The organism is Variovorax sp. GW823-FHT04B03 (assembly GCF_058796495.1).
Window position 1 is genome coordinate 1 of record NZ_JBXAIT010000002.1, and the last position, 112,098, is coordinate 112,098.

Below are 112,098 nucleotides of genomic sequence, written 5' to 3' on the forward strand. Positions count from 1 at the left end.
CCGCAGCGAAATCAAGGAGGAGCCGAAGGCGGGGGACATTCGCGGAGGGAAGTACCCGGTGGCCTGGGCACGCGCCCTGAACGAACGAACCCAAGAGAAACTGAGAAGATCCAAAAATGACCCCCGACCAAAAAGCCCTCACCGAAGCCCTCATCGCCGCACGCCAGGCCAACCGCACGCTCGACGCAACGCCCTGGACTGACGCCCTGCCAGACGCAACGCAAGCCTACGAAGTGCAAGACGCCGTAGCCGCAGCCCTCGGCTGGTTCAACGGTGTTCCGAAGACCTGGAAGTCCGGCGGCGGCTCCCGCAGCGCCACGCTCACGCACGCCCCGCTGCCCCCGTCCGGCGTGCGCCAGAGTCCCGCCAACTTCAGCGACCTCACATTCCACACCCCCGGCATCGAGGCAGAGATTGCATTGCGACTCGGCCAGGACGTCACCCCCGCCCAAGCCGCCGCACTCGACCACGACAACTCGGCAGCCCTCATCGACGCCATGGCCGTCTCCGTCGAAATCGTCGATGCCCGCTGGCAAGACCTGGCCGCCACACCCGCCCTGTTGCGCCTGGCCGATTCGCAAGTCCACGGCGCACTCGTGCTCGGCGAGTGGCAACCGTACGCCGCCGTCGACTGGGCCTCGCAGCGTTGCGAAACGAAGATCGGCGACGCAGAAACGGTCGTGCGCGAAGGCACGCATCCGCTGGCCGATCCAGCCTGGCTGCTGCCCATCTGGTTGCGACACCTCACGCGCCACGGCCAGACCGTGCCCGCCGGCACCGTCGTCACCACCGGCTCGTGGGTCGGCGTGCTGCCCTGCCGCCGCGGTGATCAGGTGACAGCCGAGTTTCCCGGCATCGGCGCCGTGCGCTTGAGCGTGTAACGCCCGCCGCCCACGCCCGAACACGCCACCAGGAAGTCGAGCACCGCCCGCACCCGCGCGGGCAGCGTGCCGGCCTTGCCGATGTACACCGCGTGGATCGGCTCGATCTCGCCCGGGTTGAACTCCTCGAGCAGCGGCACCAGCCGGCCGGCATCGATGTCGTGCTGGATGTGATACAGCGACAAGCGCGCCACACCCGCCCCCGCAATCGCCAGTTGCCGCAGCGTCTCGCCATCGCCCGCGCGCACCGGCCCCGCCACCGGCAGCATCACCATGCGGCCGTCGACACGCAACGGCCAGTCGGGCGTGTTGCGCCGGTAGCTCCAGCCCAGCCGGTTGTGCGCCTCCAGCTCCTGCGGCGTGCGCGGCGTGCCGTATTTCGCCAGGTAATCTGGCGCGGCCACGATGGCCTGGCTCGTTTCGCCCAGGCGCCGCGCCACCAGGTCGGACGACGGCAACTGGCCCCAGCGGATCGCGATGTCGGCGCGCTCGTCCATCAGGTCGACGATGCGGTCGGTCAGCGCAATGTCGAGCGTGATCTGCGGATGCATCTCGAGCAGGCGCGGCACCAGCGGCACCAGCTTGTGGTGCCCGAAGGACACGCTGGCATTGATGCTCACCCGCCCGCGCGGCGCCGCACCGGCCGCGGCACAACGCTCCGCCTCGTCCATGTCGGCGAGCACGCGCGTGCTGCGCTCGTAGAAATGCAGCCCCTCGGGCGTGAGCTGCAGCTTGCGCGTGGAACGGTGCACCAGCTGGATGCCCAGGCGCAGCTCGAGCCGCGCCACCAGCTTGCTGACGGCCGAGGGCGTCATGTCCAGCAGCCGCGCCGCCGCCGAGAAACCGCCCGCCTCCACCACCTGCACGAAGGCCTCCATTTCGCCGGAGCGGTTGACGTCGATGCGCGGCATGGGCTTCCTTGGTTGTGACTTGAATTCACAAGTGCATGTACTGGCGGCATTCTAGTCATCGAGGCCGATCGTCCGCACAGTACAGGCATCATGCCCATCGCTCTCCTTGCCCTCACCGCCGGTGCCTTCGGAATAGGCACCACCGAATTCGTCATCATGGGCCTGCTCCTGCAGGTGTCGACGGACCTTCACGTCTCCATCACGGCCGCCGGCCTGCTGATCTCGGGCTACGCGCTCGGGGTCGCGGTCGGCGCGCCCGTGCTCACCATCGCCACCCGCAAGCTGCCGCGCAAGACCGTGCTGCTCGCGCTGATGGCGATCTTCACGCTCGGCAACCTCGCCTGTGCGCTCGCGCCCAACTACGAAATGCTGATGGCCGCGCGCGTCATCACCTCGCTGGCGCACGGCACCTTCTTCGGCGTCGGCTCGGTGGTCGCCACCGGCCTCGTGGCGCCCGAGCGCCGCGCCTCGGCCATCGCGATCATGTTCACCGGCCTCACCGCCGCCACGCTGCTGGGCGTGCCGGCCGGCGCATGGCTGGGCCTGCAGCTGGGCTGGCGCTCGACCTTCTGGGCGGTGACCCTGATCGGCGTGCTGGCCTTCGTGGTGCTCGCGGCCTTCGTGCCCCGCATGAAGGGCGAAGCCAAGCCGGCACCGCTGCGCGAAGAGCTCGCCGTGCTCGCCCGCCCGCAGGTGCTGCTCGGCCTGGCGATGACGGTGCTCGGCTTTGCCGGCGTGTTCGTGGTCTACACCTACATCCAGCCGCTGCTGACGCAGGTCACCGGCCTGTCGGAATCGGCCGTGTCGCCGGTCCTGCTGGTGTTCGGCGGCGGCCTGGCCGTCGGCAACATCCTGGGCGGCAAGCTGGCCGACCGCGCGCCGATGGCCGCCGTGCTCGGCACGCTGGTGGCGCTGGCCGTGGTGCTCGGCGCAATGCAGTTCACCATCGGCACGCCGTTCACCGCCGTGGTCTTCGTCGGCCTGCTCGGCGTGGCCTCGTTCGCCACCGTGGCGCCGATGCAGCTGCGCGTGCTCGAGAAGGCTTCGGGCGCGGGCCAGAACCTCGCCTCGAGCCTGAACATCGCGGCCTTCAACCTCGGCAACGCACTGGGTGCCTGGGTCGGCGGCGTGACCATCGACCACGGCCCGGGGCTGCGTGCCCTGGGCTGGGTGGCCGCGCTGCTCACGCTCGTGGGCCTGGCGATCGCGCTGTGGAGCCGCGCGCTCGACCGTCGCGCACAGAAGACCGGTCAGCTGCCGGCCGACGGCGCCTCGGCACGGGCCTGATCCTGCACCCCAAGGCGGCGCGCGAAGAACGAAAGGATCTCGTCGCGCGCCGCAATGGTCGGCTGGCCGGCCTCGTCGATCAGGTGCGCCGTCACCACGCTGTGCGGGCTGGCCACCACCTGCGAAAAGAACGACGGCAGGTCGCGCGTGTTGGCCGCGCTGTCGGGCAGCACGCGGGCCACGAAGCGGTCGCCCAGCGCGTCGGCATAGGCCGCGAAACGCTGGGCCCGGCAGAAGCGGTCGCCCTCGAAGCGGTAGGCCATCACGGTCAGGTCGTCGCGCTCCAGGCGCTGGCGCACCTGGGCGATCTCTTCCTTCGAGATCTCGATGCCGCCGGGGTTGTCCAGCGGCAGCGACGGCTGCGACAGCACGGGCGCCAACACCGCCGGTTCCAGCATCATGGTGAGCGCGAAGTTGCCGGTGAAGCACATGCCGATGGCGCCCACGCCCGGCCCGCCGCATTCCGCATGCGCCAGCCGCGCGAGCGCGCGCAGCCACTGCGTCACCAGGCTCGAGGCGTTGCCCGCGAAGGCGCGGAACTCGGCGCTCACGCAGGCGCGCTGGAACACGGCCTTGCCCTCTTCCGCGTCCGGCACGGCGCCGTCGCGGCCGAACATCGACGGCATGTAGACCGTGAAGCCGGCCTCGCGCACCCAGCGGGCGAAACGCGCCACGTGCGGGCTGATGCCGGGCATCTCGGTCATCACGATCACGGCCGGGCCGGTGCCGGCCACGTAGACCGCCTTGGTGGCGCCGTCGAGCGTGATCTCGCGGCGGGTGAAGTCGTCGAGCGGGTCGGTCATGGCAAGGCCTTCCGGGCGTGCAGGGGAGCGCCGTGAGGCACAAGGGCAAGGATGTGGGACACGAAAGCACTTTCGGTGTTGCGACGATGCCCATTGCACCCGAGCACGCACTAGACTGCCAGTGTCCATTCAGACGCCTATCGGGCGTTTTCTGCCATGCACGATTTCACCGTCCTCGTCCTTCCCGGCAGCTTCGCCACCAGCACCGCCGTCACGCTCGACGTGCTGGCGGCAGCCGCCACGCTCGCGCCGCGCCACCAGATGCCCCGCCCCACCTGGCGCGTGGTGTCACCCGATGGCGGCAGCGTGCCGCTGAGCAACGGCCTGCAGATCGGCACCCTCGCCATGCCCCGCCGCGCGCGCACCGACGGCTCGACGTGGATCGTGCCCGGCCTCGGTGTCGACAAGCCGGCCGACCTCGCACTGCGGCTGACCGACGACCACGCCCGCGCCGCCATCGATGCGGTGCGGCGCCATGCCGCGCGCGGCGGTGCGGTCGCGGCCTCGTGCTCGGCCGTGTTCCTGCTGCAGGCGGCCGGCCTGCTGGCGCAGCGCCGCGTCACCACCTCGTGGTGGCTGGCACCCGAGCTGCGCCGGCTCGAACCGGCCTGCCACGTCGATGCCGACCGCATGGTCTGCGCCGACGGGCCGGTGAGCACCGCGGGCGCGGCCTTTGCGCAGTCGGACCTCATGCTGCACCTGCTGCGCACGCGCTTCGGCCCCGCGCTGGCCGAGGCCGTGAGCAAGGTGCTGCTGATCGACGGCCGCCAGGCGCAGGCCCCGTTCGTCGTGCCGTCGATGCTGTCCAACGGCAACGAACTGGTCGCGCGACTCACGCGGCGCATCGAGGCCGCGCTGCCCACGCCGCCCAGCGTGGCCGCGCTGGCCGAGGAGTTCGCGATGTCGCAGCGCACGCTGGCCCGGCGCGTGCGCGCCGCCACCGGCCTGGGGGCGCTGGCGCTGGTGCAGAGCGTGCGGCTGAACCGCGCGCGCCTGCTCATCGAGAGCAGCCGCATGACCATCGAGCAGGTCGCGGCACAGGTCGGCTACGAAGACGCCACGGCGCTGCGGCGGCTGATGCGCAAGTCGGCCGGTGCGCCGCCGAGCCGGTTCCGGTCAGCGCTGCAGGCGGCGTGAGGCGTTTGCCGCAGAATGCGCCGCACCATGAACCGTCCACCCGTCACCCTTCGTCCCGCCACCGCAGCCGACGCGCACACGCTTGCCGCGCTCGCGATCCAGGTCTGGCTCGACACCTACGCCACCGACGGCGTGAACGACGTGCTCGGGCGCTACGTGCTCTCGACCTTCACGCCGGCCGCGTTCGCCGCGTGGTCGGAGTCGCCCCATGTCGCGCTGCGCGTGGCGCAGGTCGGCGACCAGCTCGTGGGCTATGCGCTGCTGCAGTTCAGCGCCGCGCAGCCGCTGGTGCCGGGCTGCGACACCGAGCTGCGCACGCTCTATGTGCAGTCACCCTTCCAGCGCAGCGGCGTCGGGTCGATGCTGCTGCGCGAAGCCCGCAGCGCCGCGCACGCACGCACGGGCAGCGACGGCCTGTGGCTCGCGGTGTACGCGAAGAACCCGCGCGCCGTCGCGTTCTACGAAAAGCAGGGGCTGATGGCGATGGGGCTGACGCAATTCATGCTCGGTGGAACGTCGCACGACAACCACGTGATGGCGACACCGGGCCGCTGATCAGCCCAGCGGCAGCTCGATGCACGCGGCCAGCGGCACCTCCGTGACGCGCTCGCTGCTCGCCACGACCACCGCCCGCCCCGGCTGCGCAACGCGCCGCTCGATCGCCTGCCACAGGCCGTGGATCGAACGCGCGTCGAGCGCGCCCACCGGGTCGTCCAGCAGCACCACGGGCCGTCCCGATGCGAGTGCGGCGGCCAGCCCGACCTTGCGGCGTGAACCGGTCGACAGCATGAACATCTGCTTTTCCAGGTGCGGCACGAGCGAGAACGCGTCGACGAGGCGCTGCCACTCGGCCTTGTCGAACCCCGCATCGCCCTCGCCCAGCAAGGCCGTGCAGGCCTGCACGCTGAGCGCGTCGAAGGCTTCCGACGCCGGCTCGCAGAAGAAGACCTGGCGCCGGTAGGCCGTGGGCTCGGCGTCGAGCGCCACGCCGGCCGCGCGCAGTTGCCCGGCCGACGCGGGCTGCTGCCCCGCCAGCACGCGCAGCAAGGTCGACTTGCCGCTGCCGGTGTCGCCGTACAGCAGCGTGACGCCCTCGCCGATGGCGGCGGACCAGCGGTCGGCCAACGCAGGCTGGTCGGGGTACGCGAAGCGCAGGTTCTGGATCTCGAGGAGAGAGGGAGCTATGGAAAGCCTCATGCGGAATATGTATCTGTAACGCTAGACTGAACGCCATTTGTAACCGCACCCGCCGCGAGTCGGGCAGGACAGGACACAACGCCGTGAGTCTCTCCGATCTTCTAGGCAGCGCCTGGCAGGGCCTGCACTCCGCATCGAACCCCGACGAGACGCCCGCCGCCGAAGGCCTCGAGGACTGCCTCGTCTTCTTCGCCTGGAGCGACGGCACGACGCAGGCACGGGTGCTGTCCGGACGCGGCATGGACCTCGAAGCCGCCTGGGCACAAGGCACGCGGGCGCTCGAGGCGCAGGCCACGGGCGTGCCGCGCGACCTGCGCGTCGACTGGGTCCGCCGCCTGCGTCCGCTGCGCTGGGCCACGTTCAAGGACGGCCTGGACTTCCCTGCCACCGAAGGCCTGGCCTTCGACGCGCGATGCGAGTCCGCCCTGCTCGCCCCGCAGGTCGACAGCCAGCGCCGGCGCCTCCTCAACGCCCCCACCGACGACGACACCACCGTGTGGGCCTTCCAGACCCGCGCGGTGCACGTGGACGCCAGTGGCGTGCACGTCCTCGCCGCCGACGGCCATCGCGAACTGCAGCCCATCGACGTGGCCTTGCTGCGCCGCCTCGTCGCGGCCGGCGCGGACCATCTCGCCGCCCGCGTGCAAGCAGACGGCACGCTCGCACCGAGCACGCCCGATGCCGACGCCCCCCGCGCCGCCGACCACGCGCACGCCGTGCGCGCGCTGCTGGAGGCCTGGGACCCGGCGCAGGCCGAAACCCGGCAGGCCGCAATCCACCGCGCGCTCGCGCGGCTGACGCGCACACTGATCCGGCCGGCCGCGCTGCCCAACGGCACGCACGTCGCCTGCCTCGTGGAGCCCGGCAGCAACGACACCTCGCTGGGCGCCAACGCCGCCTGCATCGGCGCGCTGGTGCGCTACACCGAGCTCAGCCGCGACCGGCGCTACCTGCCGCTGCTCGACCAGCTCGCGCGCACCGTGCTGCACATGCAGGACCCGATCTCCGGCCGCTTCGCCCACACGCTGCACCACCCGTCGATGGCCGAGAAGGCCGAAGCGCCCGGCGATGCGCGCGAGGACGACCAGGCCGTCGTCGCGTTGCTGCGTCTGTACGGCCTCACGGGCAACCGCCGCTGGTTCGGCGCCGTCGAAAAAGCCTTCGAGCACTTCGTCGCCGCCAGCTACGCCAACGCGCAAGACCACGCGCTGTGCCGCGCCACCAGCGCGTTCGTGCGCTACCGGCCCGAGCCGCGCCACTTCCAGTTCGGCCTGCAGAACCTCCACGCGTCGCTCGACTTCGCGCTGGCACAGACCACCGCCGTGGCGGCGCTGCCGGCCCAGCTGGCGGCCGGTGCCGAACTGGTCGCGCGGCTCGACGCCAACCCCGCCCAGCAGCCGCTGCTCGACGGGCTCGATCGCGCCGCACTGCACCGCGCGCTGCTGCATAGCATGCAGCGCCTCGCCGACAGCCACACGGGGCCCGAGCGCGCGATGTTCTTCGCGCAGCCGGCGGCCGCCGAAGGCCGCTTCTTCGGCGGCACGGCGCAGGCGCTTGCCGACGCCATGGCCTGCCTGAAGCTGCTGCAGTCGCCGGCCAGTGCACCATTGCGCGACGAGGCCCTGGCCGAGGCCGTGCGCACCGCTGCACGCCAGCCGCTGGCCGACGCGGTGCTCGATGCCGTGCCGCGCGACGTCCGCTTCACCCACCCGCTCACGCTGGGCCCGCTGCGCCTGCTCGGCGCGCGCGTGCGCCCGCGCGAGATGACCGGCCCCGGCCCGCTCACCGTCGAGACCTGGTGGCAGGCCGACGCGCCCGTCGACACCGACTGGCGCCTGGACATCGGCACGCGCCCCGCCACCTGCGTCACCGCGCCGGCCTGGGGCCTGTCGACCGGCCACGCGCCCTGCCAGGGCCGCCATCCCGTCAGCCGGTGGACGCCGGGCAAGGTCTACCGCGACGTCCACGTGCTGCGCCCGCCGCTGGCCACGCGGCTGTACGACGTCGACATGCAGATGGAAGCCGGCCTGATCGGCCCCGGCCAGCGCATCGAACGCCTGCGCATGCCGCGCTTCTTCGACTTCGTCGTGCAGGAAGGCAAGGCCTCGCCGGCGCCGATGTGGCGCTATCCGCCGGTGCCGCGCTACCGCGTCGTCGCGCCCGCGTCGCTGCCGCCCGACCAGCCCGGCGAGCCGCGGCAGACCTGGAACGCCGCGCAGATCGAAGCCGTGACGGGCGGCGCCTGGCATGTGGCCCCACCACCGGGCTGGTTCATTCGCTCGCTCACGCGCGGCGAAGGCCACACGCCGCTGGTGCCGCCGCCCACGATGTTCGTCGCCTCCGACTACTGGACCCTCGCGACCCACGAGCGCTTCGGCGACAACGAGAGCGAGCGCAATTGGGACTGGTCGGAGTCGGTCGCGCGCATGCAGCCCACGCTGGCCGGCGCGGTGCTGCGCAAGCCCGTCCCGGGCCTGGCGCCCGACTTCCCGGTGCTGCTGGTCGACGACCCGATCCAGGCGCTGGTCGAGCTGGGCATTGCCGCGCGCGAGCGACTCCAGGGCAAGGTCATCGGCATCACGGGCAGCGCGGGCAAGACCTCGGTGTGCCACATGCTCGACCACGCCTTCGCGCCCACGCACACGCGCTTCGCGACCATCGACAACTACAACTCGCGCGTGGGCATGCTGTCGATGCTGGCCAACACGCCCGCGCAGACCGACCTGGTGATCCTGGAGGTGGCCGTCAGCGCGATCAACGCGGTCGACTACCAGAACATCAAGCGCGTGCGGCCCGACCTGGCCGTGCTCACGAACATCACCGCCTCGCACCTGGGCGAAGGCGAAACCGTGATGGACGTCGCGCGCCGCAAGGCCAACATCTTCGAGGGCATGCAGCCCGGTGCCTGGGCCGTGATCTGCACCGACACCGACCACTTCGACTACCTCGTGGAGCGTGCGCGGGCGCGCGCGCTGCGCGTGCTGACCTACGGCAGCGCCGCATCGGCCGACTTCCGGCTCGACGCGCACGACCCGACCACCGGCCACGTCCGCGCCAGCCGCCCCCACAGCGACGGCCAGCGCTTCGAATACACGCTCGGCGCCAAGGGCCGCCACATGGCCGTCAACAGCCTCGTGTGCTTCGCCGTGGCGCATGCGCTGTCGCTCGACAGCGGGCGCGTGCCCGAGCAGCTGGCCTCGTTCGCCGCCGTGAAGGGGCGCGGCCAGGAGCTGTCGTTCACGCTCGGCCACAGGCGCTTTCGCGTCATCGACGAGTCGTACAACGCGAACCCGCTGTCGATGACCGCGGCGCTCGCCTCGCTGGCCGACCAGCCCGGCGAACAGGGCCGCAAGCTGCTCGTGCTCGGCGACATGAAGGAGCTGGGCGACGACACGCAGCGCCACCACGATGCGCTCGTCGAGCCCATCGTCCAGTGCCATCCGGCGCGCGTGTTCCTGCTGGGCGAGTGCATGACGCGGCTGCACGACCGCCTCGCCGCCGCCTTGCCGCAGGGCGCCACCGTGCAGGCCTTCGACACGCTGGAGGCGCTGGAGCGCGCGCTGCTCGAACAGGTCGCCACCGACGACACCGTGCTCTTCAAGAGCTCCAACGGCACGGGGCTATGGCAGATCGTTCGCAACATGACCGAGCGGCAGGAAGAAGAAAAGGAAAAAGAGCAGCAACAACAGGCGCGCCTCGCGCGCGAACGCGCGGCAGCAGCGGCTGCTGCCGCGGCAATGCCGAAACCGCCCGCGCTTCCCCCCATGCCCCAACCGCCCACCGTCGTGATCCGGCGCACCGGTTCGCCGGCGGAGAGCGCGCAGCCCACGCCGAGCTGGGTGCTGTACGACCTCACGCACGACCGGCTGCTGACCCATCAGCCTTCAGAACACAGCTTTGTGCCCGCCTCGCTGTCGAAGCTGGTCACCGCCGCGCTGGTCGAGCAGAAGCTGCGCGACGACCGGCTCGACCGCCATGCCGAAGCCGTGCAGGTGCCCGTCGACCCCCTGCCCGCGCGCGACGATCCGTCGGCCGCGCTGTATGCGGCCGGTGCGCCGCCGCTGCCCGTGCACCGCCTGCTCGAAGCGGCGCTGGTCGTGTCGTCCAACAAGGCGGCGCTCACGCTGGCGTCGTGGCACAGCGGCGACTTCGACAGCTTCGTCGCGGCGATGAACCGCCAGGCGCAGGCCTGGGGCATGCACGACACGCACTTCGCCTGCCCCGCCGGCCTGGTGCGCACGGCGCGCACCACCGCGGTCGACATGCTCACGATGGCGCGCCATGTGCTGCGCGACTTTCCGGCGCTGCTCGAGATGGCCGGCAAGGACCGGCTCGACGGCGTGCCCGCCGAAGCCCCGAGCACCAACCTGCTGCTGGGCCGCGTGCCCGGCGTGGACGGCCTGAAGACCGGCTCGCTGCCGGGCCTGGGCGCGCACCTGATCGCCACCGCACAGCGCGACCAGCGCCGGCTGGTGTCGGTCGTGCTCGGTGCGCCGGATCGCCAGACCTGTGCGCGGTTGTCGGCGTTGCTGTTGCAGCGTGGGTTCGAGACGCCGGCGGCGCCTGGGCTGCAGTGAAATCAGCGCCGCAGCGTCAGGCGAACCTCGTGTTCCATCCGATGCAGACAGGCCTGAGCGAACGCCAAACGAACCACGGTCGACTCGGGCGCCGTGGTCAGGAACAGATAGCCCGGCCCCACCCGCGTTGGCATCAAGGTCATCCGTCCATCGCGGATTTCGTGCATGACCATGATGCCCCCAGGGTTCTCGCCGACCTTGCCCAGCGCCGCCAGATCGTCGCGCGTGATGCAGACCACGGACGTGTCGAACTCCGCCAGCATCTTCGTTCGATAGTGAGGCGGTGAACCGTACAAGACCGACACCGACGCGAAGCCGATGGCATTCCCCGGTAAAGGCTTCAGGCGCGCGAAGCGGTGCGTCAACGACGCCATGTCGCCCTCGAGTTCCAACCCCAGCCGCCGGGTCCGTTCTGGAAACGGGGTTTCGGTGTCCACCAGAAAGCGGCGATAGCCCTCGACCACCGACGCGGCATCTTTCGGCGTCGTGGCGCATCCGGCCATCGACAGCAATGTCACGGCGGCCAGCGGCAGCAGGAAAGGGAATTTCATGTCGCCGTGCCCAACGGCTGCAACCCCCTCACCCACTCGAACACCGCCGCCACGTTCGGATCGTCGCGCCGCGCCTGCGGGCACACCAGGTAGAACGGCGAGCCCTGCAGCACCGGCCCGAAGGGCTGCACGAGGTTGCCCGCGCGCAGTTCGTCGGCGATGAGCGCCAGGCCCATCAGCGCCACGCCCTGCCCCTGCAGCGCGGCCGAGACGGTGTGGGTCTCATCGGAGAACACGGGGCCGGCCGTCACGTCCAGGCCGGGCACCTGGGCCACCTGCTGCCACGCGGCCCAGGTGCCCGGCTGGGTCTTGCTGTTCGGCACGGCGAAATGCAGCAGCGTGTGCTTCACGAGGTCGGCCGGGCGGCGCAGCTTGAGCGCGGGGCTGCAGGCCGGCGCGAAGACGGTGTCGAACAGCTTCTCGGCTACGAGGCCCGGCCACTGGCCCTTGCCGTAGCGGATGGCGACGTCGGCCGTGAGGCCGTCCAGCGGCACCGCGTCGTGCGAGGCGTGGATGCGCAGGTCGAGCCGGGGGTGCGCCGCGCGCAGCGCCCCCACGCGCGGCAGCAGCCAGCGCGCGGCCACGGCGGGCGTGGTCGACAGCGTGATGGCGCTGCGCTCCGGTGGCGCCCGCAGGCGTGCCACGGCCTGCGCCATGGCTGCGAACGAATCACTCAGCACCGCCTGCAGTTCGCGGCCCTGCGGCGTCAGCACGAGCTGGCGCGGCTGGCGCACGAACAGCGCCACGCCCAGCGACTCTTCGAGCTGTCGCACCTGGTGGCTGATGGCCGTGGGCGTGACCGACAGCTCGTTCGCCGCGAGCTTGGCGCTGCAATGGCGCGCGGCGGCCTCGAAGGCGCGCAGCGAGGCCAGCGGAGGCAGGGAATGCAGGAGGGCCATGGCGTCGAATAGATGAATTTAATTTTCTGCAGAGAGAAAAATTCGTCGTTTGTCCGGCCACGGATGCTTCGATAGATTGGGAACCGTGTCAAGCAGACAGCTGAATTCCCTTCATCCAACCGAGGACCACGCCATGACCACCACCACCCTGCTCCACATCGATGCCAGCCCCCGTTCCGGCCGTTCGGGCGCCGTCGTCCACGGCTCGCATTCGCGCCGCCTGAGCCACCACTTCGTCAGCACCTGGCAGGCGGCCCGCCCGCAGGACGAGGTGATCTACCGCGACTTCGGCATCGCCCCGCCGCAGGCGGTCACCGGCGACTGGATCCACAGCGCCTACACGCCCGCCGAAGCGCGCGAGCCCTGGATGCACGAGGTGCTGGCCGAGAGCGACACCTTCATTGCCGAGCTGCGCCGCGCCGACGTGATCGTCATGGGCACGCCCATGTACAACTACAGCGCCCCGGCCACCGTGAAGGCGTGGATCGACAACATCGTGCGCGTCGGCGAGACCTTCGACATGGACCCGAGCCTGGACGACCCCTACGTGCCGCTGCTGGCCGAGCGCCCGCGGCGCACGGTGCTGCTCACCGCGCACGGCAGCAGCGGCTTCGGGCCCGGCGGCATGCAGGCGCATCTGAACTTTCTGGTGCCGGGCGTGAAGGCGGCGCTGGGCCTGGTCGGGCTGCGCGAGGTGCACGACATCGCGGTCGAGCATGCGGAAGACCGGGGCGACCTGCTGGAGCGCTCGATGGCCGAGGCGCTGTCGGGCATCGAGCAATTGGTGCGCGACCTGCAGGCGACGGTGCAGGCCGGCTGAGGTGGCCCGCGAGGGGCCGCCTCAGGAAGGGATCAGGCTGAGCGCAGCTGCTCGCGCAGCTTCTGGCCAATCTCGGGGCGCTCCAGGAACGGGTCGGCCGGGTTGGTGATCGACACGATGTTCTCCATGCGGCTCTTCACGTTGCCCAGCGCCTTGGGGTGGCTGAACACGTAGAACTGGTTGTCGCTGATGGCCTCGAACACCTTGTGCGCCACCTCGGCGGCCGTGATCTTGCCGCTGCTCACCGCCTTGTTGCTCATGGCCTGGCCGATGAGCTGGCTCTTGGTGAGCTCGGTGTCCTTCGGTGCGTTCGGACGGTTGCGCTCGCTGCTCGTGATGCCGGTGGGCACGAAGTACGGGCACAGCAGGCTGGCGCCGATCTGGTCGGTGACCAGGTTCAGGTCCTGGTACATGGTTTCGGTCAGGCTCACGACCGCCGCCTTGGCCGCGTTGTAGATGCCCATGTTGGGCGGCGTGAGCAGGCCGGCCATGCTGGCGGTGTTGGTGATGTGGCCGCGGTAGCTCGGGTCCTTGGCGGCGGCCTCGAGCATCATGGGCGTGAACAGGCGCACGCCGTGGATCACGCCCCACAGGTCGACGCCCAGCACCCATTCCCAGTCGGCCACGGTGTTTTCCCACACCAGGCCGCCGGCGCCCACGCCGGCGTTGTTGAACACGAAGTGCGGCGCACCGAAGCGCTCCTTGACGGCGGCGGCCAGCGCTTCCATCTGGGCCGCATCCGACACGTCGACCTTGCGCGCCAGCACCTGGACGCCCAAGGCTTCCATTTCTGCCTTGGCCTTGTCGAGTGCGTCCTGCTGCACGTCGACCAGCACGAGATTCATGCCGCGGGCGGCGCCGATGCGCGCGCATTCGAGGCCGAAGCCCGAGCCTGCGCCGGTGAGTACGGCGGTCTTGCCCTTGAAGTCCTGGATCATTTGCCGGTGTCCTTGTCTCTGACGTTGAAGCGGAAGCCGCTATTGAAATACGGAACGCGCGCCGGCGCAGTCACGAAGGTGCCCCGACCCGCGCCCGCGTCGGGCGTTTTCAGGCCTCTGCTTTCTTCAACACATACCCGATGCGCGGAAAGTGCACATGCACCGTGCCCGTGCGCTCGCTGCTGCGCTCCAGCGTGTAGTGCGTGCGCGTGGCGGCCACCAGCGTGCCCGCCGTCTCTTCGAGGCCGAAGCTCTCGGCGCGGATGGTGACGGCGCTGCCCAGCGCAATGCCGTGGTCGTCCTGGAAGGTGCTGTCGGTCAGCAGCGTGTGCGGCGTGGCGGCCTTGGCGACGGCAATGGCCTCGTCGCTGGAGAACTTCGACGAGGTGCCGTGGCCGATGGCCGCCATGCGGTCCATCCAGTCGAGCACCGCGGGCGTCAGGTCGAGGATGCCCTTCACCGCCTCGATGCGGCGCGTGTACCACAGCGGGTGGTAGGCCGAGAAGTCGGCGATGCACGGCACTTCGCCCAGCAGGAAGGGCTTGTCGTCGAGCATGTCGGACAGGCGGCGCAGGTACGACTTGTAGGCGCCGGTGGCGTCGGCCGGGCGCAGGCGCGTCATGTTGCCGGCGCTCATCTTGCCGCGGTCTTCGCCGAAGGCCTTGATGGCTTCGGGCGGCGCCTTGGCGAACACCTCGGCAGCGCCCTTGGGCTGCAGGCTCCAGGCCATCGCGGCCCAGAACAGCGAGGTGTCGGCCCACTGCGCGAGGATGCGCGACATGCCCTTCTCGGGCTGCGGGTAGAGCGTGGGCTCGGGCTGCAGGTGCTCCAGCACGTCGGCGATGAGCGCGCTGTCGCAGTACATGTCGGCGCCGATCTGCAGGAACGGCGTCTTGCGGTAGCCGCCGGTGAGCACTTCCACATCGGGCTTGGGCATGATCGGCGGAATGAAGACCGACTTCCACGGCAGCTTCTTCGCGCCGAGGATCGTGCGCACCTTTTCCGAGAACGGCGAGGTGGTGTAGTGGTGAAGGATGAGGTCGGCCATGGTGTCTTTCGTGGAGGTGTTCTTGTCGGGGCTCAGCGCGGCTGCGCCCGCTGGATGATCGAATCGAAATCGGTGCCCGCGCCCAGCGTACCGAAGGCCTGGCCCCAGTCGCCGCCCAGGCGCGAGGCGCAGAAGGCGTCGGCCACGGCGGCGGGCGCGGTCTGTACCAGCAAGGCGGCCTGCACGGCCAGCGCCACGTCCTGCGCGAGGCGGCGCGCCTCGGTCTCGGAGGCCATGGCCTCGATGCGTGCGGGCAAGGCGTCGGCCAGGCGGTCGAGGGCGGCCTGCTGGCCGCGCGCGGGGGCCAGCTCGTGCGCCAGCGCGGCCACGGCGTCGCCCTTGCGCAGGCCACGCAGCAGGTCGAGCGCCATGATGTTGCCGGCGCCCTCCCAGATGGAGTTGAGCGGCATCTCGCGGTAGATGCGCGCGAGGATGCCCTCGCCGCCCTCTTCCACGTAGCCGTTGCCGCCCAGGCACTCCATGGCCTCCTGCGCGAAGTGGCTGCCGCGCTTGCAGATCCAGAACTTGGCGACCGGCGTGAGCAGGCGCGCCATCAGGTTCTCGTGCGCGTCGGCTTGGCGGTCGAAGGCCCGTGCGAGGCGAATCGCCAGGGCGGTGGCAGCTTCGCTTTCGAGCGCGAGGTCGGCCAGCACGTTCTTCATGAGCGGCTGTTCGACCAGCGGCTTGCCGAAGGCCTGGCGCTGCGCCGTGTGGTTCAGCGCGATGCCCAATGCCTGGCGCATGAGGCCGCTGGTGCCGAGCGAGCAGTCGAGCCGCGTCATCGTGCCCATCTCGAGGATCTGCGGAATGCCGCGGCCCTCCTCGCCCACCAGCCAGGCGCTGGCGCCGTGGAACTCGACCTCGGAGCTGGCGTTGGCCTTGTTGCCGAGCTTGTCCTTCAGGCGCTGGATGTGGATGGCATTGCGCGAACCATCGGGCAGCACGCGCGGCAGGAAGAAGCACGACAGCCCGGCCGGCGCCTGCGCGAGGATGAGGAAGGCATCGCACATCGGCGCCGAGAAGAACCACTTGTGCCCCGTGATCGCGTAGCGCTCACCCCAGGCGTCGCTGCCGTCGCGCACCGCCTGCGTGGTGTTGGCTCGCACGTCGGAGCCGCCCTGCTTCTCGGTCATGCCCATGCCCATGGTCACGCCGGGCTTGTCGTGCAGCGGCTTGAGCGCGGGGTCGTACCAGAGGCTGGCGAGCTTCGGGCCCCAGTCGGCATGCACGCCCGCGTTGCCGCGCAAGGCGGGCGTGACGGCGTAGGTCATCGAGATCGGGCACAGGATGGACGGCTCCAGCTCGGTGAAGAGCATGAAGCCCGCCGCGCGCAGCACGTGCGGCGAGGCGGATGTGCCGGTCCACGGCGTGCCGTGCAGGCCCGCGCCCACGGCGGCAGTCATCAACGCGTGGTAGCTCGGATGGAACTCCACCTCGTCGATGCGACGGCCGAAGCGGTCGTGCGTGTGGAGTTCGGGCGTGTGGATGTTGGCCAGCCGCGCATGCGTTTGCATGGCGGCCGAACCGAGGGTGGCGCCCAGCTCGTGCAGCTGCGTGGTCTGCAGCGCGGGCGCGTTGAACTTCAGCGCATCGCGCAGGGGGCGGTGGGTGTCGAAGAGGTTGTAGTCGACCAGCGGCGTGGGCTGGTTGAAGACCTCGTGCGTCATGTCCATGTCCGGCCTCCTTGCCGTGCGTTTCAGTGCATCAGATCAGCTTGACGAGTTGCTTGCCGAAATTCTTGCCCTTGAGCAAACCCAGGAAGGCTTCAGGGGCGGATTCGATGCCCTGCGCGATCGACTCGCGCGGCTTGAGCTTGCCGGTGCCCACCAGCGTGCCGAGTTCGGTCAGCGCCTCGGGCCACACTTCCATGTGCTCGCTGACGATGAAGCCCTCGATCTTCAGGCGGTTGATGAGGATCAGCGCCGGGTTCGCCAGCGGCAGCGGCTGGCCGTCGTAGCCCGCGATCATTCCGCACAGCGCCACGCGCGCGAAGGCGTTGGTGCGCAGCAGCACGGCGTCGAAGATGTAGCCGCCGACGTTCTCGAAGTAGCCGTCGATGCCGTTCGGGCAGGCCTCCTTGAGCGCGGCGCTCATGGTCTTCACGTCGGGGTGCTGGCGGTAGTCGATGCAGGCGTCGAAGCCGAGCTCGTCGGTCACGTACTTGCACTTGTCGGGGCCACCCGCGATGCCGACCACGCGGCAGCCGCGCGCCTTGGCCAGCGCACCGAAGGCGCTGCCCACGGCGCCGCTGGCGGCGGTGATGACCACGGTTTCACCGGCCTTGGGCGCGATGATCTTCACGAGGCCATACCAGGCCGTCACGCCGGGCATGCCCACGGCGCCGAGGTAGTGCGACAGCGGCACGTGCGTGGTGTCGACCTTCTTCAGCGCGCCGGGCTGCGAGCCATCGACCACGCTGTATTCCTGCCAGCCGCCGAAGCCCACGACCTTGTCGCCCACGGCGTACTTGGGGTGCTTGCTCTCGACCACTTCGCCGACCGTGCCGCCCTGGAACACCTGGCCCACGGGTTGCGGCTGCGCGTAGCTCTTCGCGTCGTTCATGCGCCCGCGCATGTACGGATCGAGGCTCATGTAGTGGTGGCGCACCAGCACCTGGTTGTCGGCGAGCGCGGGCGTCTCGACAGTCACCAGCTTGAAGTTGCTGGCCGTGGCTTCGCCCTCGGGGCGGTTGTCGAGGTGGATCTGCTTGTTGGTGGGCATGAAAGTCTCCGGGGGAATGGGATGTCAGTCGGTGGATGGCGGACGCATCGCGTTCGCGCTCGCGGGGCCGGTCGGCAGGCGGCGCTTCACGTACTTGAAGGTGCCGGTGGCATGGGCGCACACGCGCTCCTGTTCGTCGTAGATCTTGGCTTCGGTGAAAGCCAGCGTCGCGGTGCGGTGCAGCAGCGTGCCGCGTGCGTGCAGCGGGCCGACCGACGGTTGCATGAAGCTGGTCTTCATCTCGATGGTGACCACGCCGGTCTCGGGCGCCACGCTGCGCGCAGCGGCCGCCATGGCGATGTCGAGCAGCGTCATGCAGGCGCCGCCGTGCGTCACGTCGAAGGTGTTCAGGTGCTCGGGCTTGGCGGTGTAGATGATCTCGGACTGGCCGTCCTCGAACTTCGTGAGTTCGAAGCCGAGGTGGCGCGCGAACGGGATCTGGCTCGTGTACGAGCGGATGTTGATGTCGCTGGACTTTTCAGGCGAATCGGACATGTCAGGCCGCACCCAGCACCACGCTCACGCCGCCGTCGACCGCCACCCACTGGCCGGTGATGTGCTTGCCGGCATCGCTCGCGTACAGCAGCGTCAGGCCCTTCAGGTCTTCGTCGTCGCCCAGGCGGCCCAGCGGCGCCGAGGCGGCCATGTGCTCTTCGCCCAGGGTCTTGATCAGGCCGGCTGCCATCTTCGTCATGAAGAAGCCCGGGCAGATCGCGTTCACGTTGATGTTGTACTTGCCCCATTCGGCGGCCAGCGTCTTCGTGAAGCCGATCACCGCGGTCTTCGAGGTGTTGTAGGCCAGCGTCTGCATGCCGGGCGGGTTGCCGTTCAGGCCGGCGATCGAGGCGATGTTGATGATGCGCCCGCGCTTCTTGGGGATCATGTAGCCGTTGGCAACCTGCTGCGCCAGGATGAAGTAGCCGCGCACGTTGAGGTTCATCACCTTGTCCCAGGCTTCGACCGGGTGGCTCTCGGCCGGCGAACCCCAGCTGGCGCCGGCGTTGTTGATGAGGATGTCGACGCCGCCCATGCGCTGCAGGGTCTCGTCGGCCAGGCGGCGGGTGTCTTCTTCCTTGGAGCAGTCGGCGGCGATCCAGCGCGCGTCGATGCCGGCAGCCTGCAGCTCGGCGGCGGCCTGTTCCAGGTCGTCGGCCTTGCGCGAGCTCAGCATGATCTTCGCGCCGGCTTCGCCCAGCGCATGGGCCATCTGCAGGCCCAGGCCGCGCGAGCCGCCGGTGATGAGCGCCGTTTGACCCGTGAGGTCGAACAGCTGTTGGGTGGTGCGGGGCTTCGTCATGTCGGTGTCTCCGGTGTGGATGATGAAAGAAGAGGGTTGCGTTGGCGCTGGAGGCGGTGGCTTCGGGCTGTCAGGACGCGGTGTCGTCCGCCTCGACCGCGGCGGCCTTGCCGGCGGCCACGGCTTTTTTCAGCCGGCGCCAGTCGGCCTGGTTCACGTCGGCATAGCCTTCGGCGAAATCGGCGAGCGCCGTGTTGAAGCTCCTGGAGCGCCCCAGGTAGCCGTCGATGGCCCAGGCGTCGCCGCCCTTGGCATGCGCGCGGGCCAGGCTGTAGCCGCAGGCCTCGGCGAACTCGAGCAGGTCGACCGGCTTGAAGTCCTCGAGCTTGTAGGAGGCCTTCATGTCGCGCAGCTGCCGCACGTAGAAGCCGCGCCCGCCCGGTCCCTGGGCCCAGCCCAGGAAGACGTCGCTGGCGGCCTGGGCCAGCCGCTGGCCCTGCACCACGCGCTGGCCTGGCGACGCTGCGCCAGGTGCCGCGCCCAGCGGGGCTTCGAGCACCGACTCGCCGGCCTCCTTGCACTGCAGGAACAGCGGGTGCGCGCGGTCGGCCACGAGCAGCAGCAGGAAGCAGCGCCGGCCGACCGAGCCGACGCCGGGCGTGAGCACCGCGACGTCGTGCAGCTCGTAGCGGTCGAACAGCCGCTGGCGCTCGGGCGGCAGGCTGGCGCGGTACTGCGCCAGGAAGGCCGGCAGCCCGGCGCGGAAGCGCTTGATTTCACGCGCGGTCGCGCGGGCGTCGTGGTACACGAACGGCGGCTGGTCGCGGATCATGAGGCGGCCGTCGACCGTCTCGGTCGCGCTGTCGGCGAACACGCGCGAGGTGCTGCGGCGCGCCTTCTTGATGACCGCGAGCTCGGTCGCGTCTTCGGCGCCGAGCTTCAGCAGGGTTTGCGAGGTGAGCCGCGCGTACCAGGCCTCCAGCGTGTCCATGCGCGCGAAGGCCCGCATGCGGTCGCGGTAGGCCTCGGCCAGCTGCTGCACGGCCTCGCGCCCGATGCGCGGCTTGAAACCCCGGTCGCGCGCGGCCACCACGAACGAGGTGGCCAGCCGGCGCACGTCCCAGTCGAAGGGCCCTTGCAGGGTTTCGTCGAAATCGTTGATGTCGAAGACCAGCGCGCGCTCGGGGCTGGCAAAGAAGCCGAAGTTCGCGAGGTGCGCATCGCCGCACAGCTGCGTCGCGATGCCGCTGTGCGGCAGCCTGGCGAGGTCGTTCGCCATCAGGCTGGCGGCGCCGCGGTAGAACGTGAAGGGGCTGGCCAGCATGCGGCCGTGGCGCACCGGCACCAGCTCGGGCACGCGGCCGCGGTTGGACGCCTTCAGCCAGCCGAGCGGATCGCGGTCGGTGGCGTCGGGCCGGGGCACCTGCGCCCACTGGCCAAGCGCACAGCGCTGGCGCTGCGCACGGCCGAACGCCCGCCGCTCGGCCGGTGAGGCCGTGGCGTCGGGCGCGTGGGGTTCAGAGCTCATAGTCCATGCACTGGCGGGCTTCGCGCACGGCGCCGATGAAGGGCTTGAGGGCCACGTGCTGGGGATGGTCCGCATAGGCCGCCAGCGCGGCGGCGTCGGTGAATTCCGAGTTCAGGATCAGGTCGTAGGTGGCCTCGAGCCCGGGCTGGGCGATGACCACCTCGAAACGGTGCGTGCCGGGCGAGAGCGTCGCGCAGGCATCGAGCAGCGCCTTGGCCTTGAGCAGGTTGGTCGCCTTGTCGGCGCCCTCGGCGTGCTCCTTGAACTTCCACATCACGATGTGCTTGAGCATGGTCGGTCCTTGCCTTGTTCTTACTTGAGCCGCGAACGCACGTAGATGAGCACGACGCCCACCGCGGCGACCACGACGCCGGGCACGGCCATCGACCAGCCTAGCGCGGGCTCGGTGCGGCCCGTGGCCACCCCCAGGATCACGAGAAACAGGCCGCCGTAGATCAGGATCCAGATCCACTTCTCCAGCCGCGCATGCGGCTTGGGTGGTTTCGGCGGTTGGGCGGCGGGCGGGGGTGAGTTCGGGGCGGCGTTGGCCATTGTCAGAAAGCGTCCTCGGGCAAAGCGGTACAGGTCGGGTCACGGGTTTCGACCACCTGGAGCCAGGCACCGATTTTCGGCAGCTCGTAGTGGAAGAAATAGTCCGTGGCGCCGATCTTGCCAGCTGTTACCGCCCTCGCCTTCTGTGCGTCGATTTCCAGGGCCCGCAGCGCCACGTCGAGCCAGATCCAGGCCAGCACCGTGTGGCCGAAGGCCTGCATGTAGGGCACGGCGTTGGCCAGCGCGTCGGCCGGGTCGCCGGTGGACCAGGCAGCCTCCGTGGCGCTGCCGATGCGCTGCAGCGCGGCGCCCAGCGCCTTGGCATGCGGCGCCAGCGCCGGCACCTTGCCCGCGCGGCCGATGGTCTCGGTGACGCGCCCGGCCAGCAGCTGCAGGCCGCGGCCCTTTTCCATCAGCACCTTGCGGCCCAGCAGGTCGGCCGCCTGGATGCCGTGTGTGCCCTCGTGGATCATGTTCAGGCGGTTGTCGCGCCAGTACTGCTCCACCGGAAAGTCGCGCGTGTAGCCGTAGCCGCCGTGCACCTGGATCGCCAGCGAATTCGCCTCCAGGCACCACTCGCTGGGCCAGCTCTTGGCGATGGGCGTGAGCACCTCCAGCAGCAGGCGGGCGTCGTCGGCCTGCGCGGCATCGCCGGTCTTCTGCGTGTCGACCAGGCGGGCGCAGTACAGCTCCAGCGCCAATGCGCCCTCGCAGTACGCCTTCTGCGCGAGCAGCATGCGGCGCACGTCGGCGTGCTCGATGATGCGCACCTGCGGCGCGGCCGAGTCCTTGGCCACGGCCGCGCCGGCGGCTTCGGGTTTCTTCACCAGCCGGCCCTGCGGGCGGCTCTTGGCGTAGTCGAGCGAGGCGTAGTAGCCGGCCATGCCGAGCATGGTGGCGGCGGTGCCGACGCCGATGCGGGCCTCGTTCATCATGTGGAACATGCAGTGCAGGCCCTTGCCGGGCGCACCGACCAGGTAGCCCACCGCGCCGGCCTTGCCGCCGACCGGGTACTTGCCTTCGCCGAAGTTCAGCAGCGTGTTGGTGGTGCCGCGCCAGCCGAGCTTGTGGTTCAGGCCTGCCAGCGCCACGTCGTTGCGTTCGCCGGTGAGTTCGCCCTGCGTGTCCACCATGCGCTTGGGCACGATGAACAGCGAAATGCCGCGCGTGCCGGGAACGAGCTTGCCGTTCTCGTCGGGAATCTTGGCCAGCACGATGTGCACGATGTTCTCGGTCAGCTCGTGGTCGCCGGCCGAGATCCACATCTTGTTGCCCGTGAGGCGGTAGCGCGGGCCCAGCGGGTCGTCCTGGAAGTCGGCGCCATCGGGCACGGCGCGCGTGGCCACGTCGCTCAGCGACGAGCCGGCCTGGGGCTCCGACAGGCACATGGTGCCGGCCCAGCGGCCCGAAAATTCGTTCTTGGCGAACACCTCTTTCTGCTTCTCGGTGCCGTGCACCATGAGCAGGTTGGCGTTGCCGCTGGTGAGCATGTTCGAGCCGATGCTCACCGAGGCCATCGCGAAGAAGCTGTTGGCCGCGGCCTGCACCGTGTAGGGCAGCTGCATGCCGCCAATGTCGTAGTCCTGTGCGGCGCTCAGCATGCCGGACTCGACGAAGGCCTTGTGCGCATCGTGCGTGGCCTGCGGCAGGATGACCTTCTCGCCGTCGAAATGCGGCTCCTGCATGTCGACGGTGCGGTTGAACGGCGCGTACTTTTCGCGCGCGATGCGCTCGCAGGTGTCGAGCACGGCGTCGAAGGTTTCGCGCGAGTGGTCGGCAAAACGCTCGCTCTGGTTGAGCTTCTCGGCGTCGAGCCAGTCGTAGAGCAGAAAGTCGAGGGTGGGACGCAGGCTCATGGTGATGTCTTCTTCAGGCTACGACTTCGCGGGCGACGAAGTCTTCTTCGGGGAATCGGGCAGCTTGGCGATGGTGCCCTGCGCCAGCGCGCAGAGCTTCTCGGTGCCGTCGTCGGCCACCGCCACCACCTCGCAGGTGCACACGGCCTGCGAGCTGCCGGTGTGCACGGCCCGGGCGCGCGCAATCAGCCGCTGGCCGATGGCGGGCCGCACGTAGTTGATCTTGAATTCGGAGGTCACGACCGGCACGCGCAAGGCGCTGCCGCCGGCAAAGGTCAGCGCGTTGTCGGCCATGTAGCTCACGATGCCGCCATGGGCGAAACCGTGCTGCTGCTTCAGCTGCGCGCCGAGCGGCAGCTGGAGCTCGGCATGGCCCGGCGCGAGTGCGTGCAGCTCGGCGCCGATCAGCACGCTGAAGGGCTGCGCGGCCAGCACGCTGCGGCCGTAGGCCAGGACGGCTTCGGGCGAGACCTCCTGGTCATTGCCCAAGCCGGACATGGTTACAGGACCTCGAACACGCCCGCGGCGCCCATGCCGCCGCCAATGCACATCGTGACCACGACCTTCTTGGCGCCGCGGCGCTTGCCCTCGATGAGCGCGTGGCCCGTGAGACGCTGGCCGCTCACGCCGTAAGGGTGGCCCACGGCGATGGCGCCGCCGTTGACGTTCAGGCGGTCGCCCGGAATGCCCAGCTTGTCGCGGCAGTAGATGACCTGCACGGCGAAGGCTTCGTTCAGCTCCCACAGGTCGATGTCGTTGACCGTGAGGCCCAGGCGCTTGAGCACCTTGGGAATGGCGAAGACCGGGCCGATGCCCATTTCGTCGGGCTCGCAGCCGGCCACGGCGAAGCCGAGGAAGCGGCCCAGGGGCTTCAGGCCCTTCTGTTGTGCGTACTTCTCGTCGACCACCACGCAGGCGCCGCCGCCGTCGGAGAACTGGCTGGCGTTGCCGGCCGAGATCAGGCCACCGGGCATGGCCGAGCGGATGCCGCTGATGCCTTCCTTGGTGGTGCCGGGGCGGATGCCTTCGTCGTTCTCGATCGTGACTTCCTTGGTGCGCAGGCCCATCACGGGGTCGGCCACGCCGGCCAGCACGGTGATGGGGGCGATTTCAGCCTTGAAGAGGCCGGCTTCGAGCGCGGCGGTGGCGCGCTGCTGGCTCTGCGCGCCGTACTCGTCCATGGCGTCGCGGCCGATGTTGTAGCGCTTGGCGACCTGCTCGGCGGTCTGCAGCATGTTCCAGTAGATCTCGGGCTTGTGCTTCACGAGCCACGGGTCGGCCAGCATGTGCGTGTTGGCTTCGTTCTGCACGCACGAGATGCTCTCGACGCCGCCGGCCACGTACACGTCGCCCTCGCCCGCGATGATGCGCTGGGCGGCGGTGGCGATGGTCTGCAGGCCCGACGAGCAGAAGCGGTTGATGGTCATGCCCGAGGTGGTGACCGGCAGGCCGGCGCGCAGGGCGATCTGACGCGCGATGTTGGAGCCGGTGGCGCCTTCAGGCGTGGCGCAACCCATGATGACGTCGTCGACCGAGGCCGGGTCGATGCCGGCGCGTTGCACCGCGTGCTGCACGGCATGGCCGCCCAGCGTGGCGCCGTGGGTCATGTTGAAGGCACCCTTCCAGCTCTTCGCGAGCGGCGTGCGGGCGGTGGAAACGATGACGGCGCTGGTCATGGTGAGGTCCTTTGAAGATGGAAGGGAAAAGAGGGTGTGGTCGTCATTGCGCCGGAGCAGCGTTGGTGTTGCTCAGGAGCTGGTGATAGAAGCCGATCATCTCGCCGTAGTTCGAGATGGCCAGGCGTTCGTTGTTGCCGTGGAAGCGCGCCAGGTCTTCGCTCTTCGCACGGAACGGCGAGAAGCGGAAGACAGCGTCGCTCACGAGGCTGAAGTGGCGCGAATCGGTGGCGGCGGTCATGAGGCCGGGTGCCACCACGGCATCGGGGAAGCTCTGGCGCACGGCCTGCTGGATCGCGCGGTAGCCGGTGCTGTCGGTCGGCGACACCGGCGAGGGCTCCGAGTTGCCGGGGTACGGCTTGATCTTGATGTCGTCGTCGCCCAGCGCCTTGCGCAGATGCGCCTCGACGCTGGCCAGCGTGTCGCCGGGCAGCACGCGGAAATTGACGGCAGCCTCGGCGCGGCCGGGCAGCACGTTGTCCTTGTTGCCGGCGCGCACGATGGTCAGTGCGGTGGTCGTGCGCAGCATGGCGTTGCTGCTCGGGCTCTTCTCGAGCTGGCCGCGCACCAGCGGCTCGGTGAGCCACAGGTTCGACAGCATGACGCGGTTGACGCCGCCCATCTCGGGCGCGAGCGCACCGAACATCTGGCCGGCCACGCCCTGGATGCCGCCGGGCATCGGCGTTGCTTCGAGCCGCGCGAGCGCGGCGCTCATGCGGCCGATGGCGCTTTTTTGCGGCGGCATCGACGAGTGGCCGGGCGCGGTATCGAGCGAGAGGAAGAAGGTGCCGTAGCCCTTCTCCGCCAGGCCGATGAGCGCCGCGGGCTTGCTCAGGCCGGGCAGCACGCCGTCGAGCACGAGCAGACCTTCGTCGAGCACCCAGTCGAGCTTCACGCCGCGCGACTTGAGCAGTTCGGCGATGGGCTGCGCGCCGCGCAGGCCGCTCACCTCTTCGTCGTCGCCCATCACGAGGTAGACCGTCTGCTTCGGCTGGAAGCCGCTGCCGATGAGCAGCTCGATGGCTTCCATCTGCGCAAACAGGTTGCCCTTGTTGTCGAGCGTGCCGCGGCCCCAGACGAAGCCGTCCTTGATCTCGCCCGCGAAGGGATCGACCGACCAGGCCTTTTCGGTGCCGGGCGCGATGGGCACCATGTCCTGGTGCGCCATGAGCGCGATCGGCTTGGCCTGCGCGTCGGTGCCGGCCCAGGTGTAGAGCAAGGCCTTCTGGCCCACCACTTCCTTCTTGAGGGTGGCGTGGACCTTCGGGTACTGCTGCGCCAGGTAGGCGTGCAGCTTGTCGAACTCGGCCAGGTTGGCAGCCGGGTCCTCCAGGCTCGACACCGTGCGGATCGGGATCGCGCCGGCCAGCCGCTTCGCAGCCGCCTGCAGGTCGATCTCGAGCTTCGGTGCGGGGGCCACCGCGAGTTGCTGCGATGGCGTGGTCCAGGTCTTGACCGCCACGGCCGCCACCAGTGCCAGGAGCACCAGCAGCAGCCCGAGGAAGATGCGTTTCAACATGGGCGGTCTTGATCCTGGGTCAGTCTCAGCTGAAGGACTTGCCTTCGGCCACCAGCTTCTGGATCAGCGGTGCGGGCTGCCAGAACTCGGCGTCGTCGCGCGGGTTCTGCGCAAAGCGCTTCATCGTCTCGGCCACGTTGTACAGGCCGACCTGCGAGGCGTAGTGCATCGGGCCACCGCGGTAGATCGGGAAGCCATAGCCGGTGAGGTACACCATGTCGATGTCGCCCGACTTGGAGGCAATGCCGTCTTCCAGGATGTGCGCGCCTTCGTTGACGAGGGCGAACACCAGGCGCTGCACGATTTCCGTGTCGGAGATCTTGCGCGGCGTGATGCCGAGTTCCTTGCGGTGGTCCTCGATCATCTTGTTGACGAGTTCCGACGGGATGGCGTCGCGCTTGCCGGCCTGGTAGTCGTACCACCCTGCCCCGGTCTTCTGGCCGAAGCGGCCCAGTTCGCACAGCTTGTCGGCCGTGCGGCTGTACTTCATGTCGGCGCGCTCGACGGCGCGGCGCTTGCGGATCGCCCAGCCGATGTCGTTGCCGGCCAGGTCGCCCATGCGGAACGGGCCCATGGCAAAGCCGAACTTCTCGATGGCCTTGTCGACCTGCTGCGGCGTGGCGCCTTCGTCCAGCAGGAAGCCGGCCTGGCGGCTGTACTGCTCGATCATGCGGTTGCCGATGAAGCCGTCGCACACGCCCGACACGACGGAGGTCTTCTTGATCTTCTTGCCGATGGCCATCACGGTGGCCAGCACGTCCTTGGACGTGGCCTTGCCGCGCACCACTTCGAGCAGCTTCATCACATTGGCCGGGCTGAAGAAGTGCATGCCGACGACGTCTTGCGGACGGTCGGTGAACGAGGCGATCTTGTCGACATCGAGCGTCGAGGTGTTGGAGGCCAGGATGGCGCCCTTCTTGGCGACACGATCGAGTTCCTTGAAGACCTTTTCCTTGACGCCGATTTCTTCGAACACGGCTTCGATGATGAGGTCGGCGTCCTTGAGGTCGTCGTAGCTCAGGGTGGTGCTCAGAAGCGCCATGCGCTGCTCGTACTTGTCCTGCTTGAGCTTGCCCTTCTTGACCTGGGCTTCGTAGTTCTTCTTGATGGTGGCAATGCCGCGGTCGAGCGCCTCTTGCTTCATCTCGAGGATCTTGACGGGGATGCCCGCGTTCAGGAAGTTCATCGAGATGCCGCCGCCCATGGTGCCGGCGCCGATCACGCCCACAGCCTTGATGTCGCGCTTGGGCGTGTCTTCGGGCACGTCGGGAATCTTGCTCGCGGCGCGCTCGGCCATGAACAGGTGGCGCAGGGCCAGCGATTCGGGCGTGAACATCAGCGCGGTGAACAGGCGTCGTTCTTCGGCCATGCCGTCGTCGAACTTCATCTTGGTCGCGGCCTGCACCGCGTCGACGCACTTCAGCGGCGCAGGGTAGTTCTTCGACATGCCGCCGACCATGTTCTTGGCGAACTGGAAGTAGGCATCGCCTTGCGGGTGCTTGCACGGCAGGTTGCGCACCAGCGGCAGCTCGCCACCCTTGGCAGCGACCGACTTGGCGAACTCGACGGCTTCGTCGAACACCGACTCGGCCGAGGCGGCCAGCTTGTCGAACAGCTTCTGGCCCGGCAGGCTGGCGAGCAGTTCGCTCTTCACGGGCTCGCCGCTGACGATCATGTTCAGGGCGGTTTCCACGCCGATCACGCGCGGCAGGCGCTGCGTGCCACCGGCGCCCGGCAGCAGGCCGAGCTTGACTTCAGGCAGTGCCACGCTAGTGCCCGGTGCGGCCACGCGGTAGTGGCAGCCCAGGGCCAGCTCCAGGCCGCCGCCCATGCACACGGAGTGGATGGCTGCGACGATGGGCTTGGGCGAGGCTTCGAGCGAGAGGATCACGCTCAGCAGGTTGGGCTCTTGCAGCGCCTTGGGCGTGCCGAATTCCTTGATGTCCGCACCGCCCGAGAACGCCTTGCCGGCGCCGGTGATGACGATGGCCTTGACGGCGCTGTCGGCATTGGCCTTGGACAGGCCGTCGGTAATGCCGATACGTGTCGAGAAGCCGAGACCGTTGACCGGCGGGTTGGTCAGGGTGATCACGGCGACATCGCCGAGCACTTTGTATTCAGCCGTCATGCTGCGTTCCTTGGTGTGTGAAGAAAAAGAAGAAAAAGCACGAGTGTTCTTTTTCGAAGATTCTAGGCGTTTTGCGTGGCCGAACAATGGCACGCAGTCGCTGTCGGGACAAGGGCCTCAAGAGAGAGCCGGACTTTCCAGGAACACCGCGGAACCGGCTTTGCCGGGCCGCAGGTGTTGCCCCCTGCAAGGGGGTTGGCGCGCGCGACACGAAGTACGCGAAGCCTGGGGGTTTGCTTAAACCTCCAGCCACTCCCTGCGGGTGGTGCCGTCGGCGCGCAGGCTGTCGGGCGTCCCGTCGAACACGATGCTGCCGTGGCCCATGACGAGCGCGCGGTCCGAAATCTGCATCGCGATGGTGAGCTTCTGCTCGATGAGGAGCACCGAGATGCCCTTGTCCTTCAGCGTGCGCAGGTACTGCCCCACCAGCTCGACGATCTTGGGCGCGAGGCCTTCGGTCGGCTCGTCGATGATGATCAGGTCGGGGTCGCCCATGAGCGTGCGGCACAGCGTGAGCATCTGCTGCTCGCCGCCCGAGAGCACGCCGGCCTCGGTGTGCTGGCGCTCCTTCAGCCGCGGGAACATGCCGTACATGTCGTCGAACGACCAACGGCTGCCCTTGCCCGAGCCCTTCTGCCCCAGGAGCAGGTTCTGGTGCACCGTGAGCTTGGGGAAGATGTCGCGGTTCTCGGGCACGTAGCCGATGCCCATGTGCGCGATCTCGTAGGCCTTGCGACGCAGGATGTCGCTGCCCTTCCACTGCAGCGTGCCTTCGGCATGCACCAGGCCCATGATGGCCTTGGCGGTGGTCGAGCGGCCCGAACCGTTGCGGCCCAGCAGGGCCACGATCTCGCCCGGGCGGACGTCGAAGGAAACGCCATGCAGCACATGGCTCTTGCCGTAGTAGGCGTGGATGTCGTGAAGCTTCAGCATGTCAGTGTCCCGCCCCTTGTGCATCGGCCACGGAAGAACCCAGGTAGGCCTCCTGCACGCGTGCATTGGCGCGCACGGCAGCCGGCGTGTCGAAGGCGATGACTTCACCGTAGACCACCACGGCAATCTTGTCGGCCAGCCCGAAGACCACGCCCATGTCGTGCTCCACCGTCAACAGTGTCTTGCCGACGGTGACGTGCTTGATGAGCGAGATGAAGTGCGAGGTCTCGGTCTTGCTCATGCCGGCCGTGGGCTCGTCCAGCAGGATGACGCCGGCGCCGCCGGCGATGGTCACGCCGATCTCGAGCGCGCGCTGTTCGGCATAGGTGAGGTTCACCGCATGCACGTCGCGCTTGCGCTCCAGGCCGATCTGCTTGATGAGCTCTTCGGTGCGCGCGTTGGCGTCGTCCAGGTTCGAGAGAAAGCGCAGGAAGGTGTACTTGTAGCCCAGGCTCCACAGCACGCCGCAGCGCAGGTTCTCGAAGACGCTCAGCTTCGGGAAGATGTTGGTGATCTGGAAGCTGCGCGACAGCCCCAGGCGGTTGATTTCATAGGGCTTCTTGCCGTCGATGCGCTGCCCGTTGAGCAGCACCTCGCCGCTGGTGGGCGTGAGCCGCCCGCTGATCAGGTTGAACAGCGTCGACTTGCCCGCGCCGTTCGGCCCGATCACGGCGATGCGTTCGCCGGCCTTCACCGCCAGGTCCACGCCGCGGATGATTTCGGTCTTGCCGAAATTCTTGCGCAGCGCCTTCAGTTCCAATGCGTATTGCGCGCTCATTTACGCCGCCTCCCGACGTTTGATTTCTGCTTCGATCTCTTCCTGCGCCTGGCCCCAGACCCGCACGAAGCGGCGCCGTGCCACCTCGAGCAGGCCCAGGCCGACGGCCAGGATCGCGATGGCGCCCAGCCAGCTGGTCACGCCCGCCGTGTTCAGCATGGTGCCGAAGAACTTCAGGTCCGGGCCCATCGCCGCGTTGAGCTGGATGTGATAGATCATCTCGATCAGCGCGGCAGCGCCGACCACCACCGGCACCAGGGCCACGGCGAGCGCGGCGTACAGGCCCCAGAAGCGGTTGAACTTGCCGAACTTGGCCACGCGCAGGTTCATCATGACCAGGCTGGCGATGCCGCCGGGGGCGAACATCACCATGAACACGAACACCAGGCCGAAGTACAGCTGCCAGGCCTTCGACAGTTCGGACAGCAGGATCGAGGCGAACACCAGCAGCACCGCGCCGATGATCGGGCCGAAGAAGAACACCGCGCCGCCCAGGAAGGTGAACAGCAGGTAGCCGCCCGAGCGGATGGCGTTCAGGCTGTCGGCCGCGTTCACGATCTCGAAGTTGATCGAGGCCAGGCCGCCGCCGATGCCGGCGAAGAAGCCCGCGATGATGAACGCGAAGTAGCGCACGCGCTGCGTGTTGTAGCCGATGAACTCCACGCGCTCCGGGTTGTCGCGCACCGCGTTCAGCATGCGGCCCAGCGGCGTGCCGGTGAAGGCATACATCAGGGCGGTGCACACGAAGCAGTACGCGGCGATCAGGTAGTACACCTGGATCTGCGGACCGAAGGTGAAGCCGAAGAAGCTCGGGCCATACACGCGGTCGGTGGTGATGCCGCCCTCGCCGCCGAAGAAGCTGGGGAACATCAGCGCCATCGAGGCCACGAGCTCGCCGATGCCCATGGTGATCATGGCGAAGGTGGTGCCCGACTTCTTGGTGGTCACGAAGCCCAGCAGGATGGCGAAGAACATCCCCGCCAGCCCGCCGACGAGCGGAATGAGCACCAGCGGAATCGTCGGGCCACCCTTGGTCGCCATGTTCATCGCGTGGATGGCGATGAACGAGCCCAGGCCGGTATAGACGGCATGGCCGAAGCTCAGCATGCCGCCCTGCCCCAGCAGGATGTTGTAGCTCAGGCAGATGATGATCAGGTAGCCCATCTGCGAGAGCATCGTCAGCGCCAGGCTGCTCTTGAACAGCATCGGCGAGATGATCAGCACCAGGGCGAACAGCGCCCAGACCAGGTAGCGCCCGATGTTCCAGGGCTTGAAGCGGTAGTACCGCGTCGGGGTCGTCGGTGAAGTGGTGGTTGCGGTGGTCATGGTGTCAGTCCTCCCGGGTGCCCAGAAGACCCTTCGGGCGGAAGATGAGGATCAGCACGAGGAACAGGTACGGCAGGATCGGTGCGACCTGCGAGATGGTGAGCTTGAGCAGCTCGTAGCCGAAGGTCTGGTCGCTCACGGCCACGCCCAGGGCCTGCAGCGCGGTGGCCAGCGAGTGGTCCAGCGCCACGGCGAAGGTCTGGATGATGCCGATCAGCAGCGACGCCAGGAAGGCGCCGGCCAGCGAACCCATGCCGCCGACCACCACCACCACGAAGATGATGGTGCCGACCGAGCCGGCCATGGCCGGTTCGGTGACATAGGTGTTGCCGCCGATCACGCCCGCCAGGCCAGCGAGCGCGGCACCGCCGCCGAACACCAGCATGAACACGCGCGGCACGTTGTGGCCCAGCGCCTCGACCATGTCGGGGTGCTTCAGCGCCGCCTGGATCACCAGGCCGATGCGGGTGCGCGTGAGCAGCAGCCACACGGACACCAGCATGAGCATCGCCACCAGCATGATGAACGAGCGCGACTTGGGGAACTGCGTGCCGTACAGCGAGAACAGCGGGCCCTGCAGCGCCTCGGGCAGGCCGTAGGGCACCGTGGAGCGGCCCCAGACCAGCTGGACCAGCTCGAGGATGAGGTACGAAAGACCGAAGGTCACCAGCAGCTCGGGCACATGGCCGAACTTGTGGACCCGGCGCAGGCTGTAGCGTTCGAAGGCTGCGCCCAATGCACCCACCAGCAGCGGCGAGAGAAAGAGCGCGGGCCAGAAGCCGACGATGCCTGACAGGGTGTAGGCGAAATAGGCGCCCAGCATGTAGAAGCTGGCGTGTGCAAAGTTGAGCACACCCATCATGCTGAAGATCAGCGTAAGGCCAGAGCTCAGCATGAACAACAGCAGGCCGTAGCTGACGCCGTTGAGCAGTGAGATGACGAAGAATTCGACGTTCATCGGTCTTCCGTGTCGGTTGAAAAAGAAAGAGGCCCGAGTGTTGAAGTCGGGCCTCGACCGGTCAGGGGGCGATCAGCAGGCGATCAGGAGGCGCCGCCGGGTCGCTTCATCTGGCACGAGGTGGGCGTGCTCGAGACGTAGGGCTCGTAGTACTTGACCGGTGCCAGCGTGTAACCGGTGTTTTCCGGGCTGTACGGGCTCTTGGCGTCGGCCTTCTGCCAGCGCGTGATCCACAGGCCCTGCTGCAGCTGGTGGTCGGACTTGCGCATCTCGACGTCGCCGTTGAAGCTCTTGAACTTCATGCCTTCCATGGCGGCGGCCACCTTGACGGGGTCGGTCGACTTGGTGCGCACGAAGGCTTCGGCGAGCATCGCGTACACGGTGTACGGCGACGTCGTGTACAGGTCTTCGTTGAAGCGCTTCTTGAACTCGTTCATCATCGGCGCGATCGGGCCCGGCGCGTTGTAGTGGCTGTAGCCCACCATGTAGACCTTGCCGTCCGAGGCCGCGCCCATGGCGGTCGGCGTGCCGTTGGTCACGGCGTAGTAGGTGTAGAACTTGACGTTCAGGCCCGCGTCGTTGGCCGACTTGATGAGCAGCGCGAGGTCGGAGCCCCAGTTGCCGGTGATGACGGTGTCGGCACCCGAGGCCTTGATCTTGGCGATGTAGGGCGCGAAGTCGCGCACCTGGGCCAGCGGGTGCAGATCGTCGCCGACGATCTGCACGTCGGGGCGCTTGGTCTTGAGGTTGTCCTTGGCGTACTTCGCGACCTGCTGGCCGTGCGAGTAGTTCTGGTTGATCAGGTAAACCTTCTTGATGTCGGCCTGGTCCTTCATGAAGGTGGTCAGGGCTTCCATCTTCATGGAGGTGTCGGCGTCGAGGCGGAAGTGCCAGTAGCTGCACTTGCTGTTGGTCAGGTCGGGATCGACTGCCGCGTAGTTGAAGTACACGACTTCCTTGCCCGGGTTGCGGGCGTTGTGCTTTTCGAGCGCGTCCATGATGGCCAGCGCCGGGCCGGAGCCGTTGCCCTGCACCACGTAGCGCGCGCCCTGGTCCATGGCCGAGCGCAGCGCGGCGGTGGTTTCCTGCGGGCTGAGCTTGTTGTCGATGCCGATGACCTCGAACTTCACGCCGGCCACGTTCTTCTTGTTGAATTCTTCGGCCAGGAACTGGAAGGTCTTGAGCTGGTTGGTACCGACGGCCGCCATCAGGCCCGACAGCGGGTCCAGCCACGCGATCTTGACGGTCTCACCCTTCTGGGCAAGGGCACCGGTGGCACTTGCCGCGAGCACGGCGGCGGTAGCGATCTTCAGAGCGAACTTCAATCTATATCTCCTGGTCAAACCGATATCAAAAACGCTGCACAAGCGTACAAGTCTTTGCCACCCCACCCCTCAGGGAATGCCCGTAAGGAAGGGGCTGCAAAGGCACGTATCTATCGCGCAGGCGACAGTGCATTTCCTTCTTTTGCTACCCGGCGGTAGGTATCTTCTACCGATGGGTAGGAAATGCGCTCACAAAGACGCCTAGGGGCGCTTCATCTGGCAGGTCGTGGGCGTGCTCGCCACATACGACTCGTAATACTTCACGGGGACGTTGGTGTAGCCGGTGTTCTCGGCGTCGTAGGGGTACTTGGCGCTGGCCTTCTCCCAGCGCGAGATGTACAGGCCCTGCTGCAGCTGGTGGTCGGCCTTGCGCATCTCGACTTCGCCGTTGAAGCTCTTGATCTTCATGCCTTCGAGCGCCGCGGCCACCTTGACGGGGTCGGTCGACTTGGTCTGCACGAACGCGGCATCGAGCAAGGCGAAGGTGTGATAGATCGAGGACTGCGTCAGGTCGTCGTTCATCTTCTTCTTGTAGCCCGTCAGCAGCCGCTGGATTTCGCCGCCCATGTTGTAGTGGGCATAGGCCACGGTGTAGACCTTGCCTGACGAGGTGGCGCCCATGGCCGTGGGCGTGCCGGCGCCCGGTGCGTAGTACGTGAGGAACTTGACGTCCAGTCCCGAGTCGTTCGCCGCCTTGATGAGCAGCGAGAGGTCGGAGCCCCAGTTGCCGGTGATGACCGTGTCGGCGCCCGAGGCCTTGATCTTGGCGATGTACGGCGAGAAATCGCGCACCTGCGCGAGCGGGTGCAGGTCGTCGCCCACGATCTGGATGTCGGGGCGCTTGGTCTTGAGGTTGTCCTTGGCGAACTTGGACACCTGCTGGCCGTGGGAGTAGTTCTGGCCCAGGATGTAGACCTTCTTGATGTCGGCCTGGTCCTTCATCCAGGTGGTCAGCGCTTCCATCTTCATGGAGGTGTCGGCATCGAGGCGGAAGTGCCAGTAGCTGCACTTGCTGTTGGTCAGGTCGGGATCGACCGCCGCATAGTTCAGGTAGAGCAGTTCCTTGCCGGGATTGCGTGCGTTGTTCTTCTCGACGGCGTCGATGATCGCGAGCGCCGGGCCCGAGCCGTTGCCCTGGGTGATGTAGCGCGCGCCCTGGTCCTGCGCCGAGCGCAGCGCCGCGGTGGTCTCCTGCGGGCTCAGCTTGTTGTCGATCGCGATGATCTCGAACTTCACGCCCGACGCATTCTTCTTGTTGAACTCGTCAGCCAGGTACTGGGTCGTCTTGAGCTGGTTGGTGCCCACGGCCGCCATCAGACCCGACAGCGGGTCCAGCCAGGCGATCTTGACGGTTTCGCCCTTCTGGGCGAACGACGCTGAAACACTCACCAACATGGCGCAGGCGGCCACTGACTTGATACCGAAGTGCATGAAGAGTCTCCTGGTTGAAAGGCGGGACGCCAGCGTACAAGCGCCCTTTTCTTCGCCGCACAGGGAATGCCCGGAAGGAAAGCCGCCGGGGCGGCCTTCCTATCGCGTGCGCGACAGTGCGGGTGGGCTTTGGCCGTGCTTCAGAGGCCCGGCAGCTTGTAGTCCTTGAGCAGTTCGCGAAGCTTGGTCTTGAGGATCTTGCCGGTGGCGCCGATCGGAATGGCCTCCACGAACACCACGTCGTCCGGGATCTGCCACTTGGCGGTCTTGCCCTCGTAGAACTTCAGCAACTCCTCGCGGGTGACTTCGGCGCCGGGCTTCTTCACGACCGCGATGATCGGGCGCTCGTCCCACTTGGGGTGGAACACGCCGATGCAGGCCGCCATGGCGATGGCCGGGTGCGCGACGGCGATGTTCTCGATGTCGATGGAGCTGATCCACTCGCCGCCGGACTTGATCACGTCCTTGCTGCGGTCGGTGATCTGCAGGTAGCCCTCGGCGTCGATGGTGGCCACGTCGCCGGTGGGGAACCAGCCCCGGCCTGCGGCGTCGGCGACCAGCGGGTTGCCGCCCTCGCCCTTGTAGTACTCCTTGACGACCCAGGGGCCCTTGACCAACAGGTCGCCGTAGGCCTTGCCGTCCCAGGGCAGCTCGTCGCCATTGCCGTCGACGATCTTCATGTCGACGCCGAAGATGGCGCGGCCCTGCTTCATGCGGATCTGCAGCTGCGCGTCGGCGGGCAGCGACAGGTGCTTGTTCTTCAGCGTGCACAGCGTGCCCAGCGGGCTCATCTCGGTCATGCCCCAGGCATGCAGCACCTCGACGTTGTAGTTCTCCTGGAACGCCGTGATCATGGCCGGCGGGCAGGCCGAGCCGCCGATGACGGTGCGGTTCAGCTTGCTGAACTTCAGGCCGTTGGTCTGCATGTGGCCCAGCATCATCTGCCACACGGTGGGCACGCCGGCCGCGAAGGTCACGCCTTCGGACTCGATGAGTTCGTACACCGACTTGCCGTCGAGCGACGGGCCCGGGAACACGAGCTTGCAGCCCACCAGCGCGGCCGAGTACGGAATGCCCCAGGCGTTGACGTGGAACATCGGCACCACCGGCAGCACCGAGTCCTGCGCCGAGATGCGCATGACGTCGGGCAGCGCGGCAGCGTAGGCATGCAGCATGGTCGAGCGGTGGCTGTACAGCGCGGCCTTCGGGTTGCCCGTGGTGCCGCTCGTGTAGCACATGCTCGAGGCCGAGTTCTCGTCGAAGGTGGGCCAGTCGTAGGTGGTGGACTGCGTGCCGATCCAGGCCTCGTAGCTCACGAGGTTGGGCACGCCGCTGTCGGCAGGCAGCTTGTCGGCGTCACACAGTGCAACCCATTTCCGGATCGTGGGACAACGCGCGTGCACCGCCTGCACCAGCGGCAGGAAGCTCAGGTCGAAGCACAGGATCTGGTCTTCGGCATGGTTGGCGATCCACGCGATCTGGTCGGGGTGCAGGCGCGGGTTGATGGTGTGCAGCACGCGGCCGCTGCCGCTCACGCCGTAGTACAGCTCCAGGTGGCGGTAGCCGTTCCAGGCCAGGGTGGCGATGCGGTCGCTGAACAGCAGTTGCTCGCCATCCAGCGCATTGGCCACCTGCCTGGCGCGCGATGCGATGTCGCTCCAGGTGCAACGGTGGATATCGCCCTCGACACGGCGCGAGACGATCTCGCCGTCGCCGTTGTGGCGCTCGACGAACTCGATCAGCGACGAGATCAAAAGCGGTTGGTCTTGCATCAAACCCAGCATCTACGGACTCCTATGTGAAATGACTTCAAAAAGCGTTGCGAACGAGAGATTCACGCAAGCTTCGGCCACTTGCACAATGACACAAACCCGCACTGCATGATTGAACGAAGCGGCTCAAGTGGGCGCCTTCGGACCAGTGCCCGCGGGCACCGTCACCACGTTGGTGCGGCACGGCTGGCGCAGCGTCTTGCCGCACTCGGGCAACGCGGCCGCATGCGGGTAGGCGACATAGCCCAGCACGATGCTCGACGCGTTCGCGCCCTGGTGCCACAGCGTGTTGGTCGAAGGCCTCGTGTCGTTGCCGAACAGCCAGAAGCCGGTCTGCGACGGCGAGTCCACCGTCACGCGGATGCTGGAGCCGGCGCGAAAGACATGGGCGAACTTCTGGATCTCGATGCGCACCAGGTTGGCCTGGCCGGACTGCAGCGGCGCTTCCTTCGGCTGGGTGAAATCGCCGAAGGGGCGCAGCTCGGTGGAGCGGCTGGCGTCGAGCGCCCGCTTGGAGGCGCGCAGCCAGCCGCGCTGCACGAACATCTCCTTGCCGTCGGGCCGCACTTCCGACACCGTGACCTGCAGGTCGGTGCTGTCGGCGGTGGCGCTCAGGTACAGGTCGGCCGAGCCTTCCCCGTAGAAGCTCAGGTCCTCGGGCAAGGCGGCGGTGGTGAAGGTGAGCTGGCCGTCCTTTTCCGCGTCGGCCACGGCCTGCCAGCCTTCGGCGGCCGGGTTGTTCACCACCGGGCTCTTGGCCGGATACCGGTAGTCGGACGAGGCCGCGCCGGCGGTCGGCTTCGCGTCGGCGAGCCCGCCGCCCGGCTGCATCCACAGGCGCATCGGCTTGACCTTGACCGGCAGGCGGTCGAACTCGGCCACGGCCGTCTGCTTCAGCTTGGCGGCGCCGTTGATCGCCTTCTGGTCGGTCTGCTGCATTTCCTGCAGCAGGCGCACGTGCGGCTCCTTCTCGAAACCGTTGTCCTCGCCCTTCACGAAATGGGCCAGAAAGCGCTTCAGCGTGCCATCGATGTAGTCGGAGGTGACGTTGGTGTGGTGGTCGCCGTTGGAGCTGATGAGCCACATCTTTTCGGGCGCCATGGTGTCTTCGTAGTAGCCCGAGCGCGGGCCGATCTGCTCGTCCTGCCACGACTGGGTGCCCAGCGCGGGAATGTCGATCTTGCCGGTCTCGTAAAACGCGCTGCGCTTCACGTAGAGGCCGTCGGCGTACGGGTTCTCGAGCCACTTGGTCAGGTCGAGATCGGGGCGCTTGAGCTTCTCGATGTTGTCGGCCACGGTCTTGGCGCACTCCGTGTCGCCGTCGAGCTTGGCGGCCAGCGCGGCCGCGCGGTTCCAGGTGGCCGGGAAGCCGCCCCACCACTGCGCGGGAAAGCCGACGTTCTTGATGCCGCCCGGGTAGCCCACGTCGCGGTACGGATCGGTCACGTTCTTGCTGGGCGTGATCGCCAGCAGGCCCTTGGGCCGGTGCGCGGCCACCCACAGCTGGTTGTAGCCCGAGTACGAGTAGCCGATCATGCCGATCTTGCCGTTCGACCATGGCTGCTTGCCGGCCCATTCGAGGGCGAAGGCACCGGCCGCGCCGGTGCTGGCGTCGAAGACCTGGTCTTCGCCCGTCGAGCAGCCGGTGCCCGGCACGTTCAGGCCCATCACCGCATAGCCCTCGGCCAGCCAGCGCTGGCCGATGTTCGGGGCCGAGCCCGAGCTGTAGCCGTCGTACTCGACCAGCAGCGGATAGGTGGCGCTGCCTCCGCTGGGCAGCAGCAGCGAATAGCGCATCCGGTTGCCATCGGGCAGCGTGATGTAGCCCCACTTGCGGACCGGGCCCGTCTCGGGCGTGACCGGCGGCTGCGCGGGCGGCGTTTCGGCGGCGGACGGAAAGAAGCTGAACCCGCTGCCGCCCGACGAACCGCCACCGCAGGCCGCAAGGCCCGCCGCGATGGCAAGCAGCGACGCGGCAAGGCGCCATCGGCGGGGGTGCATGGAAATCCTCATGGTGTTGTCTCTGTGATCGTTCTGGTGGATGGCATGCGTTGCCCAGGCGCGTCTCGGGGCACGACGGCGATCCCCTGTATCAGGGCGCGGCGGTGATCTTCGTGGCGGTGGGCGTGGCGTCGAGCAGCAACTGCGAGGGCCACGTTCCCCAGGTGGCACCGAGTTCGGGCGTGTTCGGATCGCCGTTGCGCATGAAGGCCCCGACGCTGGCCATGACGGCCTTCGACAGCGCCACGCGCCCCTTCTCGTTGGCCTTGCCGCCCATCACGTTGCTGAGCAGCGACCCCTCGAAGTTGCCGAACACGAACGGCAGGTCGAAGGCGTGCGCGGCGCCGTACACGTCGTTCCACGGCGCGGCCTCCTGCGACCAGTCGAGGCGGTAGTGCCAGATGTTCGACTGGCGCGTCTTCATGGTGTTGAGCAGGTTGTCGCGATTGGCGCCGAACAGGCCCTTCGTGACGATGTCGGTCGCTGCGTTGTAGCCCGTGCCGGGAGTACCTACCGGAAGGTAGGATGCGTCGATGATTTCGTTCACCGTGAGCGTGGGGGCGGCGTCCGGATTGAAGTTGAACATCATCGAGAAGCGCGCGTCGTCCTTGACGATCCAGCCCGCCTTCAGGCCCGGGATGCCCAGCGATCCCAGCAGCGACGCGAAGAGCTTGCCCTCGTCGCGCGTGTTGCCCGCAAGCATGGGCACCTTGACGTACTTGTCGGCCGCGATCGCACCGATCGGGTCCAACGGCAGCACCGTGCCGTCGGGAATGGGCGCAACGGAACCCTGCCCGGCAGCAGTGACCTTGGTCAGCAGCGCCCCACCCTCCTGCGCACGCAGGTACTCGGCGATCTGCGCCGGCGAGCGCGTGCCGATATACACCTTGGCCGCCGCTTCATCGGCCACGGTGCCGTCGGCGACAAGCAGCTTTTCGAGGATCGTCTGGCCCTGCGTCAACGAGGCCGAAGCCGGCTGCAGCGTCGGCAGCGTCCCGGGCGGCAGATTGGTCTTGAGCGAAATGCCGCCGCTCATCTCGAAGGCCTTGTGGAACAGGCCCTTGGCCATCGGCGAGGTCATCACCGCCAGCAGGTTGGTCGCGCCGGCCGATTCGCCCGACAGCGTGACGTTGCCCGGGTCGCCGCCGAAGTTGGCGACGTTGCCTTGAATGAAGCGCAGCGCCGCCATGTTGTCCAGCAGCGCGAAGTTGCCCGAGTCGTCGCCCGCGCTGCCGCCCGGCCGCAGCTGCGGCATGTTCAGGAAGCCCAGGATGCCCAGGCGGTAGCTGGCGGTGATGACCACCGCGTTGGTGGCCTTGGCCAGCGCCGCGCCGTCGTACAGCGGATCGGCTGTGTAACCCGAAATGTTGCTGCCGCCATGGATGAACAGCAGCACCGGCAGGTTCTTCTCGGTGGTGGCCGGACGCCAGATGTTGACGAACAGGCAGTCTTCGCTGCCGACCGGCTTGCCCAGGTTGGTGCCGATGGTGGCGTCGTAGGTGTTGCTGGTGCCGGGGCTGAAGATCCGGCCGATCTGCAGGCAGGCGTTGCCGAAGGCCTTGGCCGGGCGGATGCCGGTCCAGGCTTCGGGCTCGACCGGTGCGCGCCAGCGCAGCGCGCCGACCGGCGGCTGGGCGAACGGAACACCCTTCCAGGACCAGGTGCCGTTCCTGGCGCTGTCGTCCGAGCCCTCGACCTTGCCGGCCGTGGTCTGGCGCACCATCGGGCCGTCGGCGGCGGGTGCCGGAGCGGGCGCGGGTGCCGGAGCCGGTGCAGGCGGCAACACGGGAAAGGCGGTCGCCCCGGACGAGCCGCCACCGCAGGCTGCAAGCGCCGCCGCGGCGGCCAGCGTGGCCATGGTGGCGATGGCGCGCGCCATCGCCGTCTGTCCTGCCGCACCCTGGTTTTGTGCTGTTGTCGTTGTCTTCATGTTTTGTCTCCACACCGGGTTAATCGGAATTCCTGGCTTGGCGCGCGGCACCCATACTCCGGGCCGCCGTGCACTGGAAAAATTCTAGGAACCGGCTCCGTTTTCACCGCTATCGCAAGCGAGCCAATCGAATGACTTCAGAAGCCTCCCTGCCGCGCCATTCGCGCCGGCCGTCGCGCCGCCCCGGATGTCCGCAGCCGGAGCTGCGCACCAGCTCGGCCGCATGGCTGGAGGGGGTGCTGTCGATGTTCGAGGCCGAGGGGCTGAACGTGCCCACGCTGCTGCGCGATGCCGGCTTCGACCCCGACTCGCTGCACCGCCAGAACGCGCGCATCCCGGTCGACGAGATCTCCGTGCTGTGGCAGGTGGCCGTGGCGCATGCCGGGCGGCCCACGCTGGGTCTGGACCGCGACCTGGCCGCCACGCACAGCAAGCTGGGCACCGTGGGCCACGCCATGGCCTGCAGCCCCACCCTGGGCGCGGCGCTCACGCGGCTCACGCGCTACATGGCCGTGATCTCCGACGCCACCGCGTTCTCGCTGCAGTCCGACGCGCGCGGCTGCTGGATGGTCATGGAGCACACCGGCGGCAGCCTGCCGATTCCGCGCCAGCGCGTCGAGTACGCCCTGCTGACCGTGCTCATGCAGTGCCAGTGGCTCACGCGGCGCGAGCTGCAGCCGCTGGCCATGGAGTTCGTCTACCCGCCGCCGGCCAACGACCGGCTGCACCGCGAGGCCTTCGGCTGCGAGATCCGCTTCAACGCGCCCGCCAACCGCGTGCTGCTGTCGTCGGCCGACATGACCATGCCGCTGCCCACCCACCACCCGGCGCTGGGCGAGATGCAGGAGCACCTGCTCGACGACCAGCTCAACCTGCTGGGCCAGACCACCACCGCCAGCCTGGTGTGCGCCGAGATCGCGCGCCGGCTGCAGCACGGCGAGCCGCGCCGCCAGGACGTGGCCTCGGGCCTGGGGCTGGCCGACCGCACGCTGCAGCGCCGCCTGCAGGAGGAGTCGGTGTCGTTCCAGGCGCTGCTCGACCGCACCCGCCGCGAACTCGCCAGGCAGTACCTGGCCGAACAGCGCCACACGCTCGCGGACGTGGCCGACCGGCTGGGCTTCGTGGACGTCAGCAACTTCTTTCGCGCCTGCAAGCGCTGGTTCGGCCTGCCGCCGGCCCAGTACCGCGCCAGCCTCGCGCTCGACGGCGCCGGGGCGCTGCGCGGCGCGCTGCTGAACTGATCGGCGGCATCCTCCCCACGCGCCCGATGGCCTCCGTGGCCAGGGGTTTCGCGCGCTGCCGGACAATCCAGGCATGAGCTTGTTAGCCGAAGACACCCCGGTCGCCGACCTGGGCCTGCGCTGGAAGCCCGGCTTTTCGACGCTGGGCCCCGCCTTTTTCACCGAACTGCGCCCCACGCCGCTGCCCGACCCGTACTGGGTCGGCCACAGCGACGCCGTGGCGCGCGAGCTGGGCCTGCCGCCCGGCTGGCGCGAGTCGGACACCACGCTCGCCGCCCTCACCGGCAGCCTGCCGGTCGCGGGCACGCGGCCTTTCGCCACGGTCTACAGCGGCCACCAGTTCGGCGTCTGGGCCGGGCAGCTGGGCGACGGGCGCGCGATCCTGCTCGGCGAGACCGAAGGCGGGCTCGAAGTGCAGCTCAAGGGCGCGGGGCGCACGCCCTACTCGCGCGGCGGCGACGGCCGCGCCGTGCTGCGTTCGAGCATCCGCGAGTTCCTGTGCAGCGAGGCCATGCATGGCCTGGGCATTCCGACCACGCGCGCGCTGTGCGTGACCGGCTCCGACGCCCGCGTGCGCCGCGAAGAACTGGAAAGCGCCGCCGTCGTGACCCGCGTGGCGCCCAGCTTCATCCGCTTCGGCCACTTCGAGCACTTCGCCGCCAACCAGCGCGAAGACGAGCTGCGCGCACTGGCCGACTACGTCATCGACCGCTATTACCCCGAATGCCGCGCCACCGCGCGCTTCAACGGCAATGCCTACGCAGCCTTCCTTGAGGCCGTGAGCGAGCGCACCGCCGCCCTGCTCGCCCAGTGGCAGGCCGTGGGCTTCTGCCACGGGGTGATGAACACCGACAACATGAGCATCCTCGGGCTCACCATCGACTACGGCCCGTTCCAGTTCCTCGACGGCTTCGATCCGCGCCACATCTGCAACCACAGCGACACCCAGGGCCGCTACGCCTTCAACCAGCAGCCCAACGTCGCCTACTGGAACCTGTTCTGCCTGGCGCAGGCGCTGCTGCCGCTCATCGGCGACCAGGAGATCGCCTTGGCCGCGCTGGAGTCGTACAAGACCGTGTTCCCCAACGCCTTCGAAGACCGCATGCGCGCCAAGCTGGGCCTGGCCACGCCCGCCGAGGGCGACCGCGCGCTCATCGAGGGCGTGCTCAAGCTGATGGCCGCCGAGAAGGTCGACCACACCATCTTCTGGCGCCGCCTGTCGAACCACATGGCCGACGGCAACGTGGAGCCGGTGCGCGACCTGTTCCTCGACCGGGCCGGCTTCGATGCCTGGATGCTCTCTTTTTCGGAGCGCCACGCACAATCGCAGCGCGCCGAAGCGGCAAAATTGATGCTGCAGTCGAACCCCAAGTTCGTGCTGCGGAACCACCTGGGCCAGCAGGCCATCGAAGCCAGTCAGCAAAAGGACCACGCGGGTGTGGCAACCTTGCTGACGCTGCTCCAAACCCCATGTGAAGAACACCCCGGTGCCGACGACTACGCCGGCTTCCCGCCCGACTGGGCCTCCACGATCGAAATCAGCTGCTCCTCATGACCACGCCCGTACAGAAAACCGACGCCGAATGGAAAGCCCTGCTCGCTGAGAAGGGCGCCGAACCCGCCGCCTTCGAGGTGACGCGCCACGCCGCCACCGAACGCCCCTTCACCGGCAAGTACGAAGCCCACTGGGACGACGGCACCTACCACTGCATCTGCTGCGGCGCCAAGCTGTTCGAAGCGGCCACCAAGTTCGACGCCGGCTGCGGCTGGCCCAGCTTCTCCGAAGAAGCGGTGCCCGGCGCCATCCGCAACATCGTCGACCGCTCGCACGGCATGGTGCGCACCGAGAACGTGTGCGCCAATTGCGGCGCCCACCTGGGCCACGTGTTCCCCGACGGCCCCACCGAAACCGGCCTGCGCTACTGCATGAACTCGGCGTCGCTCGACTTCCAGAAGAAGAAATGAAACTGCTCCTCGACTTCTTTCCGATCCTGCTGTTCTTCGGCGCCTACAAGTTCGCCGACATCTACACCGCCACCGGCGTGCTGATGGCCGCCACCGTGGTGCAGATGGCCGTCATCTACGCCATGGAACGCAAGCTGCAAGCGATGCAGAAGGCCACGCTGGTGCTGATCCTGCTGTTCGGCACGCTCACGCTGGTGCTGCACGACGACCGCTTCATCAAGTGGAAGCCGACGGTGCTGTACGGCGCCATGGCCGTCGCGCTGGCGGTGGCGCTGTGGGCGCTGAAGAAGAACTTCCTGAAGATGCTGCTGGGCGCACAGCTCGAGCTGCCCGAGCGCATCTGGGGCCGGCTCAATGTGGCGTGGATCGGCTATTGCCTGTTCATGGCGCTCATCAACGGCTACGTGGCGGCCTACTTCACGACCGAGGCCTGGGTCAACTTCAAGCTCTGGGGCTACGTGTTCCCGATCGTCTTCCTGGTGGCGCAGGGCCTGTACATCGCGCCGCACCTCAAGGAAGACAAGCCGACCGCATGACGACCACCACCATCCCCCTGCCCACCGTGGCCGCACTCGAGGCGGCGCTGCGCGCCTCGCTTTCGCCCACGCAGCTCGAAGTGATCGACGAAAGCGCCGCCCACGCGGGCCATGCGGGCGCCAACGCCGAGGGCTACGGCACGCATTTCCGGGTGCGCATCGCCTCCCCGCTGTTCGACGGAAAGCCCCGCGTGGCGCGGCATCGGCTTGTGTATGATGCCCTCCAAGTTTTTATCGCACAGGGTCTGCACGCCATCGCCATCGAGGTGCTCTGAGTCGTCCAATCGGTTGCTTGCCGCGTTCGCCGCGGCCGCCCACCCTCTCCTTCTTTTCTCCTGATTCCTGCTTTCTTTCCCGCGCCTTTTCCTACACGCGCATTTCCTCTCCAGCCTGATATTCATTTCATGAAAAAACACATCTTGCAGGCCGTTGCGGCCGCAGCGCTGATCGGTGCACTCCCCCTGTCGGCCCTGGCGCAGAACGCAGCCATCGTCAACGGCAAGCCGGTGCCCAAGGCCCGCATGGACGTCCTGGCCCAGCAGCTGGCGGCAGCCGGCCGCCCGGTGACGCCCGAGATGCAAAGCCAGCTGCGCGAGGAAATCGTGGCGCGCGAAGTGTTCATGCAGGAAGCGCAAAAGCAAGGCCTGGACGCCACCGAGGACTACAAGAACCAGCTCGAACTCGCCCGCCAGGCCATCCTGATCCGCGCGCTGTTCGAGAACTACCGCAAGACCAACGCGGTGTCCGACGCCGACGTGAAGGCCGAGTACGACAAGTTCGTGGCAGCCAACGGCGGCAAGGAATTCAAGGCCCGCCACATCCTGGTCGAAACCGAAGACCAGGCCAAGAAGATCATGGCCGACCTGAAGAAGGGCGCCAAGTTCGAAGACATCGCCAAGAAGCAGAGCAAGGACCCGGGATCGGGCGCCAACGGCGGCGACCTCGACTGGGCCAACCCCGCCAGCTTCGTGCCCGAGTTCTCGGAAGCGATGATCAAGCTCAAGAAGGGCGAGACCACCCCTGCCCCGGTCAAGACCCAGTTCGGCTATCACATCATCCGCGTCGACGACATCCGCCAGGCCCAACTGCCGAAGCTGGAAGAAGTGAAGCCGCAGATCACGCAGCAGCTGCAACAGCAGCGCCTGCAGAAGTACCAGGAAGACCTGCGCGCGAAGGCCAAGGTCGAGTAAGCCTGCGGCCCATCGCCCAAGAAAAAGCCCCGCAACTGCGGGGCTTTTTCATTGCGGCGTGATGTTGAAGTCTTTGACGAACCGGGCGTAGTCGTTCGACTCCTTGCGCACAAAGCTTGTGAAGTCCGCCGTCGAGCCGCCGATGACTTCCAGGCTGAGGTCGGTGAACTGCTTTTGCGTGTCGGCGTTCTTGAGCAGCGCCTGCACCTGCTCGTTGAGCTTGGCGATGACCGGTGCGGGCGTTCCGGCCGGCGCCACCAGGCCGACCCAGCCCATGAAGCGGTAGCCCGGCACGCCGGACTCGGCCACCGTCGGCACGTCGGGCAAGGTCGAAACGCGCTTGTCGCCCGTGACCGCCAGCGCCTTCAGCTTGCCGCTCTTGGCATAGGGCACGGCGGTCGGCGAGGTTTCGAACATCATGTCGATCTGCCCGCCGACGAGGTCGGACAGCGCGGGCGCCCCGCCCTTGTAGGCCACGTTGAGCAGATCGGTGCCAGTCATCTGCATGAAGCGGCGCGCGGCCACGTCCTGCGGGCCGCCCACGCCCGAGGTGCCGACGCTGAGCTTGCCGGGGTTGGCCTTGGCATAGGCCACCAGCTCGCCGACGTTCTTGAACGTCCACTTGGGATTCATGATGAGCACGTTGGGCTGGTCGGCCACACGGATCACGGGCGCCAGGTCCTTGATCGGGTCGTAGGGCAGCTTCGCGAACATGTGCCCATTGGAAGCCAGGCCGGTGTGCACCATCAGCAGCGTGTAGCCGTCCTTCGGGGCCTTGGCGACGTAGTCCATGCCGATGTTGCCGCTGGCGCCGGGACGGTTGTCCACCAGCACGGGCTGGCCCAGGGCCGTCGAGAGCTTCTGGCCGACCAGGCGCGCCGTCATGTCGATGCTGCCGCCCGGTGGGAACGGCACGACCATGCGGATCGGCTTGGACGGATAGGCGTCCTGCGCGTGGGCGACGGACACGATGCACGCCAGGCCGGCGGCAAGACAGACAAGCGAGGCGAGCGGGAAACGGAAGCGCTGGGTCATGAGGTTCTCCGGAGTTTCTTGAGGGTGGGCAGACGGGTCAATCGGCGGTGGCGCGCAGGGTGCGTTCGATGTCGGCGGCCCAGGCGAGCAGCGCGGCGTCGCGCATCGGCAGGCCAGCAAGGCTCAGGCCCACGGGCGCTTCGCCGGCCGCGTGGCAGGGCAAGGAGATGGCGCAGCCGTCCATGAAGTTGACGATGGAGGGGTTGCGCAGCATCGCGGCGTTGACGGCGACGTACTGCGCCTCGTCGGCTTCGAGGACCTCGATACGCGGCGCCACCAGCGGCACGGTCGGCATGAGCCAGCCGTCGAATTCGCCCAGGCGCGCGGCCACGCGGCGCTGCCAGTCGGCCCGCTGCGCCTGCAGTGCGAGGTAGGCGCGCGCCGTGAAGTCCTTGCCGCGCAGGATGCGGCTGAGCACGCGCGGGTCGTAGTTGCGGCCGCTGCGTTCGATCAGCTCGGCATGCCACGCCCATGACTCGGCCGCGCTGAAGCCGCCTGCGGCGTTGATGGCTGCGAGCTCGTCGAACTCGGGCACCGCCAGCTCGACCAGCTGCGCGCCGGCGGCCGAGAGGCGCTGCAGCGCGCGTTGGAAAGTTGCGGCGACGTGCGCGTCCATGCCGTCCTGCACCAGCGTGGTCGGCACCGCGAAGCGGGCCTGGCGCAGGTGCTGCGTTCGGGGCACCTCGGACACGCCGGACAGCACCGCATCCATGGCCACGCAGCCGGCCACGTCGAGCGCCATCACGCCGACCGCATCGAGGCTGTGCGACAGCGGCACGAGCCCGGTGCCGGGCATGCGGCGCGCCGTCGGCTTGAAGCCGGTGATGCCGCACAGCGCCGCCGGAATGCGCGCCGAGCCGCCCGTGTCGCTGCCGACGCTGGCGACGCACAGGCCATCGGCCACTGCCACGGCCGCGCCCGAGGACGAGCCGCCGGGAATGCGCCGTTCGCCGCGCTGCCACGGATTGGCCGGCGTCCCGTAGTGCGGGTTGAGGCCGAGGCCGGAGTACGCGAACTCGGTCATGTTCGTCTTGCCGACCAGCACCGCGCCGGCCGCCAGCAGGCGCCGCACGGCCTCGGCGTCGTGTGCGGCGGGCGGCGCGTCGCGCAGCACGACGGAGCCGGCGGTCGTTGTTTCACCGGCCACGTCGAACAGGTCCTTGACCGAGACCGGCAGGCCTTCGAGCGGCGAGCGCACGACGCCGGCTTCGCGCAGGCTGTCGGAGGCGCGCGCCAGGTGCTGGGCACGGTCTGCGAGCACGCGCGTGAAGGTGCGTGCGCCTTCGCCGGCAGGATCGGCGATGCGTTGCAGCGCCGAGGCGGTCAGCGCGGCGGAGGTGGTGCGGCCCGCGGCCAGGTCGGCGCGGGCGGCAGCGAGGGAGATCGGGGCGGGCATGTGCGGTCCCTCGTGCGTCAGGCAACGACGGGCAGCGAGACCGCGCGGTACTCGTGCGCGATGCGGCGGCCCGTGTGCTCGTCCACCAGCTCCATGCGAAAGCGCGCCGCCGGGCGGATGCCGCCGATGGCGCCGACGGTGCCGCAGGTCATCGCGAAGCCGTCGGCCGGTTCGCCGTCGGCGGCGGCGCAGCGCGCCAGCAGATCGGCCGGCGGGCGCAGCGCGGCCAACGTGCCTTCCTGGTACAGACGCCATTCACCGCCCTCCTCGATCCAGGAGCGCAGCACCAGCGTGTCCCAGCGCTCCTGCACGTCGGCCAGCCGCCAGGCGCTGCGCGCCACGGGCTTCACGCAGATCTGCTTGGACAGCGCCACGCTGTGCGCTTCCAGCGCGCGGTCGGTGTGGTCCGAGCCGATCGAGACGAAGAACTCGCCCTCGTGCAGGAACAGCAGCGGCTCGACCTCGCCCGAGGTGTCGGCCCCCACCACCTGCACGACATCGGCCTGGCTCAGCTGCTGGGTGGCCACCCGGTAGAACAGCGGCACGGTGCTGGGCGCGGGCACGCCCAGCTCGGCGAGTTCCTCGATGTGGTGCTCGATGGCGGCGGTGTCGCGCCCGGTCCAGCCGGCGATCACGAGGTGCCGGGCCTCGAAGCTCAGCGTTGACGGGGCACTTCCCTCGGGAAGTTCGAAAGACAGTTTCATGGGTGGCAGCTCGATTGAAGTTTCTGTGAAATTTCACAACGATATTACAGTGAGTCCACAGAAACTTCAAAGGGATTTCCCGCAGGTACCATCGGGGAACTCCACCATGACCCTCCCGCCCCGATGAACGCAGCCACGCCCGCCCGCAAAGCCCCCGTCCGGCGGCCCGAAGCAGCCATCTCCCTCAACGAAACCGCCTACCTGCGTCTGAAGGAAGCCCTGGTGACCCTGGCTTACAAGCCCGGGGAATACCTCAACACCGCCCAGGTGATGGAGCGGCTGGGCGTGGGCCGCACGCCGGTGAACCAGGCGCTGCACCGCCTGTCGGCCGAGGGCCTGGTCCGCATCATTCCGCGCAAGGGCGCGATGGCTTCGCCGCTGTCGATCAACGACGCGCTGGAGCTGATCGAGGTCCGGCTGGTGAACGAGGTGCTGTGCATGCGCCTGGCCGCGGCGGCCATCACCGAGGCCGAGCTGGCCGAGCTGCAGGCCATCGCCGAGCAGTTCGAAGCGGCAGCGCAGCGGCGCGATGCGATGTCGGTGATGAACCTCGACCGCCTCTTCCACGAAAAGATCGCTGCGGCGGCGCGCAACGCGATGCTGCAGGACATCCTGAGCGTGCTGCACGCACGCTCGCAGCGCTTCTGGGCGATTTCACTGGCCGCCGAGGGACACCTGGCGGAGGTGATTGAGGAGCACCGCACCATCGTCGCCACGCTGCAGCGGCATGACGCCGACGCGGCGGCCGAAGCGGCGAAGACGCATGTGCTGTCGTTCAAGGCGTCGATGCTGAACAGCCAGCGCTGATTGCTGGCACCTCAAGCGCGTCCTCCATGAAAAATGCCCTCCAGGCCCAAGCCTGGAGGGCATTTCTTGTTGACCTGACTCAGGCCGTTTGCACGGACTGAGGGCGCCCGATCAACCCACCCACTTGCGCGCGTTGCGCCAGATCTGCATCCACGGGCTCAGGTCGCTCTTGTCGCCCGAGGTCCAGCTCGTCTGGATGTTGCGGAACACGCGCTCCGGGTGCGGCATCACGGCGGTGAAGCGGCCGTCCGGCGTGGTCACCGAGGTCAGGCCGCCGGCGCTGCCGTTCGGGTTGAACGGGTACTGCTCGGTCGGCTGCCCGTGGTTGTCCACGAAGCGCATCGCGCCGATGGCCTTGGCGGCGTCGCCGCGGTGCTTGAAGTTGGCATAGCCCTCGCCGTGCGCCACCGCGATCGGCAGGCGGCTGCCGGCCATGCCCGCAAAGAAGATGCTGGGCGACTCGAGCACCTCGACCATCGACAGGCGCGCCTCGAAACGCTCGCTCTGGTTGGTGGTGAAGCGCGGCCAGGCCTCGGCGCCCGGGATGATGTCGGCCAGCTCGGCAAACATCTGGCAGCCGTTGCACACGCCCAGGCCGAAGGTGTCGGCGCGGCCGAAGAAGGTCTTGAACTGCTCGGCCAGCTTCGGGTTGAAGGTGATGCTGCGCGCCCAGCCGATGCCTGCGCCCAGCGTGTCGCCGTAGCTGAAGCCGCCGCAGGCGACCACGCCCTTGAACGCGGCCAGGTCCGCCCTGCCCGTCTGCAGGTCGGTCATGTGGACGTCGTAGGCCTCGAAGCCCGCTTCGGTGAACGCATAGGCCATCTCGACGTGCGAGTTGACGCCCTGCTCACGCAAGATCGCGACCTTGGGCCGCGACTGCAGGATGGCCGGTGCCACCGGGGCGTTCGGCAGGAACACATGCATGCCCGGGTCGTTCGGCACGCCGGCCGCGGCGTGCTCGGCATCGGCGCAGGCCGGGTTGTCGCGCTCGCGGGCGATCTTCCAGCTGACCGAATCCCACACCTGGTGCAGATCGTGCAGCGAGGCGCTGAACACCGACTTGGCATCGCGCCAGACTTCGAGCTTGCCCTTGCCCGCGTCCATGGCCGAGCTGGCCGGGCGCGTCTTGCCGACGAAGTGGCTGTGCGTGCTCAGGCCGTGGGCGCGCAGCACCTGCATGACGTCGTTGCGCTCGGCGGTGCGCACCTGCAGCACCATGCCCAATTCTTCGTTGAACAGCGCCTTGAGCGTGAGCTCTTCGCGGCGCACGCTGACCTGCTGCGCCCAGTTCTTGGCGTCGCCGGTTTCCATGCGGCTGTCGGAAATGCCGTCGCCTTCGGTGACGAGCATGTCGACATTCAGTGCCACGCCGACGTGGCCGGCAAAGGCCATTTCGCAGGCGGTGGCGAACAGGCCGCCGTCGCTGCGGTCGTGCATCGCGAGGATCTTGCCGTCGGCGCGCAGTGCGTTCACGGCGTTGACCAGCGCGACCAGCTGCGCCGGGTCGTCGAGGTCGGGCACGGTGTCGCCGCTCTGGTTCAGCGTCTGCGACAGGATGCTGCCGGCCATGCGGTGCTGGCCACGGCCCAGGTCGATCAGCACGAGCGTGGTGTCGTCTTCCGTCGCATCGAGCTGCGGCGTGAGCGTGCCGCGCACGTCGGCCAGCGAGGCGAAGGCGGTGACGATCAGGCTCACGGGCGAGGTGACCTTCTTGGCTTCGCCGTTGTCCTTCCACTGCGTGCGCATCGACAGCGAATCCTTGCCGACCGGAATCGACACGCCCAACGCCGGGCACAGCTCCAGGCCCACGGCCTTCACGGTCTCGTACAGCGCGGCGTCTTCGCCGGGTTCGCCGCAGGCGGCCATCCAGTTGGCGGACAGCTTGACGCGCGACAGCTCGATCGGCGCGGCCAGCAGGTTGGTGATGGCCTCGGCCACGGCCATGCGGCCCGAGGCCGGCGCATCGAGTGCGGCCAGCGGAGTGCGCTCGCCCATGCTCATCGCTTCGCCAGCAAAGCCCTTGTAGTCGGCCAGCGTCACGGCGCAATCGGCCACGGGCACCTGCCACGGGCCGACCATCTGGTCGCGATGCGTCAGGCCGCCCACGCTGCGGTCGCCGATGGTGATGAGGAAGCGCTTCGAGGCCACGGTCGGGTGCGCGAGCACGTCGATGGCGGCCTTCTGCAGGTCGACGCCCGTGAGGTCGAGCGGCTTGAAGCTGCGGGCCACGGTCTTCACGTCGCGGTGCATCTTGGGCGGCTTGCCCAGCAGCACGTCCATGGGCATGTCGACCGGCTGCACCGCAGCGCCTTCGTCGGCCACCAGCAGCTGGCGCTCTTCGGTCGCCACACCGACCACCGAGAACGGGCAGCGCTCGCGCTCGCAGAAGGCCTTGAACTGTTCGAGCGACTCGGGCGCGATGGCCAGCACGTAGCGCTCCTGGCTCTCGTTGCACCAGATTTCCTTGGGCGCCATGCCCGACTCTTCGAGCGGCACCGCACGCAGGTCGAAGCGTGCGCCGCGGCCAGCATCGTTGGTCAACTCGGGGAAGGCATTGCTCAGGCCGCCCGCGCCCACATCGTGGATCGCCAGGATCGGGTTGGCCGCGCCCTGCTGCCAGCAGTGGTTGATGACCTCCTGCGCGCGGCGTTCGATTTCGGGGTTGCCGCGCTGCACCGAGTCGAAGTCGAGCTCGGCCGCGTTGGCGCCGGTCGCCATCGAGCTGGCGGCGCTGCCGCCCATGCCGATGCGCATGCCGGGGCCGCCGAGCTGGATCAGCAGCGAACCGGCCGGGAACAGGATCTTCTTGGTCTGCGTGGCGTCGATGCTGCCGAGGCCGCCCGCGATCATGATGGGCTTGTGGTAGCCGCGCTGCACGGTGTCGAGGTCGCTCGTCACCGCCTGCTCGTACTCGCGGAAGTAGCCCAGCAGGTTGGGTCGGCCGAATTCGTTGTTGAACGCGGCACCGCCCAGCGGGCCCTCGGTCATGATCTGCAGCGGGCTCGCGATGTGCTCGGGCTTGCCGTAGTGGCCGTCTTCGGGCCAAAGCTTGGAAACCGTGAAGCCGGTCAGGCCCGCCTTGGGCTTGGAGCCGCGGCCCGTGGCACCTTCGTCGCGGATTTCGCCGCCCGCGCCGGTCGAGGCGCCGGGGAACGGCGAAATCGCGGTCGGGTGGTTGTGCGTCTCGACCTTCATCAGCACATGGCTCAGGGCGCTATCTTTTTGATAGCTCTGCGAGCCGTGGGCCGGAATGAAGCGCTCGATGGTCGCGCCTTCCATCACCGAGGCGTTGTCCGCATAGGCGATCACCGTGTGCTGCGGGTTCTGCTTCTCGGTGTGGCGGATCATCGAGAACAGGCTCTGCGGCTGGGCCACGCCGTCGATGGTGAAGTTGGCGTTGAAGATCTTGTGACGGCAGTGCTCGCTGTTGGCCTGCGCGAACATCATCAGTTCGACGTCGCTGGGGTTGCGGCCCAGGCGGGTGAAGGCTTCGACGAGGTAATCGATTTCGTCTTCCGCCAGCGCCAGGCCGAAGCCGGTATTGGCTGCCACCAGGGCTTCGCGCCCACCCGTTTGCACGTCGACCTGCGCCATCGGCTGGGCCGGGAGTTCGCTGAACAGGCTGGCCGCCTGCTCGACGGTGGCCAGCACCGATTCGGTCATGCGGTCATGCAGCGGGCCGGCCACGGCGGCCAGGGCGTTGCCCTCGAGCACGGGGGCCTTGCCGATCAGCGGCGTCTTCAGCTTCAGGTGGTACTGGGTGACGCGCTCCACGCGGCGCAGCGCCAGGCCGCAGTTGTGGGCGATGTCGGTGGCCTTGGAGGCCCAGGGCGACACCGTGCCCAGGCGGGGCGTGACGACCACCGAGGCGCTCGCCTTGGCTGCCGGGGCCTCGAAGGGCTCGCCGTAGGTCAGGAGCGCGGCAAAGCGCTCGCGGTCGGCGTCGCCCAGCGACGCATCGGTAACCACCAGGTGGACGAAACGGGCCGAAATGCCCTCGATGCGCGGCTCGATGGCCTGCAGCTTCGGCAGCAATTGCCGTGCACGGAAGTCGCTGAGTGCGCTGCCGCCCTCGAACATGGTTACGACAGGAAGGGCTTGAGGTGCGGGCTGCGTCACGGTCGATGAGGCCTCGGGGGGCGCGTTGGAAATCAAGGAATCGAGGCGGATGGCCGCTGACTGGGGTCATCCGCGTTAACCCGGAATTTTAGCTTGCCGAATGGGATAATTCGGGGCATGAGCATTACCTACAAAGACGCCGCAGGCATCGAAGCCATGCGGGTCGCCTGCCGCCTCGGGTCCGAGGTGCTGGACTACCTCACGCCCTTCATCAAGCCCGGCATCACGACCAACGACGTGGACCGCCTGGCCGCCGAGTACATGGTCAAGCAGGGCACCACCTCGGCCACGGTGGGCTACATGGGCGCCAGCAGCGTTCCGTTCCCGAAGTCGCTGTGCACCTCGGTGAACCACGTGGTGTGCCACGGCATCCCCAATGACAAGCCCCTGAAGAAGGGCGACATCATGAACGTCGACGTCACCGTCATCAAGGACGGCTGGTTCGGCGACAACAGCCGCATGTTCGTGATCGGCGACGCCTCCATTGCCGCCAAGCGCCTGTGCAACGTCACCTTCGAAGCCATGTGGCACGGCATCCTGCAGGTGCGCCCCGGCGCCCACCTGGGCGACGTGGGCCATGCGATCCAGAAATTCGCCGAGGGCCAGGGTTTCTCGATCGTGCGCGAGTTCTGCGGCCACGGCGTGGGCCAGCGCTTCCACGAAGAGCCCCAGGTGCTGCACTACGGTCGCCCGGGCACCATGGAAGAGCTCAAGCCCGGCATGATCTTCACGATCGAGCCGATGATCAACGCCGGCAAGCGCGACGTGAAGGAAGACTTCAAGGGCGGCCAGTACGACGGCTGGACCATCGTCACGCGTGACCATTCGCTGTCGGCCCAGTGGGAGCACACGGTGCTGGTCACCGAGACCGGCTACGAGGTGCTGACGCTCTCCGAAGGCAGCCCGCCGCTGCCGGCCTTCGTCACCTCCACCAAAACCTGACGCGCCACAGCGCGCCCCCGCCGTGATCGAAGCAGCCAAGATCGACGTGGCGACGCTGCGCGAAGCCTATCGCGCGAAAAAGCTCGCCCTTTTCGACACCCTGCGCTTCGCACGCGCGCCCACCCGCAGCGTCCACACGGTGCTGCGCCAGCTCTCGGCGCTGGCCGACCAGACGCTGACCGCGCTGTGGAACGAAGCCGGCTTCGGCGACGCCTTCGCGCTGGCCGCGGTGGGCGGCTACGGACGCGGCGAGCTGTTTCCGTACTCCGACGTCGACGTGCTGCTGCTGCTGCCGCCCGAGGGCCAGGACAGCGGCGTCGAGCCGGCCCGCATCGAGGCCTTCATCGGCCAGTGCTGGGACGCCGGCCTCGAGATCGGCTCCAGCGTGCGCACGCTCGAGGAGTGCCTGGACGAGGCCACCAAGGACATCACGGTCCAGACCTCGCTGCTCGAATCGCGCCTGATCACGGGCGACAAGAAGCTCTTCGCGGCCTTTCGCCGCCGCTTCACGCAGGCCATCGACCCGCAGGCCTTCTTCGTGGCCAAGTCGCAGGAAATGCGGCACCGCCACCAGAAGTTCGACAACACGCCCTACGCGCTCGAACCCAACTGCAAGGAATCGCCCGGCGGCCTGCGCGACCTGCAGACCATCCTGTGGATGAGCAAGGCCGCCGGCTTCGGCAGCCGCTGGGACGACCTGGCCAAGAACGGCCTGGCCACGCCCTTCGAGGCGCAGCAGATCAAGCGCAACGAGGCCCTGCTCTCGCTCATTCGCGCCCGCCTGCACGTGATCGCCAACCGGCGCGAAGACCGGCTGGTGTTCGACCTGCAGACCGCCGTGGCAGCGAGCTTCGGCTACGAGAGCGAGTCGCAGCGCAAGTCGAGCGAGGCGCTGATGCGCCGCTACTACTGGGCGGCCAAGGCGGTGTCGCAGCTCAACCAGATCCTGCTGCTCAATATTTCCGAGCGGCTGCAGCCCATCGACGAGCAGCCCACGACCATCAACGAGCGCTTCTACGAGCGTGCCGGCCTGATCGAGATCGCCAGCGACGACCTGTACGAGCGCGAGCCGCACGCGGTGCTCGAGACCTTCCTGCTGTACCAGAAGACCATCGGCGTGAAGGGCCTGTCGGCGCGCACGCTGCGTGCGCTGTACAACGCGCGCCATGTCATGGACAGCAAGTTCCGCAACGACCCGGTCAACCACGTGACCTTCATGCGGATCCTGCAGCAGCCCTACGGCATCACGCATGCCTTCCGGCTCATGAACCAGACCTCGGTGCTCGGGCGCTACCTGCGCGTGTTCCGCAGCATCGTGGGGCAGATGCAGCACGACCTGTTCCACGTGTACACGGTCGACCAGCACATCCTGATGGTGCTGCGCAACGTGCGCCGCTTCTTCATCGCCGAGCATGCGCACGAGTACCCGGGCTGCTCGCAGCTCGCGGCCGGCTGGGACAAGCCCTGGATTCTCTACGTCGCCGCCCTCTTCCACGACATCGCCAAGGGCCGCGGCGGCGACCACTCCACGCTCGGCGCGCGCGACGTGCAGCGCTTCTGCAAGCAGCACGGCATCGCCCGCGAAGACGCCAAGCTCATCGAGTTCCTCGTGGCCGAGCACCTGGTGATGAGCCAGGTCGCGCAGAAGCAAGACCTGGGCGACCCCGAGGTCATCGGCGCCTTCGCCAAGCGCGTGGGCAACGAGCGCTACCTCACGGCGCTGTACCTGCTGACGGTGGCCGACATCCGCGGCACCTCGCCGCGCGTGTGGAATGCCTGGAAGGGCAAGCTGCTCGAGGACCTGTACCGCTTCACGCTGCGCGCCCTGGGCGGGCGCATGCCCGACCCGGACGCCGAGGTCGAGGCCCGCAAGCGCGAGGCGCTGGTGCTGCTCGCCCTGCACGCCCAGCGCTTCGAGGCGCACAAGGCGCTGTGGGACACGCTCGATGTCGGCTACTTCATGCGCCACGACGCCACCGAGATCGCCTGGCACGCCAAGCAGCTCTCGCGCTTCGTGCCACCGAAGAACGTGCCCATCGACCCGAAGACGCTGCCCATCGTGCGCGCGCACCTGTCGCCGGTGGGCGAAGGACTGCAGGTGGTGGTCTACACGCCCGACCAGTCCGACCTGTTCGCGCGCATCTGCGGCTATTTCGACCAGGCCTCGTTCAGCATCCTGGACGCCAAGGTCCACACCACGAGCAACGGCTACGCGCTCGACACCTTCCAGGTGGTGACGACCTTCCAGCCCGACCATTACCGCGACCTGATCAGCATGGTCGAGACGGGCCTGGCGCAAACGCTCACCGAAGCCGGCGCCCTGCCCGCCCCCAGCATGGGACGCGTGTCACGCCGGGTGCGCAGCTTTCCGATCAAGCCACGCATCAGCCTCGTGCCCGACGACAAGGCGCAGCGCTGGCTGCTCAGCATCTCGGCCAGCGACCGCGCGGGCCTGTTGTATTCGGTGGCGCGCGTGCTCGCGCGGCATCACCTGAACCTGCAGCTGGCGAAGGTGACGACCCTGGGCGAACGGGTGGAAGACACGTTCCTGATCAGCGGACCGGAACTGCAGGGCCAGAAGACGCAGCTGGCCATCGAGACCGACCTGATGGAGGCGCTGGCCTCCCAGTGAGGCCGCTGAATGGGCGTGTGCGGCTCAGCCGCAGTACGCGCCGAGGATGCGACCCGTGGGATCGACCTGCGCGTTGAGCCGCGTCGCGTCCTGGGCCGGGTCGGCCGGCGCCGTGGCCGGCACGGTGCGGGCGGTTTTCGCGCCGGCGCGCTGGCGCATTTCTTCCAGCAACGGACGCGTCGCCTGCATACCGAGCGCAAAGCGCACTTCCGGCGCCTGGCAACTTTCGGGCGGGGGCGCGAAGCTCGGCGGCGCCGGCACTTCGGAGGTGAGCGGCCGGTCCTTGGGCGGGGCCTCGCAGCCCGCGAGCACCGCAGCCAGGGCCGCAGCCGTCAGAAGAAACCCGTGCCGGCCAAACGTCATGCGCATCTTGTCTTGCTCCTTGAAACCAGCCTGAAGCTTAGCCGCCCGCGGTGGCCCGCTCATGACCCCTTGCGCTGCAGCGGCGACAACAGCCCCAGGCGGATGCCCGTGATCACGGCCTCGGTGCGATTGTGCACACCCAGTGCCTGGAACAAGGTGCCGATGTACTCCTTCACCGTGTGCTCGGACAGGCCGAGCTCGCGCGCGATCGACTTGGTCGGCAGCCCGCGCGCCAGGCCGTGCAAGGTATCTGCCTGGCGCGGGCTGAGCGTCGGCCTGGCGGTGCTCTTCGACCCCAGGTGCAGGATTTCCTGCGGCAGGTAGACCTCCCCCGCCAGCACGGTCTCGAAGGCCCGCTTCAGGAAGTCGGCCGGCATGCTCTTGGGCACGAAGCTCATGGCGCCCGCCTCCAGGCAACCGCGGATGATGTCGACATCGGTCGAGGCCGACACCACCACCGCCGCGATGTCGGGCGCGGCCGCCTTCAGGCGCACCAGCGCATCCAGACCGTACTCGCCGCGCAGTTCGAGATCGAGCAGGCAGATCGCCAGATCGGGATGGCGCAGCGCCAGGGCGCAGGCCTCGTCGACCGTGGCAGCTTCGAAGATTTCGGCACTGCGTTCCATGCTCTCCAGCAGCATGCGCAGGCCCGCGCGAAACAACGCGTGGTCGTCCAGCGTCATCACTTTCATGGCACACCCCCTTCGGCCTTTCTGGCCGATATGCACCCTCATTCTGACGCTGGTGCCCACGGGTGCAGCCGCCGCGCGTCGGAACTAGATCACCCTCTACGCAAAAAAACTACCAGCCCCTGCGAAGGAGGGGTTGGGTGCCTGGCGCGTTTCGAGGAAATTCAGAGCCGACCGCTGTTGTCGCCAAAGGGGGCCGACCATGAACGCCAGCTTTCAAGACCGCCTGATCTCGCTCGTCGCCGGATCGCGGCCTCAATGGAAATCCGAGCTCGCCCGACAGTGCGGCGTCAGCGCCCCCACCGTGATCCGCTGGCTCACCGACCGCCACAGCTGCGCAGGCACCCTGCACCTGCATGCGATCGCCGCGTACTTCGAGGTGCCGGCCCGGTGGCTGGCCACGGGCGACGGCCCGGAGCGGGTCCGCACGCGGCGCTCACATTGAAAGGGTTGTAAGCGGACCTCTGTGAACGGGCGCGCAAGTGGCAAGCCGGCCGCGCCCATGGCGTATGCTGAAAGGCCGCGCACGGCACCGCCGGCGCGCTCCCTTTCATCACCCGCTTTCGACATGAGCACCTCTTCCCATCCCCTCGCGGGCCAGCCGGCCCCGTCTGATCTGCTGGTGGACGTGCCGCGCCTCGTCTCGGCCTACTACACCGGTCGCCCCGACCCGGCGGTGCCCAGCCAGCGCGTGGCCTTCGGTACCTCGGGGCATCGCGGCTCCTCGTTCGACGACGCCTTCAACGAATGGCATGTGCTGGCCATCAGCCAGGCCATCTGCGACTACCGCGAGCAGCAAGGCATCGACGGTCCGCTGTTCCTGGGCATCGACACGCACGCGCTGTCCACGCCCGCCTTCGCCAGCGCGGTCGAAGTGCTGGCGGCCAACGGCGTCGAGCTGATGCTGTCGAAGGACGACGAGTACACGCCCACGCCGGCCGTGTCCCACGCCATCCTGGTCTACAACCGCGGACGCACCAGCGGCCTGGCCGACGGCATCGTGATCACGCCTTCGCACAACCCGCCCGAAAACGGCGGCTTCAAGTACAACCCGCCCAACGGCGGCCCCGCGGGCACCGACATCACCTCCGCCGTCGAAGCCGCCGCCAACAAGATGCTGGCGAACAAGCTCGACGGCGTGAAGCGCATGCCGCTGGCACAGGCGCTGAAGGCGTCCACCACGCACCGCCACGACTACCTCAACACCTACGTCGAAGACCTGGCCCAGGTGCTCGACATGGACGCGATCCGCGGCGGCACCGTCGACCTGGGCGTCGATCCGCTGGGCGGTGCCGGCGTGCACTACTGGCCCGCCATTGCCGCGCGCTACAAGCTCCAGCGCCTGAACGTGCTGAGCCAGGCGGTCGACCCGACCTTCCGCTTCATGTCGCTCGACTGGGACGGCCGCATCCGCATGGACCCGTCGTCGCCCGACGCGATGCACGGGCTGGTCGCGCTGAAAGACCGCTTCGGCATCGCCTTCGCCTGCGACACCGACCACGACCGCCACGGCGTGGTCACGCGCAGCGCGGGCCTGATGCAGCCGAACAACTACCTCGCGGTGATGGTCGACTACCTCTTCACGCACCGCCCGCACTGGCCAGCGCAGGCGGCCGTCGGCAAGACCGTGGTCAGCAGCCGCATGATCGACCGCGTGGCGGCGCGGCTGGGCCGCCCGCTGTACGAAGTGCCGGTGGGCTTCAAGTGGTTCGTCGACGGGCTGGTCGACGGCTCGCTGGGCTTCGGCGGCGAGGAAAGCGCGGGCGCCACCTTCCTGCGCCACGACGGCAGCGCGTGGACCACCGACAAGGACGGCATCGTGCCCGCCCTGCTCTCGGCCGAAATCGCCGCACGCACGGGTCGCGACCCCGGCGAGCGCTTCACCGAGCTGACGCAGGCGCTGGGGCGCCCCGTGTCCGACCGCGTCGACGCGCCCGCCACGCCCGAGCAGAAAAAACGCCTGTCGGCCCTGTCGCCGCAGCAGATCACCTCGACCACGCTGGCCGGCGAGAAGATCGAGAACGTGCTGAGCCACGCCCCGGGCAACGGCGCGGCCATCGGCGGCGTGAAGGTCGTCACCGAGAACGGCTGGTTCGCCGCGCGGCCGTCGGGCACAGAGAACATCTACAAGATCTACGGCGAGAGCTTCCTCGGCGACGACCACCTCGCGCGCATCCTCGGCGAGGCGCAGCAGGTGGTCGACAAGGCGCTGTCGGCGAGCTGACGCGAGGCAACAGCGCGTGGACACGCTGGTGCTGCGTCTGCAACCGGGCGACGACCTGCGCGCGGCGCTCGACGCCGTGCTGAAGCAACCCGGCATCGGCGACGCGGCCTTCGTGGTCTCGGGCATCGGCAGCCTGCGCGGCGCGAGCATCCGTTTCGCGGGTGCGGAGACGGCGACGCGGATCGAAGGCGACCTTGAAATCCTCACGCTCGCCGGCACGCTGTCGCCCGACGGCTCGCACCTGCATCTCAGCGTGTCGGACGGCGACGGCCGGGTGTCGGGCGGCCATGCCGCGCCGGGCTGCGTGGTGCGCACCACGGCCGAGATCCTCGTCGCGGTGCTGCCCGCGTGGCGCTTCTCGCGCGAGCCCGATGCGCAGACCGGCTACGCCGAGCTGGTGCCCAGGCGCCGCTCGAGCCAGACGCTGTAGCGCGACAGCCCGAAGCACAGCAGCCAGTAGACAGCTGCCACGAACAGGTAGCCCTCGAGGTAGAACGGCCGCCAGACCGGGTCGCCACCCAGCGCCAGCCCGAGCGCGCCGGTCAGCTCGAACAGGCCGACCACGGTGACCAGCGAGGTGTCCTTCAAGGTGCCGACCACGCTGTTGGTCAACGCCGGCACCACGAGGCGCAGCGCCTGCGGCAGCACGATGTCGCGCTGCACCGGCCAGCGGCCGAAGCCCAGCGCCATCGCCACCTCGGTCTGCCCGCGCGGCACGGCCTGCAGGCCGCCGCGGATGATCTCCGCAAGATAAGCAGCGACGAACAGCGTGAGGCCCATGAGCACGCGCACCAGCACGTCGGGCTGCCAGCCCGCGGGCCACAGCAGCGGCAGCAGGAACGAGGCCATGAACAGCACCGAGATCAGCGGCACGCCGCGCACCAGCTCGATGTAGCTCGCGCTCAGCGTGCGCACCACGGGCCATTCGGAACGCCGCCCCATCGCGAGCAGCAGCGCCAGCGGAAAGGCCAGCGCCAGCCCGACCACCGCCAGCCCGATGGTGAGCGGCAGGCCGCCCCAACGGCTGGTCGGCACCACGCTCAGCCCCGCCACGCCGCCGTGCATCAGCCCGACGAACAGCAGCAAGGCCACGCCCCACAAGGGCGCCAGCCACCAGTGCCAGCTGCGTGGCCAGGCGCTGAGCACGGTCACCGCGGACAGCACGACCACCGCGATGGCCGGGCGCCATTGCTCTTCGTACGGAAAGCGACCGAACAGCATCGGCCGCCACTTCTCGGCCACCACGCCCCAGCAGGCACCGTGCTGCACCGCGCGGCAGGCGTCGGCGTCGGGGCGGAACACGGCATGCACCACGCCCCATTCGAACGCGTGGAAGCCGGCCCAGGCCAGCAGGCCCAGCAGCAGCACCGTGGCCAGTGCGCGCAGCGGCGACCCCCACAGCTCGCTGCGCCATGCGATGGGGCCTTGCGCGACGTTTCTCATCGCCAGCCTCGCAGCGCGACGCGCGCGTTGTAGCGGTTCATGCCGAAGGAGATCACGAGCGACAGCAGCAGGTACACCGCCATGATGATCGCGATGCACTCGAAGGCGCGCCCGTTCGAGCCGATGGTGGTGTTCGCCACCGACACCAGCTCCGGATAGCCCACGGCCACGGCGAGCGACGAGTTCTTGGTGAGGCTCAGCAGCTGGTTGGTGAGCGAGGGCACGATCACGCGCAGCGCCTGCGGCAGGATCACGAGGCGCAGCTGTTGCACCGACGACAGGCCCAACGCCTGCCCCGCCAGCACCTGCCCCTGCGACACCGAGAGAATGCCGGCGCGCACGATCTCGGCGACGAAGGCCGCCGAGTACAGCGACAGCCCGGCGACGATGGTCACGTACTCCGGGCTCAGCGCGGCGCCGCCGCTCACGCCGAAGTCACCGCGCTCGGGCCATTCGAAATGCGTCGGCCACCCGCCACCCTCGCCCGCCACGGGCCAGGGCACGCTGAGCCCGCCCTTGCTGAGCCACACGCCCGGCAGCAGGTGCACGGGCTCGGTCGGATCGGGCAGCAGGTTGGCCATCGCGAACGCCAGCATCAGCAGCTGCACCAGCAGCGGCACGTTGCGCAGCAGTTCCACGTACGCGGTGCAGATGCCGCGCAGCAGCACGTGCGGCGCGAGCCGGCCGATGCCGATCAACGTGCCGAGCACCACCGCGAAGACGGCCGCCGGCACGGCCGCGCGCACGGTGTTGATCAGGCCCGCGAGGAACGCGCGCCACGACGGCTGGCTGGCGTCGAAGTCGAGCCAGCCCTCGCTGATCGAGAAGCCCGCGGGCTCGGCGAGGAAGTCGAAGCCCGAACGCACGCCGCGTGCGCGCAGCACCTCGAGCGCATGGTTCACCACCCAGAAGGCGCCGGCCACGACGGCCAGCACCAACAGGGCCTGCACGAGCCAGGCCAGCCAGGCGCCGCGGCGCGAGGCCTGCCGACTCATCGAACAGGAGGTGCGTAGATCAGGCCGCCTTTGCTCCAGAGGTTGTTGGAGCCGCGCGGCAGCTTGAGCACCGACTTCGGTCCGACGTTGCGCTCGAACATCTCGCCGTAGTTGCCCACGGCCTTGATGGCGCGATACGACCAGTCCTTGTCGAGACCGAGCAACTTGCCGAGGTCTTCGCCGGCGCCGAGCAGGCGCTGCTGCGCCGGGTCTTTGCTGCCGGCCTTGAGCTGGTCGGCATTGGCCTGTGTGACACCGAATTCTTCGGCCTCGATGAGCGCGTTGGGCACCCACTTGGCGATGGCGAACCACTCGTCGTCGCCGCGGCGCACCAGCGGCGCCAGAGGCTCCTTGGAGATCAGCTCGGGCAGGATCAGGTAGTCGTCGGGGTTGGTCGCTTCCTTGTTGCGCAGGCCGGCCAGCGCCGAGGCGTCGGTGGTGAAGGCCTGGCAGCGGCCCGAGAAGAAGGCCTTGAACGAGGCCTCGAAGCTCTCGAACACGACGGTCTTCACCGGGATGTTCTGTGCGCGGAAGTAGTCCGACACGTTCTTCTCGTTGGTGGTGCCCGACTGCGTGCAGATGGTGGCGTTCTTGAGCTGCTTGGCGCTCGTCACCTTGAGCTTCTTGGGCACCAGGAAGCCCTGGCCGTCGTAGTAGGTGATGGTGGTGAAGTTGAAGCCCAGCGACGCGTCGCGCGTGAGCGTCCAGGTGGTGTTGCGCGCGAGGATGTCGATCTCGCCGGCCTGCAGCGCCGAGAAGCGCTGCTGCGAATTCAGCGGCACGAAGTCGACCTTCTTGGGATCGCCCAGCACGGCCGCGGCGATGGCGCGGCAGGTGTCGACGTCCAGGCCCGACCAGTTGCCCTGCGTGTCGGGGGCCGAGAAACCGGCCACGCCGTTGGTCACGCCGCACTTGACGGTGCCGCGTTGCTTGACCGCGTCGAGCGTCTTGCCGGCAAAGGCCGGGGCCGCGGTGGCCAGCGCGAGAACGGAAGCGGCGGCGAGCAGTGCCGGGCGCAGTCGGGTGGTTGGGGTGGTCGTTGTCTTCTTCGTCATTGGTGTGTACTCCTCAACAGTAGGCAAAAGGCAGTGTACGGGGCGATGCAGGCCGACGACAAAGAACCCTGCGTTGGATACATATGTCGATCCGCTCGCGGGCGATCGGTTGGCGGCGCGGCCAGTTTCACTACCATACGGCCCTTTCATCACTCCCGAACAGGAATCACACCATGGTCAAGTCCGACGACACCGGCAAGCTCATCCTGCGCGTTGCGCTGGGCATCCTCATCCTGCTGCATGGCATTGCCAAGGTCGGCAAGGGCGTCGACGGCATCGGCGGCATGCTCGCGTCGCACGGCGTGCCCGCGGTGCTGGCCTACCTGGTCTACGTGGGCGAGATCCTGGCGCCGGTGCTGCTGATCGTCGGCCTGTTCACGCGGCCCGCCGCGCTGGTCGTGGCCATCAACATGGTGGTGGCGATCTGGCTGGCCCACCGCAAGGACCTCGGCGCGCTGAACGGGCAAGGCGGCTGGGCGCTGGAACTGCAGGGCATGTTCCTGTTCGCGGCGATCTCGCTCGCGCTCACGGGCGGCGGCCGCTTCGGGCTCAACAACAAGTAAGCAACGAGGCGGGCAGACGAATCAGTCGTCGTCGGCCGCATCGAGGCCCGGGAACAGGACCTCGGTGTAGCCGAAGCGCGAGAAATCGCGCACCCGCATCGGGTACAGCTTGCCGAACAGGTGATCGACTTCGTGCTGCACCACGCGCGCATGGAAGCCATCGGCGGTGCGGTCGATCGGGTCACCGTACAGGTCGAAGCCCGTGTAGCGGATGTGGGCGAAGCGCGGCACCACGCCGCGCAGGCCGGGCACCGACAGACAGCCTTCCCAGCCCTCTTCCTCTTCATCGCCCAGCGGCGTGATGACGGGGTTGAGCAGCACGGTGCGTGGCACCGGCGGCGCGTCGGGGTAGCGTGGATTGATGGTGTCGGTGCCGAAGATCACCAGTTGCAGGTCGACGCCGATCTGCGGCGCCGCAAGGCCGGCGCCATTGACCGCCTGCATGGTCTCGAACATGTCGCGCACCAGCAGGTGCAGTTCGTCGGTGTCGAAAGCGGCGACCGGCTGCGCGGTGCGCAGCAGCCGGGGGTCGCCCATCTTGAGGATTTCGCGGAAGGCCATCGCGCGATTATCGCGAGAGCCTCAGGCCACGATCAGGGGATACCCCCTTGGTTGTCCTTCGAGTCCGGCGAGGTCCACAGCCGCGCAGGGCCGCGGGGCATCTGCTGCGGATGCGAGGGAGTGATGCCGGGCACGCCACCCCCGCCGGGCCGCACCGGCGGCACCACGGCAACCGGCGGACGGCCACCGCCCCAACCCGGGCGGGTCGTCGGGTACGAGGGTCGCACGCCGGGGTACGGGTAAGCCGGCCGACGGCCGTCGTAATAAGGACGCCGGTCGTAGTACGGGCGGCGGTTGTCGTAGTAGCCGCCACCCTGGATGTAGACCGGCGCCGGCACCACCACGGGACCCGGGTCGGAGTAGTACGGTTCGGAATAGCCGCCGGAGTAGTACGGATCGCCAGGGACGGCTACGCAGCCGCTCAGCAGCGCGATGCCGCCGAGTGCGAGGCTGGTAGCGAGAACACGAATTTTTTGCATGAGGGACTCCTTGTCGGCCTTCTGTAGTCGTTCAACGCCCGCTTGTAGACCCTGTTGACTGCGCTGGTGTGAAGTCGCGTAACGGCCGGTAAAGGCCTGGATCCCGGGCGCCGGGCGACTCAGGCGTCGGGTGCCGGCGGAACACCGCTGGCGAGGATCTCCAGCATACGCGCCTCGTCGATCACCGTGACGCCGAGGTCGCGCGCCTTGTCCAGCTTGCTGCCGGCCTCTTCCCCGGCCACGAGGTAGTGGGTCTTCTTGCTGACGGAGCCGGCCACCTTGGCGCCGGCTGCCTCCAATTTATCCTTCGCTTCGTCGCGGCCCAGCGTAGGAAGGGTGCCGGTGATCACGAAGGTCAGTCCCGCCAAAGGCTTGGGCGCGCGGGCCTCGGGCTCGAATTCGTCCCAAGTCAGGCCGCAGGCGCGCAGCTGCTCGACCACCTCGCGGTTGTGCGGCTGGTCGAAGAAGGTACGCAGGCTCTGCGCCACCACCGGGCCGACGTCGTTGACCTCGAGCAACTGCTCCTCGGTCGCATCCATGATGGCGTCGAGCTTGCCGAAATGCTTGGCGAGGTCTTTCGCCGTGCTCTCGCCGACGTGGCGGATGCCCAGGCCGAACAGGAAGCGCGGCAGCGTGGTCTTCTTCGAGGCTTCGAGCGCATCGACGAGGTTCTGGGCCGACTTCTCGGCCATGCGGTCCAGCCCCGCCAGCGTGACGAAGCCGAGCTTGTAGAGATCGGGCAAGGTGCGGATCAGGTTGGCGTCGACCAACTGCTCGACCAGCTTGTCGCCCAGCCCGTCGACATCGACCGCGCGCCGCGCCGCGAAATGCAGGATGGCCTCCTTGCGCTGTGCCGCGCAGAACAGGCCGCCGGTGCAGCGGTAGTCGACCTCGCCCTCCTCCCGCACCGCCTCGGAATCGCACACGGGGCACTTGTGCGGCATGGTGAAGACCGCGCCGCGCTGGTCGTCCGGCTTGGCCAGGCTGTCGGGCGCCACGCCCACCACTTCGGGAATCACGTCGCCGGCGCGCCGCACGATCACCGTGTCGCCCACGCGCACATCCTTGCGGCGGGCTTCGTCTTCGTTGTGCAACGTGGCGTTGGTCACGGTCACGCCGCCGACGAACACCGGCGCCAGCTTGGCGACCGGCGTGAGCTTGCCGGTGCGGCCCACCTGGATCTCGATGCCGACCACCTCGGTCAGCTGCTCCTGCGCCGGGTACTTGTGGGCCACGGCCCAGCGCGGTTCGCGCGAGACAAAGCCCAGCTGGCGCTGCAGCTCCAGGCTGTCGACCTTGTAGACCACGCCGTCGATGTCGTACGGCAGCGCATCGCGCTGGCGGCCGATGGTTTCGTGGAACGCTATCAGTTCAATAGCACCGGTCGCTCGCGCGGTCTGCGTGGCCACCGGAAAGCCCCAGGCGTGGAACTGCTGCAGCCAGTCGAACTGCGTCGCGATGTCGGGGCCGCCTTCGGTCGCGGGCGAAACCTCGCCCAGGCCGTAGGCAAAGAAGCTCAGTGGGCGCTCTGCCGCGATCGCCGGGTCGTGCTGGCGCACCGCGCCGGCCGCCGCGTTGCGCGGGTTGACGAACACCTTCTCGTTCTTCTGCCCGGCGGCGATCTTCTGGCGCTGGCGCTCGTTGAGGGCGTCGAAATCGGCGCGCTTCATGTAGACCTCGCCACGCACCTCGACCACGGGCGGGGCGGCGCCCTTGAGCTTGAGCGGAATCTCGCGCACGGTGCGGATGTTCTGCGTGACATCCTCGCCCACCTCGCCGTCGCCGCGCGTGGCGGCCTGCACCAGCACGCCGTGCTCGTAGCGCAGGCTCATGGCCAGCCCGTCGAACTTGAGTTCGCAGACATAGCTGATCTGCGGCGCGTCTTCGGCCAGGCCCAGTTCGCGTCGCACCCGCGCATCGAAGGCGCTGGCGCCGGCGGGCGTGATGTCGGTCTCGGTGCGGATCGATAGCATCGGCAACCGGTGGCGCACCTTGGCCAGGCTGTCGAGCACGGTGCCGCCCACGCGCTGCGTCGGCGAATCGGGCGTGCGCAGTTCGGGAAACTCGGTCTCCAGCACCTGCAGGCGCTGGAACATCTTGTCGTACTCGGCGTCGGGCAGCTCGGGGGCATCGAGCACGTAGTACAGATGGGCGTGGCGATGCAGCTGCTCGCTCAGTGCGGCGGCTTCGCGTGCCGCTTCGTCGCGCGTTGTCATGGGGTGTCCCTCGGGAAAAAGACGGATCAGCTGAAGAGGCGTCGCGCCAGTGGCGAGCCCGCGGCGAGGTCGCGTGCGTCGAGCGTGTCGTACAGCTGCTCGAGGTCGGTGCCGATCACGTCCATGGTTTCGTCGCGCAGCAATTGGCCGTCGCTGTCGGTCACCACGCCGTCCATCTCGCGGGCGAGCGTGGCGGCGGCTTCGCGCATGCGTCGGAACGGCTCTTCGCCGCGATCGACCTGCGGCACGTCCAGGCTCAGGCTGAGCTCGCGAATCGCCGATTGCGCCGGATCGTCGGCCAGCGCGGCCTGGGTGTCGAACGAGAGCCCGAGGATCGGCGGCAGGCCGGCCTCGCTGGTCGGCAGCACCATGCGGCCCGGAATGATCCCGGCCACGAAGCCCAGCCGCGCGGCGTTCTGCTGCACGTAGCCCGGACTCCAGGCGGCGTGCAGCGCGCGCAGCACGAAGCCCAGTTGCGCGTCGTGCGCGCTGGCGAACTGGTCGAGCTCGCGGGCGCGCGCCACTTCGTCGAGCATCTCGGGAAACTCGGGCGCGCCGTTCACGGCATCGGCAAAGGCCTGCGCCTTGACCACGAACTCGGAGTACTCGATCTCGTTGAGCGCCCCGGTGCGGTTGGCCAGCTGCACGCCGACCTGGAACGCGCGGTAGCGCTGTCCGGGCGCCGGCGGCTCCCACTGGCTGGTGAGGTCGTTCAGGCCTTCGATGGCCACCGGCTTGCTGCCGGCGCGGCGCGTCGACGGCATGGACGCGAGCGCGGCATCGCCCGAGGCCAGGCCTTCGAGCGAAATGGGCGCGATCACGTCGATCAGCGGATCGAGCCCGCCACGGCGCTCGCCGGTGGGCACGGGCACGCCGCTGGGCGCGGGCAGGTCGGGGTCGAACAGCGGCTCGTGGCGGTCGCTGCCGGCCACCTGGCTCGGGTCGGCATGGAGCATCGGCTCCACGCCGCCATCGCTGCCGCCGGCCAGCGCGCGCTCGGCTTCGGCCAGGGCGACATCGACCGCATCGGGCTGGCGCGGCGCGTTGCGGCGCGACATCAGGGTGTTGTAGGCCACGACGGCCGCGAGAACGAGGCCGCCGAGGATCGCCAGGGCGAGGGTGAGATTGCTCATGCGCGCGCCTGCCTTATGCCGCTTCGACCATCGAGACCGCCGACTCCATGTCGACCGCAACGATGCGCGACACGCCCTGCTCCTGCATGGTCACGCCGATCAGCTGTTCGGCCATTTCCATGGCGATCTTGTTGTGGCTGATGAAAAGGAACTGGGTTTCACGGCTCATGGCGGAGACGAGTTTGGCATAGCGTTCGGTGTTGGCGTCGTCCAGCGGCGCGTCCACTTCGTCCAGCAGGCAGAAAGGCGCCGGGTTCAGCTGGAAGATGGCGAAGACGAGCGCAATGGCCGTGAGCGCCTTCTCGCCGCCCGAGAGCAGGTGGATGGTCTGGTTCTTCTTGCCGGGCGGCTGGGCCATGACCTGCACGCCGGAATCGAGGATTTCGTCGCCCGTCATCATCAGCTTGGCGTTGCCGCCGCCGAACAGCTCCGGGAACATGCGGCTGAAGTGCTCGTTGACGATCTTGAAGGTGCCGCCGAGCAGGTCGCGCGTTTCGGCGTCGATCTTGCGAATGGCGTCTTCGAGCGTGCCGATGGCTTCGTTCAGGTCGGCCGACTGCGCATCGAGGAAGATCTTGCGCTCGCTCGCAATCGCGAGTTCGTCGAGCGCGGCGAGGTTGACGGCGCCGAGCGCGACCACTTCGCGGTTCAGGCGATCGATTTCGCTTTGCAGGCCGGTCAGGCGCACCTTCTCGGTCTCGATCGACTGCGCGACCGCCTCGAGGTCGGCACCGGCGTCGTCCAGCAGCTGTTGGTACTGCTCGACGCCCAGGCGCGCGGCCTGCTCCTTGAGCTGGAACTCGGTGATGCGCTGGCGCAGCGGATCGAGTTCGCGCTCCAGCTGCAGCCGGCGCTCGTCGCTGGCGCGCAGCTTGAGCGTGAGGTCGTCGTACTGGCTGCGGGCCGCGCCCAACGCGGTCTCGCGCTCCAGCTTGAGCGACAGCGCATCCTGCAGGCCGGCCTGCGCGGCGGCATCCGACAGGCGGCTGAGCTCGGCGCGGGCGCGCTCGTCTTCGTCGGTCAGCGCGACGGTCTGCTGCGAGGCGGTTTCGATGCTGCGGTTCAGTTCGCCGCGGCGCGCTTCGAGCGTGCGCTGCGAGAAGGTGGCTTCCTGCGCCTGCCGCTCGAGGCTGCGGTGCTGTTCGCGGCTGGCCGTGAGCGCGCGGCCGGCTTCGATCACGCGCTCGTCGAGTTGTGCATGCCGCTCCTGGCTGTCGGCCAGTTGCATATCAAGCTCTTCGAAGCGGCCTTCGGCGGCGATGCGCTTTTCCTGCAGTTCTTCGAGCTGGGCATCGACCTCGCCGAGGTCGGCGGCCAGTTGCTGGCTGCGCGCGCGGGTCTGTTCGGCGAGCTGCGTCATGCGCAGCGTTTCGACCTGCAGCTCATGGGCGCGCGACTGCGTTTCGGCGGCTTCGCGGCGGGCCGTGACGAGGCGCTGCGCGGCATCGCCGTAGGCAGCTTCGGCACGGACCAGCGCGGTGCGCGCCTCTTCGTTGATGAGCGTCTGGGCCTTGAGCTGGCGCTCGAGGTTTTCCATTTCCTGCTGGCGGGCCAGGAGGCCGGCCTGCTCGGAATCGGGCGCGTAGAAGTTCACGCTGTGCGACGACACGGCGTGGCCGCTGCGCACGTAGATCACCTCGCCGGGCTGCAGCGTGGCGCGCTGGGCCAGCGCCTCTTCGAAAGTCTCGGCCGTGAAGCAGCCGTGCAGCCAGTCGTTCAGCAGCGCTTGCTGGCCGGCGTCGTTCAGGCGCAGCAGACTCGACAGCTTGGGCAGCGCGCCGGCGCCCTGCGGCACGCCAGCGGCGGGCGGGCTGTAGAAGGCCAGCTTGGCGGGAGGTGCGTCGTTGCCGAAGGCACGCACCATGTCGAGCCGGCTGACTTCGAGCGCGCCGAGGCGCTCGCGCAGTGCGGATTCGAGCGCGTTCTCCCAGCCCTGCTCGATGTGGATGCGGCTCCACAGGCCCTGCAGGCCATCGAGGCCGTGCTTGGCGAGCCAGGGGGCGAGCTTGCCGTCGGTCTTGACCTTCTCCTGCAGCGCACGCAGCGCTTCGAGGCGGGCCGAGAACTCGGCATGGCGGGCGCCCTCGGTGTTGACGGCCTGCTGCTTGGCGCGGCGGTCTTCGTCGAGCTGGGGCACGGCCTCCTGCAGCTCCTGCAGGCGGGCGTCGGACTCGCTGGCGGTTTCCTGCGCCGCGGCCAGCTGCTCCTGCATCTCGGTCAGCCGGTCTTCGTCGGGCGCGGCCAGTGCGTTCTGATCGGCGCGCAGGCGTTCGCTGCGCAGCGTGAGCTGGCGGCTCTGGTCTTCGATGTTGCGCTGGTCGGCGGCCAGCACCTGAATCTGCTGCTGCACCTGCGACACGGTAGCGCGCTGGGTGTTGGCTTCGTTCTGCGCACGCTGCACGGCCTCTTCGAGATCAGGCAACCGTGCGTCGTGCTCTTCGAGCTGCGCAGCCAGCAGGATGGCCTGCTCTTCGGCATCGACGCCGGCACCGGCCAACGTCTCGATCTCGGCCTCGGCCTCTTCGCGACGGCGGCCCCATTGGCCCATCTGTTCGCGCAGTTGCACCAGGCGTTGCTCGACGCGCTGGCGGCCTTCGACCACGAAGCGGATCTCGCCTTCAAGCCGGCCGACTTCAGCGCTGGCTTCGTACAACTTGCCCTGTGCCTGATTCACCAGGTCGCCAGCGCCGTAGTGGGCCTGGCGCACGGTTTCGAGTTCGGATTCGATGCGGCGCAAATCGGCGGTGCGCGATTCGAGGTCGTTGATGGCCTTTTCCGAATCGGCCTTGATCTTGGCCTGGTCGGCATCGCTTTCGCCGCGCTTGAGGAACCACAGCTGGTGCTGCTTCTTCGTGGCGTCGCCCTGCAGCGCGTTGTAGCGCGCCGCCACCTCGGCCTGCTTCTCGAGCTTCTCGAGGTTGGCGTTGAGTTCGCGCAGGATGTCTTCGACGCGCGTGAGGTTCTCGCGCGTATCGCCCAGGCGGTTCTCGGTTTCGCGACGGCGCTCCTTGTACTTGGAGACACCGGCGGCTTCTTCGAGGAACAGGCGCAGCTCTTCGGGCTTGGATTCGATGATCCGGCTGATCGTGCCCTGGCCGATGATGGCGTAGGCGCGTGGGCCCAGGCCGGTGCCCAGGAACACGTCCTGCACGTCGCGGCGGCGCACCGGCTGGTTGTTGATGTAGTAGCTGCTGGTGCCGTCGCGCGTGAGCACGCGACGCACGGCGATTTCGGTGAACTGGTTCCACTGGCCGCCGGCGCGGTGGTCGGCGTTGTCGAACACCAGTTCGACGCTCGAACGGCTGGCCTGCTTGCGGGTGGTCGTGCCGTTGAAGATCACGTCCTGCATCGACTCGCCGCGCAGTTCCGACGCACGCGACTCGCCGAGCACCCAGCGCACGGCATCCATGATGTTCGACTTGCCGCAGCCGTTCGGCCCCACCACCCCGACCAGTTGGCCCGGCAGCAGGAAGTTGGTGGGTTCGGCGAACGACTTGAAGCCCGAGAGCTTGATGGAGTTAAGACGCACGACTTGTCGCCCTGCCTTGGCATAGCGCCAAGGTATTGATTTGTAAGGAAAATTGCACGGGCCCGCAGCTTGAAGCGGGCCGCCGCCCCAGCCGTGGATGATAACGTCAGGGCATGAGCGATTCCCTGGCTTCTCCCCTCGCGGCGCGACGCACCTGCCTGCTGGCGGGCACCGCGGCCGCCCTGCTCGCGCCGCTGGTGCTGACGGGCTGTTCCTCCTTCCGTTCCACCGAGCGCGCCGAGCCCTACGGCAACCAGGAATGGCTGCAATCGGCCACCAACCGCATCGCCAACCTGTCGCTGCGCGACAACCTGCAATCGGTGCGCCGCGTGCAGACCACGCTGTACCGGCGCAACCCGCGCGAATGGCGCAAGTCGGCCGCCAGCATGGAAGAAGCCACGCAGCGCACCTGGGACGCGGTCCTGCAGGGCACGCCGTTGCCCGAGCTGCGCGGCGCCACCGGCATCGACGCCATCCGCCTGGCCTTCGAGACCGGCCCGCAGGCCTACCAGGGCGACCGCGTGGCGGCGCTGGTCGTTGGATGGGCCTCGATGCTCAAGCAGGCCAACGGCAACACCTGGGACCAGACCATGATCGACGGGGTCGACGCCGAGAACAGCTACCGCACGGCGCGCAACTTCGAGATTTCGCTCTGGCTCATTTCTTCCAAGACCGGCCCCGACGGCCAGCCGCTGCTGCTGGCCACCGAGATCAGCGAGCGCGGGCGCAACCTCGTGGCCGACCGCGAGCTGTCGAAGGTGGTGGCACGGCTCGACCTGCTGGCCGCGCAGGCCGACGAGAAATACCGCCGGGCGGCCCTCGATTTCGGGCAGAACTGGGTGATGGGCGTGGTCATGCCGCTCTTCACGCTGATACCCAAGTAGGCTCTTCGCATCGGAAATATGTTTCCGAAATAGGCATTTGCGGTAATATCTTTCCGTGGACAAGCAGGAACTCATCACCGCCCTCACGGCGCGTCGCGGGGCCACCGGCCTCACGAACGCGGAGATCGCCCTGCGTTCGGGACTCACCGAACGCTCGGTGCGCAATGCCCTGAGCCTGAAGGGCAATCCGCAACTGTCGTCGCTGCTCGCGCTGGTCGATGCGCTGGGGCTCGAACTGCAGCTCGCGCCCAAGGGCTTCGGCGAAGGCACGGCCGTCGATCCCGGCTACCGCCCGGTCGCCACGCGCGTCGGTCGTGCGCTGGCCGAAGCGCCTGCCGCGCCGCCCTACGTGCGGGGCCGCCGCTCACCGCCATGAACGTCAAGATCCTCGAGATTTCTCTCGGCGCGCACCGCCTCGGCAAGCTGTTCCAGTACGCCGATCTGTGCCGTTTCGTGGCGGAGCCCGAGCTGATCGCCAACCCGCCGCCCGGCGTGCTTTCGCTGTCGATGGTCGCAAGCGACCCGGCAGCCCAGGCCGCGCTATGGAGCGACGTGAAGAACCCGCTGTTCAACGCCCAGGGCGGCCAGTTGCCCGGCTTCTTCCAGAACCTGCTGCCCGAGGGCGTGCTGCGCAGCCACATCGCGCAGCTGCGCGGTTGCCGCGAGAACGATCACTTCGAATTGCTGGCGGCCTGCGGCGGCGACCTGCCCGGCGCCGTGGCCGCGCGCCCGGTGTCGGTGGACCGCGGCACGCTGCAGCGGCTCATCACGCAGGACCAGGACGCGCTCGAGATGTCGGTGGTCGAGCTGCCGATGCCGCAGGGCATCTCGGTCTCGGGCGTGCAGCCCAAGCTGGGCCTGCGCCGCCAGGGCGGCCGCTACGTGGCGCGCGTGCGCGCCGGTGCCAGCACGCGCGTGATCGCCAAGCTGCCGGTGGCCGGTCGGCCGCACATGCCGCAACTCGAGATGCTCTCGCTGCAGATGGCCGGGGTGGCGGGTGTCGAGGTGTGCCATGCCGAACTCGCGCCGCTGTCGGCCATTGCGGCGGAGCACAGCTATGCGCTGCCGGACGAGCCCGAGTTCCTGGCCGTCACGCGTTTCGACCGCGATGGCGCGCGCCGCATCCATTTCGAAGACTTCGCGCAGGTGCTGGCGGTCGACCCGATGCACAAGTACAGCGGGAGCTACCTCGACATGGCGCTGGCGATGCGCGCCTTTCCGTCACTGGGCGAAGACGCCGTGCTCGAACTGGTGCGCCGGCTCGTGGTCAACGACCTGCTGGGCAACCCGGATGCCCACCTGAAGAACTTCGGCGTGCTGTATCCCGATGGCATTGCGCCACGGTTGGCGCCGGCCTACGACATCGTGGCCTATGCGGCGCTGCAGGGCGTCGAGGGCCATGCGCTCCCGCTGTTGCCGGCTCCGGTTAGCGCCACCGCTGCGCGTCGCACCGCGATGTTCACGCCCGCCAACGTGCGCGCCTTCTGCTTCTCGACCGGCGTGCATGAGCCGCGCGTGCGGCGCGTGGTGGCCGACACGGCCCGCCTCGCGCGTGACCAGTGGCCCGCGATGATCGACGCGTCCGTGCTGCCGGCTCCGTGGAAGAAACGGCTGCAGCAGCGCCTGCAGGCACATCCCTTGCTGCAGGGCATGAGCAAGCGGGGTCGCTAGCCACAGTGGCGTGACAGGCGACCCCTAGAATGAATCCGCCCTCCTCCACCCCTCAACCCATTCGAGGCAGCAACCACTCATGAGCTCCATCAACTTCATCGGCGGCGAAAAAGGCGGTGTCGGCAAATCGGTCACGGCACGCGTGCTGGCCCAGTACTTCATCGATCGCAGCCGGCCTTTCACCGGCTTCGACACCGACCGTTCGCACAGCTCCTTCACCCGCTTCTACGAGGGCTTTGCCTCGCCCGTGGTGGTCGACAGCTTCGAAGGCCTGGACACGGTGGTGAACGGCTTCGAGACCAACCCGAAGCAGAGCGTGATCGTCGACCTCGCGGCGCAGACGCTGGCGCCGCTGTCGCGCTGGATCAAGGAATCCGACCTGTTCGACGTGTTCGAGGAGATCGACGTCACGGTCAACTTCTGGCACGTGCTGGACGACGGCAAGGACTCCACCGACCTGCTCGGCACGCTCATCGACACCTTCGGCAATCGGCCCAACTACATCGTGGTGCAGAACTACGGGCGCGGCAGCGACTTCGGGATGCTGCTGGCTTCGCAGTCGCTGTCGAAGGCCAATGCGAATGGGGCGCGTGTGATTGCCCTCCCGCGTTTGCATGAGGCCAGCATGCGCAAGATCGATGCGCAGAACACGAGCTTCTGGAAGGCGGTGAACGACCGCGAAGGGCCGCATGCGCTTGGATTGCTGGAACGACAGCGCGTGAAGTCTTGGCTGGCTACGGCCTACGCTGCGTTCGATACGCTGCCTCTTTAGGCCGTTTGGGAGCGCCCGACAGGCGACACGGCGTGGTCGGGCCCACTGTGCCGGCCGCTTCGCGGCTCCCCTGCGGTGCTCGCGTTTCGCGGGGTCTCGCAGAACTCGCCTTCGGCTCAAACAGCTGCGAGCCCTGATCCGCGAAACGCTGCGCTCCTCGGCGACACAGAGGGGCCGCCCACACCGCACCGCCTGTCGGGCTCCGGGGTGAAATGGATGCCCTGCTCTTCGCCAGGAAGAACGAAGCAGCCGGGCCTCAGATCATCCCGCCGTTGATCGAGATCACCTGACCCGTGATGTACGCGGCTTCATCGCCTGCCAAGAACGCCGCCAGCGCCGCCACTTCCTGCGGTGTCCCGGCGCGCTTCACGGGCACCATCTGGTTGATGAGCGCGGGATCGAACACCGCATCGGCCATCGGCGACGCGATGATTCCCGGCGCGATCGCGTTCACGGTCACGCCGCGCGACGCCACTTCGAGCGACAGCGCCTTGGTCGCGCTGTTCAGCGCGCCCTTGGCCGCGGCGTAGTTCACCTGCCCCTTGTTCCCCGCGATGGCGGCGACGGACGAGATGTTCAGCACGCGCCCCCAACGGGTGCGCATCATCGGCAGCAGCAGCGGTTGGGTCACGCGGAAGAAGCCGTTGAGCGACACGTCGATCACCTTGTGCCATTGCTCGGCGCGCATGCCGGGCAGTACGGCATCGTCGTGCACGCCTGCGTTGTTGACGAGGATCTGCACCGCGCCGCCTTCGAGGATGCGTGCGCAGCCGGCCGCGCAGGCCTCGTCGCTGCGCAGGTCGAACACATGGCATTCCGCCTTGCCGCCGGCGGCGGTGATCGACGCGGCCAGCTGCTCGATGGCCTCGGGCCGCGAGTTGGCGTGCAGCAGCACGGTGGCGCCGTCGCGCGCAAAACGCTCCGCCATGGCCGCGCCGAGCGCGCCGCTGGCGCCGGTGATCAGTGTGCGTTTTCCTTCGAAACTCATGACGGTGTGCTTTCGGTGTCCGCCAGCGGCGTGTTCAAGACCACCACGGCCCGGCCCTCGGCCAGCAGGCGGCCGTCGTCGGCCGCCACCGTGAATTCATACAAGACCTGCCGGTCGTCGCCGGACAGGCGCTTCGCGCGCACCTGCAACGCTCCGGCGATGTCGTCCAGCCGCGCCACCGCCAGCTTCACGTTGCGCGCACTGGCCAGGAAGCCGGCCGACGGTGTGCTGCCCTCGACGGCCAGCAGGCCGCCGTGCAGCGCCATGGCCTGCGCCGCGTACTCGATGGCGTTGGGCGCGAGCAGGCCGCTCTCGGTGCGCAGCGGGTTGTCCACCTGGCTGTGCGTCGTGGTGCTGCAATGGATCGATTCGCCGTCCCAGCCTTCGAGGCGCTCCAGCAGGCACATGCTGCCGCTGTGCGGAATGCGTGCGGCGATGCCCGCGCGGTCGAGCGTCTGCGGTGCCGTCAAGCGACAGTCTCCAGATCGGCCACCAGCAGCACGTTGGCAAACGGCGTGCCTTCGCTCATCGGCATGCTTTGCACGCGGAAACCCAGGCGCTGCAGCACGGCGATCCACTCGGCCAGCGGGCGGCCCCAGGTCGGGGAGACCTTGTGGCCGCGGATGCGCGTCACGGTGCGATCGACCCACTGGCTGATCGCGAAACCGCGCGTGCTCGACGCGTCGCCCACGCGCAGCAGCAGGCGCGCCTTCGGGTTGCCGCCACGGCGCAACGCGTCGCGCACGCGGGTCAGCACGCCTTCTTGCGCCGCGAGGTCCACGTAGTGCAGCACGTCGAGGATCACGACCAGATCGCAGTCGGGCAAGGCGGCCGAGCACATGTCGGCGCACACCAGCCGCGGCTTGGGCTTCAGGTGCCCGACCGACGCCTCGGCGCGCGCCACGTCCTTCGGCATCAGCTCGATGCCCGTGTAGTCCGCGGCAGCGGGCGTGGCGGCCCAGGAGGCCGGCCAACGTCCCTGTTGCTGCATCGTGCTCATCGACGCCAGCAGGCTCACGAAGAGGCCCTGTCCGCAGCCGATGTCGACCACGCGCCGGTGCTGCGCGTCGATCAGCCCGCGTTCGAGCAGGCCGCGGAACACCGGGTCGCGCCCGAGCTTGCCGCGTGCGAACTGCCAGGCGAAGGTGCCGCCCTTCTTGTAGGGCACGGTCGCGGCTTCATGCAGCTCGCGCCAGGCTTGGTCGGTGGTCATCGTCGATGGCATCACGGCGCTCATGCGGTCTTCAATCCTTCAGGCAGGGTCACGGCGCGCAATCCATCGGTGCGCAGGCGTTGGAGCAACAAGGGCAGGACTTCCAGCAAGACGGGTTGCCCCGCCGCGGTGCGCGCGGCATTGCCGTCGTGCAGCAGCAGGATGTCGCGCGCCTGCAGATGGCGGGCGAGGCGCGCCATCACCTTGGCGGCGTCGCCTTCGCGGGTGTCGAAACCGCGCCGCGTCCAGCTCACGAGCGAGAGGCCGAGGCGGTGCAGCACGGGTTCGAGGAAAGGGTTGCGCAGGCCGGCGGGCGCGCGGAAACAGGTCGGGCGCTGGCCGGTCACGTCGGTCAGGATGTCCTGCGCGCGCGCGATCTCCGCCGCGAAGCCGCGCGGGCCGAGGAAAGAGAAGTTGTGCCGATGTCGCGCCGTGTGGTTCTGGATGCTGTGGCCGCGCGCGACGATCTCGCGCGCCAGCGCCGGATGCGCCAGCACGCGCTCGGCGATGCAGAAGAAGGTGGCGCGCTGTCCGTGGGCGTCCAGCAGGTCGAGCACGCGGGGGGTGACCTCGGGCTCGGGCCCGTCGTCGATGGTGATCGCCACCTCGCGACGCGCACCGGCCGCCTCCGGCAGGCGCGTGACGTTCGGGCCGAGCAGGTTGCTGCGCGGCGTGAGCCCGGCGCCGGTGATCAGCGCATGGTTCAGCACCACAGCGCCGAGCGCCCAGGGCCATGCGCCCGGCACCAGCACGCCCGCGCCCAGGGCCGCCACATGCACGGCCGCGCTGGCGCGCATGGCCGGCGGCCAGGGCCAGGATTCGGTAGCGGCGACAGGGGCGGAAGGCGGCGACATGGTGGGTCCGGATTTTCCCATCAGCGCGACCGCTGCGGGCTCGGGCCCTTCCCGGGCGCCACGTTGCGCGCGAACGCGGCCGACAGCAGCAGCGCCAGCAAGGCACCCGGCGCGACCACGCGGCCGATGGACGACAGCGCCGGGATGTCCGAGATCGCGATCAGCCCGAACGACACCACCGTCGTGAGGTTGGCCAGCATCAGCGAGGCCAGCGTGTCTTCGTCGGCGCGCCCGGTCGTGCGCAGCTGGTCGAAGAAGAGCGCGTAGTTCGATCCCACCGCGACGATCAGCAGCAGCCCCACGAGGTGCAGGATGCCGAGCGCCGCCTGCGCCAGCGCCATGCCGCCCAGCGTGAGCACCACCGCGAACAGCAACGGCTGGCACACGGCCAGCAGGCGGCGCCACGAGCGCAGGTAGACGCCCAGCAGCACCACCACCGCCAGCGCGCCCAGCAGCACCTGCACGAAGGCCTCGTGCAGGTAGCGCTGGTAGAGGCCACCGAGTTCGCGGCCGACGTCCACCACCTGGACCTCGGGCAGCCCGGCCAGCGCTTCCTCGAGGCGCGCCTGTTCGAAGCCCGGGCCGGGATGCAGCACGACCAGCGTGGACCAGCCACCGCCCGGTCGCTCGTACATCAGCGTGTTGACCACGGAGCCCAGCGGCCCGCCCATGAGGTCGGCGCGCTGCACGGGCGCCTGCTTGCGCGCGGCCTCCACGTCGGCCACGAAGGGGCCGAGCCGCGATGCCGGCAGCGGCAGGCCCTTGGTCGCCTCGGCCAGGTTGGCGCGCAGCGTGTCGGCGTCGGGCAGGCTGGCCTGGCGCGCCGTTTGCGCGGCCACGCTGGGCAGCACGCGGGTCACGGCTTCGTAGCCGCTGAGCTCGCCCTTGTCGACCAACGCATCGAGACGCGCGGCCGCGGCTTCGGTGTGGCGCAGTGCGGCCTGTTCGTCGTCGCCGAAGGCCACCACGAGCACGCCGCCGTCGCTGGCGCCGATGTCCTTGCGCAGCATCTCGTCGAGCTGCTGGGCCGAGCGCGGCACGGGGCTCATCGCGCTCAGGTCGGCACGCCACAGGTGGCCGCCCTGCCACAGCACCAGCGCGAGCGCCGCCACGCCGAGCGCCGCCAGCGGCCAGCGCAGGCGCGGCAGGCCGCGCACCAGCAGGCCGGCCAGGCGCGCCATGTGCCGGCGCATGCCCATGCCGGTCGCGCCATCGGGTGCCAGCACAGGCAGCACGTAGCGCGTGGCCAGCGCGGCCGACACCAGCCCGGCGATCGAGAACACGCCCAGCTGCGCCAGCCCCGGAAAGCCCGAAAACACCAGCGCCGCAAAGCCGCACACGGAGGTCAGCAGGCCCAGCCGCACCGTGGGCCAGTGCACTTCGCGCCAGCGCTGCCAGCCGGTGCCGGCCACGGCCGCGCCGCGTGCCTGGATCAGGTAGTAGATGGCGTAGTCGACCGTCTCGCCGATCAGCGTGCTGCCGAAGCCCAGCGTGAGCCCGTGCACCGAGCCGAACACCAGACTGACCGACGCGGTGCCGACCACCACGCCGGTGGCCACCGGCAGGAAGGCGATGACCAGCGCACGCGGCGAGGCAAAGGCCAGCAGCAGCAGCACGCTCATCACGATGCCGCCCACCACCGCGAGGTGGATGGCTTCGGTCTTGATCTTTTCGCGGCTCATGACCGAGAACACGGGCGGCCCGCTCAACAACAGCTTGGGCGCAGCCTCGCCCATGCCGCGCGCAGCGGCTTCGTAAGCGGCCTGCACGCGGGCGATGGCGACGGCCTGCGCGTCGAGGTCGCCGCCGGCCGCGCGCGTGGTGGCGATCATGAGCGCACGCGGCGCCTCGCGCGACATCCAGACGCCGGCCTCGCTGCGCGGTGCGCTGGCCGGCACCAGCTCCATCGCGATGCGCTGGGTCTCGCCCGTCGGGTCGCTGTCGAGCAAGGGCTTGATCGCGTTGCCGGCCGGCGTGCCGAGCATCGACAGGGTGTCGACGATGGCCTCGCGCAGCCCTTCGGCCGTGAACTGCCCCGGCATCACGCCGGACGAGAGTTGGTAGCGGTGCTGGAACACCCAGGTGCCGGCCTCGCTCCAGTCGCTCACATCGCCGTTCTGCACCAGGTCGAAGAGCTTGCTGTCGCGCATCGCCTTGCCGACGGCGCGCGAGACTTCAGCGCGCTGTTCGACGCTGCCGCCCTCGAAGCCCAGCATCAGCGTGCGCGAGGCCACGCCGCTTTGCAGCTGCTCGATGAGCACGCGCTGGCGCAGGTCCGGGCTCTTGGGAAGAAAGGCCGACAGGTCGGCGCCGATCTGGGTCCGCGCGATGACGACCGCGCCGAGGGCCACGACCAAGAGCCACGCCAGCAGAACGACGATGCGGCGCGACCACCCCGGCGGGCCGCCCGCCTGCGCCAGGCTCACGGTGTCGCGCGCCCGGGAGCGCCGGCCGGCAGCGCCGACGGCGGCGCATTGGGCGAAATGTGCATGACCGAGCGGTCACCGCCCACGAACTCCATCTCCAGCCCCAACACCTCGCTGTTGCGGCCGGTGATGCGCATGCTGCGCACCTGCGCGGCCAGCCGGCTGTCGTTGGGCGTGAGGTCGAGCGTCCACTTGCCGGCGGCGCCGGTCACGGTGCTCTTGAAGTAGCGCTGCAGCGTGGCGCCGTCGCCGCTCAGTGTGCCGCGCATGGCTTCGACCAGGCCCAGCAACTCGGGCATGCTGTCCAGTGCCAGCGTGCGGTTGCGGTTGCCGCGCGACAGGGTCAGCGTGTTGCCGTCGACGGACATGGTCTCGATGCGCGGCGACAGCGTGCGGCGCACCAGCTTGTCGGGCGCCTCGAAGCTCAGCGTGCCGCTCGCATCGAGCGGGCCTTCGAGGCCGTGCACGAAGCGCTGCTCGGTGAAGCGCGCCTCGCCGCTCTTCTGCCGGGCCAGCAGGCCCATCAGTTCGGGCAGGTCGAATGCCGCCCAGGCCGGCGCGGCACAGAAAGCCACCGCCAGCACCACCACCCTGCAAAGCCGATCAAGCCGCATCTTCGAGCCAGAAATCATGAAAGTTGAACCAGTTGTACGGGTAGGCGCGGCACAGCGCCTCCAGGCGGGCCACATAGGCTTCGACCGCGCTTCGGATGCGGCGTTCACGCTCCGCGGCGTCGACGAACGGCGTGCCGAAGTCGGCCAGCGGGTCGAACCGGACATCGTAGCGGGCACCGCCGCCGTACATGCCGGCCATGAAGAACACCTTGCGACGCAGCAGCGCCGCCAGCCGGAACGGGCCGTCGTTGAAGACAGCCGGCTGGCCCAGGAAAGGCAGCACGATGTTGTTGCCGCGCTGGTTCGCCGGCTGCTCCTCGCTGCCCGGCAGCGTGCGGTCGGCCAGCATGCCGCCGAGGCCGCCGCCGTCGAGCCAGTCGCGCAGCGCGAGCATCGAATGCGGCCGGCCGAGCGCGATCACATGGGGCCGCATCTCGGGCAGCGCGATGGCGTTCAGGATGGCGGTGATGCGCTGCGCGTTGTCCGGGTACATCAGCATCGCCAGCCGCATGCGGTTCTGGTGCTTTTGCTGCTTGCAGGCGCCAAGCACCTCGAAGCTGCCGATGTGGGCGCCGAGCAGGAAGGCGCCCCGCCCTTCGGCCGCCTCGGCCTCGATCGGGGCGTTGCCTTCGATCTTCAGCTTGAACAGGTCCATGCGCCCGCGCAGGAAGTACACGCGGTCGAGCACGGTGGAGGAAAACGCGTGCAGCAGGCGGTAGCCGTCGACCCAGCCCGCGCGCGGGCCGATGGCCCGGAACAGGTAGCGCTTGATGTAGCGGCGCGGCGCCGGCGCGAACAGCAGGAAGTACAGGCTGATCGGCGGCAGCAGCAGCCGCGTGACGTGCCGCCCGCACACCAGCGCCATCAGGCAGATGAAGCGCAGCGCCAGCATGTTGCTGCGCTCGGGCGCGCGCGCCCAGTCGCCCTGCTGGGCCGCCGGGCGGGCTGTCTGCCGCGCCGCTTCGTCCACGGCGCGCGTTTCGGCGTCGGTGTGCTTCATCCCGCCGACTCTGGCACAGCCGTCCAGCGGCCGGTGACAGCCGCCACGCCGTCACAGCGCACGTCGAAACGCACGCCACGGCCGGTTCCGGCCTCGGGATGCAGCTCGATGGACAGCGTGCTGCCGGGCCGCACGGGCGCCAGGAACTTGGCGGCCGCCAGCGTCGGGCTCGCGCCGAGCCGTGCCGACAGCGCTGGCACACGCCGCACGACCTCCATGACCTCGGCCAGCAGCAGCGCGCCGGGCACCAGTGGCTGGCCGGGGAAATGACCGGCAAAGGCCGGATGGTCGACCGGCACCGTGTGCGCCATCTGCACCGGGGTCTGGTCGTCGGCCAGCTGGGCCAGCGCAAATTCGCGCAGCGCCCGCACCGTGAGCTTGCCCGTGCCTTCGCGCGGGAAGGCCTTGACCTGCACCACGCGGCGCGGCACGAACACCGGCTCCAGGCGTTGCCGCAGTGCAGCAATGATGTCCGCCGCCGTCAGCGTGGGCGCGACCACGAACGCCACCGGCCGCACCACGCCGTCGGCCACCTCGTCGGGCAGCCAGAAGGCGCCGTCCTCGACACCCGCGATGCTGTTCAGGTGGTAGTTCAGGTGCGCGAGCGAACTGCGCCGGCCGGCGACGTGGATCAGGTCGTTGGCACGGCCGAACAGGCGAAAGCGCCGTGCGTCCAGCAGCTCGAGCACGTCGGCCATGGGCGTCGGCTCGGGAATGAAGTCGCCGCTGAAGATGAAGCGCTCGGGGCCGTCACCCTCCCCCGGTTCCGCATGCACGCGGATCTCGCCGAAGGTTTCCCAGATTTCGCTCTCGGTCGTGCGGCGCGTGGCCACCTGGCCCGATTCGGTGCTGCCGTAGATTTCGAGCAGCACGCCGCCCAGCGCCTGCTCGGCCTGCGCGGCCAGCTGTGGTGACAGCGGCGCGGTGGCCGACAGGATCAGGTCGACCGGCGGCAACTCGATGCCCGACAGCAGCAGCGTCTTCAGGTGGAACGGCGTGGTCACCAGCGCGCGCGGACGCGGCACCGAGGCCAGCGCCTTCGCCACGTCGGCCGGAAAGAACGGCCGCCCGGTTTCGAAGGCGGCGCCACCGAGCATCGCAAGCAGCACCGACGACTCCAGGCCGTAGCTGTGCTGCACCGGCACGGTCGCCACCAGCGTGAGCCCTTCGAGCGTGGGCCGCTGCAGCACGCGGCACAGCCGCTCGACGGCCACTTCGACGTCGCCGACCAGCGTGCGCCAGGCCTTGGCATGCGGCTGCGGCACGCCGGTGGAGCCCGACGTGAGCAGGCTGGCCGCATGCCGGCCGCCGTCGACGGCGGGCACGGGCGCATCGCCGGCCGGGCCGGGCACGGCCTCGACCTGCAGGCGTCTCATGCCGGGCGTCTCGAGCTTGTCGTCGTCGGTCAGCGCGAACAGGTGGGCGCCGCCGGTTTCGGTCAGGCGCGCCAGCGTGTCCGGCCGTGCATCGGGCGGCAGCAGGCTGGCATGCCCGCGCACCAGCGCGGCGCCCAGACTCACGGCGAAGGCGTAGCGATCGAGGCAGAGGTTGACGGCAGGCCCCTCGGCAGGCAGTGCGGGCGCCAAGCGCGCGACGTCGGCCAGGAACTGCCGCGTGCTCACCGGCTGGCCGGCGCGCCAGGCCAGGGGCGCATCGGGGTTGCGGTCCGCGAGCAGCGGCAGGAAGGAAGAAGAAGCGGTGTCGGGGGTCACGCGGGCTGTGCCTGTTTCATTGGCCGCCAGCGCCGTTGTCCACCGTCGAGGTGCCGTAGAACGCGCGCACCGCATCGACCAGGCGCGTGCGTTCGAATTCGGGATGCAGGCGGTAGCGCACGAGGTGCTCGCCCACGAAAAGCAGCGCCACGCTCAGCGGCGACAGCACGTTGGCCAGCAGCGACCAGGCCGAGAACGGCATCGTCAGGTAGACCACGATCGACGAGACGACCACCACGGCGAAATACACCGTCCACACCTGCGTCAGGTGCGTCGTGTAAGACAGCATGTGTCCCTTCAGCGGGTGCACGCGCTGCGCGAACTGGGTGATCAGCGGCAGGCCCTTGCCACGCAGCGTCGAGCCGAACCAGCCGCACAAGGCACCGTTGATGCCGATGTGCTGCAGCACATACAGGCGGTTCGTGTCGCCCGCCTCACCGAGGAAGACGAGCGAGAAGCCGCCGATGCCCAACGCCGCCGCAATGGCCAGGCCCCAGCGGCCGAACCAGCTGGCGGCGCAGCCCATGGCCGCGATCCACAACGGGCCGAGCAACACCACCACAGCCCAGGGCTCGGTGGCGTGGAACAGCGTCATCCAGTGGGAGAGGCCGGCATACGTGACCCCTACCAGCAGCAGGAGTACGAGTCGCCATCGGGACATGGATCAGGTGGCGCTGCGGTGCTCGGCGACGTGGGTCGCGAGCGTACGCAGCGACTGGAAGATCTGCTGGTTGCGCTCGTCGTCCGAGCGCAGCTGGAAACCGTAGCGGCGCGAGACTTCGAGCGCGACTTCGAGGATGTCGATGGAGTCGAGGCCCAGACCTTCGCCGTACAGCGGGTCAGTGGGAACGATCTCTTCAGGTGCGACCTCGAGATTGAGCGCGTTCACGAGCAACACGGCCAGCTCTTTTTCGATCGGCGACTGTTCGGATGCATCGCCAGTGGCGGGAATGGGGGGCTGAGCAGTCGATGACAAAAAAACCTCCTGAACTTTTTTCCTGAACGACCGTGCGGGGTCGTGAATTATAGGAGTGGCGGTTGATTAGACTGCGCGCTTCGATACGACCCGGAGCGCCCCATGGCCGACCCCCTTCTGATCGCACGCCACGACACCATCGAGTGCACCCTCCTGCCCGGCCTGGCCAACCGCCACGGCCTGATCACCGGCGCCACCGGCACCGGCAAGACCGTCTCGCTCCAGACCATCGCCGAACAACTGTCGAACATCGGCGTGCCGGTGTTCATGGCCGACGTCAAGGGCGACCTGACCGGCATCAGCCAGAAAGGCAGCGTCAGCGAGAAACTGGCCGCCACGCTCAAAGAACGCGGCATCGACGTGCCCGAGCCGGCCGCCTGCCCCGTCACGCTGTGGGACGTGTTCGGCGAACAGGGCCACCCGGTGCGCGCCACGGTGTCCGACATGGGCCCGCTGCTGCTGGGCCGCATGCTCGACGTGAACGAAACCCAGGCCGGCGTGCTGAACCTGGTGTTCAAGATCGCCGACGACAGCGGCATGCTGCTGCTCGACCTGAAAGACCTGCGCGCCATGCTGCAGTACGTGGGCGAGAACGCAAGCCAGTTCACCACCGAGTACGGCAATATCAGCGCCGCCAGCGTGGGGGCGATCCAGCGCGGCCTGCTGCAGATCGAGACCCAGGGCGGCGACAAGTTCTTCGGCGAGCCGATGCTCAACATCACCGACTTCATGCAGACGGTGGGCGGCAAGGGGGTGGTGAACATCCTGGCGGCCGACAAGCTCATGAACTCGCCGCGCCTGTACGCCACCTTCCTGCTGTGGATGCTGTCGGAGCTGTTCGAGCAGCTGCCCGAAATCGGCGACCCCGAGAAGCCGAAGCTGGCCTTCTTCTTCGACGAGGCCCACCTGCTGTTCAACGAAGCGCCCAAGGCACTGGTCGAACGCATCGAACTCGTGGTGCGGCTGGTGCGCTCCAAGGGCGTGGGCGTGTATTTCGTCACGCAAAACCCGCTGGACATTCCCGATTCGGTGCTGGCCCAGCTGGGCAACCGGGTGCAGCACGCGCTGCGTGCCTTCACGCCGCGCGACCAGAAGGCCGTGAAGGCCGCTGCCAGCACCATGCGCCAGAAGCCCGGCCTGGACATCGAGACCGCCATCACCGAACTCGCCGTGGGCGAGGCGCTGGTGAGCTTCCTGGACGCCAAGGGCCGCCCGAGCATCACCGAGCGCGCGTACGTGCTCCCGCCGGGCAGCCAGCTCGGCCCGATCACGCCCGAGCAGCGCAAGGCGCTGATCGCAGGCTCGCTGGTGGCGGGCGTGTACGAAAAGACGGTCGACCGCGAATCGGCCTACGAAAAGCTCAAGGGCCGCGCCGAGAGCGCGCCCGATGCACCGGCCGCCGGCGCCAAGGGCGGGGCCGCCGCGGAAGAGTCGTCCGGCATGGGCGGCATGCTCAACGACATGCTCTTCGGCAGCACCGGCCCGCGCGGCGGCAAGCGCGACGGCCTCGTGCAGACCATGGCCAAGTCGGCGGTGCGCACCATGGGCACGTCGGTGGGCAAGGAGATCCTGCGCGGCGTGCTGGGCGGGATCTTCGGCAGCAAGAAGCGCTAAGAGAAAGCGGCCGCGCTACCAGCGCAGCAGGCGCGGCCCCAGTGCCGCGCCCAGCAGCACCGGCACCGCGATCCCGCTCACGTACCAGACCGCGAGGAACGGCGCGGTCAGCTCCATGCAGTGCAGCGCGTAGACCGACGCACCCACGCCGCCGGCCAGCGCGCCGGCCGCGGCCCCGGCCAGCGCGGGCCGCGTCGGTGCCAGCCCGCGCAGCGCCACGAAGGTGGCCGCGAACACCGGCAGCGCCATGAAGCCGATGCTCAGGGCGCAGATGCGCCACGACTGGCCCATCAGCAAGGGCATGCGCTCCTCGATCGGCACCGAAAACCAGACGAACGCCGCCAGCCCCCAGATCCCCAGCACCGGCAGCACCCCGCCCCACCACGCGTGGCGCATCCGCACGCCGGGCCGGGCCAGCCGCTGCACCGTCACGAAGGCCGCCGCCGCGATGCACAGCGGAAACAGCACCTTGACCCAGAACATCGGCCAGAACATCGCCTGCACCAGGTCGGGCCGCAGCCCGTACTCGCCGAACAGGATCACGAAGGACACCGGCAGCGCGGCCAGCACCGCCAGCCCGATGCGCCCGCTGGCGCTGCGCCGCGGCACCGCCACCTCGCCGGCGGCCAGCAGGTTCACGAGGTCGTCGGTTTTCATGGCGCGGCGCCTCCCCCGAACTTCGCGGCCAGGGCCTTCAGGCCCCGGTGGATGCCGACCTTCACCGCCGATTCCGACATGCCCGTGAGGCTGGCCGTCTCGGCCACCGAGAGGCCTTCGATCTTCACGTGCACGATGGGCAGGCGCTGGCGTTCGGGCAGGGTCTGCAGCAATCCGCCGAGGTCGCGCTTCGCATCGCTGGCCTCGGTGGCCGACGCCGCGAACACGGCCAGGTCGTCGTCCAGCGGGTCATGCAGGTCCTCACGGACCGACTTGGCGCGCAGCAAATCGATCATCTTGTAGCGTGCAATGGCATGCACCCAGGCCGTCAGCGGCTGGTCGCTCTGGTAGGTGTGGCGCTGGTTGTGCATGGCGAGCAGGCATTCCTGGACGAGGTCTTCCACTTCATCGGGCCAGCCGAACAGGCGCTTGCCCAGAAAAGCACGCAGGTGCGCGCTCAGTTTCTGCAGGAACTCGCGGTACGCGCCGGCGTCGCCATCGAGGCCGCGAAGGAACAGGCGGCGCAAGGCCGCTTCCGCGTCGCTCGGTGTCGTCCTGCTGCCTACGGTGTTTCGTGCCATCGGGCCGGCCGGTTACAGCCTGGTGAAAAAAGATTGCAAGGGATTGTGCCGCGCCCCCACGGCGGGGCTTGGGCTAAGCTGCGCCGATGCTGGCCGGACTCGTCTCGCACCCCTGGGCCTACCCGGCGCTGGAGGCGGCGCACATCGTGGGCATCGCGCTGCTGTTCGGCGGCCTGCTGGTGTTCGAGCTGCGCGCCCTCGGCCTGGCCCGCGAGCTGCCGGCGCCGCTGCTGGCGCGCCTCACGCTGCGCCCCGCCCTGCTGGGCTTCGGCCTGTGCGCACTGACCGGCCTGACCATGTTCGCCAGCCAGCCGGGCGAGTTGCTGAGCAACACGGCCTTTCGCGTCAAGCTGCTGCTGATCCTGCTGGCCGGCCTCAACGCCGCCTGGTTCCACCTGCGCGGTGACCTCGGCGGGCAGAGCGGGTTCGCCAGGTTTCAATGCCTCCTGTCTTTGGGGTTTTGGCTCGCTGTCATCATCTGCGGGCGCTGGATTGCCTATGTCTGACCAAGGAGAACGCGATGCTGCATCGACGCATGTTCGTGACCGGTTCGATCGCACTGGCCCTGCCCGCCTGGGCCCACCACGGCTGGAGCAGTTTTGACCAGGAGCGCCCGCTGTACCTGGAAGGCCGCGCCACCAAGGTGAGCTGGCGCAACCCGCACGGCGAGCTGGAGATCGAGCTGCCCGAGAACCTCGCGCTGCCGCCCGACCTGAAGCAGCGCGTGCTGCCCAAACAGAGCGCAACGGTGGATGGCGCGGCGCTGCTGGCCAAGGCGCAGCTGCCGACGCGGCGCGACCGCCAATGGCAGGTCGAGCTGGCCCCGCTCACGCGGCTGCAGGCCTGGGGCGTCGAGGAGATCAAGCCCGGCACGCCGGTGGCGGTGCTCGGCTTCACCTTCACGGGAGAGAAAGGCGACGCGGTGCTGCGCGCCGAGTACCTGTTCGTGCACGGCAAGACCTACGGCCTGCGCTCGTCGCCTGCCTGAAAGCCAGTGCGGCCAGGCCGCGCGGGCCCTCGCTTGCCAGCCGCACAAGTGCTCGGTACATTGCATTTTTTGAGGGCCTCAAATGTCCGCAGACAGTACCGCGATCCCTTCCGCCTTGCCGACAGCGACTGGCGCGAGCCCGACGCAGAACCCTCCGCTTCATCCCTCGTCCTCGACCGGCCACATCCGCCTGACCTCGCATGCCGGCGGCTTTGGCGCCCTGCCCATCCATTGGAGCGCGGCCACCGCTGTCGAGCGTGGCCCCGTGGTCGGCACGACCACCAAGCGAGCACACCGCAACGTCATCGGCACGCACAGCGGCTCGTACAGCGTGTACCGCGCACTCGCCGTGGCGGCCGGCGCCCTGAAGCGCGAACACAAGGCCGACCTCACCAACACCGCGCCCACCGACGTCATCGGCCCCTATCCGCAGTGGAGCGAGCCCGGGCGCATCGTCTCGCTCGACCCCTGGGGTGCGCTGGTGGCCGACGTGTTCTCCACGGAACTCGCGGCCGGCTACGACATCCGCCCGACCATCGCGATCACCAAGGCCCACGTGATCCTGCCCGAGGTGATCGAGGCGCTGCAAAGCGGGCGCCTCAAGGCCGACGGCCATTTCCTCACCACGGGCGGCGCCGCGATGGTGACCAAGGCGGCCATCGAACCCGTGTGGTACCTGCCCGAGGTGGCGCGCCGCTTCGGCTGCTCCGAAACCGACCTGCGCCGCACGCTCTTCGAAGAGACTGGCGGCATGTACCCCGAGCTGGTCACGCGTTCCGACCTCGAGGTGTTCCTGCCGCCCATCGGCGGGCAGACGCTCTACATCTTCGGCAACCCGCGCGACCTGGCCAACCCCGAAGTCGAACTCACCGCGCGCATTCATGACGAGTGCAACGGCTCCGACGTGTTCGGCTCCGACATCTGCACCTGCCGCCCCTACCTCACGCACGCCATCGAAGAATGCATCCAGGGCGCGCAACGCGGCGGCGTGGGGCTCATCGCCTACTCGCGCAAGGAAGGCCGCGCGCTCGGCGAGGTGACCAAGTTCCTCGTCTACAACGCCCGCAAGCGCCAGGTGGGCGGCGACACGGCCGACCAGTATTTCGCGCGCACCGAGTGCGTGGCCGGCGTGCAGGACATGCGCTTCCAGGAGCTGATGCCCGACGTCTTCCACTGGCTGGGCATCAAGAAGATCCACCGCCTCGTGTCGATGAGCAACATGAAGTTCGACGCCATCACCGGCTCGGGCATCGAGATCGGCGAGCGCGTGAACATTCCCGACGAACTGATCCCGGCCGACGCCCGCGTCGAGATGGACGCCAAGATGGCGGCCGGCTACTTCACCCCCGGCCCGGTGCCGGACGCAGAGGAACTGAAAAAGGCCAAGGGCCGGGGATTGAGCGAATGAGCCGAAGCACCGACATCGACCTGCCCGCCGACGGTTCCGGCAGCCTGCGCCCCGGCGGCGCGGGCAATGTCGACCCGTCGATCGAATTCACACCCGACACCGGCCACCCGGCCGGCGCCGCCAGCCTGCTGCGCACCACCACCGCCATCCGCCAGCGCGCGGGCGCCCTGCTGGCGCGCGCGCGCCGCGGCGAATCGCAGTGGTTCCGCATCGGCAGCGACGACGCGCTCGAGGACGCGGCGCGCACCGTGGCCGAGGTCACGCGCGAGCGCTACCCCTGGGACACCATCCCGTACCACAGCCGCTGGCGCCACTTCGAGGCCGGTGGCGTCGACCGCCGCCTGCAGCTCGACGCGCTGCTCGGCAAGGGCCTCGACGCCCGCCAGCGCGCCCGCGCCCACATCGACCTGACGCTGGTGAGCGTGCTGCTCGACGCCGGCGCCGGCCCGATCTGGCACTACACCGAACCGGCCACCGGCCTGCGCTTCACGCGCTCCGAAGGCCTGGGCGTGGCGTGCTTCCATGCGTTCACCAGCGGGCTCTTTTCGTCCGACCCGAACCACCCGCTGCAGGCCGACGCGGCCGGCCTGCGCGGCCTCGTGACCGAGCGCCTGGGCGACGCCTTCCAGGTGAGCGAAGTCAATCCGCTGGTCGGCCTGTCCGGGCGCGCGGTGCTGCTGCGCCGCCTCGGCGAGGCCATGAGCGAGCAGCCCGAAACCTTCGGCGACGACGGCCGGCCCGCCGGCCTTTTCGACGCGCTCGTGGCCCCGCTGGGCGCGGCCTCGCCGCCCACGGCCGAGATCACGGCGCACCAGATTTTGTCGCTGCTGCTCGATACGCTCTCGCACATCTGGCCCTCGGCCAACGCCATCGACAGCCTGGCGGCCGACGGCAGCGACAACGTCGGCGGCTCCGGCGACCCGGCCTTCGCGCTGGGTGACTGCTGGCGCCACAGCGCCGTCGCCGGCCCCGGGCTCACCAACGGCTGGATGCCGTTCCACAAGCTGTCGCAGTGGCTCACGTACTCGCTGCTCGAGCCCTTCGAATGGGCCGGCGTGAAGGTGCGCCACCTCGACGCGCTCACCGCCCTGCCCGAGTACCGCAACGGCGGCCTGCTGATCGACAGCGGCGTGATCGTGCCTCGCGAGGCGGCCTTTCTCACTCGCCGCTGGAAGGCCGGCGACGAGTTCATCGTCGAATGGCGCGCCCTCACCGTGGCGCTGCTCGACGAAATCGCCCCGCGCGTGCGCAAGGTGCTCGACCGCACCGAGGAAGAGCTGCCCCTGGCCTGCGTGCTCGAAGGCGGCACCTGGGCCGCGGGCCGGGTGCTGGCACAGCGCTTGCGAAACGGTGCGCCACCGCTGCAGATCGAGAGCGACGGCACCGTCTTCTAGTCTTTTAGACTCTCCTGTTTTCCGCAACGGCACACCAAAAGAAGACTCCAATGAGCAACGTCCACCTCGTCGACCACCCCCTCGTCCAGCACAAGCTCACGCTGATGCGCCGCAAGGACGCCTCCACCAACAGCTTTCGCCGGCTCTTGAACGAAATCAGCATGCTGATGGCCTACGAGGTCACGCGCGACATGCCGATGCAGGACATCGAGGTCGAGACCCCGCTGGAGACCATGCAGGCCAAGGTCATCGACGGCAAGAAGGTGGTGCTGGTGTCGATCCTGCGTGCCGGCACCGGCATCCTGGACGGCATGCTCACGGTGGTGCCGGGCGCGCGCGTCGGCCACATCGGCCTGTACCGCGACCCGAAGACGCTCACGGCCGTCGAGTACTACTTCAAGATGCCCGGCGAGATGGAGAACCGCGACGTGATCGTGGTCGACCCCATGCTGGCCACCGGCAACTCGGCCGTGGCCGCGGTGGAACGGCTGAAGGAACTCAACCCCAAGTCGATCAAGTTCGTCTGCCTGCTGACCTGCCCCGAAGGCGTGAAAACGATGCAGACCGCGCACCCCGACGTGCCGATCTACACCGCCGCCATCGACCGCGAGCTGGACAGCCATGGCTACATCCTGCCGGGCCTGGGCGACGCCGGCGATCGCATCTTCGGCACGAAGTAAGGCTCGCCCCCAGGCTTCGCGCACTTCGTGTCGCTGCTCCTTCCCCCTACCGGGGGCAACACCTGAGGCCTGGCGAAGCCAGTTCCTCGGTGTTTGCTGGAAGGGAGCCCGCCTCAAGGGCGGGCTCGACTTAGTGGGCACGGGGATTGCAGCGCTTGTTTTTTTACAGACCGAGGAGAAGACCGTGACAGCACGCCGTCAATTGATCGTTCGTTCCATCGCCGTTGCCGCAGCGCTTGCGGCAGGCGCCCCGGGCCTTGCGCTCGCGCAGGCCAAGCTCAAGGTGGCTGCCGTGTACACGGTGCCTTTCGAGCAGCAATGGGTGGGTCGCATCCACAAGGCGCTGAAGGCGGCCGAGGCGCGTGGGGAGATCGAATACAAGGCGACCGAGAACGTGAGCAATGCCGACTACGAGCGCGTGATGCGCGAGTACGCGACGGGCGGCAACCAGCTGATCCTGGGCGAGGTGTTCGGGGTGGAAGCGGCGGCGCGCAAGGTCGCGAAAGACTTTCCCAAGGTGGCGTTTCTCATGGGCTCGTCGCTGAAGCCGCAGGCGCCCAACTTCTCGGTGTTCGACAACTACATCCAGGAGCCGGCCTACCTCAGCGGCATGGTCGCGGGCGGCATGACCAAGAGCAACCGCATCGGGATGGTCGGCGGTTTCCCGATTCCCGAAGTCAATCGCCTCATGAACGCCTTCATGGCGGGCGCGAAGGAAACGAATCCGAAGGTGGAGTTCAGCGTGAGCTTCATCAACAGCTGGTTCGACCCGCCGAAGGCCAAGGAAGCAGCCTTCGCGATGATCGACAAGGGTGCCGACATCATGTACGCCGAGCGCTTCGGCGTGTCGGACGCGGCCAAGGAAAAGGGCAAGCTCGCCATCGGCAACGTGATCGACACGCAGGCCCAGTACCCCGACACGGTGGTGGCCTCGGCGCTGTGGAACTTCGAGCCCTCGGCCGACCGCGCCATCAAGCTCGTGAAAGAAGGCAAGTTCGCCGCCGAAGACTACGGCGTGTACTCGCACATGAAGCACAAGGGCTCCGAACTCGCGCCGCTGGGCACCTTCGAGAAGAAGGTGCCGGCCGACGTCGTGGCCAAGGTGAAGGCCAAGCAGGCCGACATCCTGGCCGGCAAGTTCACCGTGAAGGTGGACGACGCCCAGCCGAAGTCCACCGCCAAGTAACCAGCAGACAGACAAGCGAGCAGACCCGAACCCATGAAGCGTGCGCGATGGCAGACCGCAATCCATGGCGTGGCCATCGCGGCGTTGGCCGCCGGGCTCGCCGCCTGTCAACCTGAGCCGGCGGCCACGGCCACCGCCCCGGCGGCCGAGGTGCCCGCATCGGCCGCCTCGGCACCCGCTGCCGTTGCACCGCCGGTGGTCGCGGCGCCGGTCGGCATTCCAGCCGCATTGCAGGTGCGCGCCGACGCCCTGCTCGCCGCGCACCGCCAGATGATCGTGCTGATGACCGGCGAGCGTGCGCTCGAGGCGGCCGAGAAGCGCGCCGTCAGCGCCGTCGGGCAGCAGCTGTTCCACGAGATGCAGGAGCGCCAGCAGGCGCTGATCGCCCAGGCCGCGGACATGACGGACCCCGCTGCGGTGGCAGGCCTGAACGCGCTGCTCGACCGCATCGAGAGCGAGCCCAGCTGGTTCGACGCCGACCGGCTGGCGTTCAAGGAGTTCCTGTCGGAGCTGAGCACGCGCTACAGCCAGGCGCAGTCGCTGTCCGGGCTCAAGCTCGGCCGCCGCGCCAGCGAAGACCTGGCCGTGCTCGCCGAGATCGAGCAAGCCTACGACCGCGAGCTGAAGGACGTGTTCGGCCGCTTCGCGCAACGCGGCATCGAGCCCAAGCGCGAGAAATGGGCCGACTACGTGGCCAAGCTGCAGGGCCTGTACTCGCGCGAACAGATCCTGAAAGACTTCGGCGCCATCGTTCCCTACACGCAGCCCCCGGGCGGCGCCAAGGAAAAGGACAACGCGGACGCACGCGAGATCTTCGGCACCTCGCTGCCCGCCAAGACCGTCGTGCTCACCTTCGACGACGGCCCGCACGCCAAACACACCGACGAGATCCTGGAGATATTGAAGCGCTACGACGCGCCCGCCATCTTCTTCCAGCTCGGGCGCAACCTGGGCAAGCTCGACGCGCAGGGCAAGGCCCAGCTCGGCGCCACCGGCGCGGCGGCCAAGCGCGTGCTGGCCGCCGGCCATGTGCTCGCCAACCACAGCTTCAGCCACGGCATGATGGCCAAGATGACCGACGACGCGGTGCGCGTCGAAGCCAGCGAAACCGAAGCGCTGCTCGACGCCACCGGCCGGCCGCAGTCCACCCTCTTTCGCTTTCCCTACGGCGCACGCAACGAAGCCAAGCTGAGCACGGTCGAGGCACTCAAGCTGCGCTCCATGATGTGGACCGTCGACTCGATGGACTGGGCCGACCCGGTGCCCAAGTCGATCGCCGACCGCGTGCTGGCCGAGGTCGACAAGGCCAAGCGCGGCGTCATCCTGTTCCACGACATCCAGGGCCGCACCGTGCAGGCCCTGCCCACGGTGCTCGACCAGCTGGTGGCCGACGGCTACCGCTTCGCCACCTGGCGCGACGGCAAGTTCGTCGTGAGCGCCTCGAAAAAGGCTGCGCCCGACGACGGCGTGGCCGCCACCTCGGGCGACACGCTCTACCGCGAAAGCCACGCGCTGGTGATCGGCATCGACAAGTACGCCAAATGGCCCGGCCTGCACCACGCCGTGCCCGACGCCAAGGCGATGGAGCAGCTGCTCGTGACGCGCTTCGGCTTCAAGCCCGAGAACATCACGGCGCTGTACGACGACCAGGCCACGCGCGCCAACATCCTGCGCGCGCTGAATGAAAAACTGACCGACGGCAAGCGCGTGAAGCGCGACGACCGCGTGCTGGTGTTCTTTGCCGGCCACGGCAGCACCCGCAAGCTCGCGAGCGGGCGCGACGTGGGCTACATCGTGCCGGTCGACGCCACGCTGGACAACCTGCCGTCCGACGCCATCTCGATGCCGCAGCTGCAGGAGGTGGCCGAGGCGCTGTCGGCCAAGCACGTGCTGTTCCTCGTGGACGCCTGCTACTCGGGCCTGGGCCTCACGCGCGGCGGCGCGGCGCAGGGCAACAGGAATTTCCTGACCGACAACGCGCGCCGCATCGGCCGCCAGATGCTCACCGCCGGCGGCGCCGACCAGCAGGTGGCCGACGACGGCCCCGGCGGCCACTCGGTCTTCACCTGGACGATGCTGCAGGCGCTGTCGGGCAAGGCCGACCTGAATGGCGACAACGTCATCACCGGCACCGAACTCGCGGCCTACGTGGCGCCGGCGGTCTCGGCCATCGCGCGGCAGACGCCGGCCTTCGGCAGCCTGCCGGGCTCGGAGGGCGGCGAGTTCGTGTTCGCGCTGCCCGTCGAGCGCGAAGGCCTCAGCGGCGACAGCCTGCAGCTCGACGCCGCCGCCAGCCAGGTCAACAAGCGCATCGACCAGGCCAACGAGCAGGCCGTGCATGCGGCGGCCGTACCCAAGACGGCCAAGGCGGCCAAGACCGGCCCGGCCGCCGTCGAGGTGGTGGTGAAGAACCTCGAAGGCGCCGACACCAAGCTGACCATGCCGGCCGCCGCGCCGCTCACGCCGCGCGTGGCCGCGCAGCGCGCCAACGACCGCGGCCTGCAGCTGTACCGCGAGCGCCGCTACGACGAGGCCGAAGCCGCCTTCACCGAGGCGCTGAAGCTGCAGCCGCGCTTTGCGCTCGCGGCCAACAACCTAGGCTTCGTGTACTTCAAGCGCGGCAAGCCGGTCGAGGCCGCGCGCTGGTTCGAGCAGGCCATCGACATGGACGGCAGCCGCGCCCTCGCCTACCTGAACCTGGGCGACGCCTACCTGCAGGCCGGCAACGACGCCAAGGCGCTCGCCGCCTACACCACCTTCGTCGGCCTGGCACCGAAGCACGCGCGCGTCGCCGCGCTGCAAGCGTGGATCGCCACGCCCGACGCCGAACACCGCCCCTCACTCCCGCCCACCAACTCCTGATGACCATGACGAACACTTCCTCGCTTCTCCAGCGCCTGCGCGGCCCGGTCCTGGCCGCCGCGCTCGGCCTCGTGCTGACGGGCTGCGTCGGCGTCTACAAGTCGGACGTCGTCAGCATCAACAGCAGCACGCGGCTGGACGACACGCCGCGCCTGGCCGTGATCTCGGCCTTCGAGCCCGAGCTCAAGCTGCTGCTCACGCGCCTGCAAGGCCCCCGCAAACACAGCGTGAACGGCGTCGAGTTCACCACCGGCACGCTCGAAGGCAAGCCCGTGGTGCTGTTCCTCTCGGGCATCAGCATGACGAACGCGACCATGAACACGCAGCTGGTGCTCAACCGCTTTCGCATCACCGGCATCGTGTTCAGCGGCATCGCGGGCGGCGTGAACCCCTCGCTGCACGTGGGCGACGTGACGGTGCCGGCCCAGTGGGGGCAGTACCTCGAGGTGCTCATGGCGCGCGAGACCGCGCCCGGCAAGTACAGCGCGCCGCCCTTCATCACCGACGCCACGCTGCCCAACTTCGGCATGAACTTCCCGCGCCCGGTCGAGGTGCGCTCGGCCGCCAAGCCGGGCATCGAGCGCAAGTTCTGGTTCGCGGCCGATCCGAAGATGCTCGAAGTAGCGCGCAGCATCCGCAACGTCGAGCTGGCGAACTGCGGCGCCGGCAAGTGCCTGCCGCGCAAGCCGCAGCTGGTGGTGGGCGGCAACGGCGTGTCAGGCCAGGCCTTCATGGACAACAAGGCCTACCGCGAATACACCTACAAGACCTTCCAGGCCAACGTGCTCGACATGGAAACCGCCGCCGTGGGCATGGTCGCCTACAGCAACGGCGTGCCCTACATCGCCTTCCGCTCGCTCAGCGACCTCGCGGGCGGCGGCGACGGCGAGAACGAGATGGGCACCTTCATGAGCATCGCGGCCGACAACTCGGCCAAGGTCATGCTGGCCTTCCTGGCCGCGTGGAAGTGACGGTGGCGCCCGGGCGCCTGCCTCGTCTTGTGTTGCTGCCGGGCATGGACGGCACCGGCGATCTCTTCGCGCCGCTGGCGCAGGCCCTGGGGCCGCAGGCCACCATCGACGTCGTGCGCTACCCGGGCCGCGAGGTGCTGGGCTACGACGAACTCGAAGCGATGGTGCGCGCGCAACTGCCAACGCATCAGCCCTTCGTGCTGCTCGGCGAATCGTTTTCCGGGCCGCTGGCCATCTCCCTTGCAGCCTCGCGTCCGCCGGGGCTGCGCGGCCTCATCCTGTGCTGCAGCTTCGCGCGCCGGCCCGCGCCCGGCCTGGCGCTGATGCGCGCGGGCCTGCTCGACCTGTCGATGCGCCTGCTGCATTCGAAACTCATGCGCGCGCCGATGCGGCACCTGCTGCTGGGCGGCTCGGCGTCGCCGCAGCTGTCGGACATGCTCCAGGCTTCGCTGAAGCAGGTGTCGGTGGCCGTCATGACCCACCGCATGAAGGAAGTGCAGCGCGTCGACGTGCGCGACAAGCTGCCGCGGGTCGGCGTGCCCGCGATGTACCTGCAGGCGCTGCAGGACCGCGTGGTGCCGCGCCGCGCGGTGGCCGCCCTCCAGCGCGGGCTGTCGGCGTTGCACCTGGTGCAGCTCGACGGCCCCCACGGCCTGCTGCAGGCCTCGCCCGCCGCCTCCGCCCGGGCCATCGAGAATTTCTGCCGCGACCTGCCGTCGCCACCTGTCTGCCCATGAACCCCACCGTGCTCCGCCTCCAGGGCATCACCAAGCGCTTCGGCCCGCTCGTGGCCAACGACGCCATCTCCCTCGACCTGCAGGCCGGCGAAGTGCTCGCGCTGCTGGGCGAGAACGGGGCCGGCAAGTCGACGCTGATGTCGATCCTGTTCGGCCACTATGTCGCCGACGAAGGCCGCATCGAAGTCTTCGGCTCGCCCCTGCCGCCCGGCAACCCCAAGGCCGCGCTGGCCGCCGGCGTGGGCATGGTCCACCAGCACTTCACGCTGGCCGACAACCTCAGCGTGCTCGACAACGTGACGATGGGCACCGAGCCGCTGTGGCGCCCGGTCTCGCGCCGTGCGGCGGCACGCGCGCGGCTGCTCGAGGTCGCGCAGCGCTTCGGCCTGCCGGTGCAGCCCGACGCGACCATCGGCAGCCTCTCGGTCGGCGAGCGCCAGCGCGTGGAAATCCTCAAGGCGCTGTACCGCGGGGCGCGCATCCTGATCCTCGACGAGCCCACGGCCGTGCTCACGCCGCAGGAGAGCGAGGCGCTGTTCGCCACGCTCGCGCAGATGGTGGCGCAGGGCCTGTCGGTCATCTTCATCAGCCACAAGCTCGGCGAGGTACTGCGCGTGTCGCAACGCATCGCGGTGCTGCGCGGCGGCAAGCTGGTCGCCGAGGCGCGCACGGCCGACACCACGCAGGCGCAGCTCGCGCTGTGGATGGTCGGCCATGCGGTCGAGGCGCCGCAGCGCCGGCCCGCGAAATCGGTGGGCGACGCGGTCTGCGTGCTCGACCACGTGAGCACCGCATCGACGAAAGACGGCGGGCAGGACCGCCTGCGCGAGGTGTCGCTCACGCTGCGCGCGGGCGAAATCACCGCCATCGCCGGCGTTTCGGGCAACGGCCAGGTCGCGCTGGCCGAGCTGCTGAGCGGCACGCGCCGCGCCGTCTCCGGCAGCGCGCAGTTCATGGGCCGCGCGCTGCCGCCCTCGCCCGCCCGGCTGGTGCAGCGCGGCGTGGCGCGCATCCCCGAAGACCGGCACGCGGTCGGCGTGGTCGGCGACCTGCCGGTGTGGGAGAACGCCGTGTCCGAGCGGCTGCGCAGCCCTGTCTTTTCGCGCTGGTCGTTCATCGTCCGGCGTGCGGCCGCACGGCTCCATGCCCGGCGCATCGAGAAAGCCTTCGACGTGCGCGGTGCCGGCCTGATGTCGCCGGCCCGCTCGCTCTCTGGAGGCAACATGCAGAAACTGATCCTGGGGCGGGCGCTGCTGGCACCCGAGCAAGTGGAACAAGACACCGATAACAAGAAATACCCGAACCGCGCGCCGCGCCTCATCGTGGCGCACCAACCGACCTGGGGCCTGGACATCGGCGCCGTCGCCTACGTGCAGCAGCAGCTCATTGCCGCGCGCGATGCCGGTGCGGCGGTGCTCGTCATTTCCGACGACCTCGACGAAGTGCTCGCGCTCGGCGACCGCGTGGCCGTGATGCACGGCGGCCACCTCGGCGAAGCGCGCCCGGCCGCGGCCTGGACGCGCGAGGCCATCGGCCTGGCGATGGCCGGCGCTACCGCGCCGCAACGCCCGGGAGCCGCCGCATGATGCGCCTCGAACGACGCCACGAAAGCTCGCGCGCCGCGCTGGTGCTGGCCCCCATCGGCGCGGTCGTGTTCACGCTGCTGGTGAGCGCGCTGCTCGTGCGCTGGGCCGGTGCGCCGGTCGGGCGCACCTACGCGCTGCTGCTGCAGGGCGGCTTCGGCTCGGTGTTCGCATGGAGCGAGACGCTGACGCGGGCCATTCCGCTGATCCTCACCGGCCTGGCCGCCACGGTCGCGTTCAAGGCGCGGCTCTTCAACATCGGCGCCGAGGGGCAGCTGTTCGCGGGCGCGCTTGCCGCCGTGGCCGTGGGCGGCATGCACGGCGGCACCGGCTTCGAACTCTCACCCTGGCTGCTGTTCCCGCTGATGATGCTCGCCGCAGCAGTGGCCGGCGCGCTGATGCTGCTGGGCCCGGCGCTCATGAAGAACAAGCTCGGCGTCGACGAAGTGGTCACCACGCTGCTCATCAACTTCATCGTGCTGCTGGGCGTGTCGGCGCTGCTCGACGGGCCGATGAAAGACCCGACGGCGATGGGCTGGCCGCAGAGCGTGTCGCTGCAGACCGACCTCGAGCTGGGCAAGCTCATCGCGCAGACGCGCGTGCACACCGGGCTGCTGTGGGCGGTGTCGCTCGCGGTGATCGTGTGGGCGATCTTCAAGTACACGGTGCTGGGCTTCGACATCCGCGCCGTGGGCGCCAATGCACGCGCCGCCGCCTTCGCCGGCGTGCCGGTGACGCGCACCGTGGTGATGGTGGCGCTGCTCTCGGGCGCTCTGGCCGGGCTGGCCGGCGCCATCGAGGTGGCGGGCCGCACCAGCTACGTCACGCTGGACATGTCGCCGGGCTACGGCTACACGGGCATCGTGATCGCGATGCTCGCCGGGCTGCACCCGCTGGGCGTGATCGCCGCCGGCGTGTTCGTGGCCGGCGTGCTCGTCGGCGCCGACACCATGAGCCGCGCCGTGGGCGTGCCGACCTACATCGCCGACGTGATCGTCGCGGCCTCGCTGATCGCGGTGCTGGTGGCGACGCTGCTCACGCAGTACCGCGTGCGGATGACGAAATGACCGACCTGCTCGACATTCTTTCCAACCCCGCCTTCTGGGTCGCGGTGCTGCGCATCGCCACGCCGCTCATTTTGGGCACGCTGGGCGTGCTGCTGTGCGAGCGCGCGGGCGTGCTCAACCTGGGCATCGAGGGGATCATGGTCGCGGGCGCCTTCACCGGCTGGCTCGCGGTGTATGCCGGCGCGCCGCTGTGGGCCGGTGTCGGCGTGGCCGCGCTCACGGGCATGGTGTTCGGCTTGCTGCATGCCTTCCTGACCGTCGGGCTTGCGCTGTCGCAGCACGTCTCGGGGCTGGGCATCACGCTCTTGGCCACGGCGCTGAGCTACTTCGGCTACCGCGTGAGCTTTCCGAAGGTGAACACGCCGCCGACCATCACGCCCTTCGCGCCGATGGACTGGCTGCCCGTGCCCATCCTCGGCGCGCAGACCGCGCTCACGCTGTTCGCGCTGCTGCTGGTGCCGGCGGTGGCCTGGGTGCTGTACCGCACGCCGCTGGGCCTGGCGCTGCGCATGGTGGGCGAGAACCCGCAGGCGGCCGAGAGCCAGGGCCTGTCGGTCGCGGCCACGCGCACCGGCGCCATCGTGGCGGGCTCCGCGCTGATGGGCGTGGCCGGCGCGTTCCTCACGCTGTCGGCCTTCAACGCCTTCTTCTTCAACATGGTGAACGGGCGCGGCTGGATCTGCGTGGCGCTGGTGGTGTTCGCCTCGTGGCGGCCCGGCAAGGCCCTGCTCGGCGCGTTGCTGTTCGCCTTCTTCGACGCGCTGCAGCTGCGGCTGCAACAATCGGGCGATGCCGTGCTGCCTTACCAGCTGTACCTGATGCTGCCCTACCTGCTGTCGATCCTGGCGCTGGTGCTGGTGGCGCGCAAGGCCAGCTACCCGCAGGCGCTGATGAAACCCTACCGCAAGGGAGAACGTTGACATGCCGATGACGCGGCCCCGCCTTTGTCGCCTGCTGGCCACCGCGCTGCTCGCCCTGGCCGGCGGCGGCGCCCACGCACTCGGCGCCGACTACGGCCCCGAGCGCTTCGCCACCCACGACGCCGTCACCTGGGTGCAGACCTGCGGCACCTGGGGCCCCGACCACCACGGCACCTACCGCGTGATCCACGCCGAAGCCTTCGCCCAGTCGTTCCTCTACGTGCAGTGGATGGCGCGCGGCGAGGCCGACCGCAGCTACAGCCTGTACGCCGTGCACACGACCGCCATCGCCGAGCTCGACAACGACCACGCGGAAATCTCCCTGAGCGAACTCACCTGCCGCGCCACACCGCGCGGCATCGTGGTGACGGCCAAGGCCGACTCGGGCCACGACGACAAGCTGCGCCGCGTGACCATCGAGGTCGGGCCGGCCGCAGGGCAATACCGCTTCCGCGCGCAGCGCACGCGCTGAGCGCCCCTCAAGAAAAACACCCACCGATGCTCGACCTCCTCATCACCAACGCCACCCTCCCCGACGGCCGCACCGGCATGTCGGTTGCCGTGCAGGACGGCCGCATCGCCGAGGTCACGCCCGGCCTGGCCGCGCCCGCGCATGAAACACTCGACGCCCAGGGCCTGCTGCTCGCGCCGCATTTCGTCGACCCGCACTTCCACATGGACGCCACGCTGAGCTACGGCCAGCCGCGCGTCAACCAGAGCGGCACGCTGCTCGAGGGCATCGCGCTGTGGGGCGAGCTCAAGCCGCTGCTCACGGCCGACGCGCTCATCGAACGTGCGCTCGCGTATTGCGACTGGGCCGTGGCGAAGGGCCTGCTGGCGATCCGCTCGCACGTGGACACCAGCGACCCCAGCCTGCTCGCGGTCGATGCGCTGCTCGAGGTGAAGCGCCAGGTGGCGCCCTACATCGACCTGCAGCTGGTGGCCTTTCCGCAGGATGGCGTGCTGCGCTCGCCGGGCGGCGTCGACAACCTCACGCGCGCGCTCGACAAGGGCGTGGACGTGGTCGGCGGCATTCCGCATTTCGAGCGCACCATGGCCGACGGCGCCGCCAGCGTGAAGCTGCTGTGCGAGCTGGCCGCCGAGCGCGGCAAGCTGGTCGACATGCATTGCGACGAGTCGGACGACCCGCTCTCGCGCCACATCGAGACCCTGGCCGCCGAGACGCTGCGCCTGGGCCTGCAGGGCCGCGTGACGGGTTCGCACTGCACCTCGATGCACTCGATGGACAACTACTACGTGAGCAAGCTGCTGCCGCTCATCGCCGAGAGCGGCGTGAGCGTGGTGTCGAACCCGCTCATCAACATCACGCTGCAGGGCCGCCACGACAGCTACCCCAAGCGCCGCGGCATGACGCGCGTGCCCGAGCTGCTGGCGGCCGGCGTGAACGTCGCCTTCGGCCACGACTGCGTGATGGACCCGTGGTACGGCATGGGCTCGGGCGACATGCTCGAGGTGGCCCACATGGGCCTGCATGTGGCGCAGATGACCGGCCAGGCCGGCATCCACCAGTGCTTCGAGGCCGTGACCACGCGCGCGGCGCGCGTGATGCACCTGGACGGCTACGGCCTGGAGGCCGGCTGCGATGCCAGCTTCGTGCTGCTGCAGGCGCGCGATCCGGTCGAGGCCATCCGCCTGCGCGCGACGCGGCTCAAGGTGTTCCGCAAGGGGCGGTTGCTGGCGGAGACGCCCGCGGCCACGGCCGCGCTGCACCTGCCGGGACGCGGCGACCGCACGCGCTGGATGCTCGGCGAGCGCTGACCCGGCGGCGGCTGGACAGGCGCCGCGCCTACCGTGAACATCCGGGTTCCCCGATGACAAGGACACACCCGACATGAGCGCCCCACCCCTGCTGCGCACGCTGTTCCAGTACCACGCGTGGGCCAACGACGAACTGCTGGACCGCATGGCCAGCCTCGACCCCGTGCAGCACGCCGACGCCCGGCATGCCGCGATCCGCGTGGTCAACCATGCCCATGTGGTGAACCGGATCTTCGCGGGCCACCTCACGGGCACGCCGCACGGTTTCACCGACGACAACACGCCCGAAACGCCGATGCTGGCCGACCTGCGTGCGGCCGTGGCCGAGTCCGACCGCTGGTACCTCGCCTACCTGGACACGCTCACGCCGGCGCTGCTGGCCGAGCCGCTGCCCTTCGTGTTCACCGACGGCGACAAAGGTCGCATGACGCGCGAGGAGATGCTGGCCCATGTCGTGACGCACAACGGCTACCACCGGGGCGAAGCCGGCCGGCTGCTGGCGCAATGCGCGGTGCGCCCGCCGCGCGACACGCTGGCGGTGCACCTGCACCGCAGCGAACCCGCGCGCCGCGAACGCGGCTGATGCAGCCGATTCAGGCGGCGTGGGTGGTCGCGACGGTCATTTCGACCTCGACCGTCGCGTTCTTCGGCAGCGCATAGACGCCGACCGCCGTGCGCACATGCACGCCGGCCTCGCCGAACACGCGGTGCAGCAGGTCGGACGCGGCATCGGCCACCTCGCTTTGCTGCGTGAAGTCGGCCGTGCACTGCACGAACACGCCCACGCGCAACACCTTCTCGACCGCATCGAGCGAGCCGAGGGCGCGGCGCAGCAGCGCGAGGCTGCGCAGCGCACAGATCTGCGCGCCTTCGCGCGCGGTGTCGAGCGACACCGCATCGCCCACGCGGCCGGTGACGACCACCGTGGTGCCCACGCGCGGCACCTGGCCGCTGAGGTAGACGGTGCGGCCGTCGCGCACCAGCGGCACGTAGTGGCCGCCGGCCAGGATCTCGCCGTCGAAGCGGTGGCCCAGTTCGGCGGCAATCAGGTCAGCGATCTGGTCGCGGCTGTGTGGTTCTGTCATCGGATGTCCAGGAAAACGGGCCGCCATTGTCGCCAACCGGTCCGGCGCGAACCGATACAGATCGCGCCCGCCGCAGGCAGAACAGTTCAGCCTTCGAACGCCAGGAACACCCGCCCGCCTTCGATCTTCACCGGGTAGGTGCGCAGGTCTTCGGTGAGCGGCGCGCACATCGCCTTGCCGCTGCGCACGTCGAAGCGGCCCTGGTGCAGCGGGCATTCGATCTCGTGGCCTTCCAGGAAACCGTCGCACAGCCGCGCATGGCCGTGCGTGCAGATGTTGTCGGTGGCGTGAATGCCGTCGTCGGTGCCGTACAGCGCGATGTCGCGCCCCTGCACCTCGATGCCGACCACGTCGTCGGCGGGAACGTCGTCGACCGCCGCGGCGTCGACCCAGGTCATCGTGCTCATCGTGTGCTCCCTTTGCTCAATCGGGCTTGAGGCCGGCGCGGTCGATCACCGGCTTCCAGCGGCGCAGTTCCTCGTCCATGAACTTCGACAGGCCTTCGGGCGTGCTGCCCACGGGGTCGAAGTACGCGGTCTGCAGGCGCTTGACCGTGTCGGGGTCTTTCAGCGCAGCCGCAATCTCGCGGCTCATGCGCTGCACCACGTCGTTCGGCGTGCCCTTGGGCGCCATGTAGGCGAACCATGGCACGGCCTGGATGTCGGGCAGGCCCGACTCACGCAACGTCGGCAGCTCGGGCAGCAATGCCGAACGCTCGGCCGAGGTGACGGCCAGCGCCTTCAGGCGGCCCGCCTTGGCCTGCGGCATCACCGTGACCGGCGGCAGGCAGGCGTACTGCACGTCGCCCTGCACGATGGCCGTCACAGCCTGGCCCGACGACGCGTACGGGATGTGCACCGCGAACGACTGCGTCTTGGCCTTGATGAGCTCCACGCCCAGGTGCGAGATCGAGCCGTTGCCGGTCGAGGCGAAGTTGAACTTGCCGGGGTTCTTCTTCATGGCGGCCAGCCAACCCTTGACCGAATCGACGCCCATCGAGTTCGAGACCGCGCAGACGTTCGGCGTGGTCGCGGCCAGCGACACGGGCACGAGGTCCTTGAACGGGTCGTACGGCAGGTTCTTGTAGAGGATGGTGTTGTAGACCAGCGGCGCATTCACCGACAGCAGGAAGGTGTAGCCGTCGGGCTGCGCCTTCGAGACCGCGTCGGTGCCGCTGTTGCCGCCCGCGCCGGGCTTGTTCTCGACGATGAGCGGCTGGCCGATGCGCGCCGCGAGCTTGTCGTTGACGATGCGCGCCAGGATGTCGGGCGACGAGCCCGCCGCGAAGGGCACCACGATGCGCACGGGGCGCTGCGGCCAGTCCTGCGCATGGGCGGCCGCGGCCAGGGCCACGGCGGTGAAGGCGACGAAGAGGCGTGCGCGCGTCATGGCTGCACCTCCACGTCGACCATGCCCAGATGGTCCTGCTGCTCGCGCGCGATGAAGCCCGCGATGAGCGCGCGGTAGGCGGCCTCGACCACCTCGGGGTAGGCGCCCTCCTTCTCGGCCAGCGCCTTCACCTTGTCGATCACTTCCTGCTGGCGCTGCGGCGCCGACACCTGGAAGGCATCGCGCTTGAAGCGCGCGGCGTCCTTCACGTAGCGGCCGCGCTCGGCCAGCAGCGCGACGATCTGGCGGTCGAGCCGGTCGATGTTCTCGCGCACCTCGGCCAAGTTGGCGCACAGCGGCACGTAGGCCGGGTCGGTGAAGCGGCGCAGGGGCGCACCGTGGGTCTCTGGTTCTTTTTCTGGCATGGCTCGGTTTCAGATGGGGTAAATGATGGAGTTCGGGATCATTTCGCTGTCGAACACGCACAGGCGCGACGCGAACTTGAGGCCCTCGGGCGTGGAAACGACCTTGTCGATGTAGCGCCCGACATTGAACACGGTCGAGGGCCCGTCGAGCTTGGTGCGGAACACCGCGTAGTTGGCCTCGCTGTGAATCGCGCCGTCGTCGTCGACACGGTGCACCAGCGGCAGGCCCACCACGTGGCGCTGGTAGTACGGGTCGTGAAACAGCGTCTCCTTGATGCCGTAGACGCGGTCTTCGAGCATGCCTCGGCTTTCGAACGAGAGCGTGGCCAGCGGCAGGCCGCGTTCGTGGTTCTCGCGCGGCTGCAGGCGGTAGCTGCACGCTTCGGTGAAGAACGCGGGCCACAGGTCCCAGTCGCCCGAATCGACCGCATGCGCGTACGCCGCATACAGGCGCGACAGGTCGAGGTAGGTGGACGTGTCGAGCGTGCTCATGCGGCCTCCATCACTTCGCGCCAGTAGCGGTACATGCCGCGGATCAGCGTCTCGGTCACCATGTGGTCGGTGTTCTCGACCTCGCGCCCGCCGAGTTCGGCCAGCGTGCGGTGGTAGGGCTTCTGCTCGAAGCCTTCCTGCGAGAACTCGATCACCTCGCCGTCGTCGGCCGACACGAAGCCGGCCGGCCCGAAAAGGTTGGCCTGGCGCAGGCGGCGCTGCGTCATCTCGGGCGTGTCGTCCTCGAAGCCGAAATGCGTCCACACGAAATCGAAGGCGTCGTGGCCCACGGGCTGGATGTGGCGCGTCGACACGCTGTTGACCTGCTGCTGCAGGATGAGGCTGGGGAACAGCGTCATCATCACCGCCGTCGGCCCGCCCCACCAGGGCTCGGGCACGATGTCCAGAAAGCGCGGGTCTTTCAGCTGCATGCTCTCCTTGAAGCTCGACACCTGCGTCACCTGCGCGGCCTTGCCGGCGCTGCCGCGCGTGGAGATCATCGCGGCGTGGCGGCCGCGCGCGTCCATCTTCAGCTCCGACTTGTTGTCGGCGCGCCAGAGCCCGAAGGTCACGAACCAGGTGTGCAGCAGGCCCGGGTGGTACGGGTCCTTGATGTTCTCCTGCATGAGCTTCCAGTTGCCCGGAATGCGCTGACGGCTGTAGCCCAGGATGGTGAGCTTGCGGCCGTCGAACAGGCGGTCGAAGTAGTGAAGGATGTCGGGGCCGAGAAAATCTTCGAACGATTCGATGTCGTGGTCGAACGACGCGAACACCACGCCGCCGCGTGACGCGACCTTGAGCTTGTTCAGGCCGTGGTCTTCGGTCTTGAAGTCGGCCGGCATGCCGCCGTGGACCTTGCCGTCCTGCTTCACGCCACGGCGAAACGGCACGCCCTGCAGATCACCCTTGAGCGTGTAGTTCCACTGGTGGTAGGGGCAGACGAACTCCTTCTTGTTGCCATGGCGCTCGCGGCAGAACTGCATGCCGCGGTGGGCGCAGACGTTCTCGAACACGTGGATGGCGCCTTCTTCGTCACGCGACAGGATGACCGAGCGCTCGCCGATGGCGGTGCGCTTGAAGTCGCCCGGGTTCGGAATCTCGGCTTCGAGGCCGACATAGCACCAGTGCTTGTCGTAGAAGAAGCGCTGCAGCTCTTTCTTGTGCAGCGCCTCGTCGGTGTAGGCCATGAAGGGAATGCGGCTGGTCTTTTCGCTCTCCCAGCGCAGTTCGATGGGGAAGACGGCAGGCGTGGTCATCGGGTCTCCTTTTCTCTTGTTCGGTTCTTCAGGTGCCTTGCAGGTAGAAGGCATCGGCATGCGTCTGCTCGGGCGCCAGGCCGTGCGCCTGCACCAGCCGGCTCGCGGCCTCCACCATGGGCGGCGAGCCGCACAGGTAGGCACGCCAGCCGTCGAGCCCCGCGGGCAGGTCGGCGCGGATCGCGTCGGTGATGAGCCCCAGCCGCTGGCCGTCGCGCGCGGGGCCGGCGACCACCACGACGTGCACCTTCAGGCCCGGGTGCTGCGCCTGCAGTTCGCGCAGCTCGGGCAGGCCGTACACGTCGGCATCGGAACGCACGCCGAGGTAAAGGTGGATCGGCTGCACGAGCCCCGCCGCGACCGCGCCGCGCACGATCGACAGGATGGGCGCGAGCCCCGTGCCGCCCGCCGCGCAGAGCATCGGCCCGCGGTGCTTGGTGCGCAGGTAGGCGGTGCCCAGCGGGCCGCTCACGCGCACCGTGTCGCCCACGCGCAGCTGCTCGAAGATGTGGGCGGTGACGCGGCCGCCCGGCACGCGGCGCACATGAAATTCGAGCTCCGCGTCGCGGCTCAGCCCGGCCATCGAATACGGGCGCGCCAGCTCGGGGCCGAACTGCAGTTGCGCGTACTGGCCCGGCGAGAACTCCAGCGGCTTGTTGGGCTTGAGGCGCAGGCGGCGGATGTCGTGCGTGAGCACGTCGATGCCCGTGACCGTGGCCTTGAGCACGCGCGCCGGGTGCACCACCACCTCGTCGGGCTCGGGAATCTCGATGGTGCAGCTTTCGGTCAGCGTGCTCTGGCAGGCCAGCACGTAGCGCTCGCCCTGCCCGTCGGGCCGGATCGCGTCCTGGCCGCCGTCGAGCAGCTGACCCGACACCACCTTGCAGCGGCAGGTGCCGCAGCGTCCCGACATGCAGCTGTACGACACCGGCACCTGGTGCTCGCGCAGCACCTCGAGCAGGTTCGCGCCGGGGCGGACCTCGAGGGTGCGGGCAAGGGGGTGAATGTGCAGGTCCATCGTCGGGCTCTCTTTTTCTGGCGCCGGCGGCAGGACCGGCTTGTCTCTGGGCACGGATGATGCGCGGCCTCTTCCGATTGACCAATAGAATCTGGTGAATCGGCTGTATCACCGGCATGAATAAAGGTGCGCCATGCAACTCAAGGACATCGACCTCAACCTGCTGCTGGTGTTCGACCGCATGCTGGCCGAGAAGCGCGTGTCGGCCGTGGCCGAGTCGCTGGGCCTGTCGCAGCCCGCCATCAGCAACGCGCTGGCGCGCCTGCGCAAGCTGCTGGGCGACGAGCTTTTCTTGCGCACCGCGCGCGGCATGGAGCCCACGCCCTTCGCGCTGCAGCTGGCCGAGCCGGTGGCCTACGCCATGGGCGCGCTGCACACGGCACTCAACCAGCAGGTGGTGTTCGACCCCGCCACGAGCACGCGCAGCTTCACGCTCGCCATGACCGACATCGGCGAGATCTACTTCACGCCGCGCCTCATGGAAACGCTCTCGGCCGCCGCGCCGGGCGTGACCATCAGCACGCTGCGCAACAACACCGCGACCCACCTGCGCGACGACCTGGAGGCCGGCCATGTCGACATCGCCATCGGCCTGCTGCCGCAGCTCAAGTCGGGCGTGTTCCAGCGCCGGCTGTTCCTGCAGCGTTATGTGTGCCTGTTCGCCGGTACGCACCCGCTGGCGCGCAAGCGCAGCGTGTCACTGAAGGACTTCAGCGCAGCGGACCACGTGCAGGTGCAGGCCGCCGGCACGGGCCACGGCAAGGCCGACGACGTGATGGCGGCGCAGGGCATCCAGCGCCGCATCCGGCTCAAGGTGCCGCACTTCGTGGCCATCGGCCACATCCTGCAGTCGAGCGAGATGATCGCGACCGTGCCCGAGCGGCTCGCGCGCAGCATCGCCGAGCCCTTCGGCCTGGTGTGGCGACCGCACCCGGTGGCGCTGCCGCAGATCGCGATCAATCTGTTCTGGCACGCGAAGGTGCACCGCGACCCGGGCAACCAGTGGCTGCGCGGGCTGCTGTTCGATACGTTTGCCGATCAGGACGGCGCCTAGGCGGCCACCTCGGCGGGCCAGCGGCCCAGCACCTCGTGCGCGCCCTCGCCCACGTGGCTGTCGATGAGCACCAATGAATGGGCGGCCCACCGCGCGGGCGCTTCGAGCGCGTGCTTTTCGAGCTTGCGCCGTGCATAGGCGATGGTCATGTGCGGCGTGAACGTGCGCGAGGGCTTCAGGCCGACATCGGCCAGCGCCTCGCCCAGGCGTTGCCTGAACGCGCGCAACGCCGCAACGTTGGCCTCGTCGTCGGCGCACAGCACCAGCGCGCCTTTGGCGTAGCTCATGGATTTTTCGAAGACGACATCGAGCGCCGGCACAGACACCGCGGCGGCGGCGGTCGATGCCTGGGCCACCTTGTCGGCCGGCACCTGGTCGTGGTTGCCGAGGTCGAACAGCGTGACGTGCAGGCGCTGCGCCTCGACCGCCGTGCCCTTCAGGGCGTGTTGGGAGTTCATGCGCGCGCCGAGCGCGGCGATGGTTTCGGCGTCTTGCGGGGTGGGAAGCAGTGCGAAGAAAAGCGAGTGCGGCAGCGGCGCCTTGCGAGGGGCCTGGGTGCCGCGAGGCCGCGGTAGGGGCCGCGGCGGGGGATCGATTCCGGGAAGAAGAAGCTGGGCTGACATGTGTCGATCATCGCCCATGGCAAGGGCCCTTCATGAGGCCTTCAGCAAACGCGAAGCTCGTCTTCAGATTGGTTTTTGAGAATCGTCGGACGGTGGCGGCAAGGCGAACAACGACACGCCGCCCATCCACGCATTCATTCAATCGATCAATCAACCAACAGGATTTCATCTTGACGAAAACGCAAGCCCGCCTCGCACTCGCAGCCCTCTGGCTCGGCACCGCCTCCGTCGGCGCCTTCGCCGCCGGTTTCGACAAGGACACCGGGCTGTATGTCGGCGGCGCCATCGGCCGCTCCAGCTACAGCCTGTCGTCCTCGAAAAACGCCCCCGTGCCCGTGCCCTGGGGCGGCAAGAAGGCCGACAAGAGCGGCACGTCCTACAAGCTGTACGGCGGCTACCGCCTCACCGAGCACTTCGGCGTGGAAGCCGGCTACGCCCGCCTCGGCAGCGTGAGCCAATGGAGCTCGGCCTACGGCGGCTCCAGGCTGCAGACCGGCACCGGCCAGGTCTTCTACGCCGCCGCCACGGCCCGCATGCCGCTGGGCGACGCCTTCGCCCTCAACGGCCGCCTCGGCGTGGCACGCGGACGCATCTCCGGCGACAACAAGTGGGCCCCGGCCAACCAGCGCCTTTCGGGCAGCGGCACGGGTCTGATGGTCGGTGTCGGCGCCGAGTACCGCATGACGCAGAACCTCGCGATCACGGCCGACTACGACTACTTCGGCAAGCTGTCGAAGCAGGC

Annotated in this window: 103 protein-coding genes (1 of these 103 only partly in view); 41 read left to right on the forward strand and 62 right to left on the reverse strand. The window is 68.7% G+C overall.

Annotation, left to right across the window (positions count from 1 at the left end; all coding sequences use genetic code 11):
- Positions 1–116: 116 nt before the first annotated feature.
- Positions 117–881, forward strand: a complete 765-nt coding sequence (locus AC1RAD_RS08710; protein ID WP_492734564.1) for a fumarylacetoacetate hydrolase family protein — start codon at positions 117–119, stop codon at positions 879–881.
- Here AC1RAD_RS08710 and AC1RAD_RS08715 read toward each other — a convergent pair.
- Entirely contained in the window at positions 830–1,792 is a 963-nt protein-coding gene (locus AC1RAD_RS08715) for a LysR family transcriptional regulator (RefSeq protein WP_095948546.1), read from the reverse strand. The genes AC1RAD_RS08710 and AC1RAD_RS08715 overlap by 52 nt on opposite strands.
- Positions 1,793–1,882: 90 nt before the next feature.
- On the opposite strand from AC1RAD_RS08715, the gene AC1RAD_RS08720 reads away from it, so the two are divergent.
- A complete protein-coding gene (locus AC1RAD_RS08720) occupies positions 1,883–3,079 on the forward strand; it encodes an MFS transporter (RefSeq protein WP_489056780.1) in 1,197 nt (398 codons plus the stop codon).
- Here AC1RAD_RS08720 and AC1RAD_RS08725 read toward each other — a convergent pair.
- Positions 3,043–3,882 carry a dienelactone hydrolase family protein gene (locus tag AC1RAD_RS08725; RefSeq protein ID WP_492734565.1) on the reverse strand — a complete coding sequence of 280 codons (840 nt, stop codon included), beginning with the start codon at positions 3,880–3,882 and terminating at the stop codon, positions 3,043–3,045. The genes AC1RAD_RS08720 and AC1RAD_RS08725 overlap by 37 nt on opposite strands.
- Positions 3,883–4,038: 156 nt before the next feature.
- Between AC1RAD_RS08725 and AC1RAD_RS08730 the strand changes: the two genes are divergently transcribed.
- Both AC1RAD_RS08730 and AC1RAD_RS08735 read left to right on the forward strand, forming a co-directional pair.
- Positions 4,039–5,019, forward strand: a complete 981-nt coding sequence (locus tag AC1RAD_RS08730; RefSeq protein WP_492734566.1) for a GlxA family transcriptional regulator — start codon at positions 4,039–4,041, stop codon at positions 5,017–5,019.
- A 27-nt stretch (positions 5,020–5,046) separates the two neighbouring features.
- Positions 5,047–5,574 carry a GNAT family N-acetyltransferase gene (locus AC1RAD_RS08735; protein WP_492734567.1) on the forward strand — a complete coding sequence of 176 codons (528 nt, stop codon included), beginning with the start codon at positions 5,047–5,049 and terminating at the stop codon, positions 5,572–5,574.
- Here the strand turns inward: AC1RAD_RS08735 and AC1RAD_RS08740 are convergent, their stop codons facing one another.
- Positions 5,575–6,216, reverse strand: coding sequence for an ABC transporter ATP-binding protein (locus AC1RAD_RS08740; protein WP_492734568.1), 642 nt, complete (start codon positions 6,214–6,216; stop codon positions 5,575–5,577).
- Positions 6,217–6,299: 83 nt separating this feature from the next.
- Between AC1RAD_RS08740 and AC1RAD_RS08745 the strand changes: the two genes are divergently transcribed.
- Positions 6,300–10,793 carry a Mur ligase family protein gene (locus tag AC1RAD_RS08745; RefSeq protein ID WP_492734569.1) on the forward strand — a complete coding sequence of 1,498 codons (4,494 nt, stop codon included), beginning with the start codon at positions 6,300–6,302 and terminating at the stop codon, positions 10,791–10,793.
- 2 nt (positions 10,794–10,795) lie between these two features.
- Here AC1RAD_RS08745 and AC1RAD_RS08750 read toward each other — a convergent pair whose 3' ends face one another.
- Positions 10,796–11,344, reverse strand: coding sequence for a hypothetical protein (locus AC1RAD_RS08750; protein WP_492734570.1), 549 nt, complete (start codon positions 11,342–11,344; stop codon positions 10,796–10,798).
- Positions 11,341–12,243, reverse strand: coding sequence for a transcriptional regulator GcvA (gene gcvA, locus AC1RAD_RS08755; protein ID WP_492734571.1), 903 nt, complete (start codon positions 12,241–12,243; stop codon positions 11,341–11,343). Before gcvA ends, AC1RAD_RS08750 begins: the two co-directional genes overlap by 4 nt.
- Before the next feature lie 133 nt (positions 12,244–12,376).
- Here gcvA and AC1RAD_RS08760 point away from each other — a divergent pair, with 133 nt between their 5' ends.
- On the forward strand, positions 12,377–13,063 hold the full coding sequence (locus tag AC1RAD_RS08760) for an FMN-dependent NADH-azoreductase (RefSeq protein WP_492734572.1): 687 nt from the start codon (positions 12,377–12,379) through the stop codon (positions 13,061–13,063).
- 32 nt (positions 13,064–13,095) lie between these two features.
- On the opposite strand, the gene AC1RAD_RS08765 is transcribed toward AC1RAD_RS08760, so the two are convergent.
- The 23 genes from AC1RAD_RS08765 to AC1RAD_RS08875 form a co-directional block, all read right to left on the reverse strand.
- Positions 13,096–14,001 (reverse strand): SDR family oxidoreductase, encoded by a 906-nt coding sequence (locus AC1RAD_RS08765; RefSeq protein WP_062471360.1) that lies wholly within the window; start codon positions 13,999–14,001, stop codon positions 13,096–13,098.
- Positions 14,002–14,110: 109 nt separating this feature from the next.
- Positions 14,111–15,049, reverse strand: coding sequence for a glutathione S-transferase family protein (locus AC1RAD_RS08770; RefSeq protein ID WP_070060664.1), 939 nt, complete (start codon positions 15,047–15,049; stop codon positions 14,111–14,113).
- A gap of 32 nt (positions 15,050–15,081) precedes the next feature.
- Positions 15,082–16,722 carry an isovaleryl-CoA dehydrogenase gene (locus AC1RAD_RS08775; protein WP_492734573.1) on the reverse strand — a complete coding sequence of 547 codons (1,641 nt, stop codon included), beginning with the start codon at positions 16,720–16,722 and terminating at the stop codon, positions 15,082–15,084.
- Positions 16,723–16,753: 31 nt separating this feature from the next.
- A complete protein-coding gene (locus tag AC1RAD_RS08780; protein ID WP_492734574.1) occupies positions 16,754–17,770 on the reverse strand; it encodes an NADP-dependent oxidoreductase in 1,017 nt (338 codons plus the stop codon).
- Positions 17,771–17,794: 24 nt separating this feature from the next.
- Positions 17,795–18,265, reverse strand: coding sequence for a PaaI family thioesterase (locus AC1RAD_RS08785; protein ID WP_082817985.1), 471 nt, complete (start codon positions 18,263–18,265; stop codon positions 17,795–17,797).
- A gap of 1 nt (position 18,266) precedes the next feature.
- On the reverse strand, positions 18,267–19,067 hold the full coding sequence (locus tag AC1RAD_RS08790) for an SDR family oxidoreductase (protein ID WP_095745325.1): 801 nt from the start codon (positions 19,065–19,067) through the stop codon (positions 18,267–18,269).
- A 70-nt stretch (positions 19,068–19,137) separates the two neighbouring features.
- Positions 19,138–20,535, reverse strand: a complete 1,398-nt coding sequence (locus AC1RAD_RS08795) for a DUF2252 domain-containing protein (protein ID WP_492734575.1) — start codon at positions 20,533–20,535, stop codon at positions 19,138–19,140.
- Positions 20,525–20,827, reverse strand: coding sequence for a Dabb family protein (locus AC1RAD_RS08800; protein ID WP_062471343.1), 303 nt, complete (start codon positions 20,825–20,827; stop codon positions 20,525–20,527). Before AC1RAD_RS08800 ends, AC1RAD_RS08795 begins: the two co-directional genes overlap by 11 nt.
- A 20-nt stretch (positions 20,828–20,847) precedes the next feature.
- Positions 20,848–21,087 carry a hypothetical protein gene (locus tag AC1RAD_RS08805; protein ID WP_492734576.1) on the reverse strand — a complete coding sequence of 80 codons (240 nt, stop codon included), beginning with the start codon at positions 21,085–21,087 and terminating at the stop codon, positions 20,848–20,850.
- 2 nt (positions 21,088–21,089) lie between these two features.
- On the reverse strand, positions 21,090–22,943 hold the full coding sequence (locus AC1RAD_RS08810; RefSeq protein ID WP_492734577.1) for an acyl-CoA dehydrogenase: 1,854 nt from the start codon (positions 22,941–22,943) through the stop codon (positions 21,090–21,092).
- A gap of 18 nt (positions 22,944–22,961) precedes the next feature.
- Positions 22,962–23,441 carry a PaaI family thioesterase gene (locus AC1RAD_RS08815; RefSeq protein WP_095948561.1) on the reverse strand — a complete coding sequence of 160 codons (480 nt, stop codon included), beginning with the start codon at positions 23,439–23,441 and terminating at the stop codon, positions 22,962–22,964.
- A 2-nt stretch (positions 23,442–23,443) separates the two neighbouring features.
- A complete protein-coding gene (locus AC1RAD_RS08820) occupies positions 23,444–24,619 on the reverse strand; it encodes an acetyl-CoA C-acyltransferase (RefSeq protein ID WP_070060672.1) in 1,176 nt (391 codons plus the stop codon).
- Between the two features lie 43 nt (positions 24,620–24,662).
- Entirely contained in the window at positions 24,663–26,138 is a 1,476-nt protein-coding gene (locus AC1RAD_RS08825) for a M20 family peptidase (RefSeq protein ID WP_492734578.1), read from the reverse strand.
- Positions 26,139–26,163: 25 nt separating this feature from the next.
- Positions 26,164–28,266, reverse strand: a complete 2,103-nt coding sequence (locus AC1RAD_RS08830) for a 3-hydroxyacyl-CoA dehydrogenase NAD-binding domain-containing protein (RefSeq protein WP_062471322.1) — start codon at positions 28,264–28,266, stop codon at positions 26,164–26,166.
- A gap of 237 nt (positions 28,267–28,503) precedes the next feature.
- Complete coding sequence (locus tag AC1RAD_RS08835) at positions 28,504–29,199, reverse strand: ABC transporter ATP-binding protein (RefSeq protein WP_492677068.1); 696 nt, start codon at positions 29,197–29,199, stop codon at positions 28,504–28,506.
- Between the two features lies 1 nt (position 29,200).
- Positions 29,201–29,977, reverse strand: coding sequence for an ABC transporter ATP-binding protein (locus AC1RAD_RS08840; protein WP_062471315.1), 777 nt, complete (start codon positions 29,975–29,977; stop codon positions 29,201–29,203).
- The gene (locus AC1RAD_RS08845) at positions 29,978–31,303 is read right to left on the reverse strand and encodes a branched-chain amino acid ABC transporter permease (protein ID WP_062471312.1); all 1,326 of its coding nucleotides are present in this window, start codon (positions 31,301–31,303) and stop codon (positions 29,978–29,980) included.
- Between the two features lie 4 nt (positions 31,304–31,307).
- Positions 31,308–32,261, reverse strand: coding sequence for a branched-chain amino acid ABC transporter permease (locus AC1RAD_RS08850; RefSeq protein WP_095745331.1), 954 nt, complete (start codon positions 32,259–32,261; stop codon positions 31,308–31,310).
- Between the two features lie 83 nt (positions 32,262–32,344).
- Positions 32,345–33,586 carry a branched-chain amino acid ABC transporter substrate-binding protein gene (locus tag AC1RAD_RS08855; protein WP_062471306.1) on the reverse strand — a complete coding sequence of 414 codons (1,242 nt, stop codon included), beginning with the start codon at positions 33,584–33,586 and terminating at the stop codon, positions 32,345–32,347.
- Positions 33,587–33,787: 201 nt separating this feature from the next.
- Positions 33,788–35,017, reverse strand: a complete 1,230-nt coding sequence (locus AC1RAD_RS08860) for a branched-chain amino acid ABC transporter substrate-binding protein (protein WP_492734579.1) — start codon at positions 35,015–35,017, stop codon at positions 33,788–33,790.
- Between the two features lie 140 nt (positions 35,018–35,157).
- Positions 35,158–36,801 carry a 3-(methylthio)propionyl-CoA ligase gene (locus AC1RAD_RS08865; RefSeq protein WP_070060678.1) on the reverse strand — a complete coding sequence of 548 codons (1,644 nt, stop codon included), beginning with the start codon at positions 36,799–36,801 and terminating at the stop codon, positions 35,158–35,160.
- Positions 36,802–36,915: 114 nt separating this feature from the next.
- Complete coding sequence (locus tag AC1RAD_RS08870) at positions 36,916–38,802, reverse strand: CocE/NonD family hydrolase (protein ID WP_492734580.1); 1,887 nt, start codon at positions 38,800–38,802, stop codon at positions 36,916–36,918.
- Between the two features lie 79 nt (positions 38,803–38,881).
- Positions 38,882–40,720: a carboxylesterase/lipase family protein gene (locus tag AC1RAD_RS08875; RefSeq protein WP_492734581.1), complete on the reverse strand. Its 1,839-nt coding sequence runs from the start codon at positions 40,718–40,720 to the stop codon at positions 38,882–38,884.
- A gap of 149 nt (positions 40,721–40,869) precedes the next feature.
- Here AC1RAD_RS08875 and AC1RAD_RS08880 point away from each other — a divergent pair, with 149 nt between their 5' ends.
- From AC1RAD_RS08880 to AC1RAD_RS08905, 6 genes are all read left to right on the forward strand, one after another.
- Positions 40,870–41,961 carry an AraC family transcriptional regulator gene (locus tag AC1RAD_RS08880; protein ID WP_095747609.1) on the forward strand — a complete coding sequence of 364 codons (1,092 nt, stop codon included), beginning with the start codon at positions 40,870–40,872 and terminating at the stop codon, positions 41,959–41,961.
- A 73-nt stretch (positions 41,962–42,034) separates the two neighbouring features.
- On the forward strand, positions 42,035–43,516 hold the full coding sequence (locus AC1RAD_RS08885; RefSeq protein WP_492734582.1) for a protein adenylyltransferase SelO: 1,482 nt from the start codon (positions 42,035–42,037) through the stop codon (positions 43,514–43,516).
- Positions 43,513–43,926 (forward strand): peptide-methionine (R)-S-oxide reductase MsrB, encoded by a 414-nt coding sequence (msrB, locus tag AC1RAD_RS08890; RefSeq protein WP_070060682.1) that lies wholly within the window; start codon positions 43,513–43,515, stop codon positions 43,924–43,926. The genes AC1RAD_RS08885 and msrB overlap by 4 nt, the downstream gene beginning before the upstream one ends.
- Positions 43,923–44,462 carry a septation protein A gene (locus tag AC1RAD_RS08895; RefSeq protein ID WP_062471286.1) on the forward strand — a complete coding sequence of 180 codons (540 nt, stop codon included), beginning with the start codon at positions 43,923–43,925 and terminating at the stop codon, positions 44,460–44,462. Before msrB ends, AC1RAD_RS08895 begins: the two co-directional genes overlap by 4 nt.
- Positions 44,459–44,737: a BolA family protein gene (locus AC1RAD_RS08900; protein ID WP_056580792.1), complete on the forward strand. Its 279-nt coding sequence runs from the start codon at positions 44,459–44,461 to the stop codon at positions 44,735–44,737. The genes AC1RAD_RS08895 and AC1RAD_RS08900 overlap by 4 nt, the downstream gene beginning before the upstream one ends.
- Before the next feature lie 129 nt (positions 44,738–44,866).
- Positions 44,867–45,652, forward strand: a complete 786-nt coding sequence (locus AC1RAD_RS08905) for a peptidylprolyl isomerase (RefSeq protein ID WP_062471282.1) — start codon at positions 44,867–44,869, stop codon at positions 45,650–45,652.
- Positions 45,653–45,700: 48 nt separating this feature from the next.
- On the opposite strand, the gene AC1RAD_RS08910 is transcribed toward AC1RAD_RS08905, so the two are convergent.
- Genes AC1RAD_RS08910 through AC1RAD_RS08920 form a run of 3 tightly spaced genes read right to left on the reverse strand, consistent with a single transcriptional unit; the run spans position 45,701 to position 48,787 of the window.
- A complete protein-coding gene (locus AC1RAD_RS08910; RefSeq protein WP_487846923.1) occupies positions 45,701–46,687 on the reverse strand; it encodes a Bug family tripartite tricarboxylate transporter substrate binding protein in 987 nt (328 codons plus the stop codon).
- 37 nt (positions 46,688–46,724) lie between these two features.
- Positions 46,725–48,083: an amidase gene (locus AC1RAD_RS08915; protein WP_492734583.1), complete on the reverse strand. Its 1,359-nt coding sequence runs from the start codon at positions 48,081–48,083 to the stop codon at positions 46,725–46,727.
- A 17-nt stretch (positions 48,084–48,100) separates the two neighbouring features.
- The gene (locus tag AC1RAD_RS08920) at positions 48,101–48,787 is read right to left on the reverse strand and encodes a DUF2848 domain-containing protein (protein ID WP_492734584.1); all 687 of its coding nucleotides are present in this window, start codon (positions 48,785–48,787) and stop codon (positions 48,101–48,103) included.
- Positions 48,788–48,910: 123 nt separating this feature from the next.
- Here AC1RAD_RS08920 and AC1RAD_RS08925 point away from each other — a divergent pair, with 123 nt between their 5' ends.
- Positions 48,911–49,594: a GntR family transcriptional regulator gene (locus AC1RAD_RS08925; RefSeq protein ID WP_095745340.1), complete on the forward strand. Its 684-nt coding sequence runs from the start codon at positions 48,911–48,913 to the stop codon at positions 49,592–49,594.
- A gap of 111 nt (positions 49,595–49,705) precedes the next feature.
- Here AC1RAD_RS08925 and purL read toward each other — a convergent pair whose 3' ends face one another.
- A complete protein-coding gene (gene purL, locus AC1RAD_RS08930; RefSeq protein ID WP_492735220.1) occupies positions 49,706–53,674 on the reverse strand; it encodes a phosphoribosylformylglycinamidine synthase in 3,969 nt (1,322 codons plus the stop codon).
- A 156-nt stretch (positions 53,675–53,830) separates the two neighbouring features.
- Here purL and map point away from each other — a divergent pair, with 156 nt between their 5' ends.
- Positions 53,831–54,655, forward strand: coding sequence for a type I methionyl aminopeptidase (map, locus tag AC1RAD_RS08935; protein WP_062471267.1), 825 nt, complete (start codon positions 53,831–53,833; stop codon positions 54,653–54,655).
- Positions 54,656–54,677: 22 nt separating this feature from the next.
- Positions 54,678–57,287, forward strand: coding sequence for a [protein-PII] uridylyltransferase (locus AC1RAD_RS08940; protein ID WP_492734585.1), 2,610 nt, complete (start codon positions 54,678–54,680; stop codon positions 57,285–57,287).
- A gap of 24 nt (positions 57,288–57,311) precedes the next feature.
- On the opposite strand, the gene AC1RAD_RS08945 is transcribed toward AC1RAD_RS08940, so the two are convergent.
- Positions 57,312–57,656: a hypothetical protein gene (locus tag AC1RAD_RS08945; RefSeq protein ID WP_056580768.1), complete on the reverse strand. Its 345-nt coding sequence runs from the start codon at positions 57,654–57,656 to the stop codon at positions 57,312–57,314.
- Between the two features lie 53 nt (positions 57,657–57,709).
- Positions 57,710–58,342: a LuxR C-terminal-related transcriptional regulator gene (locus AC1RAD_RS08950; protein ID WP_167395026.1), complete on the reverse strand. Its 633-nt coding sequence runs from the start codon at positions 58,340–58,342 to the stop codon at positions 57,710–57,712.
- A 199-nt stretch (positions 58,343–58,541) separates the two neighbouring features.
- Between AC1RAD_RS08950 and AC1RAD_RS08955 the strand changes: the two genes are divergently transcribed.
- From AC1RAD_RS08955 to AC1RAD_RS08965, 3 genes are all read left to right on the forward strand, one after another.
- Positions 58,542–58,784 carry a helix-turn-helix domain-containing protein gene (locus AC1RAD_RS08955; protein WP_492734586.1) on the forward strand — a complete coding sequence of 81 codons (243 nt, stop codon included), beginning with the start codon at positions 58,542–58,544 and terminating at the stop codon, positions 58,782–58,784.
- Positions 58,785–58,907: 123 nt separating this feature from the next.
- Entirely contained in the window at positions 58,908–60,563 is a 1,656-nt protein-coding gene (gene pgm / locus AC1RAD_RS08960) for a phosphoglucomutase (alpha-D-glucose-1,6-bisphosphate-dependent) (RefSeq protein ID WP_492734587.1), read from the forward strand.
- A gap of 16 nt (positions 60,564–60,579) precedes the next feature.
- The gene (locus AC1RAD_RS08965; protein ID WP_354346818.1) at positions 60,580–60,993 is read left to right on the forward strand and encodes a PPC domain-containing DNA-binding protein; all 414 of its coding nucleotides are present in this window, start codon (positions 60,580–60,582) and stop codon (positions 60,991–60,993) included.
- On the opposite strand, the gene AC1RAD_RS08970 is transcribed toward AC1RAD_RS08965, so the two are convergent.
- Genes AC1RAD_RS08970 through AC1RAD_RS08980 form a run of 3 tightly spaced genes read right to left on the reverse strand, consistent with a single transcriptional unit; the run spans position 60,948 to position 64,056 of the window.
- A complete protein-coding gene (locus tag AC1RAD_RS08970; protein ID WP_369628918.1) occupies positions 60,948–62,006 on the reverse strand; it encodes an amino acid ABC transporter permease in 1,059 nt (352 codons plus the stop codon). The genes AC1RAD_RS08965 and AC1RAD_RS08970 overlap by 46 nt on opposite strands.
- The gene (locus tag AC1RAD_RS08975; protein WP_492734588.1) at positions 62,003–63,001 is read right to left on the reverse strand and encodes an amino acid ABC transporter permease; all 999 of its coding nucleotides are present in this window, start codon (positions 62,999–63,001) and stop codon (positions 62,003–62,005) included. Before AC1RAD_RS08975 ends, AC1RAD_RS08970 begins: the two co-directional genes overlap by 4 nt.
- Positions 62,998–64,056, reverse strand: coding sequence for an amino acid ABC transporter substrate-binding protein (locus AC1RAD_RS08980; protein ID WP_492677048.1), 1,059 nt, complete (start codon positions 64,054–64,056; stop codon positions 62,998–63,000). Before AC1RAD_RS08980 ends, AC1RAD_RS08975 begins: the two co-directional genes overlap by 4 nt.
- A gap of 173 nt (positions 64,057–64,229) precedes the next feature.
- Between AC1RAD_RS08980 and AC1RAD_RS08985 the strand changes: the two genes are divergently transcribed.
- On the forward strand, positions 64,230–64,619 hold the full coding sequence (locus AC1RAD_RS08985; RefSeq protein WP_062471245.1) for a DoxX family protein: 390 nt from the start codon (positions 64,230–64,232) through the stop codon (positions 64,617–64,619).
- A 21-nt stretch (positions 64,620–64,640) separates the two neighbouring features.
- Here AC1RAD_RS08985 and def read toward each other — a convergent pair whose 3' ends face one another.
- From def to smc, 5 genes are all read right to left on the reverse strand, one after another.
- The gene (gene def, locus AC1RAD_RS08990) at positions 64,641–65,180 is read right to left on the reverse strand and encodes a peptide deformylase (RefSeq protein ID WP_139701600.1); all 540 of its coding nucleotides are present in this window, start codon (positions 65,178–65,180) and stop codon (positions 64,641–64,643) included.
- Between the two features lie 32 nt (positions 65,181–65,212).
- On the reverse strand, positions 65,213–65,659 hold the full coding sequence (locus tag AC1RAD_RS08995; protein WP_492734589.1) for a hypothetical protein: 447 nt from the start codon (positions 65,657–65,659) through the stop codon (positions 65,213–65,215).
- A 119-nt stretch (positions 65,660–65,778) separates the two neighbouring features.
- Positions 65,779–67,875 (reverse strand): NAD-dependent DNA ligase LigA, encoded by a 2,097-nt coding sequence (gene ligA / locus AC1RAD_RS09000; RefSeq protein WP_492734590.1) that lies wholly within the window; start codon positions 67,873–67,875, stop codon positions 65,779–65,781.
- Between the two features lie 26 nt (positions 67,876–67,901).
- Positions 67,902–69,008: a cell division protein ZipA C-terminal FtsZ-binding domain-containing protein gene (locus AC1RAD_RS09005; protein ID WP_062471237.1), complete on the reverse strand. Its 1,107-nt coding sequence runs from the start codon at positions 69,006–69,008 to the stop codon at positions 67,902–67,904.
- 13 nt (positions 69,009–69,021) lie between these two features.
- Entirely contained in the window at positions 69,022–72,537 is a 3,516-nt protein-coding gene (gene smc / locus AC1RAD_RS09010) for a chromosome segregation protein SMC (RefSeq protein ID WP_070060697.1), read from the reverse strand.
- Between the two features lie 113 nt (positions 72,538–72,650).
- Here smc and AC1RAD_RS09015 point away from each other — a divergent pair, with 113 nt between their 5' ends.
- From AC1RAD_RS09015 to AC1RAD_RS09030, 4 genes are all read left to right on the forward strand, one after another.
- Complete coding sequence (locus AC1RAD_RS09015) at positions 72,651–73,421, forward strand: hypothetical protein (RefSeq protein WP_492734591.1); 771 nt, start codon at positions 72,651–72,653, stop codon at positions 73,419–73,421.
- 55 nt (positions 73,422–73,476) lie between these two features.
- Positions 73,477–73,797, forward strand: a complete 321-nt coding sequence (locus tag AC1RAD_RS09020) for a helix-turn-helix domain-containing protein (protein ID WP_070060699.1) — start codon at positions 73,477–73,479, stop codon at positions 73,795–73,797.
- Positions 73,794–75,092 (forward strand): type II toxin-antitoxin system HipA family toxin, encoded by a 1,299-nt coding sequence (locus tag AC1RAD_RS09025; protein ID WP_492734592.1) that lies wholly within the window; start codon positions 73,794–73,796, stop codon positions 75,090–75,092. Before AC1RAD_RS09020 ends, AC1RAD_RS09025 begins: the two co-directional genes overlap by 4 nt.
- Before the next feature lie 79 nt (positions 75,093–75,171).
- Complete coding sequence (locus AC1RAD_RS09030; protein ID WP_062471226.1) at positions 75,172–75,864, forward strand: P-loop NTPase family protein; 693 nt, start codon at positions 75,172–75,174, stop codon at positions 75,862–75,864.
- 256 nt (positions 75,865–76,120) lie between these two features.
- Here the strand turns inward: AC1RAD_RS09030 and fabG are convergent, their stop codons facing one another.
- The 10 genes from fabG to AC1RAD_RS09080 are packed head-to-tail and all read right to left on the reverse strand — an operon-like array spanning position 76,121 to position 85,647.
- Positions 76,121–76,852 carry a 3-oxoacyl-ACP reductase FabG gene (fabG, locus tag AC1RAD_RS09035; protein WP_062471225.1) on the reverse strand — a complete coding sequence of 244 codons (732 nt, stop codon included), beginning with the start codon at positions 76,850–76,852 and terminating at the stop codon, positions 76,121–76,123.
- Positions 76,849–77,322 (reverse strand): hotdog family protein, encoded by a 474-nt coding sequence (locus AC1RAD_RS09040; protein WP_492734593.1) that lies wholly within the window; start codon positions 77,320–77,322, stop codon positions 76,849–76,851. Before AC1RAD_RS09040 ends, fabG begins: the two co-directional genes overlap by 4 nt.
- Positions 77,319–78,089 (reverse strand): class I SAM-dependent methyltransferase, encoded by a 771-nt coding sequence (locus AC1RAD_RS09045; protein ID WP_492734594.1) that lies wholly within the window; start codon positions 78,087–78,089, stop codon positions 77,319–77,321. Before AC1RAD_RS09045 ends, AC1RAD_RS09040 begins: the two co-directional genes overlap by 4 nt.
- Complete coding sequence (locus tag AC1RAD_RS09050; protein ID WP_420906968.1) at positions 78,086–78,919, reverse strand: polysaccharide deacetylase family protein; 834 nt, start codon at positions 78,917–78,919, stop codon at positions 78,086–78,088. Before AC1RAD_RS09050 ends, AC1RAD_RS09045 begins: the two co-directional genes overlap by 4 nt.
- A gap of 20 nt (positions 78,920–78,939) precedes the next feature.
- Positions 78,940–81,345, reverse strand: coding sequence for an MMPL family transporter (locus AC1RAD_RS09055; RefSeq protein WP_492734595.1), 2,406 nt, complete (start codon positions 81,343–81,345; stop codon positions 78,940–78,942).
- The gene (locus tag AC1RAD_RS09060) at positions 81,342–81,977 is read right to left on the reverse strand and encodes a LolA-related protein (RefSeq protein ID WP_139701610.1); all 636 of its coding nucleotides are present in this window, start codon (positions 81,975–81,977) and stop codon (positions 81,342–81,344) included. The genes AC1RAD_RS09055 and AC1RAD_RS09060 overlap by 4 nt, the downstream gene beginning before the upstream one ends.
- Positions 81,949–82,959 carry a lysophospholipid acyltransferase family protein gene (locus AC1RAD_RS09065; RefSeq protein WP_144004381.1) on the reverse strand — a complete coding sequence of 337 codons (1,011 nt, stop codon included), beginning with the start codon at positions 82,957–82,959 and terminating at the stop codon, positions 81,949–81,951. The genes AC1RAD_RS09060 and AC1RAD_RS09065 overlap by 29 nt, the downstream gene beginning before the upstream one ends.
- Complete coding sequence (locus tag AC1RAD_RS09070) at positions 82,956–84,671, reverse strand: AMP-binding protein (protein WP_492734596.1); 1,716 nt, start codon at positions 84,669–84,671, stop codon at positions 82,956–82,958. Before AC1RAD_RS09070 ends, AC1RAD_RS09065 begins: the two co-directional genes overlap by 4 nt.
- Before the next feature lie 16 nt (positions 84,672–84,687).
- Positions 84,688–85,332, reverse strand: a complete 645-nt coding sequence (locus AC1RAD_RS09075; protein ID WP_070060740.1) for a COG4648 family protein — start codon at positions 85,330–85,332, stop codon at positions 84,688–84,690.
- Between the two features lie 3 nt (positions 85,333–85,335).
- Entirely contained in the window at positions 85,336–85,647 is a 312-nt protein-coding gene (locus tag AC1RAD_RS09080) for a phosphopantetheine-binding protein (protein ID WP_062482694.1), read from the reverse strand.
- A gap of 102 nt (positions 85,648–85,749) precedes the next feature.
- On the opposite strand from AC1RAD_RS09080, the gene AC1RAD_RS09085 reads away from it, so the two are divergent.
- A complete protein-coding gene (locus AC1RAD_RS09085; RefSeq protein ID WP_492734597.1) occupies positions 85,750–87,261 on the forward strand; it encodes a helicase HerA-like C-terminal domain-containing protein in 1,512 nt (503 codons plus the stop codon).
- 15 nt (positions 87,262–87,276) lie between these two features.
- Here the strand turns inward: AC1RAD_RS09085 and AC1RAD_RS09090 are convergent, their stop codons facing one another.
- Both AC1RAD_RS09090 and AC1RAD_RS09095 read right to left on the reverse strand, forming a co-directional pair.
- Positions 87,277–87,918, reverse strand: a complete 642-nt coding sequence (locus tag AC1RAD_RS09090; RefSeq protein WP_307693557.1) for a DUF1109 domain-containing protein — start codon at positions 87,916–87,918, stop codon at positions 87,277–87,279.
- On the reverse strand, positions 87,915–88,499 hold the full coding sequence (locus AC1RAD_RS09095) for a sigma-70 family RNA polymerase sigma factor (RefSeq protein WP_062477750.1): 585 nt from the start codon (positions 88,497–88,499) through the stop codon (positions 87,915–87,917). The genes AC1RAD_RS09090 and AC1RAD_RS09095 overlap by 4 nt, the downstream gene beginning before the upstream one ends.
- Positions 88,500–88,585: 86 nt before the next feature.
- On the opposite strand from AC1RAD_RS09095, the gene AC1RAD_RS09100 reads away from it, so the two are divergent.
- The 15 genes from AC1RAD_RS09100 to AC1RAD_RS09170 all read left to right on the forward strand — a co-directional run bounded on the left by AC1RAD_RS09100 (position 88,586) and on the right by AC1RAD_RS09170 (position 104,657).
- Positions 88,586–89,005, forward strand: coding sequence for a hypothetical protein (locus AC1RAD_RS09100; protein ID WP_159276923.1), 420 nt, complete (start codon positions 88,586–88,588; stop codon positions 89,003–89,005).
- A gap of 14 nt (positions 89,006–89,019) precedes the next feature.
- A complete protein-coding gene (locus AC1RAD_RS09105) occupies positions 89,020–89,487 on the forward strand; it encodes a DUF6152 family protein (protein ID WP_492734598.1) in 468 nt (155 codons plus the stop codon).
- Between the two features lie 82 nt (positions 89,488–89,569).
- Positions 89,570–90,895 carry a GTP cyclohydrolase II gene (locus tag AC1RAD_RS09110; RefSeq protein ID WP_492734599.1) on the forward strand — a complete coding sequence of 442 codons (1,326 nt, stop codon included), beginning with the start codon at positions 89,570–89,572 and terminating at the stop codon, positions 90,893–90,895.
- On the forward strand, positions 90,892–92,289 hold the full coding sequence (locus tag AC1RAD_RS09115) for a URC4/urg3 family protein (RefSeq protein WP_492734600.1): 1,398 nt from the start codon (positions 90,892–90,894) through the stop codon (positions 92,287–92,289). Before AC1RAD_RS09110 ends, AC1RAD_RS09115 begins: the two co-directional genes overlap by 4 nt.
- Before the next feature lie 50 nt (positions 92,290–92,339).
- On the forward strand, positions 92,340–92,969 hold the full coding sequence (gene upp / locus AC1RAD_RS09120) for a uracil phosphoribosyltransferase (RefSeq protein WP_062477764.1): 630 nt from the start codon (positions 92,340–92,342) through the stop codon (positions 92,967–92,969).
- A gap of 184 nt (positions 92,970–93,153) precedes the next feature.
- On the forward strand, positions 93,154–94,155 hold the full coding sequence (locus AC1RAD_RS09125; protein ID WP_056582550.1) for a BMP family protein: 1,002 nt from the start codon (positions 93,154–93,156) through the stop codon (positions 94,153–94,155).
- Between the two features lie 33 nt (positions 94,156–94,188).
- On the forward strand, positions 94,189–97,017 hold the full coding sequence (locus AC1RAD_RS09130) for a polysaccharide deacetylase family protein (RefSeq protein WP_492734601.1): 2,829 nt from the start codon (positions 94,189–94,191) through the stop codon (positions 97,015–97,017).
- A complete protein-coding gene (locus AC1RAD_RS09135) occupies positions 97,017–97,988 on the forward strand; it encodes a 5'-methylthioadenosine/S-adenosylhomocysteine nucleosidase (RefSeq protein ID WP_373866818.1) in 972 nt (323 codons plus the stop codon). The genes AC1RAD_RS09130 and AC1RAD_RS09135 overlap by 1 nt, the downstream gene beginning before the upstream one ends.
- Entirely contained in the window at positions 97,979–98,725 is a 747-nt protein-coding gene (locus AC1RAD_RS09140; protein ID WP_492734602.1) for an alpha/beta fold hydrolase, read from the forward strand. Before AC1RAD_RS09135 ends, AC1RAD_RS09140 begins: the two co-directional genes overlap by 10 nt.
- Complete coding sequence (locus AC1RAD_RS09145; protein WP_159276918.1) at positions 98,722–100,311, forward strand: ABC transporter ATP-binding protein; 1,590 nt, start codon at positions 98,722–98,724, stop codon at positions 100,309–100,311. The genes AC1RAD_RS09140 and AC1RAD_RS09145 overlap by 4 nt, the downstream gene beginning before the upstream one ends.
- The gene (locus AC1RAD_RS09150) at positions 100,311–101,375 is read left to right on the forward strand and encodes an ABC transporter permease (RefSeq protein ID WP_492735222.1); all 1,065 of its coding nucleotides are present in this window, start codon (positions 100,311–100,313) and stop codon (positions 101,373–101,375) included. The genes AC1RAD_RS09145 and AC1RAD_RS09150 overlap by 1 nt, the downstream gene beginning before the upstream one ends.
- Positions 101,372–102,295, forward strand: coding sequence for an ABC transporter permease (locus tag AC1RAD_RS09155; protein ID WP_492734603.1), 924 nt, complete (start codon positions 101,372–101,374; stop codon positions 102,293–102,295). The genes AC1RAD_RS09150 and AC1RAD_RS09155 overlap by 4 nt, the downstream gene beginning before the upstream one ends.
- Before the next feature lie 7 nt (positions 102,296–102,302).
- On the forward strand, positions 102,303–102,767 hold the full coding sequence (locus AC1RAD_RS09160; RefSeq protein ID WP_492734604.1) for a hypothetical protein: 465 nt from the start codon (positions 102,303–102,305) through the stop codon (positions 102,765–102,767).
- A 26-nt stretch (positions 102,768–102,793) separates the two neighbouring features.
- Positions 102,794–104,074, forward strand: a complete 1,281-nt coding sequence (locus AC1RAD_RS09165) for an amidohydrolase family protein (RefSeq protein WP_354342060.1) — start codon at positions 102,794–102,796, stop codon at positions 104,072–104,074.
- Positions 104,075–104,147: 73 nt separating this feature from the next.
- Positions 104,148–104,657 carry a DinB family protein gene (locus AC1RAD_RS09170; RefSeq protein WP_492734605.1) on the forward strand — a complete coding sequence of 170 codons (510 nt, stop codon included), beginning with the start codon at positions 104,148–104,150 and terminating at the stop codon, positions 104,655–104,657.
- A 10-nt stretch (positions 104,658–104,667) separates the two neighbouring features.
- Here AC1RAD_RS09170 and AC1RAD_RS09175 read toward each other — a convergent pair whose 3' ends face one another.
- From AC1RAD_RS09175 to AC1RAD_RS09205, 7 genes are all read right to left on the reverse strand, one after another.
- Positions 104,668–105,159, reverse strand: a complete 492-nt coding sequence (locus tag AC1RAD_RS09175; RefSeq protein WP_062477794.1) for a RidA family protein — start codon at positions 105,157–105,159, stop codon at positions 104,668–104,670.
- 86 nt (positions 105,160–105,245) lie between these two features.
- Positions 105,246–105,566, reverse strand: coding sequence for a non-heme iron oxygenase ferredoxin subunit (locus AC1RAD_RS09180; protein ID WP_056580656.1), 321 nt, complete (start codon positions 105,564–105,566; stop codon positions 105,246–105,248).
- Between the two features lie 16 nt (positions 105,567–105,582).
- Entirely contained in the window at positions 105,583–106,548 is a 966-nt protein-coding gene (locus AC1RAD_RS09185) for a Bug family tripartite tricarboxylate transporter substrate binding protein (RefSeq protein WP_492734606.1), read from the reverse strand.
- A complete protein-coding gene (locus AC1RAD_RS09190; RefSeq protein ID WP_095948604.1) occupies positions 106,545–106,913 on the reverse strand; it encodes a chorismate mutase in 369 nt (122 codons plus the stop codon). Before AC1RAD_RS09190 ends, AC1RAD_RS09185 begins: the two co-directional genes overlap by 4 nt.
- Positions 106,914–106,922: 9 nt before the next feature.
- Positions 106,923–107,405: an aromatic-ring-hydroxylating dioxygenase subunit beta gene (locus AC1RAD_RS09195; RefSeq protein WP_492734607.1), complete on the reverse strand. Its 483-nt coding sequence runs from the start codon at positions 107,403–107,405 to the stop codon at positions 106,923–106,925.
- Entirely contained in the window at positions 107,402–108,661 is a 1,260-nt protein-coding gene (locus tag AC1RAD_RS09200; RefSeq protein WP_056580645.1) for an aromatic ring-hydroxylating dioxygenase subunit alpha, read from the reverse strand. The genes AC1RAD_RS09195 and AC1RAD_RS09200 overlap by 4 nt, the downstream gene beginning before the upstream one ends.
- A 28-nt stretch (positions 108,662–108,689) precedes the next feature.
- Positions 108,690–109,679 carry a 2Fe-2S iron-sulfur cluster-binding protein gene (locus AC1RAD_RS09205; protein WP_492734608.1) on the reverse strand — a complete coding sequence of 330 codons (990 nt, stop codon included), beginning with the start codon at positions 109,677–109,679 and terminating at the stop codon, positions 108,690–108,692.
- A 133-nt stretch (positions 109,680–109,812) separates the two neighbouring features.
- Here AC1RAD_RS09205 and AC1RAD_RS09210 point away from each other — a divergent pair, with 133 nt between their 5' ends.
- Positions 109,813–110,733 carry a LysR family transcriptional regulator gene (locus tag AC1RAD_RS09210; protein ID WP_062477812.1) on the forward strand — a complete coding sequence of 307 codons (921 nt, stop codon included), beginning with the start codon at positions 109,813–109,815 and terminating at the stop codon, positions 110,731–110,733.
- Here AC1RAD_RS09210 and AC1RAD_RS09215 read toward each other — a convergent pair.
- A complete protein-coding gene (locus AC1RAD_RS09215) occupies positions 110,730–111,191 on the reverse strand; it encodes a 2'-5' RNA ligase family protein (protein WP_492734609.1) in 462 nt (153 codons plus the stop codon). The two genes, AC1RAD_RS09210 and AC1RAD_RS09215, sit on opposite strands and share 4 nt — an antisense overlap.
- A 335-nt stretch (positions 111,192–111,526) precedes the next feature.
- Between AC1RAD_RS09215 and AC1RAD_RS09220 the strand changes: the two genes are divergently transcribed.
- Positions 111,527–112,098, forward strand: partial view of a porin family protein gene (locus AC1RAD_RS09220; RefSeq protein ID WP_492734610.1) — the 5' portion only. 43 nt of this gene lie beyond the right edge of the window; 572 of the gene's 615 nt are visible here — the first part of the coding sequence; the start codon lies at positions 111,527–111,529; its stop codon lies off the right edge, out of view.

Excerpts from the sequence above, each read along its gene's own strand:
- AC1RAD_RS08710 (WP_492734564.1), top strand. The coding sequence starts at position 117 with ATGACCCCCGACCAAAAAGCCCTCACCGAAGCCCTCATCGCCGCACGC.
- AC1RAD_RS08715 (WP_095948546.1), bottom strand. The coding sequence starts at position 1,792 with ATGCCGCGCATCGACGTCAACCGCTCCGGCGAAATGGAGGCCTTCGTG.
- AC1RAD_RS08720 (WP_489056780.1), top strand. The coding sequence starts at position 1,883 with ATGCCCATCGCTCTCCTTGCCCTCACCGCCGGTGCCTTCGGAATAGGC.
- AC1RAD_RS08725 (WP_492734565.1), bottom strand. The coding sequence starts at position 3,882 with ATGACCGACCCGCTCGACGACTTCACCCGCCGCGAGATCACGCTCGAC.
- AC1RAD_RS08730 (WP_492734566.1), top strand. The coding sequence starts at position 4,039 with ATGCACGATTTCACCGTCCTCGTCCTTCCCGGCAGCTTCGCCACCAGC.
- AC1RAD_RS08735 (WP_492734567.1), top strand. The coding sequence starts at position 5,047 with ATGAACCGTCCACCCGTCACCCTTCGTCCCGCCACCGCAGCCGACGCG.
- AC1RAD_RS08740 (WP_492734568.1), bottom strand. The coding sequence starts at position 6,216 with ATGAGGCTTTCCATAGCTCCCTCTCTCCTCGAGATCCAGAACCTGCGC.
- AC1RAD_RS08750 (WP_492734570.1), bottom strand. The coding sequence starts at position 11,344 with ATGAAATTCCCTTTCCTGCTGCCGCTGGCCGCCGTGACATTGCTGTCG.
- gcvA (WP_492734571.1), bottom strand. The coding sequence starts at position 12,243 with ATGGCCCTCCTGCATTCCCTGCCTCCGCTGGCCTCGCTGCGCGCCTTC.
- AC1RAD_RS08760 (WP_492734572.1), top strand. The coding sequence starts at position 12,377 with ATGACCACCACCACCCTGCTCCACATCGATGCCAGCCCCCGTTCCGGC.
- AC1RAD_RS08765 (WP_062471360.1), bottom strand. The coding sequence starts at position 14,001 with ATGATCCAGGACTTCAAGGGCAAGACCGCCGTACTCACCGGCGCAGGC.
- AC1RAD_RS08770 (WP_070060664.1), bottom strand. The coding sequence starts at position 15,049 with ATGGCCGACCTCATCCTTCACCACTACACCACCTCGCCGTTCTCGGAA.
- AC1RAD_RS08775 (WP_492734573.1), bottom strand. The coding sequence starts at position 16,722 with ATGGACATGACGCACGAGGTCTTCAACCAGCCCACGCCGCTGGTCGAC.
- AC1RAD_RS08780 (WP_492734574.1), bottom strand. The coding sequence starts at position 17,770 with ATGCCCACCAACAAGCAGATCCACCTCGACAACCGCCCCGAGGGCGAA.
- AC1RAD_RS08785 (WP_082817985.1), bottom strand. The coding sequence starts at position 18,265 with ATGTCCGATTCGCCTGAAAAGTCCAGCGACATCAACATCCGCTCGTAC.
- AC1RAD_RS08790 (WP_095745325.1), bottom strand. The coding sequence starts at position 19,067 with ATGACGAAGCCCCGCACCACCCAACAGCTGTTCGACCTCACGGGTCAA.
- AC1RAD_RS08795 (WP_492734575.1), bottom strand. The coding sequence starts at position 20,535 with ATGAGCTCTGAACCCCACGCGCCCGACGCCACGGCCTCACCGGCCGAG.
- AC1RAD_RS08800 (WP_062471343.1), bottom strand. The coding sequence starts at position 20,827 with ATGCTCAAGCACATCGTGATGTGGAAGTTCAAGGAGCACGCCGAGGGC.
- AC1RAD_RS08805 (WP_492734576.1), bottom strand. The coding sequence starts at position 21,087 with ATGGCCAACGCCGCCCCGAACTCACCCCCGCCCGCCGCCCAACCGCCG.
- AC1RAD_RS08810 (WP_492734577.1), bottom strand. The coding sequence starts at position 22,943 with ATGAGCCTGCGTCCCACCCTCGACTTTCTGCTCTACGACTGGCTCGAC.
- AC1RAD_RS08815 (WP_095948561.1), bottom strand. The coding sequence starts at position 23,441 with ATGTCCGGCTTGGGCAATGACCAGGAGGTCTCGCCCGAAGCCGTCCTG.
- AC1RAD_RS08820 (WP_070060672.1), bottom strand. The coding sequence starts at position 24,619 with ATGACCAGCGCCGTCATCGTTTCCACCGCCCGCACGCCGCTCGCGAAG.
- AC1RAD_RS08825 (WP_492734578.1), bottom strand. The coding sequence starts at position 26,138 with ATGTTGAAACGCATCTTCCTCGGGCTGCTGCTGGTGCTCCTGGCACTG.
- AC1RAD_RS08830 (WP_062471322.1), bottom strand. The coding sequence starts at position 28,266 with ATGACGGCTGAATACAAAGTGCTCGGCGATGTCGCCGTGATCACCCTG.
- AC1RAD_RS08835 (WP_492677068.1), bottom strand. The coding sequence starts at position 29,199 with ATGCTGAAGCTTCACGACATCCACGCCTACTACGGCAAGAGCCATGTG.
- AC1RAD_RS08840 (WP_062471315.1), bottom strand. The coding sequence starts at position 29,977 with ATGAGCGCGCAATACGCATTGGAACTGAAGGCGCTGCGCAAGAATTTC.
- AC1RAD_RS08845 (WP_062471312.1), bottom strand. The coding sequence starts at position 31,303 with ATGACCACCGCAACCACCACTTCACCGACGACCCCGACGCGGTACTAC.
- AC1RAD_RS08850 (WP_095745331.1), bottom strand. The coding sequence starts at position 32,261 with ATGAACGTCGAATTCTTCGTCATCTCACTGCTCAACGGCGTCAGCTAC.
- AC1RAD_RS08860 (WP_492734579.1), bottom strand. The coding sequence starts at position 35,017 with ATGCACTTCGGTATCAAGTCAGTGGCCGCCTGCGCCATGTTGGTGAGT.
- AC1RAD_RS08865 (WP_070060678.1), bottom strand. The coding sequence starts at position 36,801 with ATGCTGGGTTTGATGCAAGACCAACCGCTTTTGATCTCGTCGCTGATC.
- AC1RAD_RS08870 (WP_492734580.1), bottom strand. The coding sequence starts at position 38,802 with ATGAGGATTTCCATGCACCCCCGCCGATGGCGCCTTGCCGCGTCGCTG.
- AC1RAD_RS08875 (WP_492734581.1), bottom strand. The coding sequence starts at position 40,720 with ATGAAGACAACGACAACAGCACAAAACCAGGGTGCGGCAGGACAGACG.
- AC1RAD_RS08885 (WP_492734582.1), top strand. The coding sequence starts at position 42,035 with ATGAGCTTGTTAGCCGAAGACACCCCGGTCGCCGACCTGGGCCTGCGC.
- msrB (WP_070060682.1), top strand. The coding sequence starts at position 43,513 with ATGACCACGCCCGTACAGAAAACCGACGCCGAATGGAAAGCCCTGCTC.
- AC1RAD_RS08895 (WP_062471286.1), top strand. The coding sequence starts at position 43,923 with ATGAAACTGCTCCTCGACTTCTTTCCGATCCTGCTGTTCTTCGGCGCC.
- AC1RAD_RS08900 (WP_056580792.1), top strand. The coding sequence starts at position 44,459 with ATGACGACCACCACCATCCCCCTGCCCACCGTGGCCGCACTCGAGGCG.
- AC1RAD_RS08905 (WP_062471282.1), top strand. The coding sequence starts at position 44,867 with ATGAAAAAACACATCTTGCAGGCCGTTGCGGCCGCAGCGCTGATCGGT.
- AC1RAD_RS08910 (WP_487846923.1), bottom strand. The coding sequence starts at position 46,687 with ATGACCCAGCGCTTCCGTTTCCCGCTCGCCTCGCTTGTCTGTCTTGCC.
- AC1RAD_RS08915 (WP_492734583.1), bottom strand. The coding sequence starts at position 48,083 with ATGCCCGCCCCGATCTCCCTCGCTGCCGCCCGCGCCGACCTGGCCGCG.
- AC1RAD_RS08920 (WP_492734584.1), bottom strand. The coding sequence starts at position 48,787 with ATGAAACTGTCTTTCGAACTTCCCGAGGGAAGTGCCCCGTCAACGCTG.
- AC1RAD_RS08925 (WP_095745340.1), top strand. The coding sequence starts at position 48,911 with ATGAACGCAGCCACGCCCGCCCGCAAAGCCCCCGTCCGGCGGCCCGAA.
- purL (WP_492735220.1), bottom strand. The coding sequence starts at position 53,674 with ATGTTCGAGGGCGGCAGCGCACTCAGCGACTTCCGTGCACGGCAATTG.
- map (WP_062471267.1), top strand. The coding sequence starts at position 53,831 with ATGAGCATTACCTACAAAGACGCCGCAGGCATCGAAGCCATGCGGGTC.
- AC1RAD_RS08945 (WP_056580768.1), bottom strand. The coding sequence starts at position 57,656 with ATGCGCATGACGTTTGGCCGGCACGGGTTTCTTCTGACGGCTGCGGCC.
- AC1RAD_RS08950 (WP_167395026.1), bottom strand. The coding sequence starts at position 58,342 with ATGAAAGTGATGACGCTGGACGACCACGCGTTGTTTCGCGCGGGCCTG.
- AC1RAD_RS08955 (WP_492734586.1), top strand. The coding sequence starts at position 58,542 with ATGAACGCCAGCTTTCAAGACCGCCTGATCTCGCTCGTCGCCGGATCG.
- pgm (WP_492734587.1), top strand. The coding sequence starts at position 58,908 with ATGAGCACCTCTTCCCATCCCCTCGCGGGCCAGCCGGCCCCGTCTGAT.
- AC1RAD_RS08970 (WP_369628918.1), bottom strand. The coding sequence starts at position 62,006 with ATGAGAAACGTCGCGCAAGGCCCCATCGCATGGCGCAGCGAGCTGTGG.
- AC1RAD_RS08975 (WP_492734588.1), bottom strand. The coding sequence starts at position 63,001 with ATGAGTCGGCAGGCCTCGCGCCGCGGCGCCTGGCTGGCCTGGCTCGTG.
- AC1RAD_RS08980 (WP_492677048.1), bottom strand. The coding sequence starts at position 64,056 with ATGACGAAGAAGACAACGACCACCCCAACCACCCGACTGCGCCCGGCA.
- AC1RAD_RS08985 (WP_062471245.1), top strand. The coding sequence starts at position 64,230 with ATGGTCAAGTCCGACGACACCGGCAAGCTCATCCTGCGCGTTGCGCTG.
- def (WP_139701600.1), bottom strand. The coding sequence starts at position 65,180 with ATGGCCTTCCGCGAAATCCTCAAGATGGGCGACCCCCGGCTGCTGCGC.
- AC1RAD_RS08995 (WP_492734589.1), bottom strand. The coding sequence starts at position 65,659 with ATGCAAAAAATTCGTGTTCTCGCTACCAGCCTCGCACTCGGCGGCATC.
- ligA (WP_492734590.1), bottom strand. The coding sequence starts at position 67,875 with ATGACAACGCGCGACGAAGCGGCACGCGAAGCCGCCGCACTGAGCGAG.
- AC1RAD_RS09005 (WP_062471237.1), bottom strand. The coding sequence starts at position 69,008 with ATGAGCAATCTCACCCTCGCCCTGGCGATCCTCGGCGGCCTCGTTCTC.
- AC1RAD_RS09015 (WP_492734591.1), top strand. The coding sequence starts at position 72,651 with ATGAGCGATTCCCTGGCTTCTCCCCTCGCGGCGCGACGCACCTGCCTG.
- AC1RAD_RS09025 (WP_492734592.1), top strand. The coding sequence starts at position 73,794 with ATGAACGTCAAGATCCTCGAGATTTCTCTCGGCGCGCACCGCCTCGGC.
- AC1RAD_RS09030 (WP_062471226.1), top strand. The coding sequence starts at position 75,172 with ATGAGCTCCATCAACTTCATCGGCGGCGAAAAAGGCGGTGTCGGCAAA.
- fabG (WP_062471225.1), bottom strand. The coding sequence starts at position 76,852 with ATGAGTTTCGAAGGAAAACGCACACTGATCACCGGCGCCAGCGGCGCG.
- AC1RAD_RS09045 (WP_492734594.1), bottom strand. The coding sequence starts at position 78,089 with ATGAGCGCCGTGATGCCATCGACGATGACCACCGACCAAGCCTGGCGC.
- AC1RAD_RS09050 (WP_420906968.1), bottom strand. The coding sequence starts at position 78,919 with ATGTCGCCGCCTTCCGCCCCTGTCGCCGCTACCGAATCCTGGCCCTGG.
- AC1RAD_RS09060 (WP_139701610.1), bottom strand. The coding sequence starts at position 81,977 with ATGATTTCTGGCTCGAAGATGCGGCTTGATCGGCTTTGCAGGGTGGTG.
- AC1RAD_RS09065 (WP_144004381.1), bottom strand. The coding sequence starts at position 82,959 with ATGAAGCACACCGACGCCGAAACGCGCGCCGTGGACGAAGCGGCGCGG.
- AC1RAD_RS09075 (WP_070060740.1), bottom strand. The coding sequence starts at position 85,332 with ATGTCCCGATGGCGACTCGTACTCCTGCTGCTGGTAGGGGTCACGTAT.
- AC1RAD_RS09085 (WP_492734597.1), top strand. The coding sequence starts at position 85,750 with ATGGCCGACCCCCTTCTGATCGCACGCCACGACACCATCGAGTGCACC.
- AC1RAD_RS09090 (WP_307693557.1), bottom strand. The coding sequence starts at position 87,918 with ATGAAAACCGACGACCTCGTGAACCTGCTGGCCGCCGGCGAGGTGGCG.
- AC1RAD_RS09095 (WP_062477750.1), bottom strand. The coding sequence starts at position 88,499 with ATGGCACGAAACACCGTAGGCAGCAGGACGACACCGAGCGACGCGGAA.
- AC1RAD_RS09100 (WP_159276923.1), top strand. The coding sequence starts at position 88,586 with ATGCTGGCCGGACTCGTCTCGCACCCCTGGGCCTACCCGGCGCTGGAG.
- AC1RAD_RS09105 (WP_492734598.1), top strand. The coding sequence starts at position 89,020 with ATGCTGCATCGACGCATGTTCGTGACCGGTTCGATCGCACTGGCCCTG.
- AC1RAD_RS09110 (WP_492734599.1), top strand. The coding sequence starts at position 89,570 with ATGTCCGCAGACAGTACCGCGATCCCTTCCGCCTTGCCGACAGCGACT.
- AC1RAD_RS09115 (WP_492734600.1), top strand. The coding sequence starts at position 90,892 with ATGAGCCGAAGCACCGACATCGACCTGCCCGCCGACGGTTCCGGCAGC.
- upp (WP_062477764.1), top strand. The coding sequence starts at position 92,340 with ATGAGCAACGTCCACCTCGTCGACCACCCCCTCGTCCAGCACAAGCTC.
- AC1RAD_RS09130 (WP_492734601.1), top strand. The coding sequence starts at position 94,189 with ATGAAGCGTGCGCGATGGCAGACCGCAATCCATGGCGTGGCCATCGCG.
- AC1RAD_RS09135 (WP_373866818.1), top strand. The coding sequence starts at position 97,017 with ATGACCATGACGAACACTTCCTCGCTTCTCCAGCGCCTGCGCGGCCCG.
- AC1RAD_RS09145 (WP_159276918.1), top strand. The coding sequence starts at position 98,722 with ATGAACCCCACCGTGCTCCGCCTCCAGGGCATCACCAAGCGCTTCGGC.
- AC1RAD_RS09150 (WP_492735222.1), top strand. The coding sequence starts at position 100,311 with ATGCGCCTCGAACGACGCCACGAAAGCTCGCGCGCCGCGCTGGTGCTG.
- AC1RAD_RS09155 (WP_492734603.1), top strand. The coding sequence starts at position 101,372 with ATGACCGACCTGCTCGACATTCTTTCCAACCCCGCCTTCTGGGTCGCG.
- AC1RAD_RS09160 (WP_492734604.1), top strand. The coding sequence starts at position 102,303 with ATGACGCGGCCCCGCCTTTGTCGCCTGCTGGCCACCGCGCTGCTCGCC.
- AC1RAD_RS09165 (WP_354342060.1), top strand. The coding sequence starts at position 102,794 with ATGCTCGACCTCCTCATCACCAACGCCACCCTCCCCGACGGCCGCACC.
- AC1RAD_RS09170 (WP_492734605.1), top strand. The coding sequence starts at position 104,148 with ATGAGCGCCCCACCCCTGCTGCGCACGCTGTTCCAGTACCACGCGTGG.
- AC1RAD_RS09175 (WP_062477794.1), bottom strand. The coding sequence starts at position 105,159 with ATGACAGAACCACACAGCCGCGACCAGATCGCTGACCTGATTGCCGCC.
- AC1RAD_RS09180 (WP_056580656.1), bottom strand. The coding sequence starts at position 105,566 with ATGAGCACGATGACCTGGGTCGACGCCGCGGCGGTCGACGACGTTCCC.
- AC1RAD_RS09185 (WP_492734606.1), bottom strand. The coding sequence starts at position 106,548 with ATGACGCGCGCACGCCTCTTCGTCGCCTTCACCGCCGTGGCCCTGGCC.
- AC1RAD_RS09190 (WP_095948604.1), bottom strand. The coding sequence starts at position 106,913 with ATGCCAGAAAAAGAACCAGAGACCCACGGTGCGCCCCTGCGCCGCTTC.
- AC1RAD_RS09195 (WP_492734607.1), bottom strand. The coding sequence starts at position 107,405 with ATGAGCACGCTCGACACGTCCACCTACCTCGACCTGTCGCGCCTGTAT.
- AC1RAD_RS09200 (WP_056580645.1), bottom strand. The coding sequence starts at position 108,661 with ATGACCACGCCTGCCGTCTTCCCCATCGAACTGCGCTGGGAGAGCGAA.
- AC1RAD_RS09205 (WP_492734608.1), bottom strand. The coding sequence starts at position 109,679 with ATGGACCTGCACATTCACCCCCTTGCCCGCACCCTCGAGGTCCGCCCC.
- AC1RAD_RS09210 (WP_062477812.1), top strand. The coding sequence starts at position 109,813 with ATGCAACTCAAGGACATCGACCTCAACCTGCTGCTGGTGTTCGACCGC.
- AC1RAD_RS09215 (WP_492734609.1), bottom strand. The coding sequence starts at position 111,191 with ATGAACTCCCAACACGCCCTGAAGGGCACGGCGGTCGAGGCGCAGCGC.